The 115343-nt window shown below is 40.3% G+C and carries 104 protein-coding genes, 1 tRNA gene and 1 riboswitch (1 of these 106 running past the window's edge); of the genes, 91 read left to right on the forward strand and 14 right to left on the reverse strand.

The features are described 5' to 3' along the window. Positions 1 to 66: 66 nt before the first annotated feature. The 4 genes from LC090_RS03315 to LC090_RS03330 all read left to right on the forward strand — a co-directional run bounded on the left by LC090_RS03315 (position 67) and on the right by LC090_RS03330 (position 5037). Positions 67 to 1065: a sugar-binding protein gene (locus tag LC090_RS03315; RefSeq protein ID WP_226655278.1), complete on the forward strand. Its 999-nt coding sequence runs from the start codon at positions 67 to 69 to the stop codon at positions 1063 to 1065. Further along, positions 1062 to 2510: a sensor histidine kinase gene (locus LC090_RS03320; RefSeq protein ID WP_226655279.1), complete on the forward strand. Its 1449-nt coding sequence runs from the start codon at positions 1062 to 1064 to the stop codon at positions 2508 to 2510. Before LC090_RS03315 ends, LC090_RS03320 begins: the two co-directional genes overlap by 4 nt. Further along, positions 2503 to 4056, forward strand: a complete 1554-nt coding sequence (locus tag LC090_RS03325) for a helix-turn-helix domain-containing protein (RefSeq protein ID WP_226655280.1) — start codon at positions 2503 to 2505, stop codon at positions 4054 to 4056. Before LC090_RS03320 ends, LC090_RS03325 begins: the two co-directional genes overlap by 8 nt. 180 nt (positions 4057 to 4236) lie before the next feature. Next, positions 4237 to 5037, forward strand: a complete 801-nt coding sequence (locus LC090_RS03330) for an alpha/beta fold hydrolase (RefSeq protein ID WP_226655281.1) — start codon at positions 4237 to 4239, stop codon at positions 5035 to 5037. Positions 5038 to 5146: 109 nt separating this feature from the next. On the opposite strand, the gene LC090_RS03335 is transcribed toward LC090_RS03330, so the two are convergent. Then, positions 5147 to 5752, reverse strand: a complete 606-nt coding sequence (locus LC090_RS03335; RefSeq protein ID WP_226655283.1) for a YdcF family protein — start codon at positions 5750 to 5752, stop codon at positions 5147 to 5149. Between the two features lie 213 nt (positions 5753 to 5965). On the opposite strand from LC090_RS03335, the gene LC090_RS03340 reads away from it, so the two are divergent. The 8 genes from LC090_RS03340 to LC090_RS03375 all read left to right on the forward strand — a co-directional run bounded on the left by LC090_RS03340 (position 5966) and on the right by LC090_RS03375 (position 16186). Beyond that, complete coding sequence (locus LC090_RS03340; RefSeq protein WP_226655285.1) at positions 5966 to 7258, forward strand: ABC transporter substrate-binding protein; 1293 nt, start codon at positions 5966 to 5968, stop codon at positions 7256 to 7258. A 76-nt stretch (positions 7259 to 7334) separates the two neighbouring features. Further along, positions 7335 to 8276, forward strand: coding sequence for a carbohydrate ABC transporter permease (locus tag LC090_RS03345; protein ID WP_425590630.1), 942 nt, complete (start codon positions 7335 to 7337; stop codon positions 8274 to 8276). A 68-nt stretch (positions 8277 to 8344) separates the two neighbouring features. Next, positions 8345 to 9097 carry a carbohydrate ABC transporter permease gene (locus LC090_RS03350; protein WP_255648015.1) on the forward strand — a complete coding sequence of 251 codons (753 nt, stop codon included), beginning with the start codon at positions 8345 to 8347 and terminating at the stop codon, positions 9095 to 9097. Between the two features lie 159 nt (positions 9098 to 9256). Then, complete coding sequence (locus tag LC090_RS03355; RefSeq protein WP_226655288.1) at positions 9257 to 10702, forward strand: circularly permuted type 2 ATP-grasp protein; 1446 nt, start codon at positions 9257 to 9259, stop codon at positions 10700 to 10702. 20 nt (positions 10703 to 10722) lie between these two features. Further along, positions 10723 to 11688, forward strand: a complete 966-nt coding sequence (locus LC090_RS03360) for an alpha-E domain-containing protein (protein WP_226655290.1) — start codon at positions 10723 to 10725, stop codon at positions 11686 to 11688. Continuing rightward, a complete protein-coding gene (locus tag LC090_RS03365) occupies positions 11685 to 12551 on the forward strand; it encodes a transglutaminase family protein (RefSeq protein WP_226655293.1) in 867 nt (288 codons plus the stop codon). Before LC090_RS03360 ends, LC090_RS03365 begins: the two co-directional genes overlap by 4 nt. Positions 12552 to 12705: 154 nt before the next feature. Beyond that, positions 12706 to 15672, forward strand: a complete 2967-nt coding sequence (gene fdhF / locus LC090_RS03370; protein ID WP_226655295.1) for a formate dehydrogenase subunit alpha — start codon at positions 12706 to 12708, stop codon at positions 15670 to 15672. Continuing rightward, positions 15656 to 16186: a DUF1641 domain-containing protein gene (locus LC090_RS03375; protein ID WP_226655297.1), complete on the forward strand. Its 531-nt coding sequence runs from the start codon at positions 15656 to 15658 to the stop codon at positions 16184 to 16186. Before fdhF ends, LC090_RS03375 begins: the two co-directional genes overlap by 17 nt. 27 nt (positions 16187 to 16213) lie before the next feature. Here the strand turns inward: LC090_RS03375 and LC090_RS03380 are convergent, their stop codons facing one another. Beyond that, on the reverse strand, positions 16214 to 16702 hold the full coding sequence (locus tag LC090_RS03380) for a VanZ family protein (RefSeq protein ID WP_226655299.1): 489 nt from the start codon (positions 16700 to 16702) through the stop codon (positions 16214 to 16216). A gap of 177 nt (positions 16703 to 16879) precedes the next feature. On the opposite strand from LC090_RS03380, the gene LC090_RS03385 reads away from it, so the two are divergent. Together LC090_RS03385 and LC090_RS03390 are read left to right on the forward strand one after the other, a co-directional pair. Beyond that, the gene (locus tag LC090_RS03385) at positions 16880 to 18211 is read left to right on the forward strand and encodes a UDP-glucose dehydrogenase family protein (protein WP_226655301.1); all 1332 of its coding nucleotides are present in this window, start codon (positions 16880 to 16882) and stop codon (positions 18209 to 18211) included. A gap of 422 nt (positions 18212 to 18633) precedes the next feature. Next, positions 18634 to 19044, forward strand: a complete 411-nt coding sequence (locus tag LC090_RS03390; RefSeq protein ID WP_226655303.1) for a hypothetical protein — start codon at positions 18634 to 18636, stop codon at positions 19042 to 19044. 119 nt (positions 19045 to 19163) lie between these two features. On the opposite strand, the gene LC090_RS03395 is transcribed toward LC090_RS03390, so the two are convergent. Next, a complete protein-coding gene (locus LC090_RS03395; protein ID WP_224596625.1) occupies positions 19164 to 19301 on the reverse strand; it encodes a hypothetical protein in 138 nt (45 codons plus the stop codon). Between the two features lie 47 nt (positions 19302 to 19348). After that, positions 19349 to 19438: riboswitch (cyclic di-GMP riboswitch) on the reverse strand. 715 nt (positions 19439 to 20153) lie between these two features. On the opposite strand from LC090_RS03395, the gene LC090_RS03400 reads away from it, so the two are divergent. From LC090_RS03400 to LC090_RS03420, 5 genes are all read left to right on the forward strand, one after another. Then, the gene (locus LC090_RS03400; RefSeq protein ID WP_226655305.1) at positions 20154 to 20609 is read left to right on the forward strand and encodes an SRPBCC family protein; all 456 of its coding nucleotides are present in this window, start codon (positions 20154 to 20156) and stop codon (positions 20607 to 20609) included. Positions 20610 to 20662: 53 nt separating this feature from the next. Continuing rightward, positions 20663 to 21148 (forward strand): VanZ family protein, encoded by a 486-nt coding sequence (locus tag LC090_RS03405; RefSeq protein ID WP_226655307.1) that lies wholly within the window; start codon positions 20663 to 20665, stop codon positions 21146 to 21148. A 205-nt stretch (positions 21149 to 21353) separates the two neighbouring features. Next, on the forward strand, positions 21354 to 23591 hold the full coding sequence (locus LC090_RS03410) for a SpoIID/LytB domain-containing protein (protein ID WP_226655309.1): 2238 nt from the start codon (positions 21354 to 21356) through the stop codon (positions 23589 to 23591). Between the two features lie 148 nt (positions 23592 to 23739). Continuing rightward, positions 23740 to 24027 carry a hypothetical protein gene (locus LC090_RS03415; RefSeq protein ID WP_226655311.1) on the forward strand — a complete coding sequence of 96 codons (288 nt, stop codon included), beginning with the start codon at positions 23740 to 23742 and terminating at the stop codon, positions 24025 to 24027. 181 nt (positions 24028 to 24208) lie between these two features. Beyond that, the gene (locus tag LC090_RS03420) at positions 24209 to 25201 is read left to right on the forward strand and encodes a Gfo/Idh/MocA family protein (RefSeq protein WP_226655313.1); all 993 of its coding nucleotides are present in this window, start codon (positions 24209 to 24211) and stop codon (positions 25199 to 25201) included. A gap of 17 nt (positions 25202 to 25218) precedes the next feature. Here LC090_RS03420 and LC090_RS03425 read toward each other — a convergent pair whose 3' ends face one another. Next, positions 25219 to 25995, reverse strand: a complete 777-nt coding sequence (locus tag LC090_RS03425) for an HAD hydrolase family protein (RefSeq protein ID WP_226655315.1) — start codon at positions 25993 to 25995, stop codon at positions 25219 to 25221. Between the two features lie 254 nt (positions 25996 to 26249). Further along, positions 26250 to 27512 carry a helix-turn-helix domain-containing protein gene (locus tag LC090_RS03430; RefSeq protein ID WP_226655317.1) on the reverse strand — a complete coding sequence of 421 codons (1263 nt, stop codon included), beginning with the start codon at positions 27510 to 27512 and terminating at the stop codon, positions 26250 to 26252. Positions 27513 to 27727: 215 nt separating this feature from the next. Here LC090_RS03430 and LC090_RS03435 point away from each other — a divergent pair, with 215 nt between their 5' ends. The 19 genes from LC090_RS03435 to LC090_RS03525 all read left to right on the forward strand — a co-directional run bounded on the left by LC090_RS03435 (position 27728) and on the right by LC090_RS03525 (position 54701). Beyond that, positions 27728 to 27877 (forward strand): hypothetical protein, encoded by a 150-nt coding sequence (locus LC090_RS03435; RefSeq protein WP_224596593.1) that lies wholly within the window; start codon positions 27728 to 27730, stop codon positions 27875 to 27877. A gap of 172 nt (positions 27878 to 28049) precedes the next feature. Then, positions 28050 to 30110, forward strand: a complete 2061-nt coding sequence (locus LC090_RS03440) for a cell wall-binding repeat-containing protein (RefSeq protein ID WP_226655319.1) — start codon at positions 28050 to 28052, stop codon at positions 30108 to 30110. 268 nt (positions 30111 to 30378) lie between these two features. Further along, positions 30379 to 34527 (forward strand): cell wall-binding repeat-containing protein, encoded by a 4149-nt coding sequence (locus LC090_RS03445; RefSeq protein WP_226655321.1) that lies wholly within the window; start codon positions 30379 to 30381, stop codon positions 34525 to 34527. Between the two features lie 124 nt (positions 34528 to 34651). Next, the gene (locus LC090_RS03450; protein ID WP_226655323.1) at positions 34652 to 35443 is read left to right on the forward strand and encodes an SGNH/GDSL hydrolase family protein; all 792 of its coding nucleotides are present in this window, start codon (positions 34652 to 34654) and stop codon (positions 35441 to 35443) included. Positions 35444 to 35547: 104 nt separating this feature from the next. Continuing rightward, positions 35548 to 36690 (forward strand): non-hydrolyzing UDP-N-acetylglucosamine 2-epimerase, encoded by a 1143-nt coding sequence (wecB, locus tag LC090_RS03455; RefSeq protein WP_226655325.1) that lies wholly within the window; start codon positions 35548 to 35550, stop codon positions 36688 to 36690. A 165-nt stretch (positions 36691 to 36855) separates the two neighbouring features. Further along, positions 36856 to 38937 carry a cell wall-binding repeat-containing protein gene (locus tag LC090_RS03460; protein ID WP_226655327.1) on the forward strand — a complete coding sequence of 694 codons (2082 nt, stop codon included), beginning with the start codon at positions 36856 to 36858 and terminating at the stop codon, positions 38935 to 38937. A 30-nt stretch (positions 38938 to 38967) separates the two neighbouring features. Beyond that, positions 38968 to 39576, forward strand: coding sequence for a hypothetical protein (locus LC090_RS03465; RefSeq protein WP_226655329.1), 609 nt, complete (start codon positions 38968 to 38970; stop codon positions 39574 to 39576). A gap of 325 nt (positions 39577 to 39901) precedes the next feature. Beyond that, on the forward strand, positions 39902 to 40681 hold the full coding sequence (locus LC090_RS03470; protein WP_226655331.1) for an ABC transporter permease: 780 nt from the start codon (positions 39902 to 39904) through the stop codon (positions 40679 to 40681). Beyond that, on the forward strand, positions 40682 to 41407 hold the full coding sequence (locus LC090_RS03475; RefSeq protein ID WP_226655332.1) for an ABC transporter ATP-binding protein: 726 nt from the start codon (positions 40682 to 40684) through the stop codon (positions 41405 to 41407). Beyond that, entirely contained in the window at positions 41404 to 42612 is a 1209-nt protein-coding gene (locus tag LC090_RS03480; RefSeq protein ID WP_226655333.1) for a glycosyltransferase, read from the forward strand. Before LC090_RS03475 ends, LC090_RS03480 begins: the two co-directional genes overlap by 4 nt. A 60-nt stretch (positions 42613 to 42672) precedes the next feature. Further along, on the forward strand, positions 42673 to 43956 hold the full coding sequence (locus LC090_RS03485; protein ID WP_226655334.1) for a nucleotide sugar dehydrogenase: 1284 nt from the start codon (positions 42673 to 42675) through the stop codon (positions 43954 to 43956). Positions 43957 to 43968: 12 nt separating this feature from the next. Continuing rightward, positions 43969 to 45339 (forward strand): nucleotide sugar dehydrogenase, encoded by a 1371-nt coding sequence (locus LC090_RS03490; RefSeq protein ID WP_226655335.1) that lies wholly within the window; start codon positions 43969 to 43971, stop codon positions 45337 to 45339. A gap of 23 nt (positions 45340 to 45362) precedes the next feature. Then, positions 45363 to 47480 carry a glycosyltransferase gene (locus LC090_RS03495; RefSeq protein WP_226655336.1) on the forward strand — a complete coding sequence of 706 codons (2118 nt, stop codon included), beginning with the start codon at positions 45363 to 45365 and terminating at the stop codon, positions 47478 to 47480. Between the two features lie 25 nt (positions 47481 to 47505). Continuing rightward, the gene (locus LC090_RS03500) at positions 47506 to 48204 is read left to right on the forward strand and encodes a glycosyltransferase (protein ID WP_226655338.1); all 699 of its coding nucleotides are present in this window, start codon (positions 47506 to 47508) and stop codon (positions 48202 to 48204) included. 198 nt (positions 48205 to 48402) lie between these two features. Then, on the forward strand, positions 48403 to 50091 hold the full coding sequence (locus LC090_RS03505; protein WP_226655341.1) for a class I SAM-dependent methyltransferase: 1689 nt from the start codon (positions 48403 to 48405) through the stop codon (positions 50089 to 50091). Then, a complete protein-coding gene (locus tag LC090_RS03510) occupies positions 50088 to 51152 on the forward strand; it encodes a glycosyltransferase family 4 protein (RefSeq protein ID WP_226655343.1) in 1065 nt (354 codons plus the stop codon). The genes LC090_RS03505 and LC090_RS03510 overlap by 4 nt, the downstream gene beginning before the upstream one ends. Before the next feature lie 198 nt (positions 51153 to 51350). After that, a complete protein-coding gene (locus tag LC090_RS03515; RefSeq protein WP_226655346.1) occupies positions 51351 to 52577 on the forward strand; it encodes a glycosyltransferase family 4 protein in 1227 nt (408 codons plus the stop codon). After that, the gene (locus tag LC090_RS03520; RefSeq protein WP_226655348.1) at positions 52574 to 53692 is read left to right on the forward strand and encodes a glycosyltransferase family 4 protein; all 1119 of its coding nucleotides are present in this window, start codon (positions 52574 to 52576) and stop codon (positions 53690 to 53692) included. Before LC090_RS03515 ends, LC090_RS03520 begins: the two co-directional genes overlap by 4 nt. Positions 53693 to 53732: 40 nt before the next feature. After that, on the forward strand, positions 53733 to 54701 hold the full coding sequence (locus tag LC090_RS03525) for an LCP family protein (RefSeq protein WP_226655350.1): 969 nt from the start codon (positions 53733 to 53735) through the stop codon (positions 54699 to 54701). 39 nt (positions 54702 to 54740) lie between these two features. Here LC090_RS03525 and LC090_RS03530 read toward each other — a convergent pair whose 3' ends face one another. Together LC090_RS03530 and LC090_RS03535 are read right to left on the reverse strand one after the other, a co-directional pair. Beyond that, the gene (locus LC090_RS03530) at positions 54741 to 55820 is read right to left on the reverse strand and encodes a glycosyltransferase family 4 protein (RefSeq protein ID WP_226655352.1); all 1080 of its coding nucleotides are present in this window, start codon (positions 55818 to 55820) and stop codon (positions 54741 to 54743) included. A 201-nt stretch (positions 55821 to 56021) separates the two neighbouring features. Next, complete coding sequence (locus LC090_RS03535) at positions 56022 to 56654, reverse strand: YigZ family protein (protein ID WP_226655356.1); 633 nt, start codon at positions 56652 to 56654, stop codon at positions 56022 to 56024. A gap of 269 nt (positions 56655 to 56923) precedes the next feature. On the opposite strand from LC090_RS03535, the gene LC090_RS03540 reads away from it, so the two are divergent. Beyond that, on the forward strand, positions 56924 to 58075 hold the full coding sequence (locus tag LC090_RS03540) for a sensor histidine kinase (RefSeq protein ID WP_226655358.1): 1152 nt from the start codon (positions 56924 to 56926) through the stop codon (positions 58073 to 58075). A gap of 3 nt (positions 58076 to 58078) precedes the next feature. Then, positions 58079 to 58783, forward strand: coding sequence for a response regulator (locus LC090_RS03545; protein WP_159785070.1), 705 nt, complete (start codon positions 58079 to 58081; stop codon positions 58781 to 58783). 97 nt (positions 58784 to 58880) lie between these two features. On the opposite strand, the gene LC090_RS03550 is transcribed toward LC090_RS03545, so the two are convergent. Then, entirely contained in the window at positions 58881 to 59807 is a 927-nt protein-coding gene (locus tag LC090_RS03550; protein WP_226655360.1) for a peptidoglycan-binding protein, read from the reverse strand. 302 nt (positions 59808 to 60109) lie between these two features. Here LC090_RS03550 and LC090_RS03555 point away from each other — a divergent pair, with 302 nt between their 5' ends. The 17 genes from LC090_RS03555 (at position 60110) to LC090_RS03635 (ending at position 77571) form a co-directional block, all read left to right on the forward strand. Continuing rightward, positions 60110 to 60958, forward strand: a complete 849-nt coding sequence (locus LC090_RS03555; protein WP_226655362.1) for a DegV family protein — start codon at positions 60110 to 60112, stop codon at positions 60956 to 60958. 28 nt (positions 60959 to 60986) lie between these two features. After that, positions 60987 to 62474, forward strand: coding sequence for a DEAD/DEAH box helicase (locus LC090_RS03560; protein WP_226655365.1), 1488 nt, complete (start codon positions 60987 to 60989; stop codon positions 62472 to 62474). 392 nt (positions 62475 to 62866) lie between these two features. Then, entirely contained in the window at positions 62867 to 63184 is a 318-nt protein-coding gene (locus tag LC090_RS03565; RefSeq protein ID WP_226655367.1) for a ComF family protein, read from the forward strand. Between the two features lie 140 nt (positions 63185 to 63324). Continuing rightward, on the forward strand, positions 63325 to 63525 hold the full coding sequence (gene cspD / locus LC090_RS03570) for a cold-shock protein CspD (RefSeq protein ID WP_224596848.1): 201 nt from the start codon (positions 63325 to 63327) through the stop codon (positions 63523 to 63525). Between the two features lie 243 nt (positions 63526 to 63768). Next, on the forward strand, positions 63769 to 64332 hold the full coding sequence (gene hpf, locus LC090_RS03575; protein WP_159785058.1) for a ribosome hibernation-promoting factor, HPF/YfiA family: 564 nt from the start codon (positions 63769 to 63771) through the stop codon (positions 64330 to 64332). A gap of 215 nt (positions 64333 to 64547) precedes the next feature. Further along, positions 64548 to 67061, forward strand: coding sequence for a preprotein translocase subunit SecA (gene secA, locus LC090_RS03580; protein WP_226655369.1), 2514 nt, complete (start codon positions 64548 to 64550; stop codon positions 67059 to 67061). 70 nt (positions 67062 to 67131) lie between these two features. Further along, a protein-coding gene (gene prfB, locus LC090_RS03585) for a peptide chain release factor 2 (protein WP_226655371.1) occupies positions 67132 to 68242 on the forward strand; the annotation gives its coding sequence in 2 pieces (ribosomal slippage) (positions 67132 to 67203 and positions 67205 to 68242; 1110 coding nt in all). A gap of 233 nt (positions 68243 to 68475) precedes the next feature. Next, positions 68476 to 69348: a YitT family protein gene (locus LC090_RS03590; protein ID WP_226655373.1), complete on the forward strand. Its 873-nt coding sequence runs from the start codon at positions 68476 to 68478 to the stop codon at positions 69346 to 69348. A gap of 41 nt (positions 69349 to 69389) precedes the next feature. Next, positions 69390 to 69767, forward strand: a complete 378-nt coding sequence (locus LC090_RS03595) for a c-type cytochrome (protein WP_226655375.1) — start codon at positions 69390 to 69392, stop codon at positions 69765 to 69767. Between the two features lie 292 nt (positions 69768 to 70059). Then, positions 70060 to 70746 carry a cell division ATP-binding protein FtsE gene (gene ftsE, locus LC090_RS03600; RefSeq protein ID WP_226655378.1) on the forward strand — a complete coding sequence of 229 codons (687 nt, stop codon included), beginning with the start codon at positions 70060 to 70062 and terminating at the stop codon, positions 70744 to 70746. Beyond that, the gene (gene ftsX / locus LC090_RS03605; RefSeq protein ID WP_226655381.1) at positions 70736 to 71629 is read left to right on the forward strand and encodes a permease-like cell division protein FtsX; all 894 of its coding nucleotides are present in this window, start codon (positions 70736 to 70738) and stop codon (positions 71627 to 71629) included. Before ftsE ends, ftsX begins: the two co-directional genes overlap by 11 nt. 51 nt (positions 71630 to 71680) lie before the next feature. After that, on the forward strand, positions 71681 to 73036 hold the full coding sequence (locus tag LC090_RS03610) for a murein hydrolase activator EnvC family protein (protein WP_226655384.1): 1356 nt from the start codon (positions 71681 to 71683) through the stop codon (positions 73034 to 73036). A gap of 157 nt (positions 73037 to 73193) precedes the next feature. Further along, complete coding sequence (locus LC090_RS03615; protein ID WP_255647956.1) at positions 73194 to 74639, forward strand: S41 family peptidase; 1446 nt, start codon at positions 73194 to 73196, stop codon at positions 74637 to 74639. A 178-nt stretch (positions 74640 to 74817) separates the two neighbouring features. Next, positions 74818 to 76008: a PDZ domain-containing protein gene (locus tag LC090_RS03620; protein WP_226655387.1), complete on the forward strand. Its 1191-nt coding sequence runs from the start codon at positions 74818 to 74820 to the stop codon at positions 76006 to 76008. Between the two features lie 273 nt (positions 76009 to 76281). After that, positions 76282 to 76623 carry a hypothetical protein gene (locus LC090_RS03625; RefSeq protein ID WP_226655390.1) on the forward strand — a complete coding sequence of 114 codons (342 nt, stop codon included), beginning with the start codon at positions 76282 to 76284 and terminating at the stop codon, positions 76621 to 76623. 73 nt (positions 76624 to 76696) lie between these two features. Then, complete coding sequence (locus LC090_RS03630) at positions 76697 to 77251, forward strand: acyl-CoA thioesterase (protein ID WP_226655393.1); 555 nt, start codon at positions 76697 to 76699, stop codon at positions 77249 to 77251. An 89-nt stretch (positions 77252 to 77340) separates the two neighbouring features. Further along, positions 77341 to 77571 (forward strand): DUF2198 family protein, encoded by a 231-nt coding sequence (locus LC090_RS03635; RefSeq protein WP_226655395.1) that lies wholly within the window; start codon positions 77341 to 77343, stop codon positions 77569 to 77571. 3 nt (positions 77572 to 77574) lie between these two features. Here LC090_RS03635 and LC090_RS03640 read toward each other — a convergent pair whose 3' ends face one another. Beyond that, positions 77575 to 78441 carry a sulfite exporter TauE/SafE family protein gene (locus LC090_RS03640; RefSeq protein ID WP_226655398.1) on the reverse strand — a complete coding sequence of 289 codons (867 nt, stop codon included), beginning with the start codon at positions 78439 to 78441 and terminating at the stop codon, positions 77575 to 77577. A gap of 207 nt (positions 78442 to 78648) precedes the next feature. On the opposite strand from LC090_RS03640, the gene uvrB reads away from it, so the two are divergent. From uvrB to LC090_RS03710, 14 genes are all read left to right on the forward strand, one after another. Beyond that, a complete protein-coding gene (gene uvrB, locus LC090_RS03645; RefSeq protein ID WP_226656561.1) occupies positions 78649 to 80625 on the forward strand; it encodes an excinuclease ABC subunit UvrB in 1977 nt (658 codons plus the stop codon). Between the two features lie 7 nt (positions 80626 to 80632). Further along, a complete protein-coding gene (uvrA, locus tag LC090_RS03650; protein WP_226655400.1) occupies positions 80633 to 83500 on the forward strand; it encodes an excinuclease ABC subunit UvrA in 2868 nt (955 codons plus the stop codon). Between the two features lie 110 nt (positions 83501 to 83610). Continuing rightward, complete coding sequence (locus tag LC090_RS03655; protein WP_226655402.1) at positions 83611 to 83904, forward strand: DUF4870 domain-containing protein; 294 nt, start codon at positions 83611 to 83613, stop codon at positions 83902 to 83904. A 43-nt stretch (positions 83905 to 83947) separates the two neighbouring features. Further along, positions 83948 to 84997: a DUF4097 family beta strand repeat-containing protein gene (locus tag LC090_RS03660; RefSeq protein ID WP_226655404.1), complete on the forward strand. Its 1050-nt coding sequence runs from the start codon at positions 83948 to 83950 to the stop codon at positions 84995 to 84997. Between the two features lie 63 nt (positions 84998 to 85060). Then, a complete protein-coding gene (locus LC090_RS03665) occupies positions 85061 to 85423 on the forward strand; it encodes a phage holin family protein (protein ID WP_226656563.1) in 363 nt (120 codons plus the stop codon). Between the two features lie 122 nt (positions 85424 to 85545). Then, on the forward strand, positions 85546 to 86106 hold the full coding sequence (locus LC090_RS03670) for a glycerol-3-phosphate responsive antiterminator (RefSeq protein ID WP_226655406.1): 561 nt from the start codon (positions 85546 to 85548) through the stop codon (positions 86104 to 86106). Positions 86107 to 86312: 206 nt separating this feature from the next. After that, positions 86313 to 87140, forward strand: coding sequence for an MIP/aquaporin family protein (locus LC090_RS03675; protein ID WP_226655409.1), 828 nt, complete (start codon positions 86313 to 86315; stop codon positions 87138 to 87140). A gap of 30 nt (positions 87141 to 87170) precedes the next feature. Then, a complete protein-coding gene (gene glpK / locus LC090_RS03680; RefSeq protein WP_226655411.1) occupies positions 87171 to 88667 on the forward strand; it encodes a glycerol kinase GlpK in 1497 nt (498 codons plus the stop codon). Between the two features lie 277 nt (positions 88668 to 88944). Then, positions 88945 to 90618, forward strand: coding sequence for a glycerol-3-phosphate dehydrogenase/oxidase (locus LC090_RS03685; RefSeq protein ID WP_255647959.1), 1674 nt, complete (start codon positions 88945 to 88947; stop codon positions 90616 to 90618). A 175-nt stretch (positions 90619 to 90793) separates the two neighbouring features. Next, positions 90794 to 91732, forward strand: coding sequence for an HPr(Ser) kinase/phosphatase (gene hprK, locus LC090_RS03690; protein ID WP_226655414.1), 939 nt, complete (start codon positions 90794 to 90796; stop codon positions 91730 to 91732). A gap of 36 nt (positions 91733 to 91768) precedes the next feature. Further along, the gene (gene lgt, locus LC090_RS03695) at positions 91769 to 92581 is read left to right on the forward strand and encodes a prolipoprotein diacylglyceryl transferase (RefSeq protein ID WP_226655417.1); all 813 of its coding nucleotides are present in this window, start codon (positions 91769 to 91771) and stop codon (positions 92579 to 92581) included. A 47-nt stretch (positions 92582 to 92628) separates the two neighbouring features. Further along, positions 92629 to 93540: a nucleoside recognition domain-containing protein gene (locus tag LC090_RS03700; RefSeq protein ID WP_255648016.1), complete on the forward strand. Its 912-nt coding sequence runs from the start codon at positions 92629 to 92631 to the stop codon at positions 93538 to 93540. Beyond that, complete coding sequence (gene ppaX, locus LC090_RS03705) at positions 93530 to 94174, forward strand: pyrophosphatase PpaX (RefSeq protein WP_226655423.1); 645 nt, start codon at positions 93530 to 93532, stop codon at positions 94172 to 94174. Before LC090_RS03700 ends, ppaX begins: the two co-directional genes overlap by 11 nt. Further along, positions 94171 to 94677 (forward strand): acyltransferase, encoded by a 507-nt coding sequence (locus LC090_RS03710; protein ID WP_226655425.1) that lies wholly within the window; start codon positions 94171 to 94173, stop codon positions 94675 to 94677. Before ppaX ends, LC090_RS03710 begins: the two co-directional genes overlap by 4 nt. 36 nt (positions 94678 to 94713) lie before the next feature. Here LC090_RS03710 and map read toward each other — a convergent pair whose 3' ends face one another. Together map and cax are read right to left on the reverse strand one after the other, a co-directional pair. Next, positions 94714 to 95469 carry a type I methionyl aminopeptidase gene (gene map / locus LC090_RS03715; protein WP_226655427.1) on the reverse strand — a complete coding sequence of 252 codons (756 nt, stop codon included), beginning with the start codon at positions 95467 to 95469 and terminating at the stop codon, positions 94714 to 94716. A 149-nt stretch (positions 95470 to 95618) separates the two neighbouring features. Next, positions 95619 to 96689: a calcium/proton exchanger gene (gene cax / locus LC090_RS03720; protein WP_226655430.1), complete on the reverse strand. Its 1071-nt coding sequence runs from the start codon at positions 96687 to 96689 to the stop codon at positions 95619 to 95621. A 305-nt stretch (positions 96690 to 96994) separates the two neighbouring features. On the opposite strand from cax, the gene LC090_RS03725 reads away from it, so the two are divergent. The 16 genes from LC090_RS03725 to LC090_RS03800 all read left to right on the forward strand — a co-directional run bounded on the left by LC090_RS03725 (position 96995) and on the right by LC090_RS03800 (position 110708). Next, a complete protein-coding gene (locus LC090_RS03725; protein ID WP_226655432.1) occupies positions 96995 to 98173 on the forward strand; it encodes an ATP phosphoribosyltransferase regulatory subunit in 1179 nt (392 codons plus the stop codon). A gap of 2 nt (positions 98174 to 98175) precedes the next feature. Continuing rightward, entirely contained in the window at positions 98176 to 98817 is a 642-nt protein-coding gene (gene hisG, locus LC090_RS03730; RefSeq protein WP_159784985.1) for an ATP phosphoribosyltransferase, read from the forward strand. Continuing rightward, positions 98804 to 100078, forward strand: a complete 1275-nt coding sequence (hisD, locus tag LC090_RS03735) for a histidinol dehydrogenase (protein WP_226655434.1) — start codon at positions 98804 to 98806, stop codon at positions 100076 to 100078. The genes hisG and hisD overlap by 14 nt, the downstream gene beginning before the upstream one ends. Next, positions 100075 to 100668, forward strand: coding sequence for an imidazoleglycerol-phosphate dehydratase HisB (gene hisB / locus LC090_RS03740; RefSeq protein WP_226655436.1), 594 nt, complete (start codon positions 100075 to 100077; stop codon positions 100666 to 100668). Before hisD ends, hisB begins: the two co-directional genes overlap by 4 nt. Further along, positions 100669 to 101304: an imidazole glycerol phosphate synthase subunit HisH gene (gene hisH, locus LC090_RS03745; protein ID WP_226655438.1), complete on the forward strand. Its 636-nt coding sequence runs from the start codon at positions 100669 to 100671 to the stop codon at positions 101302 to 101304. Between the two features lies 1 nt (position 101305). Continuing rightward, a complete protein-coding gene (gene hisA / locus LC090_RS03750) occupies positions 101306 to 102025 on the forward strand; it encodes a 1-(5-phosphoribosyl)-5-[(5-phosphoribosylamino)methylideneamino]imidazole-4-carboxamide isomerase (RefSeq protein WP_226655440.1) in 720 nt (239 codons plus the stop codon). Positions 102026 to 102027: 2 nt separating this feature from the next. Then, entirely contained in the window at positions 102028 to 102786 is a 759-nt protein-coding gene (gene hisF, locus LC090_RS03755) for an imidazole glycerol phosphate synthase subunit HisF (protein WP_226655442.1), read from the forward strand. Next, positions 102783 to 103412: a bifunctional phosphoribosyl-AMP cyclohydrolase/phosphoribosyl-ATP diphosphatase HisIE gene (gene hisIE / locus LC090_RS03760; RefSeq protein WP_226655445.1), complete on the forward strand. Its 630-nt coding sequence runs from the start codon at positions 102783 to 102785 to the stop codon at positions 103410 to 103412. The genes hisF and hisIE overlap by 4 nt, the downstream gene beginning before the upstream one ends. Positions 103413 to 103479: 67 nt before the next feature. Beyond that, entirely contained in the window at positions 103480 to 103617 is a 138-nt protein-coding gene (locus tag LC090_RS03765) for a hypothetical protein (protein WP_224596409.1), read from the forward strand. Positions 103618 to 103800: 183 nt separating this feature from the next. Further along, positions 103801 to 105399 carry a tetratricopeptide repeat protein gene (locus LC090_RS03770; RefSeq protein WP_226655447.1) on the forward strand — a complete coding sequence of 533 codons (1599 nt, stop codon included), beginning with the start codon at positions 103801 to 103803 and terminating at the stop codon, positions 105397 to 105399. Positions 105400 to 105508: 109 nt separating this feature from the next. Beyond that, positions 105509 to 106459 (forward strand): thioredoxin-disulfide reductase, encoded by a 951-nt coding sequence (gene trxB / locus LC090_RS03775; protein ID WP_226655448.1) that lies wholly within the window; start codon positions 105509 to 105511, stop codon positions 106457 to 106459. A 388-nt stretch (positions 106460 to 106847) separates the two neighbouring features. Further along, positions 106848 to 107312: an 8-oxo-dGTP diphosphatase gene (locus LC090_RS03780; protein ID WP_224596832.1), complete on the forward strand. Its 465-nt coding sequence runs from the start codon at positions 106848 to 106850 to the stop codon at positions 107310 to 107312. 45 nt (positions 107313 to 107357) lie between these two features. Further along, positions 107358 to 108248 carry an RNase adapter RapZ gene (gene rapZ, locus LC090_RS03785; protein WP_226655449.1) on the forward strand — a complete coding sequence of 297 codons (891 nt, stop codon included), beginning with the start codon at positions 107358 to 107360 and terminating at the stop codon, positions 108246 to 108248. 1 nt (position 108249) lies between these two features. Then, the gene (locus tag LC090_RS03790; RefSeq protein ID WP_226655450.1) at positions 108250 to 109218 is read left to right on the forward strand and encodes a gluconeogenesis factor YvcK family protein; all 969 of its coding nucleotides are present in this window, start codon (positions 108250 to 108252) and stop codon (positions 109216 to 109218) included. A 40-nt stretch (positions 109219 to 109258) separates the two neighbouring features. Beyond that, positions 109259 to 110200 carry a DNA-binding protein WhiA gene (whiA, locus tag LC090_RS03795; RefSeq protein ID WP_226655451.1) on the forward strand — a complete coding sequence of 314 codons (942 nt, stop codon included), beginning with the start codon at positions 109259 to 109261 and terminating at the stop codon, positions 110198 to 110200. A 253-nt stretch (positions 110201 to 110453) separates the two neighbouring features. After that, the gene (locus LC090_RS03800) at positions 110454 to 110708 is read left to right on the forward strand and encodes an HPr family phosphocarrier protein (protein ID WP_224596393.1); all 255 of its coding nucleotides are present in this window, start codon (positions 110454 to 110456) and stop codon (positions 110706 to 110708) included. A 116-nt stretch (positions 110709 to 110824) separates the two neighbouring features. Here LC090_RS03800 and clpP read toward each other — a convergent pair whose 3' ends face one another. Together clpP and LC090_RS03810 are read right to left on the reverse strand one after the other, a co-directional pair. After that, positions 110825 to 111409, reverse strand: a complete 585-nt coding sequence (gene clpP / locus LC090_RS03805; protein ID WP_098445023.1) for an ATP-dependent Clp endopeptidase proteolytic subunit ClpP — start codon at positions 111407 to 111409, stop codon at positions 110825 to 110827. Between the two features lie 165 nt (positions 111410 to 111574). Continuing rightward, on the reverse strand, positions 111575 to 111961 hold the full coding sequence (locus tag LC090_RS03810; protein WP_226655452.1) for a hypothetical protein: 387 nt from the start codon (positions 111959 to 111961) through the stop codon (positions 111575 to 111577). Positions 111962 to 112147: 186 nt separating this feature from the next. Here LC090_RS03810 and LC090_RS03815 point away from each other — a divergent pair. Then, a tRNA-Arg gene (locus LC090_RS03815) sits at positions 112148 to 112226 on the forward strand. 237 nt (positions 112227 to 112463) lie between these two features. Here LC090_RS03815 and LC090_RS03820 read toward each other — a convergent pair. Continuing rightward, a complete protein-coding gene (locus LC090_RS03820) occupies positions 112464 to 112739 on the reverse strand; it encodes a hypothetical protein (protein ID WP_226655453.1) in 276 nt (91 codons plus the stop codon). Positions 112740 to 112929: 190 nt separating this feature from the next. Here LC090_RS03820 and rpoN point away from each other — a divergent pair, with 190 nt between their 5' ends. From rpoN to LC090_RS03835, 3 genes are all read left to right on the forward strand, one after another. Then, entirely contained in the window at positions 112930 to 114225 is a 1296-nt protein-coding gene (gene rpoN / locus LC090_RS03825; protein ID WP_226655454.1) for an RNA polymerase factor sigma-54, read from the forward strand. A gap of 84 nt (positions 114226 to 114309) precedes the next feature. Beyond that, a complete protein-coding gene (locus LC090_RS03830; protein WP_226655456.1) occupies positions 114310 to 114546 on the forward strand; it encodes a glutaredoxin family protein in 237 nt (78 codons plus the stop codon). A gap of 148 nt (positions 114547 to 114694) precedes the next feature. Beyond that, positions 114695 to 115343 carry the 5' portion of a sugar-binding transcriptional regulator gene (locus LC090_RS03835; protein ID WP_226655458.1) on the forward strand. 383 nt of this gene lie beyond the right edge of the window, so 649 of the gene's 1032 nt are visible here — the first part of the coding sequence; it begins with the start codon at positions 114695 to 114697; its stop codon lies beyond the right edge, outside the window.

The following is a 115343-nucleotide window of genomic DNA, read 5'->3' on the forward strand; positions in this document are numbered from 1 at the left end:
TCAGGTTCGCTACCGGTGACGTCACCGGTAGCGAACCTGACCCCCATCAAAAAAGGAGGAAGGTCGATGGCGCGCTGGATTTACGTGATGGGGACTCTGCTCGTGATGGTAACATTTTCTTTTTTTATCTTCTATTCTGTAAGGGCTTTCAATCTAACGCCAGATCGTCCTTCTGCTTCGTATAACGCTCCAGATTATCGATTCGTCCTCGTTACGGAAGAAGTTGATAATGATTACTGGCGACTAGTGGAGAAAGGGGCACGTGCTGCAGCTGAGAAATACAATGTTTCGTTACAGTATACCGGCCCAAAACAAGCTAATTTTGATGAGCATATGAAGATGATCGAAATGGCGGCTGCATCAAAAGTAGATGGGATTATCGCGCAAGGGTTGAATCAAGAAGTATCCCCAACGTTGATTAATCGTGTGACCGAAAAAGGAATTCCATTCTTAACCATAGATACGGATACTCCTGAAAGTAAGCGCGTGGCGTACGTAGGAACAGATAATTATTATGCCGGGTTTCTCGCAGGACAAGCGTTAGTGAAAGATACAAAAGGTGAAGTGAAGGTTGGCATCATTACGGGTCGGTTTGATTCAGCGAATCAAAAGCTTCGTGTGGAGGGATTTAAAGATGCGATTAAAGGTAGCGATCGTGTGACCGTAGTTGCTATCGATGAATCACAAATTACTAGAATACAAGCAGCTGAAAAAACGTATGAGATGATAAAAGATTATCCTGATATTAATGCCTTTTACGGAACGAGTGCCCTTGATGCAATCGGCATTGTGCAGGTTCTTGAAAGTATTGGAATGACGAATCGCGTCTATGTGATTGGGTTTGATATTCTCCCCGAAACCCTTCAACTTCTTAAAGAGGGGAAGCTCGAAGCGACTGTTGAACAAAAACCATATGAGATGGGATACGACGCTGTAGAATTAATGATTCAAGTGGTTAATGGAGAAAAGATTTCCACTTATCACCACACGATGACAGATGTAGTGCGGCAGAAAGACTTGACGCAAACAGAAACAATGACACCGGGAGGGATGAAACAACAATGAAAATTCAAGCGAGATTTATTCTCTTTTTTACATTGCTTGTTCTTTTGATGAACGGTGTCGCGTTTTACTTGTTTCATAGCAGTCAGCGAACGATTGATGATTATCACACGAGTTTTGAGCGGTTTATCGTTTTAAATGAAATCTCGCAACAAACCAATACGGTCTATGAAGCGATGAATACGTATTTAACGGCACGAACGCAAGCTGAATTAACCGCTTATGCCAATGAGCGAAAAGTTCTTTCGCAAGAAAAGGAAGAGCTCCTCGATACGGTGAAAAATGAAGGGAACGATCAAATCGTCACAAATTATGAAAACATGATTGAGAGCTTTTTACTCGAATGCGACATTACAGTGCAGGCTTTTCAGAGGCAGGAAATTAATCAATACTCAGGTCACTTAAACGAAGCGGCGCAAATCTCCGCTTTTATTCAGGAAACCACCTTAACGCTCATTAATTCTGAATTAACGGATTATCGAACCTTTTACAACGAAATGGATCAAAAAAGTTCGTACCTTCAGTGGATGGGAATTTCATTATTTGTTTCTATGATTCTATTCAGCCTCTTAATGGCCTTCTGGTTTTCGCGCGGCATTACAAAACCGATTCATGAACTTGCGTCTGCAGCCAAAAAACTATCCAAGGGAGATTTTACGGCAAGTAAGGTAGTTGTAAAGTCGAGAAGTGAACTGCGGTTGTTAGCAGAAACCTTTTATCGCATGCAGGAAAATATACAAGGGTTAATTATCGAAATGAAGCAGAAATCAGAGCTCGATCAGCTTCTAAAAGAAATGGAATTAAAAAGCTTACAAAGCCAGATGAATCCCCACTTTCTATTTAACACCCTGAACACGATTTCAAGACGTGCTTATATTGAAGGAGCTGAACAAACGAGTGAACTGATCGAATCGGTAGCTGCTCTTCTTCGTTACAACCTTGGCAATCTAGCAAAAGACGTGACTTTAAAAGATGAGCTAACGATTGTAAAGGAATACTTTTTTATCCAGAAGTCACGATTTGGTGAACGAGTGACGTTTAAGGTGATCGCAGACGAGAACGTTCTAGATTGCAAAATTCCGGTGTTAACGCTTCAGCCAATTGTTGAAAATGCCTTTATACATGGAGTGGAAACTTATGAAGAAGGTGGCGAAATTAGTATTCGTATTTATGAAGAACACGGGGATGTCGTAATCGAGGTTGTAGACAACGGGGTAGGAATGGAGACGACAAGGTTATCGCAACTGTTTTCCGATGAGGCACAATCGCCTTCAGAAAATAGACAAGGGCATTCTACGGGTCTTGGCATGCAAAATGTGAAGAAGCGAATCGAGTTGTTCTCCCATCAAGCTGGTTCCATGACGGTTCATTCCTCTAAGGAAATTGGAACAACGGTTAGACTGAATTTACCTTATAGAAAGCGGATAGGAGATGAACAATTTGCTTAAAATCATGATTGTCGATGATGAGCAGTTAGAGCGGGATGCCATTGAGATGATGATAACCCGAGAATATGGTGATAAGGTAAAACTATTAAAAGCAAAAAATGGGAGAGAAGCGATTTCATTTGTCGTCGAGTTTCAGCCACAGATCGTCTTTATGGATATTAAAATGCCCGGAATCGATGGAGTTGAGGCGGTAAAAACGATAAAAAGCAAGTACCCCCACATTCGATTTATCATGCTATCTGCTTTTGATACTTTTAACTATGCAAGAGACGTGATGCAGCAAGGGGTGAAAGAATACTTGCTAAAGCCAGGGCGTAAAAAGGAAATCTTAGCTGCTATCACACGTGTTTCAGAGGAACTTGAAGTAGAGCGAGTAGAAGCGGAAAGAAAGAAGCACGTTCAAGCGCAGCTTGCAAAAGCGGTTCATTTACTTGAAGGTGAGTGGATGAATGCGATCTTAATGAATCAAGTGACAGAGTTCAGTCCTGCAGAATGGAGCGAACTACTTGGCTTTCAGACGACAGCAGGTTATGCCATCGTTTTTAAATTTCCAAACAAACTGGATAGCTTCAATGAAATGGTTCAGTGGATCAAACGGAAAGTGAAAAGCACCTTCCCTGGGGAAGCTTTAATTGGAGTAAGAGATGAATACTATTTACCCTGCTTTCTTTTTAGTGACAGCCTTCAGGAGAAAGACAAGAAGCTAAAGGCGAAATTACAGCCTATGTTACGAAACCTTCTACATGAATTCAATCAGCATTTTGGCGTCGCGGTTTGTATTGGGGTAGGGAGACCATATAAGGAAGCCGAGCAATTTGTCGCATCTTATCGGGAAGCTCTTCATACTGTTCGTGACTTGGATTTTGAACAAGATGTCACTTATGCCTTTTATCATGAAGGGAAAAGTGCTAACGTACCTCAGCAGGATCACACACAGGAGCAGGAGTCGGTTGTGATTAATGCGATCAACAATGGTGACTTCACAAGAGCGATGAAAGAACTTGATGTGTATTTAGAAATGATTTCAATTGAACCAACATCCACTTATGTTCAAAAACTAAATGAACTTTTTCTTGTCGCGGAGCGTATCCTTCAAAACAATGGAATCGTCTTATCCTCTTATCAATACATTCAGGCGGAAAATGAGGATGACGCGACCAATCTAGCACGAGAAAAGTTGCGTAAGTTAAGTGAGCATGTCCAAGAATGGCGTACGCTTCATGGGGGAGATCGACTTGAACAGGTAAAACAATACATTCGAGCTCATTTTCATAAGCCGCTCACCCTTGAAGAAGCAGCTGAACACGTAGAGCTTAGTCCCTATTATGTTAGTAAATTATTTAAAGATCGAAGTGGCATGACATTCATTGATTACGTGACAGAAGTTAGAATTGGAGAAGCAAAACGAGAAATGCTAGATGCCTCTAAAAGTTTGAAAGAAATTTGTTTTAACGTTGGTTATAAAGATCCGAATTACTTTAGTCGAGTATTTAAACGAAAAGTCGGCTTATCGCCGTCTCAATATCGAGAGAAGCTGTTAGTATGAAATTTTTTCGAAATAAAAATAGCTGAAAAGCACCTTCTCGTGGATTGGGCGGTTTGGTTATAACAAATTTGGATCATTTCTCTATTTCTTTCTTCACCAATCTAAAGTTATACTTATGCAGTAGTCAAAAGATTTAACGATGGGACGCAACATCCCTTAAAACAGAGAGGATTTATCATCATGCTTGATTATAAGCTTTATAAAAACAAGTCGAGTGGCAGCGAAACGATCGTCTTGCTACATGGTCTTGGAGGAAACTATGGTATATTCTGTAATCAAATTGGAACATACAAAAAGAAGTATCATGTTTTAGCGATTAACTTACCGGGTCATGGTCAATCACCAAGTACGTCTAGCTATGGAAAACCTTTTACTAGTGAATTAATTGCCAATGAAATCCTTGCTCTTCTTGATAAATTGAAGATTACGAAAGTTCATTTAGTAGGCATTTCACTAGGCTCTGTTGCCGTGCATCACTTGCTACAACAAGCACCAGAACGCATTCAAAGTGCCGTCCTTGGGGGAGCGATTACACGATTCAACCCTTTAGCTTCTTTCCTACTTTTGGCTGGAAATGCAGTAAAAGCATTTATTCCGTATATGTGGTTGTACAAATTGTTTGCTTATGTGATGATGCCAAAATCGAACCACGCACTTTCTCGTAAACTCTTTATTAGAGAAGCGCTGAAAATGAATCGAAGCGATTTTCTCGCATGGTACAAGCTGGCTCCTCACGTAAAAGAAACCTATGCGGACGTCCAAGAAAATAGTAGAAATATCCCGAAACTATACATTTCAGGTGAGCAGGATCATCTTTTTGTGAAGCCCTTGCTTGAAGATACTAAAAGTGATGAACAGGCAACCCATTTAATTCTAGAGCAGTGTGGTCACGTTTGTAATGTTGAAAAACCTGGAGAATTTAATGTTGCTTCCATGGCGTTTTTCAGCGATGTTGAAACACGCATTTCCCCTGCATTATAAACGTTATTCAATCACTTTACTGCAAAGAGGATTCTTCACGACTAAACGCCCAGCCAATGTATGGCTGGGCGTTTAGCGTTTCTCTAATCGATAAAAATGCTATCCATAATTAAGTAACGCGTACATCTCCATCTTTCAGAATACCTTCCTTTACGTAACGCTGAATCGAATGTAGCTCCTTCACTATTCGCGTTTTCTCTGTTTCATCTTTCCACCAATTGTTTCGCTGTCCAAATTCTCGATCATCACTACAAAAACTATAGGAGATCCAGTCCGGCATATATGTTGTTAGTGTAAGATAACACCTTTTCATATGATAGGGGGAGCTGACGATCAGGAGTCTCTGAATATGATTAAGGCCGATGGATCGTTGTAACACCATTAGTGAGGCGAGTACATTCTCTGTTGTATTCGCGGCTTCAAGCTCTAAGAGGATATCCTTAGATGGAACACCGAGCTCGAGTAAGCGATCTCTCATCCAAATGGCTTCAGGTTCTTCATCTTCTCCCCATCGTGCAGCGGAACCAGAAACAAGAATTTTAGGAGCACGCTTATCATGGTAAAGAGCTGCTGCTTTAAGGACGCGGTGAATTGTTTTTGAACCAAAAACAAGAATACAGTCACCGCTTTGATGATCATCTATGGTGTCTTGAAACATAAACGTTGTCATTTCTTCTCTTGAGAGAGTGTCCGGATTTAATTCGGATAACTTCATTTTATTTTCACCTCGATCAGACGGATAGATCTACTTCTCTTCTCATTCTATCTTTGTATGTGAAGAACCTTCTTTTATTTGTTTTGTACTAGCTTATGAAACCGACCACAAAAAAGTGAAGATAACCACAAAAATATGAAGGCGCTTACATAACTTAGAAGCCATGAGTTTTGATAAAGTGTGAGTAACAAAAGAAATGGGGGGATCGATCGTATGAAGGGAAGGCTTAAATCATTTACCGGTTGGTTTTTAATTCTTGTGTTAGCTCTTGGACCACTTTCTGCTTGTTCGAGTTCTGATGAAACGAACAGTAGCGGCGGCTCGAGTTCTGATGAAACGCTTGATATTTTTAGCTGGTGGACAGGTGCAGGTGAAGAAGACGGATTAAATGCGCTTATTGACTTATTTAAAGAAGAGTACCCTGATATTGAAGTGGAAAATGCAGCCGTTGCTGGCGGTGCAGGAACGAATGCGAAGGCCGTACTTGCCAGTCGCATGCAAGGTGATGATCCTCCTGCAACGTTCCAGGTGCATGGCGGTTCCGAACTAAATGATGGGTGGGTCGCAGCTGGAAAGATGGAAACGCTTAACGACCTATATGAATCTGAAGGATGGGAAGATAAGTTTCCAGAGGATTTGATTGATCTTGTTAGTAAAGACGGCGATATTTATTCAGTCCCGGTAAACATTCATCGTGGTAACGTGCTTTGGTACAACACGAGCGTTTTTGAAGAAAGTGGCGTCGAGCCACCTAAGACGTTCGATGAATTCTTCGCAGCAGCCGATAAACTTCAGGAAGCAGGCGTAACACCGCTTGCCCTCGGTGATAAAGAGCCTTGGACAGCGACACATCTATTTGAAACAGCGCTCCTTGGAACGCTTGGTGCAGATGATTACAAAAAGCTTTTTACTGGTGAACTATCATTTAGTGATCCAAAAGTAAAAGAAGCGGCTGAGAATTTCAAAAAAATGCTGAGCTACGTAAACGAAGATCATAGCTCTCGTAACTGGCAAGATGCTTCTCAGCTCGTCGCAGATGGAGAAGCAGCGATGAACGTCATGGGAGATTGGGCGAAAGGTTACTTTGTGAATGATCTTAATCTGAAAGTAAAAGATGATTTTGGTTGGGTCGCAACACCGGGTACGGAAGAAATGTTTATGGTGATTACGGATACGTTTGGTTTACCAAAAGGAGTTTCTAACCCTGAAGACGTTAAGAAATTCTTATCTGTTCTTGGGTCTGTTGAAGGACAGGATGCATTTAATCCTTTAAAAGGTTCAATCCCAGCTCGCGTTGATGCGGACCTATCAAACTACGATGAATATGGAAAAGAAACGATTGAAGACTTCAAGAGTGCAAGCCTTGCACCGAGTCTTGCTCATGGATCGGCTGCACCTGAAGGTTTTGTCACAAAAGTGAACCAAGCGATTAATATTTTTGTGACGCAGCAGGATGTTGATCAATTGATCAGTTCACTCGAAGATGCTTCTGGTGACCTGAAGTAAAAATGTTGCTGGGAGAAGATTGGTTCTTCTCCCTTTTTGAATGGTAAGGGGGATGATGATGAAGACTGAAACAACGATGCGATCGGTCACAGTAACGACGCGAAAAAAACGTTCACTTACGAAGGATCACATGCTTGCGATCGGCTTTCTTATTCCATCGATTCTTTTAGTTGGTGTATTTGTTTATGGATTTATTGGCTGGACGGGTTACGTTTCGCTAAGTAATTGGAACTCACTTGTCCCAGACTTTTCATTTGTTGGATTGAAAAATTATCTCTATCTTTTTGGTGATTTCCGTTTTCAAGCAGACCTACGAAATACGCTCTTTTTTACAATTATGTTTATTTTAGCCGTGATTGTCGTTGGGCAAATTCTGGCGATCCTTTTAGACCAGAAGATTCAGCAGGAGTCGCTGTTCCGAAACATCTTTTTCTTTCCAATGGCGCTTTCATTTGTCGTTACAGGGGTTGTATGGCAGTGGCTTTTGAATCCTTCCACAGGGGTTAATTTATTTCTTGCGAAGCTCGGTCTGGATTCAAAATGGTACACCGATACTACGATTTTTCCTGCGATTGGCTGGGGGAAAATCGAATTCGGGATCCCAATCGCCATGATCGCTGTTGTCATTGCAGCCGTCTGGCAAATGACTGGTTTTTCAGTAGCCATGTATCTTGCCGGGTTACGAGGCGTTCCTGAAGAAGTAAGGGAAGCGGCTCGAATGGACGGAGCCAATGAATTCCAAGTATATTGGAAAATCATTATGCCGATCCTCCGTCCAATTACGGTCAGTGTGATTATCATTATGGCTCATATTTCACTTAAAATTTTCGATTTAATCTATGCAATGACGGGACCAGGCGCAAACTTTGTCACCGACGTGCCTGGTGTGTATATGTATGAAACAACGTTCAGAGGAAATTATTATGCAAACGGTGCAGCAATTGCGGTCGTCATGCTTTTAGCTGTTGCGATCTTTATTGTTCCTTATCTCTGGTCAAGTCGGAAGGGGGAAGCCTAGTGGCTATACGATCGTTCACACGTCCTATTCTCTATGCTTTACTTATTGCGCTTTCTTGTTTCTATCTGATGCCCGTTTACGTGATGATTATTACGAGTCTCAAACCACTTGAAGAAGTCACGTTAAGTCAAATGTGGCAGTTTCCGACATCTCTGGACTTTAGTAGCTATTCTGAGGCTTTTACGAAACTTGCGCCGAATCTATTAAATAGTTTCTATCTTGTGATACCAGCAACGTTGTTATCGGCGCTCTTAGGATCATTAAACGGATACGTCCTTTCCAAATGGAAATTCAAAGGCGCAAATACGCTGTTTACTGTCATTTTATTTGGGATGTTTATCCCGTATCAAAGTATTCTTATTCCACTGATTCAGTTTCTAAGGGAAATCGGTCTATACAATTCAATTGCTGGACTTGTATTTGTTCACGTGGTGTACGGTATTCCAATTACGACGCTAATGTTCCGAAACTTTTATGCGAGCATTCCTGATTCTATGATTGAATCGGCAAAAATCGATGGTGCTGGATTTCTAGGGGTGTACCGTTTCATTATGGTGCCGCTATCGATTACAGGCTTTGTTGTTGTCGCAATCTGGCAGTTTACAAACATTTGGAATGAGTTTTTATTTGCTGTAACGATTACGACATCGGATCAGCAGCCGGTTATGGTAGCGTTACAAAATTTATCTGGAAGTCAGATTGTCCAATGGAACGTTCAAATGGCTGGAGCCTTACTAGCTGCATTACCAACCCTTCTCGTGTATATTTTTCTCGGAAAGTTTTTTGTGAAAGGATTACTTGCGGGGTCAGTAAAAGGTTAGCGGTGAAAGAGCAGCTTATGCTGTTCTTTTTTTGTTTTTTCTACTAGAGGTTCTTCCCAAAATAGAGGGATTTCGCCTTCTTATCTTGAAATTTGTTAGAATAGTGAGAAAAATGTTAAAATTATTAAGTGATCTTACTTAAATGGAGGGGGAGTGCCGATGTTTCATGCTTATAATGTAGATGGTTACTTTGATGAGATGCTTAAGGAAGGCAAAAACCCAAGAGGACATTGTAAACCGTTCCATGAGAAATTAACCGACGTGGCGCCAGAAGAATTGCAATCGCGGTATGAACTGGCCCAGAGTGATTTTCTCAGACAGGGCATAACATTTACGGTTTATAGTGATAACGAAGGAACGGAACGAACGATGCCGTTTGATTTTGTTCCAAAAATTATTCCTCCAGATGAATGGCAGGAGCTAGAACGTGGACTCATGCAGCGTTTCGATGCCTTAAATGCATTTCTAGATGATGTGTATCATGAACAAAACATCCTAAAAGATGGCATTATTCCACGTGACCTTGTCGTAAATTGTCAGCATTTTTTCCAGCAAGTAGCAGGAATTGATCTTCCAAGAAGGCAACACATTTTTATGGCTGGAATCGATCTAATTCGCGACGATAACGGCGAGTACCGTGTTTTAGAAGATAATCTACGTAACCCCTCAGGCCTCTCCTATGTTTTTCAAAATCGGTATGTGATGCGCAAAGTGTATCCCGAATTTTTTAATCAATATTCCGTTCAATCGCTTGAACAGCAGTTTTCTTATCTTCATTCCGCGATGGCTTCGCTTGCTCCAGAAGGTCGCACATCGCCAACCATTGTCCTCTTAACACCGGGCGTTCATAATTCCGCCTATTACGATCATTCTTTCATTGCGCAACGAACAGGCATTGAGCTTGTTGAAGGAAGAGATCTTGTTGTAAGAGAACGACAAGTCTATATGAAAACAGCTCGTGGGTTAAAGCAGGTTGATGTTATTTATCGTCGCATTGATGATGAGTTTCTAGATCCGCTTGAATTTCGTGATGATTCCTTACTTGGCGTGCCCGGCTTGACCGACGTTTACCGTGCAGGAAATGTATCGATTTTAAACGGAATTGGTAATGGGGTGGCTGATGATAAAGCAATCTATCATTTTGTTCCTGACATGATTCGCTATTATTTAAAGGAAGAGCCGCTAGTCAAAAACGTTGATACATATCTTTTACGATATGACGATCAGCTAGAATATGTCCTCGATCATCTGTCAGAGCTAGTCGTAAAGCACACGAACGCTTCAGGTGGCTACAATATGCTAATCGGACCTCATGCTTCTAAGGAGGAAATAGAAGCGTATCGGGAACAGATTCTTAACAATCCGTCTGAATTTATCGCTCAACCAACAATTAAGCTATCTCGCTTACCCGCTTTTAAAGAAGACCGCTTTGCCGCATGTCACGTTGATCTTCGCGTTTTTATTTTTGGAGGAGAAAAGACGCATGTTTTCCCTGGAGGCTTAACCCGTGTCGCGCTAAAAGAAGGTTCGCTAGTCGTCAATTCATCACAAGGTGGCGGAGCGAAAGATACATGGGTGCTTGAAGAAAATCCAGTTCATATTTAAAAGGGGAGGGAGTATTGTCGATGCTAAGCAGAGTAGCTGATTCACTGTATTGGTTAACCCGAAATGTGGAGCGAGCGGAGAATAATGCACGCTTGATCGCGGTTAAATTAACAAGCCGTCTTGAAAATGCCAATCCTACTGAAGAAATGAATCAAAATTGGTATGAGCTCATTGAGATCAGCGGATTTAAAGAGGTTTTTGATGACGAATATGATCGTCCAATCGATCGAAATGTGATGGAATTTTTATTGTTTTCGATGAAAAATCCTAATTCTGTATTAAATACCATTACAATCGCAAGAGAGAATGCTCGAGCTGTTCGTGAAATTATTCCAAATGAACTTTGGGAAAGCATTAATTCGTTTTATTTAAGCTTAAAAAAACAGAGTCATGCACAGTGGACAATGGAAGAAGTGAGTGATATTTGTGAATTCGTAAAAAAGGATTCTCTTCTATTCCAAGGGATCGTTGAAGCAACAATGCCACGAGGAGATGCTTACCTTTTCATGGAAATGGGTAAACACCTGGAAAGGGCTGAAAAAGCTGCCCGCATCCTAGACGTGTATTATCATAAAAATTTAGATTGTTACCAGAACAAAGAAATTGTTGAGTATCATCACTGGTGGTCTGTTCTTCAGTCGGTTAGTGGGCACGAAGCATATATTAAAACATATCGACCGCTGATTAAAAGTCGCAATGTCGCTGAATTTTTCATTTTAAATGCTGAGTTTCCAAGGTCGATGATGTACTGTATTCAAAAAGTACGAAATGCTTTTGTTGCGCTCGAAGATGGTCACGTTGAACATTATTCAGAGTCACTTGCTCAGGAACTTGAGCACCTTGCCAATGATCTTTATGATTTTTCGATTGAAGAAATCTTAAATCAAGGTGCTCATGCGTTCCTTCAAAGCTTTCAACATCGCTGTATGACGATCGGCATGCACATTACAAAAACCTATTACTTGGGGGAAGTTGTGATACCATGAAATACGAAGTTACCCAAACGAACACTTATGAATATGAGTTGCCAGTAAGACAGAGCATTAATCAGTTCAGGTTACGGCCACTTCATGATGTGCAACAATCGCTTTATGATTATAGTGTTCGGATTCAACCTAAAAGCAAGACTTACGGGCACACGGATTATTGGGGCAACTATGTCGAGACGTTTTACCTTTGGGGCGAGCATCAAGGCCTTGAAATTGAAACCGTTTCAACGGTTGAAGTGCATCCACTCGCGCTGGATGTGACGTTACCGCTAACGGACAAGCAGCGGACAGAACTTCATTCAGAACCGTTTAAACAAGCGTATACGGAGTATTTAATTGAAACCGGATATACAACAATATCCAGACAGGTGATGGAGAAAGAAACGAAAGAACTCTGGGCAAATGCGAGAGATGAGCTTGAATTTGCTGTGAAGTTAAATGAGCATATTTATAACACGATGGAATATGTATCGGGAGCAACAAACGTGGAAACAACAGCTGAAAAAGTGCTTTCTCATCGTACTGGCGTTTGTCAGGACTACACTCACTTAATGTTGGCCTTATGCCGGCACCGCGGTATTCCGGCACGCTATGTTAGCGGGTATATTTACATTGGAGAAAACTCAGCTTATCGCGGCGATGCAGCAACGCATGCCTGGCTTGAGGTGAAAGTACCAGGTTTAGCCTGGATCGGGCTCGATCCAACGAACAATGCCATTGCGGCCGAGCAACATATTCGCATCGCAGTAGGACGAGACTATCGTGATATTTCCCCGCTAAAAGGGGTGTATATTGGCGGAGCTCAAACGCTAAACGTAAGCGTAGGAGTGAAAAATTTAGAAGAACGGGTCAGCGGGTAAGGAGCTGCCCGTTTTTTTATGGAAATGGACAAAATATGCAAAAAAATCTTTTGATGAAGTTTGAATTATTTTTAGAATCGTGTCTAAGCTAATCTGAATTAGGGTATTGAAAATAGTAGATCATTTGAAAAACAATAAAAAAGGGTGATGTCATTTGTCGGATTCCATCCACGTAACGATTAACGGCAAAAGTGTAGCCGTATCGAGTGAAAAGAGCGTGCTTGAAGCACTTAATGAAAATAGCCTGGATTTGCCTAGCGTATGCTACCATCCAAGTCTTGGCGCGATTGAAACATGTGATACTTGTATGGTAGAAGTGAACGGTGAAATTGTTAGAGGGTGTTCGACCGCGATCTCAAACGGAGATAGCATTAATACAACGGCTACACACGTAAAAGAAGCACAAACGATCGCGATGGATCGTATCCTTCACAATCACGAGCTTTATTGTACCGTTTGTGATTACAATAACGGCACGTGTGAAGTACATAATACGGTGAAACAAATGAAGATGAATCACCAGGCGATTCCATTCGAACAGAAACCAGATCCAGTGGATAACTCAAATCCTTTCTATCGATACGATCCAGATCAGTGTATTCTTTGTGGGCGCTGTGTGGAAGCGTGTCAGGATGTTCAGGTAACTGAAACGTTAACGATTGACTGGGAAAGAGAACGTCCACGCGTGATTTGGGACAATGATGTTGCCATTAATGAATCTTCATGTGTATCTTGTGGCCATTGCTCTACGGTATGTCCGTGTAATGCCATGATGGAAAAAGGGATGGAAGGAGAAGCGGGATTATTAACTAGCATTCAACAGGATACGCTTCGTCCGATGATTGAGCTAACGAAAAATGTTGAAACTGGTTATAATTCGATTCTCGCCATCTCTGATATGGAATCCGCCATGCGCGAAAATGAGATCAAGAAAACAAAAACGGTTTGTACCTACTGCGGAGTGGGCTGTAGCTTTGATGTTTGGACGAAAGGCAGAGATATTTTAAAAGTTGAGCCACAGGTGGAGGCGCCTGCAAACGGGATTTCCACTTGTATCAAAGGGAAATTTGGTTGGGATTACGTAAACAGTGAAGAACGTCTCACAAAGCCGCTTATTCGTGAAGGCGACTCGTTTAGAGAAGCGGAATGGGAAGAGGCATTGAAGCTAATTAGCCGAAAATTTTCAGAAGTAAAGGAAAACCACGGAGCGAACGCCCTTTCGTTTATTAGTTCTTCCAAATGTACGAATGAAGAATCGTATTTGATGCAAAAGCTTGGGAGAAGCGTAATCGGAACGAACAATATTGATAACTGCTCACGCTATTGTCAAACGCCAGCCACTGTCGGGTTATTCCGTACAGTTGGACACGGGGGTGACGCAGGATCTATTAAAGATATTGAAATGTCTGAGCTTGTGATTGTCATCGGATCGAATACGTCAGAATCTCATCCTGTCCTATCGACGAGAGTGAAGCGGGCGAATAAGCTGCATGGTCAAAAACTAATTGTTTCCGATCTTCGAAAACATGAAATGGCCGAGCGATCTGATTTATTCATTCGTCCATCTTCTGGCTCTGATCTCGTCTGGCTCTCTGCTGTAACAAAGTACATTATTGATCAAGGGTGGGCGGATGAAGCCTTCTTAAAAGATCGCGTTAACGGTCTTGATGATTATATTGCTAGTCTCGAAAAATACACAATGAGCTACGCATCTGAAGTAACCGGGATCGCTGAGGCGGAATTAATTCAAATCGCTGAAATGATTCATGAAGCAAAAACAACTGTTGCGCTATGGGCTATGGGTGTCACGCAACACGGAGGCGGATCAGATACGAGTACAGCGATCTCTAACCTTCTTCTTGTTACCGGTAACTATGGAAAGCCGGGTACAGGAGCTTATCCACTTCGCGGTCATAATAATGTGCAGGGTGCAAGTGACTTTGGAAGCATGCCTGATAAAATGCCAGGTTATGAAAATGTGACTGATGAAAAGGTGCGCGCTAAATATGAAAAAGCCTGGGGAACGCCACTCCCTGAAGAAATCGGCTTGAACAATCATGAAATGGTTGAGCATATCCATGAAGGTAAACTTAAAGCGATGTACTTAAAAGGAGAAGACATGGGAATCGTTGATTCAAACATCAATCATGTTCATGCTGCTTTTGAGAAGCTTGACTTCTTCGTGGTCCAAGATCTATTTCTTACAAAAACGGCTCAATTCGCTGATGTTGTGTTACCAGCAAGTCCAAGTCTTGAGAAAGAAGGAACCTTCACAAATACTGAGCGTCGCTTCCAACGTCTTTATCAGGCGCTAGAGCCACTTGGAGAATCGAAGCCAGATTGGCAAATCATTATGGAAATCGCCAATGAAATGGGTGCAGACTGGGATTATGACAGTCCGAGTGACATTATGGCTGAAGCCGTTCAACTTGCAGATATGTTTGCTGGCGTTTCCTACGAACGCCTTGAGGGATATAAGAGTCAGCAGTGGCCTGTTGCGGCAGATGGAACGGATTCACCTCTTCTCTTTACAGAAGATTTCCCGTTTCCAGATGGAAAAGCCAGATTATTCCCAGTTGAATGGACGAAACCACTTGAGTATGATGACCAGTATGACCTTCATGTCAATAATGGACGTCTACTTGAACATTTCCATGAAGGAAATATGACATATCAAAATGAAGGCATTAAATCAAAAACACCAAGTACATTCGTTGAAGTTTCTCCTGAATTAGCAAAAGAACGAGGACTTACGGATGGAACGCTTGTCAGACTGTCCTCACCATATGGCGCTGTGAAAATTAAGTGTCTCGTTACCGATCGCGTTCAGGGGAAAGAAATTTATATTCCACTGAATGACCAGGATGATGCTGCGATTAATTTGTTAACAAGTAGTTATGCGGATAAAGATACGGATACGCCTGTTTACAAAGAAGTAAAAGCGAAGATGGAGATCTTGAAAGATAAAGGCACTTCGCCACTTCCTAAGATTAATCATCGCTATGGAAATCCACAGCCACAAAAAGGTGTCATGGTTGAGAGGAAATGGGCAAGAAAAGATTACTTATTCCCTGGAGAAATGGTGAAAAAGGAGGGCATTAACTATGGCAAAAGCCATTAAGCAAATCAAGCGTATCGAAGTTTCTGAAGAAGAGAAACGAGCGAATGATCTAAAGGAAATTGAAGATGCGTTGCTTGATAATAAAGATGCCCTTCTTGAAACATTAAGTGTGGTTGGGGGAATGAAGGAACGTGGTATTCTCACTCTTTTAAATGGTCTTTTTGGGGAAGGAGATCGGGTTTTAAAAGTGATTGTAGATTTATTAAATGTTCCTGAGAATACAACGGCATTAAAAAACCTGATGCTTCTCTTTGGGGCAGCCGGTAAAATTAATGTGCAGGATCTTGAACCCTTGTTATTAAAAGTGAATTCGGGAATTGAAAATGTAGCGGAGAATTCTGAGAAAAACGAAAAGACAGGGTACCTTGATTTGCTTCGTGCCTTAAAAGATCCAGAAATTAATCGATCCCTTACGATTCTCATTACCTTTTTAAAAGGAATGGGCAAAGATACAGAGAACGAAGAGAAAGTAAACGATAAGTCTCAGTCATCTGAAATGAGACAGGATATTTAGCTTGCGATATTCAAAGAGCCCTGCCGTTCATCGGCGGGGCTCTTTCGCGTTTGCTGTTCTGGAGAAAATCGAAAAAAGAATTAAAGTGAGAACAATTCCTAATGTGTCAGGCACGAAAACATCAATTAAATGACCAGTTCTACCTTCAACTCGGCTTTGATGAAATTCATCAAATAAGGCATAAAGAAACGCAATGATTGATCCTAAGAAGATGGCATTCGATCGCTTGAATTCTTTAACTGCCTTAATACATAAAAAAGCAAGCACGGCGAATGAGGCCACATGCGCCCCTTTTCTCAGAAAAAATTCAACGTACTGGTAAGGCGCTGACGGTGTGACAAGTACACCGTCATAAGTAAAGGTAATCGGAGGCAAATCTCCCTCTTCAATTGAGATCATTCCTTTGAAAAATGGTTTCATATCCTGTTTTTGATAAGGGGTATGAGAGGATATAAATAGGATGCTCATCATCGTTAAAGCAAGAAAAGTCCATTTTCGCTTCGTTATAAATTTCATACATTTTCCACGTTCTTTCTTAAGCAGTTTAGTCCCTATCATATCGGAAATCATGCATAATAGGGAGTAGTTTCGTGAAGAAATGTTAACTTTTTGTATTGATCACGTGAATGATGCCTGAAATGATTCAGGCGCACTTATAATAAAAAGGAATTCATATTGAAAGGGAGATTTGTGATGAAAATCGCTGTAATTGGTGCTGGCTATGTTGGTTTAGTCACAGGTGTCAGTCTTGCTGAAATTGGACATCGTGTCACGTGCATTGATGTAGACCATGAGAAAGTAGCGATGATGACGAAAGGCTATTCGCCAATTTATGAGCCGGATCTGGAAGTGATGATGAAAAGGAATTTGCATTATGGTCGTCTTGATTTCACTACTTCTCATCAAAAAGCGTTTGAGGGAGTAGACGTCATCTATTTGGCTGTTGGCACACCACAACTGCCTGATGGAACAGCAGATCTACAATACATTGACCAGGCTGCCAGGACGATTGGAACGTCCCTCCAAAAAGGATGCATTGTTGTCACAAAGAGTACAGTCCCCGTTGGAACGAATATCCGAATTAAAGCTTTGATTGAAGAGAAGTCCATGAACAAGATCAAAATCGACATTGTATCAAATCCAGAATTTCTTCGAGAGGGATCAGCTGTTTACGATACGTTTCATGGAGACCGTATTGTGATTGGAGCAGAGAATCAAGAAGCGGCTGCAGTGCTAGAGCGAGTGAATCAGCCGTTCAATATTCCGATTTATCATACAGACCTCAATAGTGCTGAAATGATTAAATATGCTTCGAATGCGTTTCTTGCTACAAAGATCAGCTTTATTAATGAAATCTCTGCCATTTGTGAAAAGGTAGGGGCGAATGTAGATGATGTTGCACTTGGTATGGGGAAAGATCGGAGAATTGGTGAGCACTTTCTTAAAGCAGGAATTGGTTACGGTGGTTCTTGTTTTCCAAAGGATACGAATGCACTTGTGCAATTGGCTGGGAACAATCAACATGACTTTAAATTGCTTCAATCCGTCATCGAAGTGAATCATTCTCAGCAAACGAAACTTATTGAAAAAACGCGTGAAGCAGTGGGAGATCTTCAAGGGAAAAGAGTAGCGCTTCTAGGTCTCGCGTTCAAACCTAACACTGACGACATGAGGGAAGCTGCTTCTATTCCAATCGCGCATGCTTTAAAGGAACAAGGTGCCAATATTGTGGCTTATGACCCTATTGCCATTCAAAATGCAAAACAGCATTTACCACAAGGGATCTGCTATGAAGAATCGCTAATAAATGCCTTAACGGGAGCAGAGGTGGCATTAATACTCACAGAGTGGAAAGAAATTAAGACACTCGATTTGAGTCATTATATTAAGTGGATGGCGTCTCCAATCATTATCGATGGGAGAAATTGTTATCCGTTGAATGTGGTCGAGAAGTATCCTATTCATTACTTTTCTATTGGTCGGCCAACAGTCAATCGACGCAGTGTATCTGTTTCAGTAAATTAATGCGATAAAACAGCATCCGCTGCTTATCGTATTTTTTTTGTAAAAAAATATCTCGATTTCAGAATATTAATACTTGAAAAAACCATTCACTTTGGTAAAATATGTTTGTTGGTATACTTAAAAAGGTACGACTTGCATTGTTGAAAATGCGATTGAATGGAGTGAGAAGATGGTAGAAAAGACGTGTGACAAATGCCTAAAGTCTTCATATAGCAGTAATTATCAAGGAGAGTGGATTTGTCCCTATTGCGGAAAAGACCTTACAAAAATTCCTGTGAATAACGAAGACTATCTCTATAGCGCACAAGTAGTGAAAAATAAATCATAAGCGCCTTTGGTGAATCGATACGTGGTTTAAAAATAAGACTATCGCTGGTTCTATAATTGACTAGAATGAAGTTGCTCGAAAAGGATTGTATGGTATGGGAGATTTCATCAAGATTATTGTCGCTATTGTCAATGAGTTACATGATATATTAATTACAGTGATGGACGGGCTAGGGTTTACGGTGACAGATAAGGAACTTCATTTCTGGGTAATCGGCTTAATGGGAATGGGCGGGTTTGTAATTGTTCAATATTTATTTCGATTACTCTCAAAATGGAGCATTACAGCGATTTCGTTCATCTACACAATGACTGTACTGCTTGTGGTTGTGTTTGCAATTGAAATTCAGCAGAAAATCACTGGCAGAGGAAACATGGAATTTGCGGATGCTGTTGTTGGATTACAGGGATTTATTGTTTTATTCCTCATTTATTTAACCATACGTCTTGCGTTAAAAGGACTAAGAAGACTACATAAATCAGTCACAAACAAGAAACATACGTAGTAGATAGCCTGTTCAAGGTTATCTTTTTTTATTTAGAGCAGAACAAAAAAAGTTTTACTCAACTTTAGTTAACATAGCTATTAAAAAAAGAAGAGAAACATTGTTCTCTTCTTTCGGGTTTAGTAAGTCATTTGCGTTAGAAAAGCAATAGCCGCTCCAATGAGGATAGCAGAGACGGGTAAAAGAAGATAAATCATTTTCTCTTTACGCTGTCTACGATATTGAATTTCTTCAGGTGTTAGCCACGATTCTTTCATAAATAATTCTCCCCCTGGTTCTTGCTACAATCGCACTGGAGGCCGTATTCGGCAGCTGGCTGACTGTCGGATTAACAGTCCGTGAAGTCCCTATAGCTTTGCGTCATCACTTTTCAGTAATTTTGCCATTCTCGTACGATTTGAAGCATTTATAAATCATAATAGTTAAGCGGTGTCATGAAAAAGTAAAAATTGTCGAAAAATGACTTCAATTCTAAGTATAACCTATTCTCTTTTACGTGTATATTGGGAAAATGCAGATAATATGCTTTGATTTATTAAAAGTTTGTAAACGAGGTTTCCCAATGTCACCTCCTTTAAGTCATGTGCATGCTGATTGGTAGGTTACGAAAATTTTTTCGTTTGTTTCGCTATTTGGACACAGGCTCACGCATGAAAAAAATTTGATGGATAAGAATAAAGATAGAAAGGAGGCTGATCTTAAATGAACAAGCGCAAAGCACAATCTAATGCTGCGTTAACAAATAATCAAACTCCTAAAGAGAGTATCCCCAACCCGGAAGCTGCCAAACGATCGCGAAAAAAGGAAAGATAATTTTATCATCCTTGATTCGTTAGAAGAGCAATGCCAATGTCTAGTAAAATTGATCACAAAGGAATGGCAAGGAAAAGCATCTTTTCCTTGCGCTTTTTTTGATAAATACTTCGCCCCTATGATCATTTTTTTATTACTGTTAAGATGAAGACGCTGCACCGTTTTATCTAATATCGGTTTAAGGTTGAAAAGATTTTAGGATAATTTGTCGATTTTTAAGAAATAATCGGTAAGACCTACTTTATTTCAATTTATTGGTATTGATTTAGGTTTTAAGTTGGAGGGAGGCGCTAGCCATGCCTGTAATCTATTTGGAAACGCTCATTGATGCCCCAATTCAAACGTGTTTTGATTACGCAAGAAATGTAGATGCGCATATGAAAAGCACGGAACAAACAAATGAAAAAGCGATTGATGGAGTGACAAACGGATTGATGAAAGAAGGAGATACAGTCACGTGGGAGGCTACTCATTTTGGAATCAAGCAACGTTTAACAGCTAAAATTACAGGGATGAGCGAACCTGATTGGTTTATAGATGAAATGACAAAAGGCGCATTTAAATCGTTCGTTCATACCCATCGGTTTGAAGATCTAGGTGGTGTAACGTTAATGATCGATCAATTCGCCTATAAAGCGCCCTATGGAATTCTCGGCAATCTGGCCAACGTATTCTTTCTTAAGAAATATATGAAAAATCTACTAGAAAAGAGAGCTAGCGAGTTAAAGAAGATGGCCGAATCAACTGTATAAGCGACTTCAATTCAGGCGACACTGTAATGTGCTTGAATAGGAGGCGAACCTTTTTGCATGTTTCTCGTACAATCGTAATGGTCAGCATCCAATGCTGGCTTGCTGTCGGATTTGTTCTTTCATGTATGGCATCGCTTACGCTATTTGGTCAAGAACCTGCTCCGATTATTGTTAAAGGAATCGCGCGAATTGTCCAATCAAGGGAACTTCATTATGGTCCCTTAACAGTAAGTTTACTAAACAATGGCGAAAGTGGGTTTGCTCATTTTGTCATTCGAAAACTTGGTCACTTTTTTGTATACAGCTTTTTAACGATATTCTTGTTTCATTTAGTTAAAGCGAGCGACTCTCTTCTTCGGACGCTGTTTGTGTTGCTTATTGTTAGTATCTTTGCTGTGACTGACGAGTTTGTTCAAGCCTTTTTGCCAAATCGCACCCCGCTCATAACAGACATATTTGTTGATCTAACAGGTTGCCTACATAGTATCATTCTTATGAAAATGTGGTATATATGTCGATTACGAAAAGCTCCCGCATAGCGGAAGCTTTTTGTAATGAAAGAATAGATGAGCAGTGCTTTTATAGTAAAAATATCCTATGGATTCGACACCGATTATAGGTATTCTATGTTATTTTTGTAAGATTCGTCATTTCCCGCCTATTACAATGTCAAATTTATGCTAAAGTGTTAAAAAGGGAGAATAGAACTAATATTTTCTTAAAAAATCTTAGGGGGAAAAAGATTTGAAACTTTTGACGTCACTTTTGATTGGCATTTTAGCATTTTCTTTGTCGATGCATGGTGTCCAGGCAGCGGGGGAAACAGTTACCGTTAAACTAGTAAACTATGTGAAAGATCCGACGGCTTTAAATTTTAATGTAATAGGAAGTTATCAGATTAAAGGTAGTGAAATTAAAATTGAAAGTTCTCAAGTAGAGGAGTACAGTGTAAAAGCTGAGTCTTCTGATGTAGTCCTTTATCGAGGTAACACGAAGCTTAAGAACTTTGGAAATTCGATGACGCTGGTACCAACAATCACGAATGCAATGGATAGCTTTGTTGCAATCGGTGATAAGAAATATCTTGGTGAAATGAAATTTACAATTGAAGGGAAGTACATACGACCGGTTAATACGCTATCGATGGAAGAATACTTAAAAGGTGTTGTGCCTAGTGAAATGCCGGCCTATTGGGGAACAAACGGTGGCATGGAAGCTCTAAAAGCACAGGCGATTGCCGCAAGAACCTTTGCATTACCTCGAAAAAATTCTTTAACGGATAGCCAGTCAAGTCAAGTGTACAAAGGATATGACTGGTTTAAAACGACGAATGAAGCCGTTGACGCAACAGCAGGAAAAACATTAATGTATGATGGAAAGTACATAGGTGCCTACTATTCTTCCACAAATGGTGGAATGGTGATGTCAAATACAAATTCTTGGGGTAGTAGCTGGATTCCATATTTGCAGACAAAAGTCGATCCTTACGATGAGAGAATGATCACACGCTACGACTATTGGGATTACAGTCTTGGAAAACAGCAAATTGATTTAGAGGAATTAGACCTTAAGAAGCCTGAAGCATGGTGGTCTCAAGTATCAGAATTGAGTTCAAATGTAACAGAAATTAAAAACATGAAATCATGGCTTGTGTCAAAAGGAAAAATTAAGTCAACGGATGACATAAAAATCACGCAAATTAAGAAAATTGATTTTACTGTACCACCATTTCAATCGGATCAAGTATTAAAAGGTCTTGTCGAATTTGACTACTTTTTAAAAAACAAAGACGGTTTTGTGAAAGATTCAAATGGGCAAATCAAAACAAATACAATGAAAATTGAAGATACTTCCTACAATGTTCGATTTATGATTGGTACGACAATTATGAAAAGTCCATATGTAAAAGAGATTAAAGATACGAAGGATTCCTTCGTCGTTTCTGGAAGTGGTTTTGGACATGGAATTGGGATGAGCCAGTATGGCGCTTATCAGCAGTCTAAAGAGGGGCGCAACTTTGAGCAAATTCTATCATTCTATTATCCAGGAACTGATTTAGTCAAAGAATCAACTGAATCAAGTGTGATGACAAGACTTGCTGGTAGCAACCGCTATGAAACAAGCGTAGCCATCTCTCAAAACGGATGGAAGGAATCTTCAGATGTTGTTGTACTCGGGAGAGGGGACCTCTCTGTCGATGCACTGACAGGTAGCGTTCTAGCTAAAAAGTACAATGCACCATTACTTCTAACAAAAAGTGATGAACTTCCATCCAGTGTGGAAGAAGAATTGAATCGTTTGCAGCCTAAGAAAATTTATATCCTTGGTGGACCAGCTGCAATTACTGAGAAAGTAGTTGATCAACTTTCTACTAAAGGTTACATTTCTGATATTGAAAGGATAAGCGGCGATAACCGTTATGAAACATCGATTGCAGTTGCTAAAGAAGTTGGAAATAGCAATCAGGTCATTGTGACAACTGGAGACGATACTTCACCTGATGCACTTTCAATCGCTCCATACGCGGCATCCAAGGAAATTCCGATTTTGTTAACAAGCAGTAAGAAATTAAGCGATGCAACATCAACTTACATGAGTACCGTAAAACCAGTTACGGCTACAATCATTGGAGGAGAAAACGCAGTATCTAGTGTGGTCGAGAATACTCTAGATGGCATTTCAACAGTAAAGCGCGTAGCTGGAAGTAATCGTTATGAAACAAGTGTGAAAATCGCTGAATCCTTTGATTTTGAAAACAAAAGTGTCTTTTTTGGGAATGGAGATGTATTTATAGATGCTCTCCCAGGGTCTCCTTATGCAGCTGCTATGGGTGCTCCTGTTATTTTAACGAAACAAAGCGCACTTTCTGGAGAAGCTGAGCAGTATGTAAAGAACTCAATGAGCCGAGAATATTACTTCCTGGGTGGCGAGGCAGCTATTAGTAAATCAGTGGAAGAAACGGTCAATCAACTTTCGGAATAACATAAGACGACATAAAACCACTTCTCATAAAACGAGAGGTGGTTTTGTGTTATGATAATAAAAATGGCATTACTCAGCCAATGATTAACATATCAAGCTAGCATTCGTTCATATAAAAGAAAATGGTTATAGATAAGGATGTGGTGAAATGCATGAAAAAAAAGAAATTGAAATTCTTTGCGATGCGTTAAGAACGTATTGGAACGAGCACCCCGAAAAAAATATGGGGCAACTGTTAAAAGATTTGCATGGAAAGTATGAAGATGATGAATCATTCACCGAAACAGCTGATCAGAAATGGTTACATTGGATGCTAGAAAATAGTAAACAGCGCGATATCATTGAAAAAAAATATCGCAATCAATCCCAAATTAAAGATTTGGAGAAACATATTCGTCCAGAACTCATTGAAGTGATTCGAAGATTTGTTGATTGATGAAAAGAGCCGACCTCAAATCTGAGGCCGGCTCTTGTTTTCCTTATAATCAAAGGGGGGATTAAAGGGATTACTTAATGTTTCGGTTTATGGCCTTAACCGTTGGGGGTAGAATTAAATGTAAGCATGAGAGAATACGTGGTAAATGAATAAAGAATGAGATAGAAGGGACGTGCGTGAAATGGGATTAAGATTTGGAATTATGGGAACTGCGAATATTGCTAGAAAAGCTGTGATCCCCGCTATTCAAAATGCACAGGGTGCTGAAGTAGTTAGCGTCGCTAGTGGAAGTGGAAAAGCCAAAGAATTTGCAGAAGAAATGGGCATTCAACATTATCACGATAGCTATGAAGCGATGTTGGAAGACGATTCAATTGAAGCGGTTTATATTCCGCTGCCAAATACACTTCACAAAAAATGGACGATCGCAGCTGCAAGGAAAGGAAAGCACGTTCTGTGTGAAAAACCAGCCGCTATTACAGCTCGTGACGCCATGGAGATGGTGGAAGCTTGTGAAGAAAACGGTGTCGTATTTATGGAAGCCTTTATGTATCAATTTCACCCTCAGCATGACGTTGTAAGAGATGTGATTGCTTCAGGTGAAATTGGTGAGGTAAAACATATGCGAGCAAACTTTTCTTTTTATCTAGGGGATCGACCTGATAACATTCGTCTGAGCAGTGAACTAGGTGGTGGAAGCATCTGGGATGTGGGGTGCTACTGTATTCACTCTTCTCGTTTTATCCTAGGCAATGAGCCGTTAAAGGTCTATGCTGAAGCTACGATTCCGGAAAATGGGGGAGTGGATCTTTCGGCTTCAGGTATTTTTACATTCGCAAACGGCGTTACGGCTTCATTTGATTGTAGTTTCGAGCGTCAGATGAGTAACTCTTATGAGATTCTTGGTACAAAAGGAAGCATTTACGTTCCATATGCCTATCGTCCTGATGCAGCAGGAGCAAAAGGCGTGGTACAAGTGAAGAATAATGAAGGAGAAGTGAGAGAAGAAAACGTTGATGGCGAACAGTATACGCTTATGGTGGAACACTTTGCAAACTGTGTGGAGCATAACGAGATTCCTTCTTATTCCGGTGAAGCAACAGTAAATAACTTAAAAGCGATCGAAGCTTGCTATGAATCAATTAAGCAAAATCGTCCAGTTGAATTAGTTTAATAGAAAAGCACATTGGATTATCCAATGTGCTTTTCGAGTATTTCTTTCGTTCCTGCTGAATAGGCATTGTTACTTGAAATCGTCTTAATATTGTCTTCTTCTGGCTTTTCTCCCTCGCCAACCCAGTAAAACGTAATGTTCTCTAAATCATGTTCTCGTGCCGTCACTGCCATGACCATATCACCGTGGCTGTCTCCAAACACAAATACTTCCTCAGTTGATTTAATCTCATCAAGGATCCACGTAGCGCCAATTTTCTTGGTTAAATCCGGATGGATGACATCAACTCCATAAGTAGAAACGGCGATTTTATTGCCAGATTCAGAGGAAATGGATTCTACATCGTTTGCATACTCCTGTAGTGCTTCACGAGTTTTCTTTAAATGTTCCTTATCTCCAGGATCACCGTGAACGGCTTCAACCGTTCCCATTGATTCTTTCGTTTGATCCCATTGAATCAGCCCTTCATACTTCTCTTTTTGGCTAACTTTGTATAACTTGTCTTTCACTTCATCAGAGATCACATACTCTTCATCAAGATCCCACGAAGAAATATCTGTACCGCGTCCTTTAATGGCACCGTGTTCAGATACACAATAAAGGGAAGACCAGTCAATTTCATCATCAAAGAGCGGGAAAAGATAATCAGAAAGCCAACCTCTCGACCGACCAGTTACAAAAGAAAGGACGTGTCCGTCTTTAGCGAGTTTTTCAATTTTCTTCACAGCGTCTTCATCAGGTCTAGCGTTCTCATCCGTTAAAACACCGTCTACATCAAACATATATAAAGCCATTCGAGCACGCTCCTGTTCTAATAAGATTAGTAACTAGTATATCGCTGGGGGAGGAGAAGGGGCAAATAAAAAACCCGGCTTAGATGAGCCGGGGTTTGTTGACTAGATATGAATTTCAGTTTTTGATGGGCTTGAGTCAGGTACTCTGTCGTGAGAATCAGGTACCCTGTCATGGTTACCTAGAGTAACAACTCCTACCAAGCTAGTAATAAGTAGTGCATTTACGATAAACTTTTTCATGTTTTTCTCCCTTTCTAATTCATGATTTTTTTCCTGGCATCGTTCGCTAACCTAAAATAAAAACTTGAATTTTTATATTGGCCATTATTAAAATAATGGTCTGCCAGCAATTCGCCGTACTCTGAAACATAGTACCAACGAGTTTTTTCCTCAAAGTAGTCTACAGCTTCTTTGAGAATCATCTCTTGATTTTCGTTTTGTTTGTTACTAAGTTTCAAAATCAAGATTTTAAAATGATGGATATATTCTAAGTACTCTGCTTTAGTGACTAAATCCATACCGTCATTAATCGAATTACGAGCAAGACTTAAGTTACCACTTTTAATATATTCTGAAGCGATTAAATACAATGTTTTGGCTCGATCTTCAATCTCGTGAACTTCACTGTTTTGCAGAGCTAATTGATAGTATTTTAAAGCTAAATTCGATTCATTTTGGCAGGAGTATACATATCCTAGATCATGATAAATGATACTTTTTAATCGCTTATCATTAAAGGATTCAGCATATTTTTGAGCGTTTTGGAAATGATGTTCAGCTTCTCCGTAATTCAGAATAACTCTATTGTTCACACCTAATAGAATTTCTGTGTCTGATGCTCTCTTAAAGTTGTATTCTTTATTAAACATTTCAAGACATTTAATTGCAAGATTATTGGATAAAGTGATTTGACTAAGACGATTGTGTACAAGAGCTTGTTGGTAGTAAAACTCTGCCCATTCTGCCGAATTTGATTTCATGGAAGTAAGAAGAAAATGCGCTTTTTTATACTGTTCACCAGCTTCTTTAAATTTACTGTTTTGATAATAATATAAACCTAAAAAGTAAAAATAGTAGAATTCTAGCTGCTCAGAAAGCCTTTCCTGAACATGATATAACCTCTCTAAAATATCATTCGCTTTGTCAGTTTCTCTAAACAAAATATGATATCTAAACGTTAAGAGAAGATATTTCGTGAGCATGTCAGGGTCTTCCACACCATCAATCTCTTCATCGATGCGCTTTTTAAAGCTAATGACTTCCTCAAAGTTTCGTAGGCGCATTTCTTTATACCATGAATCGAGGTCATGATGTAATTTGTTCATCTTATCCTCATCATCAACCTGATCAAGAGAAACGCCTAACTCATTACAAAGATGTTCGACAAGTTCTTCACTAGGCTGGGCAAGGCCGTGTTCAATCTTACTTAAATACGGAATAGAACAGATACCGGAAGCAAGTTGTTCTTGGGTGATGCCTTTCATTTGTCTGAAGTATCGGATTTTTGCTCCAATCATTCTTTGCTTCCTTTCTCCTAGAACTATTTGATTACAGTTTACTAAAAATTCTCAGAAAAGAGAATAGTTTTGAGGTTGGGAAATATACACGAATTTATAGGGTTTAAATGCCTGTTTTTCGTTTGATTTTCCCAACATCGAAATGTCGAAAGAATTTTCGAACGATACTGACCATTATATGGTAAAATGATGAAAATGAAAAGGAGGTGTCGAAATTGCAAGAAGATCGTATTGAACGTGTAGAATCGATGATTACGAATTTGATTCAAATCATCGGTAGTATGAGAAAAGAACAGCACAACCTCGAAGAAAAACTTCAAACTCTTCAACAACAGCATCAGAACCTTCTCCATGAACGAGTTTAACCCCTCTTTTTACAGCTGATTTCTTAAAAAATGCGACTTACTCCCCACTTACAACCATTTTTTTCTAACTGTTAGTGTGATACTATTCTAGTGATTTGTCGAAAGATTCGTTATAAACTTAAGCGTATATGAATCATTCATGGAAGAGGTGTCACAACTGAAAAGCAAAACTATGATTCTTTTTATGTTCTTTACTTTGTTTTTTTCTTTAGGTCCTATTGTCTCTGAAGCTCAATCGGATCAAGAGAAGGAGCGTATTCTTGTTACATATGATGATGCTAAAAGTCCCTCAAGGCAATCGAACCAATCTACGAAAGTAGAAGTGATTGAAGTACCAAAACATGAAGTAGATGAAACCATTGATCGTTTGAAGTCTAGTCGTGAGGTTAAGCATGTAGAAGAAGATCAACCCGTTTATTTGATGGAGACAGAGTGGCCAAATGATACTTTCTTTTCTTATCAACAATCCTGGAGTGATCAGATCAATCTACTCAAAGGATGGCAGCGTGTCGGTAACAAATCTAGTATAGGAAAGGTAGCTGTGATTGATTCAGGTGTAGATCTCCTTCATCCAGACCTAAAAGCAAATCTAGTTGATGGAATAAACCTTGTGAATAGGACTCAAACGGTCCAAGACATTGATGGGCATGGCACAAAGGTTGCCGGCCTTATAGGAGCCGTAACCGATAATCAATTAGGTGTTGTTTCTCCAGCGCGCGGCGTTTCCATAATGCCAATAAAAGTGACAGAGAATGGAACGGGGAATTTATCAACGGTTGTCGAAGGAATTACCTATGCAATTGATCATGATGCAGATGTTATTAATTTAAGTCTTGGAAATTATAATAACTCTTTTGCATTAAGAACAGTGATTGAGGAAGCAGCCGCAAAGGATATTCTTATTGTAGGTGCAGCAGGTAACGATAATGACGCAGCAGTTGTATTTCCAGCTGCGTATCCAGAAGTTCTTGCAGTAGCTTCTGTCCAGACAGGAACTGAAGAAAAGGCATCCTTCTCCAATTACGGGTCACTTGTAGATCTCGCTGCCCCTGGTACGGATATTTATAGTACTTCTTTAAATGGGGATTACGCTTATGATAAAGGAACGAGTATGTCTGCCCCCATTGTCGCTTCTTCAGGGGTCTTATTAAAAACGTATGCCCCGTATTTAACAAATAAGCAAACAGCTAAGCTATTAAAAGAATCTACTGATCCTCTAACGGGGTCTTATGAACTAGGTAGTGGCCTCTTAAACGTGGAAGAGGCCATAAACAACGTTACAGAGTATAAACGAGTTTACGGCGAAAATTCTATTGAAACAGCGGTAGAGATTTCCCAAAATAGCTGGGATTCACTGGATCAACAGGCAGTATCAATTGATGGGAAGAGTTTGAAAGGTCGATTTGTCGTACTTGCCCGTTCAGATGAATTTCCAGATAGTTTAGCAGCTTCTCCGCTTGCTTCTAAACTTGGGAGTCCCATCTTATTAACAAGAAAAAGTGGGTTATCGATCAGTGTACTAGATGAATTAAATCGTTTATCAGCAGATCATGTTTTAATTATTGGTGGAGAAAATGCGCTTCCAGAGGCAATTATCCATCAGTTAAACTCGAATGGAATAACAACTACGAGAATTGCCGGAGAAAATCGTTATGAAACGGCTACCGAAATTGCGAAGATTGTTGAAAACGAAACTACAACAGAAGCTTTTATCGTTTCAGGAGAGAATTTCCCGGATGCTTTATCGATCTCTTCTTTTGCATCGAGGTTTGAAGCGCCTGTTCTTTTTACAAAAAGCGACGCTTTACCAGATGCTACAAAAGTTTATTTAAACGGCTTAGGTCCTAAAAAAGCATATGTTATCGGAGGTGAAACAGTTATCGGTGAAAATGTTGTTTCTAAGATCACATCCTCAAACACAGAGCGAATTGGAGGAGAAGATCGTTTTGATACAAACTTTAAAGTGCTATTAAGGTTTGGGATCGAGGAGAATAGTGACGGGATTTATTTTGCGACAGGACTTAAATTTCCAGATGCTCTAACAGGGGGAGCTGCTGCTTCACGATCAGGTCAATCGATTATTCTCGTTCATCCGAATAAAGAAAATGTAGCTTTAAATAAATCTATACTATATTTAAATAATCAAGGAGTAAGGAACTATCATGTGTTAGGTGGGCCAGCTGCGATCAGTGAAACGAAAGCCTGGCATATCGATCAACTTCTTGTTCATTAACAGATGAAGCGTCGCGTCGACGCTTCGTTTTTTTTGCAGTTTAAGGTCATATTCGTACATCTTTATCATTACGCCATTATTACGCTTTTATGGACAAAAGTCCTAAAATATCTACAAATTATCAAAAAATTTCACAATTTTAACAGTAAAAGATTGACTATTAATCTCTTTATAATTAAACTGAAAATAGTGAATTATTCTAATTATTTCGAATTAGAGGGGGATCGATTGCAGGTATTTCACAAATTATTAAGGGGGATTTTATTAAATGACGTTTAGGAAAAAAGTCCTGACAATTGTAGCAGGCGCTTCTCTTGTTGCTTCTTCATTCGCGGGGATGACGTATAATCCAGAAAAAGCTGAGGCTGCTTTGACAGAAACGAAGAAATTTAAGCTTCCAGTTACACAGGAAATTGCCTCTCTTGCTGCTAGTGAACAAGCAAAACAAGAATTGATTATTGTTGCAAACGAACACGGTGGACCTGACATTACAAAAGAACTTGAGAAACTTGGCGTGAAAGTAAAGAAAAATACAAACAACTACTTGTATCTTGCTGAAGTCCCAACTAGTAAAGTTCTTCAAGTCTATCGCCTCGATTCTGTTGGCATGTTAGGAGCGAATAATGAAATCGTTCTTGATGAAGGACCAAGTGAAGACACTGATCTTAAACCAAAAGTCAAAAACCCTGAAGATGTGGTTAAACCTGCAACCGAAGAAACTCATTCGGCAACTGGTGTTGATGAGTTTCACGATAAATACGATGGAACTGGAATCAAAGTAGGGATTATCGACACAGGTGTCGATCCTGGTCATGAAGCCTTTACTCAATATAATGAAGAAGGCGAAGTAGTTTCTTCTAAAATTAAAGGCGTCGTTGATACAGTTGGAGAAGGAGACGTTTGGTTCCAACAGGAGGCACCAGAAGGCGACTCGATTACGGTAGAAGAAGGAACATATAAAACTGAAGGTATTGATGCTGAAGACGATACATATTATTTCGGTTCGTTGCTTCCAGCATCTTATGATGTAGATGGAGAAGGAAAAAAACTGTATCGTGATTTAAATGGTGATGGTAAAGGTGACGCTCAATTTGATGTTCTTCTTGTAGATGATCAAGTCTATATCGATATGGATCAGGACAAAGATTTCACCGATGAAAAAGCATATGGTGAAGGCGATGTTGATAACATGGATCTTAACCAGGAGGACGAAGTGGCTGGTGCTAACTTTAGAATTGCAAGCCCTAGTCCTACATATCAAGGGCACCAATTCCCGAATACAACTCTGTATCCATTCCCAGTCGCGACAGTTTTCTTTGACGGCGATGGCCATGGTACACACGTATCTGGAATTACAGCTGCCAATGGACCTGAAAGTGAAAATGAAACTGGCGCTGTAGCAGCTGAAGGAGTGGCACCTGGGGCAGATCTATACGGTCTAAAAGTATTTGATTCAGCTGGTAGAACATATGGCTACAGTATTGCGAATGCAATGTACCTTGCGGCTGTACCTGAAGAATTTGGCGGGTTTGGTACAGATGTCGTTAATATGAGTCTCGGTTCTTCTCCAGACTTAAATGACGGTTCTGGCGCATACGCAAAAATTATTGAGGATATGGGTGAGCTATTCGATACCATTTATGTTACTTCAGCTGGGAATGATGGCCCTGGAGTTGATTCTGTCGGAGCACCTGGTGATGGGATGAAAGCTCTGTCGATTGGCGCGTACATTAACAGTAAAATGTGGGCAACCGAATATGGTTATTATCCATATGGTAAAAATGCAGATGGCTCTCCAGTTCAAGGTGAAGGGTTATGGTACTTCTCCGCAAACGGTCCAACTGAAGATGGACAACAAAAACCAGACTTCGTGGCCCCAGGATCTGCTTATGCATCTTTCCCAGAACACCTAGGGAATTATGAAGTGTTGCAAGGAACAAGTATGTCATCTCCATATGTCGCTGGTGCAGTAGCAACACTAAAGCAAGCTGCGCTTAAGGATCGTATTCCTTTTGATTATGAGCTTGCTCGTGAAGCACTTATTCAAACAGCTGTCCATGTGGATGGGTATAATCGTGTTCAAGAAGGTGCTGGTCTCATTGACGTACCGGCTGCCTATGAATACATTCGCAAGCATTATATCAATGAAGTAAAAGAAGTGAATGTAACAGTTTACCACGGTGAGAAAGTCTCCGGTGGACCTGGTCTATATGTTCGTAACAAAGAAGTTCCCGAAGAAGTAACAGTCATGGTAGAAAACCCAACAGATGAAACGAAGAACCTTAACATTTCTTCAAATGCTGATTGGTTCACTCCTTCGGTGAAGAGTATTAAACTTGCACCGGGTGAATTTAAGGAAATGACTGTTAAGTATGATAAGAGCAAGATGGATATCGGCGTAAATGCAGGTACTCTATTAATTGATGATCCAGATACAGCTTATGCAGAAGCTCGCTCCTTCCAAACGATTGTTCTTGGAGAAGAATTTACATCTGAAGATCGTTTCCGTTTAACGCATGAAGATGAAGTTCAGTCTTCGAAAACAAAGAGCTATTTCTTTAATGTAGAAGAAGGCGCGCAAGAAGTTCGTTTTGCGTTAGAAGCTCTTAAAGAAAACGATGAATTCCAGGGACGCGTCAGGATGCTTGTTATGAATCCTGATGGGGATCAAGTTAACGCATTCCAAGGTTATGCAGGTTATGATGGTCTTGGCGTGGAAGATTATGTTGCTAAAAGTCCTAAGTCTGGTGTTTGGGAAGTAGCGGTCTATGGTACTGCAGCTCCAAAAGACGGTCTTGATATGAACAAATTTAAGTTAGAAGCATTCGTTCAGGATGTCGTAGCTAGTCCAGGTAGAATTGAACTTGGTAGTATCATGCCTGGTAGTGAAGTCTCTAAAACTGTGACCTTTGAAAACTATCTATCTACGAAACGTTCGGTAGAAGTAGTTGGTGGAGCATTTAGTAAACCAGAAACTGCTAAATCTCGTGAAACGGTAGCAGATGGCGGTGCTTATGATAAAACAATTACACTTAAAAATAATATTTCTCTTGATGTAGCCATTGGCAATACGAGTGATCCTGGTGACGATCTTGATCTTTACCTCTATCGTTCGAAAGATGGCAAAATAATTGGAGATTATATTGCCATTGATGCGGATGGTGACTCTGAAGAATCATTTACTCTGAAAAACCTCCCAGATGGTGAATATACCATTCGGGTAGATGGTTATTCTACGGTTGGAGAAACAACAGATTTTGATTTCTCAGTTACAGAAGCGAAAGTACTTGAGGCTGGCGAAGAAGGTGCTGGGAAGATTGAAGTCACTGGAAAGTCTAGCTTTGATTTGGGAGTAGGTAAGAAAGCAACTACAGACGTGAAGATCACAACACCAGAAGATGGTGGTAAGTATACAGCAGGTGTCTTCCTGAAAGATAAAGAAACTGGAGAAGTTCTTTCAATCGTTCCAGTTGAAACAGATGGCGATATGGTAGAAGTGGTAGCTGGAGATAACCGATTTGAAACAGCTATTGAAGTATCAAAACAAATGTATCCAGAAGGAACCACTGCTGATACCGTGTTTATCGCAACTGGATTTAATTTCCCTGATGCGCTATCTGCAGGGCCGTTAGCAAGTGCTTATGATGCACCAATCCTACTTGCTAATAAAGATGGTATGCTTTCAGATGATGTTTTAAATGAAATCTCTCGTCTTAAAGCGAAAAATGTCATGATTCTTGGTGGAGAAAACGCCATCTCGAAGAAAGTCAATACGCAGCTTGCAAACATTGGCGTCAGTACAGCTGATATCGAGCGCCTGAGCGGAGACACTCGTTATGATACGAACGTTCAAATTATTAACAAGCTTGCTGAAAAAGGCTCAACTAGTGAAGCTGTTTTCCTTGCAACTGGTAAAAACTTTGCCGATGCATTAAGTGCTGCCTCTATTGCTGGTGCAAATGATATGCCAATTGTATTAACTGATGGCAAAACTCTTACGGAAGATGCGAAAAAGCTTATGACTGGTAAGCAAGTGTATGTTCTTGGTGGAGATGCGGTCATTTCTAATGAAGTAGTCGATATGACTGATGAACTATCGCTTTCTACAAAACGTCTTGCTGGAGCAAACCGCTTTGGTACACTCGTTGAAATTCATAAAGAACTTGGCTCCAATACGGATCAACTGTTCGTCGCTAACGGAATGAACTTCCCGGATGCCTTAGCAGCTGCACCACTTGTTGTGAAGGATCAGGGTAGCATGTTCCTTGTGAAGAGTGATGAAATCCCTAAAGAGATTGAATCATATCTTGTTAAGTACTTTACAACAACGGATGTCTCTGGCGCGAAAGTTCTAGGTGGAGATAATGCTGTAAACAAAGATGTAAAAGCTCAATTGAACAAATGGTTAAACAAGTAATCTAGCAATAAAAGCCGCTCTCGAAAAAGTGAGCGGCTTTTTAATTTTTACTTGCAATCATTTTCCCTTTATTACAATAATATTAATAGATACCATTATTCAACAGATTTTCAGGGGGGAAGGTATGAAAAAAGCAATTTTTTTAATCGCTCTTATTGGATGCCTGGCAGTAGTCATTGCCGGGAAGTTTCATTGGGATGATAAGATTGAACAAACAGGTGCGACTGTAAGTGCAGAAGTGGATTCTGCATCAGCTACATCAAAACAAAGTGAAGGACCTAAAGAAATACCCGTTAGTAACAACGAACTCCAAAAACTTGTCACCAACTTTCCAGAGCACCTTCAGGAAAAAATGATGTCTTCTAACGAACCGATTTCCGTTGCCATTGTCGGTTCCGAATCAATTGGTAAAAGTAAAGAAGGACTCAAGCAAAGTGTTGAAAAGGGATTGGAAGATTCCTATTGGGATGGGGCTTTTACAGTGAAACAATTTACATTCGAAGAGGCCACATCGGAGTCGATCGTTGAGGAAAAATTATACGAGAATGTCATTGAAGAAAAACCAGATATCGTTCTGTTAGAAGCGTTTACGTTAAATGATAATGGTGTTGTTGTTATTGATGAAGGGCACCAACATCTATCTACTTTTATGTCGGAATTAAAAGAGGCGATCCCAGGTGTCAGCATCATGCTCATGCCTTCTAATCCGATTGCTGATCCAGGCTATTACGCTCTTCAAATCAGTGCTCTTGAAAAATATGCAGAAGCAAATGACATCGTATACTTGGACCACTGGAAAGAGTGGCCTGCAGTGGATAGTGAAGAAATAGACAATTATTTAGTCGATTCCAGACCGAATGAACAAGGTTTTGAAGTATGGGGCGATTACATCGTTGATTATTTAAGCGGTAACTAAGTGCGAGCCTTCCTATTTTGTAGGGAGGCTTTTTGCTTTTTGCTTAGTGTTTTTATAAGATGGATAGGAACGTGAGTCACCATTCGACTAAAAGGAGAGTCAGCATGGCACCTGTTAAAGTAATGAGTGTATTTGGTACAAGACCTGAAGCAATAAAAATGGCGCCACTTGTGAATGAACTAAAAAAATATCCCCAACACATTACGCCGCTTGTTGCTGTCACAGCTCAGCATCGAGAAATGCTTGATCAAGTATTGTCGATTTTTGAGATCGAACCAGATTACGATTTAAATATTATGAAAAGCAAACAGTCACTTGCTGATATTACAACGAGAGTGCTTAATGGTCTTGATCAAATTATGAAAGAAGAAAAGCCCGATCTTGTGCTTGTTCATGGAGATACGACAACGACATTTTCTGCAAGTCTTGCAGCATTTTATAATCAGATTTCAGTTGGTCATGTTGAAGCTGGTTTGAGATCACATGATAAATGGTCTCCGTACCCGGAAGAAATGAACCGAATGTTAACTGGGAATCTTGCTGATCTGCACTTTGCGCCAACGAATCGAGCATTACAAAATTTATTAAATGAAGGTAAAAAAGCAGAAAGCATTTATATAACTGGTAATACAGCGATTGATGCATTGAAAAATACTGTGCGAGAAGACTACGATCATCCCTTACTAATGAAAATGAAGGGCAACCGAATGATATTGCTCACGTCTCACAGGCGTGAAAATCACGGAGAACCAATGAAACATATTTTTCAGGCGGTTATTCGAATGGTGAATGAACATAAGGATGTTCACGTTGTATTTCCAGTCCATTTAAATCCATCCATCAGACAGTTGGCGGATGAAGTACTTGGGAACCATTCACGTGTTCATTTAATTGAGCCACTAGATGTTATTGACTTTCATAATTTCGCTTCTAGAGCAACATTAATCTTAACGGATTCAGGAGGTGTTCAAGAAGAGGCACCATCTCTAGGTACTCCTGTACTCGTTTTAAGAGAAAATACAGAAAGACCAGAAGGCGTATCAGCAGGAACGCTTAAACTTGTGGGAACGGATGAAGAAATCATCTATTCCACTGCAGCAACTCTTCTTGAAAATGAGCAAGAATATAACAAAATGTCGAAAGCATCAAATCCATACGGAGATGGAGAAGCATCAAAGCGAATTGCTGAAGCAATCTTATATTATTTTGGAATATCTGACAGAAAACCAGAAGCATTTCTTGAATAAACATCCAATGAAAACCTTTCTATTAAATATAGAAAGGTTTTTTCTATTACCCGTAATGGAAACATAGTCATATTTTCTTATCTTAAACGGATTGGTGAATAAACATAGAAGTTCTCTCCTTCCTATATTATTATGTAATAGATTGCCAAAATAGGAGAGTGGGATATGAAAAAAAGATTATGTGTTAGTTTTTTTCTTTTGATCGTTATGTTGTTACACAGTCCATCTTTTGCTTCAGCTGAAAAATACATAGTGATTGATCCAGGGCATGGCGGGAGCTTTACTGGAACATCAGGTTATTCGGGCGCAGAAACAGGCTTCTATGAAAAGGTTGGAACGCTTGAAATTGGTTTGAAGCTAAAAGAAAAGTTAAAAGATACGGATATTAAAGTTTTCATGACACGACAAACGGATCGAGATTTTGCAAATGATTCGAAAGAAGATCTTATTGAAAGAATGAAGATTGCAAACGGATACGTAAAAGGAAATAATGACAACTCGCTTTTTATTTCCATTCACCATAATGCGTATCCGTTTAGTACGCTCGTTAAAGGATATGAAACCTATTATTATAGTAAAGCCGCGGCGTGGGATGAGGAGTATCCACCAGATCCAATTCAGGTTAATTTTGAATCAGAAAGCCGCAGACTTGCTAGCATCGTTCATCCACAGGTTTTGAATAAGACCGGTTTGCTCGATAAAGGAATTCAAAATGACCAGGCTTTCTTTGTCATTCGAAATGCACAAATGCCGTCTGTACTCGTAGAACTTGGCTATATGTCGAATCCTTCAGAAGAAAATTTGATTAAAACAAGCCGTTTTCAAAGTGATGCAGCAGAAGCGCTTGCACAGGCTGCTATAAACTTCTTTAAAGTGTTTGAAGTGAAGGACAGTAACGGAAACGAAATTAAGCAATTCACTTCACGAGATGATGCGATCACTTTCGCAAAAACGCTTAAGAACGTGACGGTATTTGATAAAGATAAGCAGGAAACGATCTATGACTCTACTAAAGTAAACTATGATGTTTATATTAAAGGAAATAGTAAAGCTGTTTCTTTTACAGAGCTTTCGGATGCGATCAATTATGCTAAAGATCGAAAAAACACAAAAGTCATTGATAAAAAGAAAGGCACTATTGAATGGTCAAATTATTTAACTCGTCCTTATCAAATTCGGAGCATAGATGGCTCCAGTCAAGGGAGCTATTTTGAGAAGAGTCAGGCTATTTCAGCGGCTAAAACCATGAAGGATGTAAAAGTTGTCAATCGCTCATCTGCTGATACTCTTTGGACAAATATTTCTGGAGAACAAGTGACAAAGACTCTTAACGTGAAGGCTCTTGCTGGAAGCGATCGATTTGAAACAGCCATTAAGATTTCAAAAGAAATTTATCCAGAAGGTTTTAAAGATAATAAGAATGAAAAAACAGTCGTACTTACAAATGGATTAGGTTATGCAGATGCTCTATCTGTAGGTCCTCTTGCTGCGCAATTAGGAAATGCACCCATTCTTTTAACTAGAGACTCTTCGCTCGATCCTTATGCTGAGCAAGAAATCAAGCGATTAGGAGCTGAGAAAGTCTTATTAATTGGTGGAAAGAATGCCATTTCTGCAACGGTTGAAAAGCAAGTCAAGGGATTAGGGGTAACAGCGGAAAGGATTGGTGGAGCAAATCGCTATGAAACAAACTTGATGATTAACGAACGACTTGATCATGTTGAGGGCGTGTTTGTAGCGAATGGCTTAAGCTATGCAGATGCGCTGGCAAGCTCGCCAATCGCTTCAGCATCAGATTGGGCGATACTTCTTACCGATAAGAAAAAATTATCAGCGGAAGCTCTTTCATATGTAAAAGGAAAAGATACAGCGATACTTGGTGGAGAAGCCGTTATTTCTTCAAATCTAGAAGAGCAGCTGAAAAATTTAAATGGATCGAGTGTGAATCGTTTGGCTGGGGAGACACGATATGAAACGCTTGCTGCTATTTTAAATGAATATAGCGACGAAATGGTCTCAGATACTGTGCTTCTTTCCATTGGTCAGGATTTTCCTGATGCTCTCGTTTCTTCTTCATTAGCAGTTCAAACTGGTGCACCGTTAATTCTCGTACATGATGAATTGAATTCCTCCGTACAAGATGTTCTTTTTGATTATGGGATGGAAAACCGCGTAACCTCTTTGTTCTCAATTGGTGGAAAAGTTCAGGAGAAACCGAAAAGCCAGGTAGCTAACCGATTATATTAGGCACACATTAACTTCAGCTTGGAGGCAGGTATGAAAAAAAACACGATAATTTTCCTTTTAATGCTATTGATAGCGTCTGGGTGTGGCACAGCTGCAACAGAGGATCGTTCAGGTGAAGCTGGTGAAGCCAAAGCAGGTACGAACGAAGTAAGTGCAATGAATGAGCTGGACTTCATTCATTACCGACCCGAAACTGGTGTCACAAAGTCATTTACATCTCAAGGAAAGCAGTTGTTCACAGAGTATATTGTTGATCAAAATGCAAACTATATCCAAAGGATTATTACGCTTGGAGAGATGCAAACGACTCAGATTGTTAAATGGACAGAAGACCGAGCTGCTGTAGTAGAAGAAAGTCAATTAAGTAGTAAAGAAAGTATGCTTGAGGGATATGAATCAGTCGAGGAAGTGGAGTCTCTGTTGGATCCTACCGAGAAAAATGAAGGGCTAGAAATGTCGATTGTCGATACGGTAGAAGTTCCTTATGGAAGTTTTCATGACGTGATTAAGGTGACAAGGAAGCAAGACCAAATGATGATAACGCTCTTCTATGCAAAAGGAGTAGGAATGATTAAGCAAGTATATGAAACACAAGATAACTCAGAAAAAGAAGTAGCGGAATTAGCTGAAATTCAATAAAAAACAAAAAAAGCAGCCAATCTGGTTGCTTTTTTTCGTTTTAGAAAGCTCGAAAAAGTTGTTCGACAAAAGATGGCAATTCAGGTTGAATTATGAAAGAATAAGTTAATCGTTTCTAAATACATGAGAAACGTTAAGATTTTGTAAATTACGGTTGAATAAAGGGGGAGATTAGCGAAAAAATGTAGAGGAAAGGCGATTTATCAAGGGGTAGTACTTAAGATGACAGGCTTCTGATACTAGTAGACGGCAGAAGCGGAATTATATAAAATATAATATGACGTTTGGAAATATAAATGCAGTTAGATTAGGAGTTAACAAGCGAATGTTTAAAAAATTACTTAACGATTGGCGAAACAACAAAGATTTGCTTTACCACCTAACCGTATCGGAATTGAAATCAAATACTGCTAGAACGTACCTTGGAACATTATGGTGGATTGTCGATCCGATCCTGTATATGGCGATTTATTATTTTCTAGTTGGGATTGTTTTAAATCGCGGTGGAGATGATTACGCTGTTTACCTCTTTACGGGCTTGATCCCATTGAAATGGGCAACCGCATGCATGGTCGATGCCACTACAGCGATTTCATCAAAAGCCCGAATTCTTCAACAGGTTTATGTGCCAAAGCTTACTTTTATTCTGGTACGGCTTGGTGTAAATACATTTAAGTTTCTTGTAAGTTCAGTCATTATGGTTTTATTCCTCTATTTTAGTGGCGTTGACTTAACCATAAATGCGTTAAATTTCTTTATATTAATCGTATTTAACCTTCTTTTATTACTCCCAATCATGATAATCATGGCTCATATTGGTGTGTACTTAAAAGATATTAAAAATATGATGCAATACATTTCACGGACATTGCTCTATTTATCACCAGTACTTTTCCGAATGGAGTCGGTTCCTGCGAATATTCGAGATCTTCTATATCTCAATCCTTTTACTGACTTTCTCGTCTCATACCGTAACATTTTTCTTTATCAAGGACAGCCACTATGGGACAACCTCTTCATTATATTAGGTCTCTCATTAGTCCTCTTGTTCATTGGACTACGCATTTTGAACAAATACGACAAACAATATGCCAAGGTGATTTAATTGAAAAAGGACATCATTGAATTAAAAGATATTTGGGTCTCGTATCCTGAGCACTCTGATAATCCACTGAAACAATTGCTTAGTAAGGATAAAAAGCAGTTCTGGGCATTGAAAGGCCTTGATTTTACTGTAAAAAAAGGGGAAGTGCTTGGCATCATCGGAAGGAATGGTTCTGGAAAGAGTACGCTTTTAAAGCTAATGAGTGGCTTGATTGAACCAGATCAGGGATCTTACCAGGTGGAAGGAAAGCGACCGATGTTACTCTCCCTTGGGGCAGGTTTCCAACCAGAATTGTCAGGGATTGAAAATATTTATTTGAATGCCCTGTTGCTAGGCAATCGCAAGAAGAAAATTGATGAAAACCTTGAGGCCATTATCGAATTTTCTGAGCTTGATGATTTTATTTATAAGCCTGTCAGAACTTATTCTTCTGGAATGAGAGCAAGGCTAGCCTTTTCGACTGCCATTATGCTTGATCCAGAAATTTTATTGATTGATGAGGTTCTTGGAGTTGGGGACTCTGCGTTTCAAAAGAAATGTAAAGACGCTATTCTCGAGAAAATCCAGCAGGATCGAACGGTTATTCTCGTCACGCATTCTTCGGGGCTTGTGAAACAAATTTGCGATCGCGTTGTTTGGATTCATCGAGGCGAACAAAAAGCAGTAGGCGATACGAAAGAAATTGTTGAACAGTATGATGAGTTTATGAAGGCGAAAAAGAAATGAAGCACATCCTAATGGTTCTTTTTAAAGACATTGATTATGATGCGAGGGTTCAGCGTGAAGCCATTGCCCTCGCCGAGAGTGGCTATCAGGTGACCATTTGCAGCTTAAATGAATTTGATACGGAGCCCCCCTTTTTGCATAACTTGATTACAATTTATAAGCTAGATATTTCTACAAAGCAAGCGAAAAAAGGAATGGGTACTGGATCGTCACAAAAGCCATCTATTGTAGCAAAAATGGTTAGAAACCCACTTATTAAACTGGCAAAGGATCAATATGCCAGCTACGAATTTTATAAAAAAGTCAAGGAAACGATGGCCTCTGAAACCATTCATGCCATTCACTGTCATGATCTAAACACGCTTGATACTGGTAAACGCTTAGCAGAACATTTTCAGAGTAAGTTGATTTATGACTCACATGAACTTTTTAATGAAATGACTGGCCGAAATGCAGTTGATCGTCGTTTCGGTTATGCATTAGAGGCGAAATTAATGAGCCAAGTTGATCGATTTATTACGGTGAATCCCTATCTGATCGATAAATTTAGTAAAAGGTATGGGAAATTACCTCCTTCAATTTATTTGCAGAATATCCCGCTTCTTGGTCTTGAACAAGAGCGGAAAAATGCTCACTATTTTCATCATCTTTATGGAATTCCAACTGATAAAATTATCCTTTTATATCAAGGAGGATTCTCAAAGAACCGGGGCATTGAACTCTGTGTTAAAGCGATGAATCATTTGCCTGATCAATACCATCTCGTTTTACTCGGAGATGGTGATATCAAAAAAGCTCTTACGCAATTAGTAGAAGTTGAAATGCTTACTTCTAGGGTGCATTTCCACCCGAAGGTACCTCCTTCGGAAATCCTATCCTTAACGAAGGAAGCTGATATTGGTCTCGTTATGTATGAGAATGTGAGTGAAAATAATTATTATTCAACGCCGAACAAAATTTTCGAATATATGTTGATGGGGCTTCCAGTGGTATCTTCTAATCATCCAGGGAAATCCTATCTATTAGAAGAGTATGACTTTGGGATTGCAGTTGATGAAAATGAACAAGCGATCGTCAAAGGAATTGAAACGATTCAGCAGAGAAGAAATTATTATGTTCAAAAATGTGACGAAGCAAGCAAAGTATTAAATTGGCCAAATGAATCAAAAAAGCTAATTCACTTGTACAATGAATTATTTTCTTAATCAACAAGGAAATGTAACTACCTTCATTTCTGAAGTTACTGTGAGTGAGGAGTTGTAATTATGAAACTTGTCGTAATGGGCCTTGGATACATCGGGTTACCCACTGCCGTTATGTTTGCGAGGCACGGCGTTCAAGTGCATGGTGTGGATGTTAATGAGCACGTAATTGAGACATTAAAAAATAAGACGCTTCACATTGAAGAACCTGGGCTAGGTGACATGCTCGTTGAAGCGATAGAATCTGGCCATTTAACATTTGGAACAGAACCGGTTGAGGCAGACGGTTTTATTATCGCTGTGCCAACACCGGTCAATCCTGACAAAACGGCGAACTTAAATTATGTTCGATCAGCTGCTGAAATGATCCAGCCTTTTTTAAAGGGAGAAAATCTTGTCATTCTTGAATCAACAAGTCCTCCTGGCACAACGTTAAAGGTGCTTTCACCTATTCTAGAGTCATCAGGTCTAAAAGTCGGAAAAGACTTATATGTCGCCTATTCTCCTGAGCGTGTTTTACCTGGGAAATTGCTCGATGAACTCGTCCATAATAATCGAATTGTTGGCGGAGTAAATGCGGACTCTAGTATCAGAACAGAGGGAATTTACAAAATCTTTGTAAAAGGAATGATTCACCAGACTGATGCCACAACGGCAGAAATGGTAAAATTAATGGAGAATACGTATCGGGATGTGAACATTGCGCTAGCGAACGAATTGGCTCGTATTGCCGAGCATGTTGGCTGTGACATTTGGAAAGCAGTCGAATTGGCGAACTGCCATCCAAGAGTTAATGTCCATTCGCCAGGCCCTGGAGTAGGCGGTCACTGCATCGCGGTTGATCCGTGGTTTCTAGTGGAAGCAAGTCCAGACGATGCTAAGCTAATCCAAACAGCTCGATCGATTAACGATGATGTCCCGAAAAGGATTGCTCAACAGATTAAAGAACGATTAGAAGGAATACCAAATCCGAAAGTTTCATTATTAGGACTTGCCTATAAAGGAAATATTGGTGATGCACGTGAAAGCCCATCACTTACAATTTTGCAAGAGCTTGAAGATATGGAGATTGAATGTGCTGTTCATGATCCATACGTTGTGGATAAGCGGGTTAAACACCAATTTGAAACGATAGAAGAAACTGTCCAACAGTCAGATTGTCTCGTTATTTTAACTGATCATAACGATTACAAGGCGTTAGACCTTAAATCACTAGCCCCTTTGATGCGCCATACCTTGCTTTACGATACGAAGAATATAATTAATAAGAAGCAGGCAGAGAGTGCTGGCTTCCGATATGAAAAAGTAGGGGAATCCCCAATCAACACGAATTTATTACATTTATAAAGGATGAATGAGATGAAGGAAGCATTGTTAACAAAGTTTGAAACAGGTAATGCACGTGTAGGAGTTATTGGACTAGGCTATGTAGGACTTCCCCTTGCAGTGGAAATGGCACAAAAGGGTTTTGAAGTATATGGAATCGATGTATCTAAAGAAAAAATGGACATTCTAAATAACGGGAAGAGTTATGTGATGGATATTTCCGATGAACAGGTAGAGGCCATTATCGGAAAGAATTTCTTCCCTGGAGATGACTTTTCAGTTATTTCTAAGTTAGATGCTGTTAGTATTTGTGTCCCAACACCTCTCGCTAAAACAAAAGAGCCAGACGTTTCTTACATCAATGCTGTGGTTGAAAAATTAGTGGAGTTTATGACAGAAGGCACGCTAGTTGTTCTTGAAAGCACAACTTATCCAGGTACAACGGACGAGTTGATTAAGGCTGTTATTGAAGAAAATACTTCCTTCCGTGCAGGTGAAGATTTCTTCCTTTGTTTCTCACCAGAGCGTGTTGATCCTGGTAACCAGCAATTTAACACAAAAAACACACCGAAAGTGCTTGGTGGGGCAACGAAGCCATGTCTTGAACTAGGCGTATCTCTTTATAGTTCTTTCTTAGAGAACATCGTTCCAGTTAGCTCAACAAGCGTAGCTGAAATGGTCAAGCTTCTTGAGAACACGTTCCGAAGTGTGAACATCGGTCTTGTGAACGAATTAACGATGATGTGTGATCGAATGGGAATTAATGCATGGGAAGTGATTGATGCGGCTGCTACGAAGCCATTTGGCTATATGCCGTTCTATCCTGGTCCAGGAATTGGCGGTCACTGTATTCCACTTGATCCAGCGTATCTTTCGTGGAAAGCAAAAATGTTTAACTTCTATAACCGTTTTATTGAGCTTGCAAGTGACGTGAATGGAAACATGCCACGCTATGCGCTTAACCAGGCTGCAGATATTTTAAATGATAATGAGAAGTCCATTAAAGGATCCAAAATCTTTATTTTAGGTATGGCTTATAAGAAAAACATTGATGATCTTCGTGAATCTCCAGCACTTGAAATTTATCGCCTTCTTGAAGATAAGGGAGCACATGTGTATTATCATGATCCATTTGTTTCTAGCTTTAAGAATGGAGAAGAAGTTGTTTATTCCGTTGAGCTAAATGACCAGAATCTTGATGACGCTGATCTTGTAGTGATTGCAACTGATCATACAACCGTCGATTATGATTATGTCATTGATCGCGCGAAGCTAATTTATGACACTCGGAATGTAACAAAGAACTACAAAGATTCGAAAGGTAAAGTGACGCTACTCGGTGGTCAGCAAAACTTTGATTTACCTACGAATGTTGAAGAAAACTCAAGTGTGAACCCTAAGTAATCGAAGTAAAAGGAGAATTCTACATGAAATTTGATGTTAGCCCATTTATTACAGAAAATATTGAGGTATTTATTAATGAGGGTTGCTTAAATGACAAACTGCTCGAAAACGGAAAAAAAGCAAATTCCCTTCTAATTCTTTCTGGTGATGGGGAAACACAAGCTTCATTAGAACTTGCAAGAGTAGATCAGCGTGTGAAAGAGCTTGTTCGTTTTGATGAGGATTTACAAAAGAAAAGAAACCTGTATCGCTCCTTACCTCAGGAGCTTCAAGAGAATATAAACCTTCAAAAAGTAAATTATTATCATGCAGAAGAGCTTAAGATGTACCATTCAGATATGGTTTTGCTTGAAGGAAGCTTTACAAGAAGATTTTTCGAGGAAAGTTTTCTCGCAACCCTTCACCATCTTATGGCACAAGAATTAAACGGCTTGGTAGCAGTGAAATTTCCATTAAATGAAGAAATTACAGAAGATATCTCTGAAGTTATTCTAAGTTTGAACCAGTATTTTGTGGCAACTTCAATGGGGATTGAAGAAGGTTTTCTCTTCTTCATTGGTGAACCACGTACCGTACTTCCTGAAGAGCGAATCAATCAAGAAGTTACCAGTGGCCTGTTAGCTGCAATATTAAAGCTTGAAAAAGCTCTTCAAAAGGTAAATACCGTCCAGACTAAGCCTGATTTTGAAGCCGAAGAAGATGCGATCGCAAAAGCGGTAGCCAATCAAAACTTGGAGCAAATGATTCAACAACAGTTTCAAATTAGAAAGCTTCAGGAACAGGTGAAGCAATTTAAGAATGATTCGAAAAAGAAAGAGAAACAACTTTCTCAAGTATCAAGAAAGTACCAACGTGCTCAACACATCGTTAACCATATGGATTCAAATGCCTCGACTAGATATTTAATTGGTGATGCAGTAATGGGATCTACGAAATCATTTGGACGAGCCATTCGATTACCAAAACGATTGTTGCGCATTTATCGAGATGCCAAAAGTGGGAAAATTGGACGGATCAAAAATGGATCTGGTTCATTTGAAATTGAACCAATCGATGATGGAAATGCGATCCTCTTTGTTCCAACAAACGGAGCTGGGCTTGGCCATTTAACCAGATTGCTTGCGATTGCGAGACGAGTGAAACGAATTGACCCGTCCAAGAAAATTATTTTCCATACAACGAGTTCAGCAATGCATTTAATTTTGCAGGAAGGTTTTCTCGGATACCACCTACCTTCCAAAATGCTTTTCCCTAAAGAAATGAGCGCAAAGCAATGGAACGCCATGTTACGTGATCACCTTGAAACGGTGATTGGCATTCATCAACCTGAAACGATCGTATTCGATGGAGCTTTTCCGTATGCAGGTCTAGTTGCTTCCATGCGAAAAAAAGACGGCTTAAGAAAGATCTGGGTGAAGCGAGGTCAGCATAAGGAAGGTAAAGCTGAGCTAGTGGAATCAAAGGAAGCAGAATTCGACGAGGTTTATGTACCAGGTGAAGCTGGTGGGGAAAACAGTATGCGAAAAGAAGGCATAAAAACATACTGTGAGCCAGTTCTTTATCTGGATCGAGAAGAGTTAAAAGATCGTGAGAGTGTCCGTCGCCAGTGGAATATCCCAGAAGGTATGAAGATGGTGTATGTTCAACTCGGTGCTGGTAAAATCAATGATATTCATTCCACGATCTCCATTCTTCTGAATGAATTATTAAAAAGAGATGATGTGTTTGTCGTAATTGGTGAATCCATTATTGGAAATCGGATGGACCTTAAAATGGAACGGGTTCTTACCTTAAGAGACTATCCAAATTCGATCTATTTTAATGCGTTTGATCTGATCGTTACAGCAACTGGATACAACACGTTTCATGAAGTCATGTATTTCGGAGTGCCATCCATTTTAATTCCGAATGAAAATACAAAGACAGATGATCAAGTTGCAAGAGCCATGATTGCTGGAAATGCAGGGGCTGCTATCGTGTTAAGAGATCCTGGAGCTGCTGATTTTGAAAAAGCCATTCAAGAAGCTCTTGATGAAGAGAACAATCAAACCATGCGTAAAAGTGCTCTTTCACTAATGAAAGAAAATGGAGCGCAGCAAATGGCAGAAATGATTGTACAAAACGTACCAGCTAATCAGTAGAACTAATTGTGGGAGAGTGATGAAAATGAAACGAAAGATTTTAGTGCCAATTGCATTTAATAATTGGGCGTTAACAGACGTGAACGATAACCGTTTGACGAAAGAATGGATCGATCATCGAATGGGGATTTTTATGAAGTACACCTGTAAAAGCCTTAAAGCACAAACAAATCAAGATTTTACAACTATCCTTCAATATGATCAGCGTTCTGAAGAGCATGTAATGAACGCGTTGAAACAGCATGATCCACTTCCAGAAAATATTAAGTTTGTCCCTAAAAATGCGTATAACAAAACGTTAGAGCGTGAAATACAGGGGTATGATGAAGTTTACTTTGCCCGAATTGATTCAGATGATATGTATCATAAAGGGTACTTTGAATTTCTGAAAAATTATCAACCATCAGAAGGAACCGAAGCGCTGATCAATCAGTATGGTTATTTTTATGATGAGTATTCGGATAAAGTTGCGACGGCTAAAATCAAATCACCACCTTTTTATACGCTCATATACAATGTGGCCGAGTATTTAGATGGAAAACGTCATCCGGTTAAAGGCCATCTCTCTGTGCACAATCTTAATCATGAATTATTAGAACCGAGAAATTATGTTCAAGTGATTCACTCGAATAATATGTCCACATCATTTGAAAATCGCTATATCGACGGATTAATTGAAGATGAGAATGAAAAGAAACAGATTCTCAGCAACTTCTGGGGTTAATTCTTACTGAAAGAAAAGCTGTCGGGTCTTCCGACGGCTTTTTTTACGAGAAATATTCTTTTTCTTTAGCTTCCCTACTCATGGAATATCTTAGAAAAATGCCCCACAATCCTTTTTTGAACATATGGAATGAGCTATAATGCTAATAAATGGTATCCAATTCATTAGCTGCTTTTGCAGTGGAATCAGGAGAGTGGCATGTTAAAAAATCAGTTAGAGCATTTACAAAGTGAAACCCTCACCATTCCTGAACCTCAACGGTCAAGATTAAGGTGGTGTGGGTCTAGAGCTTCAGGAAAACATATTCTCCATATAAGCAAGACACCTGGAATTCTTTCCATTATTAATGAAGATACTCAATTAGACATGGTGAACCTTATGTCTTCCTATGACGATAGAGGAATGGTTGACCAACCAAGCTTCAATTGTACAAGCACATTTTGGGCAGTGAAGCTTTCATGTGCCATACCGTTTCCGACGAATTACTTTGATGCCGTTATTATTGAAGATACATTAGCTGAAACCCTTTCTGTGCAAAAAGATGAAGTGCAAAGACTTATAAAGCCAAATGGGAAAATTATTGTTACGGAAAAATTAAAGCGTGCCCTCCACTTAAAAGAAGAATGGGAAGCGATTTTCTTAAACAATGAACGAATTGATCACCGTGTTGATGAACATTATGTCAGTGTCGTTCTTCGAAATGTTATCAAAACGCCTGACGATTCAGAACACATGCTAAGGAATGTTTTAAATGAGATGGAAGCAGTAAATGAAAGATTAAATAAAGAATACGCTAAGGTGGTACATCAAAAGCTTGAAGAGAAAAAAACGGAAGAACTAGCAAGGTTGCAAGAAAAGAATAAATTGGTCAAAAGTCTTCCTTTTGTAAAACGAAAGCATGTGGCCCTAGTCGAGCAAGTCGAACTTTCATCGGAAGAAAAAAAGGAGCTACTCCAACATCCTCAAGATATTACTTTACATACAAAGAAATGCGACTTGGAAAATCAGCTTAGTCGTTTTCAAGCCATGGGAAACGTCACAGTGGTGTTTGGGAAAGGTCCTTTCTATCGAAAAAATAGTTTAGTATTCTCTCATCAATTAGTGGATGTGCTTGGCCATAAAGGACGAAATGTCGTTTATGTACATGAAGACGTAACTCACTCGATTACGCCACTATATAGAAATGGAGAAAATATCATTCAAATTAGCACCACAGACTTTTGGGATCATTCCCACCTATTTGTGGCACCGGATTTGTATATAAGCTTACAGGACCTTCAAATGGCAAAAAGGATCGGGCGATTTCAGTGGAAGAAGTGGAGTATTTATTATTTACCTAAAGAAATCACAGATCAAGAGGTTCACAGTTTTACGTTAAATAGCCTTCATCCTCATAGTTTCATTTCGAGAACCGCGAGCTATCTTTCATTTGTAACGGAGGCGATGCAATCTAAGAGTAGGATTAGTTCTTTCGAAGGAGAGCGGATAATTGCCGGATATATCGGGGATCTTGGAGCAGAAACCGTAGATTATCGAGCAATTAAAGAAATGCTCATTGAAAATAAGACGATGTCAATTGAACTGATCGGTTACAATCTTCCCGATGAAGCGCCAATTAATACAAAAAGACTATTGCTAAGAGAGTATACAAATGATGATGACGTAAGAAAGAGAGCAAAAAAATGGACGTTTGGGATTCTCCCTCTTCGAAATCAAGGCTTACTAGTACCCGTGCATACAATGACCACCTTTCAAGTTCCGATCTTATATACTGAAAACTGGAATGCTCCAGTGCAGGACCAAAAGATCATTTCACTTAATAAAGGAAAGTCTTTAAGTGAGCTTATAGAGGTAGCGATTTACGCATTGGAGGGAGGAGAACGATGAAAATCCTATATATATATCGCTACTTGTTACTAGGTGGTGTAACGACTCAATTAGCCAATCGACTTGGATTTCTTAAATCCGTATGTGATCCTCATTTTATTTTTCTTTCTGACCATGGTGGGAGGACAGCATTTGAGAACTACGACAAAATTACCGTGACGAGTGAGCCTGCTTCGATTCATGATTATGTGAAAGAACATGAGTTTGATTTAATTATTGCAATCGATACAAAAGAAATCACAGATTATTTAATAAACGTTCATTGTGAAGTACCCATTATTCAAGAGGTACACGGGATTTCATATAAACTAAATTATTTGGTAGAAGAGGATCAGCGTCGCTTTCTTGGGTATATCGTTCCCTCAAGCTACAGTAAAGAACGGATCATAGAGGATTATTCTGCTCCAGAAGAACGGACGTTTGTGATTCCAAATTGTCTTGATACAACGTTATTTTCTCGAAAAGAAGTTCAGCCGATTACAAACAAAAAAATTATTTGTTGGGTTGGAAAACTAAATGATCATAAGAATTGGCAAGGATTTTTAGAGCTTGCTGAAAGAATATCTGAACGCCGGGATGATTGTGTATTTTGGATTGTTGGAGGAGAAACGGCTTCAGCTAAAGCAACAAGACATCTCTTCCATGAGGCGAATAAGCGTGATCTCCGGATTCAATGGATTGATCGCATGGAATACAATGAAATGCCTGATCTCTACTCGATGGTTGCTGAGAGCGGTGGCTGCACGGTTAGTACATCAAAAGGCGAATCCTTTGGTATGAGTTTGATTGAAGCGATGGCATGTGGATGTCCAGCTATTGCTCCAACGGTTGGAGCCATTCCTGAAATTTATTTAGGATCATTGCAGCGACTAACGTATGAACTTCATGATTTGCAGGCATGTGAATCAATTGTGGATCGTCTCCTTGATGATGTGGATGAACGAAAAATTCAAATCATCAATGGGGTGGAGAAAGTACAAAAAGACTATTCTATTCACCATGTTGTTACGCAATATTTCAATTTACTTCAGAAGCTGTCTACTGCCCAAAAAGTCTGGTAATGTACCGGGCTTTTTGTATGTGCAATAGTACATCATTTTTTAGTTTGCGATAGAAAGCAGTTGTTTTATTAACGGAGTGTAAAATTTCGTTTACACTTCTAATGGTTTTCCTAATCAACTTTTCTTTCGAATCATTACGAAGTATAATGAAAGAAGTGTTTTTATGTCGTATTCTTGTTAAGAGGGAAAGGATTCATTATGAAGATTTTATATCTGTCTCAACATTTCCCGCCCGAAATAGGCGCTGCTCAGGCACGTGCTTATGATATGTCAATGAATTTGGTAGAAGAGGGCTGTGATGTTACGGTAGTTACAGCTTTTCCGAATCATGTTTCTTCCAAAAAACTATTTCAAACCAGCAAGCATCTAGGATTAAATGTCATACGTTCTTATGTTGTACAAGACACGAAGAAGAGTACGCTAAGAAGGATGTTAAATTATGTTTCGTTTATGACAACCTCGATCATAGCCGGGTTATTTGCTAAAAAGCCTGACGTTGTTTTTGCTACAACTCCACAGCTTTTCGTTGGATTATCTGGTTACGTATTAAGTAAGCTGAAACGTGCCAAATTCGTCATTGAAGTTCGGGATTTATGGGTGGATTTTGCTGAAGTTTTAAATCAAATAAATAATAAAAAGTTACTCACAATGGCTCGGAAATTAGAGTGGTTTCTTTTTAAACAGGCTGATCACATCGTTGTTGTGACTCATGGGTATAAAAGATACCTCGTTGAAAAAGGAATATCAGAAAGTAAAATTGACGTTATCACAAATGGCGTAAATCCTAGTGAAATGGGATTATTAGTACCTGAAGAAGGAATGAAAATTCGTTCGGAATACGGCCTGGAAGATCAGTTTCTTATTTTATATGCAGGCAACATGGGCATTGCACAAGGGCTTCAAACTGTGTTAGAAGCTGCTTATAAGTTGAAAGGTGTCTCTTCTATTACTTTTGTGCTTATAGGAGAAGGTGCTGAAAAAGACAGGCTACAAAAGTACAAAAAAGAACAAGATCTTCATAACGTTATGATCCTAGATAGTCGAGCAAAGCAGGAGTTGAATGGCTTTTATGCGGCGGCTGACTTATGCCTTGTTATTTTGAAAAATCATCCTCTTTTTGATATTACAATTCCATCTAAATTGTTTGATTGTCTTGCTATGAACAAACCGATTTTGTTAGGAATTGGAGGAGAATCAAAAGAAATTGTTAAAAGTTTAAACGCAGGTCTCTTTTTTGAACCAGAAAATGCGGAGTCGCTTGCGAATGTTGTGTTAGAGGCTACTTCTAATCCTGACATTATGGAGCAATTAGAAAAAGATGTTCGAAGCAAAATGTTATTAAAATATAATCGACAAGAATTATCTAGAAACTTAGCGCGGTTATTAGAATCTACTCAGGATCGCGTAAAAGGTTGGTCACAATGAAAAAAGTGTGTGTTATCACGTCTATTCATTCTCCTTATGACGGACGTATTTATCATAAACAATGTAAAAGTTTAAAAAGAGCGGGATACAACGTCGTATTAATTGCGCCTAAGCCAGAAGTGGCTGAATCGGAAGACATCCCGCTTATTCCTTTTAAACGCCCTTCAGGAGTGAAAGAACGACTTCGATCTATTTTACATCTTTATAAGCTTGCTAAAAAGACCAAAGCTGATATTTACCATTTTCATGATCCTGAATTAATGCTTGTTGGGGTGATGATTGAGTTCTTTCTTAAGAAACCGGTGATTTATGATGTACACGAGCATTATCCAAATACGATAATGGGTAGAGAGTATATCCCTTCATTAGTAAAAGTACCGATGAAGCTTGGCTATATCTTGATAGAAAAATTAGCTCTTATGAAAATTAGTGGCGTGATTTATACAACTGAAGAAATTGGATTAAGGTATCGTCATTATAATGGATGCAAAATTGAAAATTATCCATTAAAGGAAATGTTTCCAGAGCCATCAAAAGAAAAAGATGAGAACCAAATCATTTATTTAGGTGGTATTACAAAAATAAGAGGCGTTCTTCAGCTCATCGAAGGATTTGCTAAGGCGGTAGAAAAAACACCTGCGGCCAAGTTGCTTTTTCTTGGTAGTTTTGAATCAGATCATTTTAAAGAAGAAGTTCATCAGCTGATTGATCGGTTAGAATTAAATCAGAATGTAACCTTTATAAGTAGGGTACCCTACGAACAAATATCAGCTTATGTGAACCGTTCAGCTATTGGAATCTTACCTTATTTACCCTACCCAAACCACCTTGTTGCTCTCCCAAACAAATTGTTTGAGTATATGGCTGCAAGCAATGCCATTATCTCTTCAAACTTCCCACACTATGCAAAGGTGATTAAAGATAGTGAGGGGGGACTTGTCGTTAACCCGGAGGACCCTGAGGAAATCTCAGCTAAAATCCATCAGCTTTTAAGTCACCCTGTACAGACTAAAGAACTTGGCCAAAATGCTAGACGTGCATTCGAACATAAATATAACTGGACTTGTGAAGAAAAAAAACTGCTTAAATTTTACCGCACTTTGTTAAACGTGTAGCGGTGAAAAGAGAGAAGCTTGAAAGAAGCGGGGAAACAGAATGAAAAAACAATCAAGAATTAGAAGAAGGCGAAAGAAAAGCTTATTTCGCAGACTTTTAACTTTTGTCCTGTTAATTGTCCTGGTCTTAATTGGCTATGGTGCTTATCTTGCCTATAATGCTTATGATGCAGCCTCTGGTTCCTATCAAGGCCTTTCTAGAGGCGAAAAATCGGAGCTACGCGACGCAGAAGTAGCCGTTACAAAAGATCCGATTACAATCCTACTAATGGGAATAGAAGATTATTCAACTGGCGGTGAAAATGGTCGAACAGATACGCTCATGGTAGCGACGGTTGACCCTGATACGAAGAAGGTCAACTTACTCAGCATTCCAAGGGATTCACGTGTTGAAATTGTGGGGAAAGGCATTGATGATAAAATTACCCATGCGCATGCCTACGGCGGTACGGAAATGACCATTAATACTGTTGAGAATTTCTTAAATATACCAATTGATTATTATGTGAAGGTAAACTTTGAAGGATTTAAAGATGTTATTGATGAAATTGGTGGCATTACCGTTGATGTTCCATTTGATTTTGTTGCTCATACAGACGTACCAGGGGGGAGAGCGACCTTTACTGAAGGTCCAATGACCCTAGATGGAACTGAAGCGCTAGCCTACGCGCGGATGCGTAAGGATGACCCAAGGGGAGATTTTGGGCGAAGCGACCGTCAGAAACAGGTGATAAAAGCAGCGATGGATGAAGTTTCGACTGCCTCTGGTTTGCTTAAGCTTGATGACATTGCTCAACACATTGGCAATAACATTGAAACAAATCTAAAGCCAACTGAGTTATTTGCTCTTCAAAAAGCTTATTCTGATGTCAGTTCATCAGATATCGAAAGCCTAACGATTGATGGAACTGATGAACGAATTAATGACGTCTATTACTTTAAACCAGATGAAGAAAGCGTGGCTGCCCTAAGCCAGAAATTAAATGACATTCTAAATTCATCGAAATAATGAAGATCAAAAAAGCATCCGCTATTAGGCGGATGCTTTTTAACGTCTCATTGTACTTGTAAATACCAACAGTTTCTTTAACGTATTAATGAGGGGCTTTCGCTGATTGCCAATTAGCCCAATTAATTCGGCAGTAAACTGAATGACAAGGAGAACTAATAAAAGTAAGAAAAGGGAACCCCACAAAGTCGATGCTGAGAATAAAATTGCTGTAATGCCAAAGAAAAAGCTGAGAAGGTAAATAATAATAACGGTTGATTGATGTGAGAATCCTATAGCGAGTAAACAATGGTGGATATGAAACTTATCAGGCGTTGAGATCTTTTGCTTTCTCAAAACACGTCTTACGATTGCAAAGAACGTATCAAAAATGGGAACTGCTAAAATAATGACGGGTATAATCAAACTAAAGACGGTTACACTTTTAAACAATCCAAGCATTGAGATGACTGAAATGGCGAACCCAAGAAAGAGTGCTCCAGTATCTCCCATGAATATGCTTGCTGGATGAAAATTATAAAATAGGAAGCCGAGTGTACTACCAATTAAGATTACCGCAAGTGCAATGACAACAAGCTGTTGGTCTAGGATGGCCATTGTTAAGATTGAACCTAAAGCAATGGTCGAAACTCCAGCAGCAAGCCCATCAAGTCCGTCAATCAAGTTAATGGAATTGGTAACGCCGACGATCCACAAAACGGTGATAAAGAAGCTAAGAAACCCAAATTCAATTCGTCCAACAAAAGGCAGTGATATGAATTCTACTTGTAGTCCAGATGACGCGACAATAATCGCAGCTATAATTTGTCCAACTAACTTTACTTTAGGCGATACTGCAAAACGATCATCAAACACGCCTAAAACGATAATGAGAGTTCCAGCAACGACAATTTCGGTCATATAAGGTGAGTAAGGACTTAAATATAGGAATCCTGCAACGGTTCCAGCAAAAATGGCAAGTCCGCCGGCAGACGGCATTAGTCCTTTATGAACTTTACGTTGATTTGGTTTATCAGCTATTTTAAATTTCAATGATAAGAATTTCACGACGGGTGTAGCAAGGACAGCCACACTTATAGATATCAAAAAAGCGATCAAATACTCTGTTAACGAATACAATAAAATCCCCCTCTAACTGAGGAATAGTAATTCATTCCTTTCATATCATATCAAAATAGGTGTGTATTGCAAGAGGTTTCTTATCATGCTTTTACAGAAGTTATCCTATTGCTTTTATCTTTCCCGAATAAGGGACTTTCATGTTGAATGATAGGAGGATCTATAATTACCAATACCCTTTTGGATTAATAAGTAACCATTTTACACATCATACTCTTTATACACTTGTTCTCCAACTGTTATATTGGCTTGACCATTTACAATATTGGTCATCCAATCAATAAAATTTTCTTCTGTATTGCTGTCAACAAGAGTTCGAACTTGGACATTCTCCAAATACTCAATCTCATCTAATAAGTAATTCGAAGAACGGATTTCGTTTTCGACTTTACCTAGTAAGGAATAATCAATTTGAGTGGTTATTTTAGTCATCAATTTACGCTCGACAATTCCAGTTGCATTCAGTCCCTCTGAAACAGATTGCCCATAGGCACGAATTAAACCGCCTGCACCTAGTTTAATGCCACCAAAGTAACGGGTAACGACTACTGTTGTATCTTTTAGATTTCGTTTTTTTAGAACTTCAAGCATTGGAACGCCGGCCGTGCCCGATGGTTCTCCATCGTCGTTCGCTTTTTGAATCAAGTTCTGCTCTCCTATTAAGTAAGCGGAGCAATTGTGTGTGGCACTAGCGTGTCTTTTTTTGATGGCTTGAATAAATTCTTGAGCTTCCTCTTCTGTTGGGGTTCGTTTGACGTGAGCAATAAATCGGGATTTTTGTAAGACGATTTCGTTTTCTCCTTCGTTTTTAACGGTATAATATGAAGTAAGCATGCGGATAACCTCCAGATATTCTTTCAACATTCTAATGAATGAAAGGGATTTGTTTCTGATCATCGAATAGTACATAATGGAACACTCGTATTTAAGTTAGGAAATAATGAAGGACGTTAACGTCCTTCTTATTATAAGTTTCTTAAATTAATCCATCAAATATAGATCCTCAAGTCATAAACAGACGGTCACATACGAATTTTGTAAAAGAAGTACTTTTGGACTATCTTTTCTTAACGTCCGTCCCTTGAAGGAATGGAGGGGTAAGCTTGGATTTTCAAAAGCTTGATCCAAATTCATTAGATGTCATTCTCGACAGAACAATGGAGAGTATTAATAGTAGTAAATCGAAATTGTTCGAAATTGGAGAGCTTTCTCATGACGAGTGTCAAAAGGTCAATAATCACCTTCAATTATTAAAAGAAGAACTCAACAACGTTCATCGTCTCCGGCAGGAAAGATTGCAAATGGATCGTGTAGCCCGTGCCGAACTTGTAAAGATTAGTAAAAACTTTCAGGACTATAAAGAACCAGAAATTCGTAATGCCTATGAGAAGGCGTCAGACGCTCAAATTAAGCTTTCTGTTAGCATGGAAAAGGAAACACGGTTAAAAGATCAGATTTCGGATCTTGAACAACGGATTTCTTCTCTACAAAACACTTCGGATAAAGCGGAATCATTTATGAGCCAAATTTCAACCGTTCTTAGTTATCTTAATGGTGAATTAAGGCAGTACGGTGAAGTCATTGAGGACGCTAGGCGAAAGCAAGAATATGGACTTAAAATTATTGAAGCGCAAGAGGAAGAAAGAAAGCGACTATCTAGAGAAATTCATGATGGGCCTGCCCAGGTACTCGCCAATGTTTTATTACGATCACAGTTAATTGAAAGAATCTACGAGAAAAAAGGAAAAGATGAAGCATTTAAAGAGATTAAGGATATGAGATCTTTAATTGAAGATGCCTTAAAAGAGGTAAGGCGTCTCATATATGATCTTCGTCCGATGGCGCTTGATGATCTTGGTTTAGTGCCTACATTGTTAAAGTATTTAAATAAAGTGGATGATCGATCAGAGGCAACGATTTTCTTTGATTATTATGAAGGGATTCAGAGGCTTCACGTTCGTCTTGAGGCAGCCATCTTTCGACTTGTTCAAGAAGCCGTACAAAATGCCCTCAAGCATGCTGAAGCAACCGAAATAAGTGTTGACCTGAAACTTGATGGTGATAAGATTGTGGTAACCATTCAAGATAATGGAATCGGTTTTGATGTGAACGTACGTAAAGACCAATCATTTGGTTTAATTGGAATGAAAGAACGTGTCGGATTATTAAATGGGTCGATTCAGGTTCAATCAAAGCCCAACAAGGGTACATATATACTGATAAGAATCCCGATACATGAACAGGAGGGCGTGTAAGAGATGTATGCAGCAAAGACCAAAACTAAAATTATTATTATAGATGACCATCGCTTGTTCCGCGAAGGTGTTAAGCGTATTTTGGATATGGAAGATGACTTTGAAGTCATTGCAGAAGGTGATGACGGAGACGAGGCACTTCGTCTTGTTGAAGAAAACAAGCCCGATGTTGTTTTAATGGATATTAATATGCCGCATGTAAATGGTGTGGAAGCGACAAGACAATTGATTGAACAAGTTCCTGAAACAAAGGTGATCATTCTTTCCATTCATGATGACGAAACGTACGTGACGCATGCTGTAAAGACCGGAGCAGCTGGTTATTTATTGAAAGAAATGGATGCCAACTCTCTTGTTGAAGCCGTTAAGGTTGTTGCGTCTGGAGGAGCGTACATTCATCCGAAGGTAACGCATAATTTAGTGAATGAATATCGTCGCCTTGCGACAGAAGGCAAAAGACCATCTACTCAAATTGGGTATAAAGAAGTGGAGTATCGAAAACCGCTTCATATCCTAACACGACGCGAATGTGAAGTGCTCCAACTCCTCACAGATGGAAAAAGCAATCGCTCGATCGGGGAAGATCTTTATATTAGTGAGAAAACAGTAAAAAACCACGTGTCGAATATTTTGCAAAAAATGAACGTAAATGACCGAACACAAGCCGTTGTGGAAGCAATTAAAAAAGGCTGGGTAAAGGTGCGCTGAGGCGCGCCTTTTTTCTTTGGGGGGAGTTTTCCGTTGCTGGAAGGGAAATAGTAAATCAAAAAAGGATCTCCAAGTTGGAGATCCTTTTTCTTGATCATTATGCGCGTTTTGCTCCAAGGTAACGTGGTGCCCAGTAAGAGTTATCCATGTCACTAATTGTTACTCCGTAAGAAGAAGAAGAGTGAATGAACTGACCGTTACCGATGTAAATACCTGCGTGAGATGGGCCAGATTTGTAAGTTTCAAAGAAAACAAGATCTCCAACAGAAGGAGATGAAACTTTATCTGTTGCGTCCCAGATGCTAGCTACAGTACGTGGGATTGAAATGCCAGCTTTATTATACACGTATTGTAAAAAGCCACTGCAGTCGAATCCTGATGGAGACGTTCCTGCCCAAACATATGGTACACCCATGTATTGCTTCGCGATTGATACAACAGAAGAGTTAGATGTTGATGCACTCTTTACTTGTGAAGACGAAGATGATGTAACAGAAGAACCATTAAGAGCTGCAAATGTATTTGAGCCAGCAATTCCATCTACGCTAAGACCATTAGCACTTTGGAAATTGCGAACAGCTTGTTGTGTAATGGATCCGTAGATACCATCTACTGAATAGTTGTAGTAGCCTTTTGATTTAAGTTGGCTTTGTAGGCTTGTTACACTTGATCCGCGGTCACCATAACGAAGTGTTCCGCTATATGTATTAGAAGAACTACTTGATTTAGAAGCTGTTGCTCCTTTTAATGCGCTTACTGTTTGTGGTCCAACAACGCCATCAACGCTAATTCCTGCGCTACGTTGGAAGTCACGAACGCCATCTTCAGTAATGTTTCCGAAATATCCAGTTGCTGTATGGTAGTCAAAATAACCTTTATCGTCAAGTACGTTTTGTAGTTCAGTTACGTCAGAGTTGCTCATGCCATTGTATAGGGTACGGTCGCCTAATGCTGCTTCACTTACATTTGGTGCTAGTAAAAGAGTACCTGCGAGTGTAGTAGTGATCACGACTTTCTTAAACATAATGTAATTCCCCCTGATTTATAAGTTTAAACCTTTTATTTTCTCTATCACGATTGCTAGTTTACATGATTGAGATAACAGGATGATGAACATAACATTACAATCATGTAACAGAATACCTGTCTAATTTACTAAAACATTCATTTTACGACATTTTCATTAAAAAATATGGGGGATAATGGTTGACAAATTATGTGAAAAATACTATAAGCTTTTATTGGCACAATGGGAAAAATACTCTATCATAAACATGTGAGGGTAACTTGAATGATGTACTTAATAGATTGAAAAGAGGCGTTTAGATGAAAACAGTTGCTATTGTAACAGATAGTACCGCGTATATACCAAAATCAATGTTAAACGAGTATGAAGTAACAATGATTCCACTTAGCGTGATCTTTGGTAACGAATCTTATTTAGAAGAAAAAGAAATCCAGGCTGACGATTTTTTTGAAAAAGTGAAAAAGGAAGATGTTTTACCAAAAACATCTCAGCCCTCCATCGGAAGTTTTGTTGAAACGTATGAAAAATTAGCCCGTACGCACGATGAAATCATTACGATTACATTATCCAGTGGAATTAGCGGAACTTATCAGTCTGCCTATTCTGCAGGTGATATGATTGAAGGCGCAGATGTTTTTGTTTTTGATTCTGAGATCAGCTGTATGATGCAAGGTTTTTACGTGTTGGAAGCGGCGCGCATGGCACAGGACGGCTTTAGAAGCAAAGAAATCTTAGATCGACTTCAAAAGATTAAGAACCAGGGGACGAACGCTTATTTTCTTGTAGACGATCTTAGTCATTTGCATCGTGGTGGACGGTTAAATGCGGCACAGCTTGTGGTAGGAAACCTTCTCCAAATAAAGCCCGTACTGACTTTTGAAGACAAACGTATCGTACCTTATGAAAAAATTAGAACGCGAAAAAAAGCGCTCAACAAAATCATGACGCTTTTTGATGATGCCGCAAGCGGTGGCGATATTATAAAAGCAACGCTTATTTATTCAACAAACAAGGAAGAAGCAGTAAATCTTAAAGCAGAGCTAGAAGAAAAATATGCGAATGTCAGCATCATATTGAGTTACTTCGGTCCTGTCATTGCAACTCACCTTGGAGAAGGTGCGCTTGGTCTTGGCTGGTACCGTGTATGATACTAAAAATGAAAAAGGAAGCAAATCAATGAGATTTGCTTCCGATATGTTAAATCATCATCCGATGATCGTACCTGAAACACTTTATTGGTCCTCTCCCCTCCCACAGTTTTATCCGATTGGTCACTTCTCTTCTATACCTCCCTTACCAATAAATAAGCAATTCAAACCGAATCGCTCACTGATTGATTTTCTATCAGGGCGACATTTATTACGAGATGAACTTCCTTTTCCCCTATATGAGCTTCATACCCACTATGTAAATGGTTATCTTCAGATAGAGCCAGGTATTCAAACAATTAACGGAAAAGTAACGTGTATGAGATGTGGAAGCCATCGGTCATTACCCACCTTTTCTTGTGCTCGTTGCCAAAGTCCGAACTGTCAATATTGTCGCAATTGTATCATCATGGGGAAGGTTACCTTTTGTTCACCGCTATACTCTTCAAACTACAAGCAAAAAAGAGAGGAAACCATTACGTTACAATGGCACGGTAAGCTTTCGGAAGGTCAAAAAGAAGCCTCAAATGCTGTGATCAGGGCTATTCAAACAAATCAGTCAGTACTGATTTGGGCAGTTTGTGGCAGTGGGAAAACGGAAGTGCTTTTTCATGGCTTAGCGCATGCCCTCTCTGAACATAAATCTGTGTGCATTGCTACTCCACGAACCGACGTTGTTCTAGAGTTAGTGCCACGCTTAGAAAACGTTTTCCCCGGTCTTACGATTTCACCACTTTATGGAGGACATTCTGTACCTTCTTCTTCTTTTGTTATTTCAACTACTCACCAGCTCATTCGTTATAAGGAATATTTTGACGTCATGGTGATTGATGAGGTGGATGCTTTTCCATACAATATCGACTCTTCTCTCCAACACCATGTGGAAAAAGCACGTAAACGAAGCAGCTCACTCATCTATTTAACAGCAACACCCTCTGAAGTATTTCTAAAACAAGAAAACCTTAAAGTGGTGCGCATTCCTTCTAGGTATCACGGTTCTCCTTTACCAGTTCCTACTTTTAAATGGGTGGGAAACTGGAGAAAGAAAATTGACAGAGGAAAGCTCCCGCAAATTTTGATAGATTGGATAACAAGACAACTAGGTGCCGAGAAACCAATCTTGTTCTTTCTTCCATCTATTAAAATGACTGAAAAAGTAAAAAGCGTATTTGACTCTCACCAGCTTTCTTGTGAATTCGTTCATTCAGAAGATGAGGATCGTGCTGAAAAGGTCCTTCAGTTTCGAAGAAAAGAAATACCGATCTTACTTTCTTCTACTATACTTGAACGAGGCATTACAATTGAAAATGTCGCAGTTGCAGTATTGGGAGCGGAGGATGACGTTTTCACAGAAAGTGCGCTTGTGCAAATTGCAGGCAGAGCAGGAAGAAGTGCTTCTTTTCCTGAAGGGGACGTATCATTATTTCATTACGGGAAAACAAATGCCATGATAGCGGCAGGTCGGCACATTCGAAAAATGAATCAGGAAGCGAAGGCGAAAGGATGGCTGAAATAGCGCTATGTTTATGGTGTGGAGAAGATCTGAGTCTTCAGGTTTCATGGCAGCTTTTGTTTGGAATGAAAACCACTCATCCTTGTTGTGAAACGTGTCAAAAGCAACTCCTTCCCATATTAGGAGATGTTTGTCTAAAATGTGGGCGCTCCCTCCAACAAATTGATGAGAGATTTGTGCATGGGAAACATTGTAACGATTGTGTGAGATGGGAAGAAAGAGGGTGGAAGGATGTCCTTATACAAAATAAATCCTTGTACGTTTACAATGATTTTTTGAAAAAGATTCTTGCTCTCTATAAATATAGAGGTGATGTTGAAGTAGGAAGGGTGTTCTCAAATTTCATTCATAAGGAGATAATAAGGTCTTACTCATTTATAGATCAGGTCATTCCTATGCCGGCAAGTCAGGAAAGAATGTATGAAAGAGGATTTAATCAGTGTGAGGTTTGGATTGAGGACACGAAATATGCGGAAGTTCCTCCATTAAAGAGAATGAGAAATGAAGATAAGCAGAGTAAACGGTCGAGAGAGAGAAGAATAAATCGGAAAGAAGAGATGTTTCAACTCGTAGATGAGGCAAATGTAGCCGGGAAAAAGCTTCTTTTGCTGGATGATATTTATACGACGGGCACCACGATCCATCATGCTGCTCTCACCCTTAAACAGGGAGGAGCTTCAGAGGTCTACTCCCTTACATTATGTAGGGGATAAGCGCGTGTCGAAAAATTTATAAGAAAACGCCTTCATTCGAGTGGAATCAACAAAAAACCCCCTTTGACAGGGGTTGGAGGCACACGTATAGTTAATGTATGGCACTGCCATGAAGATTTTTGAAGGGAATGTTGAACAAGATGCAGGGAAAAGTAAAATGGTTTAACAATGAAAAAGGTTTTGGCTTTATCGAAAGAGAAGATGGCGACGATGTATTTGTACACTTCTCAGCAATCAATGGTGAAGGATTCAAGTCTCTAGAAGAAGGTCAAACAGTTGAATTCGAGATTGTTGAAGGTGCTCGTGGGCCACAGGCTGCTAACGTAGAAAAAGTATCTTAAATTAAAACAAATGTTTAAAGTCGCTATCGGATCCGGTAGCGACTTTTTTATTTTTCTCTTCTACTGAAGTGTAATGGCAGAGTAAGAAGGGATTAGTGAGAATCATTGTAAAAAAATGTCGGATTTTAAGATGTTTTGTGAAAAAAACGTAAAAATAAATGTGTTTTTTTAAAGTTTATAGAGGGGAATGAGAGGGGTATAACGAATACTATAGTTATAGCATGGAAGGAGGAGTGCCACATGATGAATTTCAACATCCGTGGTGAAAACATTAAAGTTACACCTGCAATGAGAGAATATACTGAGAAGAAGGTAAGTAAACTTGAAAGGTATTTCGATACTCCACCTAATTCTGATGTTCATGTCAATATGAAGGTCTATAATGACCAACAAATGATCGAAGTTACAATCCCAATGCCAAACCTTCTACTTCGAGCAGAAGAAGAGCATCAAGATATGTACGCAGCCATTGATTTGGTTGTTGAGAAACTTGAGCGTCAAATTCGCAAGCATAAAACAAAAGTAAATCGCAAATTCCGCCAGGAAGGTAGCGTAAAATATATGTTCCGCGATGAACTTAATCCAACAACGACTAGTGTCGCTGAAGCTGATATGGATGAAGATGACGATCTGCAAGTCGTGAAAACAAAGCGTTTTACGTTCAAACCAATGGACGTTGAGGAAGCCATTCTTCAAATGGACATGCTGGGACATAGCTTCTTCGTTTTCTCAAATGCGGTGACAGGAAGTACTGGCGTTGTTTACCGCCGTAAAGATGGAAAATACGGCCTGATTGAACAAGACTAACGAATAAAATAAATCAGGGCAGGGGAGTAACCCCTGCCCTTTCCCTATGTATAAAGAACTTTCCATTCCTTCATTAATATAGTCTTTCGGGCAGCGGGCTTTTTTTACTTTCTTGTGCCTCTAGCAACTAATTGTTAAAATAGCTACATAGTATAAAAAATTCTAAGTTTAGTTATACATTAGCACTCTACTGACAACAAAAGAGGAGCGTTTCTATGAAAGCTTTATTACGTAAGATTATACCGAATGGTAACGAGCGTCAGGTTAGCCGATTGCAAAAAATTGCCGATCAAGTGGAGACTTACTCAGATGAAATGAAACAGTTATCCGACGAACAGCTTCGTAACAAAACAGAAGAGTACAAAGAGCGAATTGAAAAGGGAGAAAAGCTCGATAAAATGTTACCGGAAGTGTATGCGACTGTACGAGAAGCGTCAGAACGTGTTCTTGGTATGCGCCCATTTCCAGTACAAATCATGGGAGCAGCCGCTCTACATGAAGGAAATATTGCGGAAATGAAAACAGGTGAAGGTAAAACACTTAGTGCAACAATGCCTGTTTATTTAAATGCATTAACTGGAAAAGGCGTTCACGTCATAACCGTTAACGAATATCTCGCGAAGCGTGATGCTGAAGAAATGGGAGAGCTTTACCATTTTCTTGGTTTAACAGTTGGACTAAACATTAGTGGACTTTCTAAAGAAGAAAAGGCCGAAGCATATGCTGCGGATATTACGTATGGAACAAACAATGAGTTTGGTTTTGACTATTTGCGTGACAACATGGTGCTCTATAAAGAAGAAATGGTGCAACGCCCTCTTCATTATTCCATTATTGATGAAGTGGACTCTGTTTTAATTGATGAAGCAAGAACACCGCTAATCATTTCTGGTAGCGCTGAGAAATCAACGACGCTATACATTCAAGCCAATCAATTTGTGCGAACGTTAAAAGAAGAAGACGACTACAATGTCGATATTAAAACAAAAAATGTTCAATTAACGGAAGATGGCATTACAAAAGCAGAAAAATTCTTCTCCATTGAAAATCTTTATGATTATAAGCATGTTCAGTTAAACCACCATATTAACCAGGCGATGAAAGCGAACTTTATTATGCAACTGGATATGGACTACGTTGTTCAGGATGAAGAAGTGGTTATCGTTGATTCCTTTACTGGTCGTTTAATGGCAGGGCGTCGCTATAGTGATGGACTGCACCAGGCGATTGAAGCAAAAGAAGGCCTGGTCATTCAGCGTGAAAGTATGACGCTTGCAACGATTACTTTCCAGAACTACTTTAGAATGTATGAAAAGCTTTCAGGTATGACGGGTACAGCGAAAACAGAGGAAGAAGAATTCCGTAACATCTACAATATGAATGTTATTGCGATTCCGACGAACAAACCGATTGCGCGAATGGATTATCCGGATCTTGTTTACAAATCAACTAATGGAAAATTCCAGGCTCTTGCTAGAGAAATTGAAGAGCGTCATAAAAAAGGACAACCCATTCTTGTAGGTACAGTAGCCGTTGAAACATCGGAATTAATCTCACAGTTCTTAAAGAAACGTGGCATTCCACATAACATCTTAAATGCGAAGAACCATGCTCGAGAAGCAGAAATTATCGAATCAGCAGGTCAAAAAGGTGCTGTTACGATCGCCACAAATATGGCAGGTCGAGGAACGGACATCAAGCTTGGTGCCGGCGTATTAGAACTTGGTGGTCTTTTCATTCTAGGTACTGAACGTCATGAAAGTCGAAGAATTGATAATCAGCTACGCGGACGGTCAGGTCGTCAAGGTGACCCTGGTGAATCACGTTTCTATATCTCGATGGAAGATGAACTGATGAGAAGGTTCGGTTCAGACAATATGATGAACATGATGAACCGCCTAGGAATGGAAGAGGACCAGCCGATTGAATCGAAGCTCGTATCAAGAGCAGTAGAGTCAGCACAAAAGCGTGTTGAAGGAAACAACTATGATGCACGTAAGCAACTTCTTCAGTATGATGATGTGATGAGACAGCAGCGTGAAATCATTTATGCGCAGCGTGCAGAAGTACTCGAATCAGATAATCTACGTGAAATTGTCGAAACAATGTTAACTTCTGTGATTACGCGTATTGTCGATGCTCATACAGGTGATGAGGACATTCAAGAAGAGTGGGATCACCAGGCAATTCTTGATCATGCCAAAGGAATTTTCCTTCAAGAAGGTCAAGTAACGGTGAAGGATATTAAAGGCCTTGATAAGGAAGAGATTGTTGAACTTCTCGTTGAGAAAATGAAAGTGAACTACGATGAGAAAGAAGCGGCGTTTGAACCAGAACGCATGCGTGAATTTGAAAAAGTGATTCTTCTTCGCAGTGTGGATCGCAAGTGGATGGACCACATTGATGCGATGGATCAACTTCGACAAGGTATCCATCTAAGAGCATATGGACAAAATGATCCTCTGCGTGAATATCAATTTGAAGGATATGAAATGTTCGAAGATATGGTTGCTGAGATTGAAGAAGAAGTAGCTACTTATATTATGAAAGCTCAAATTGAAAGCAATTTGAAGCGAGAAAAAGTAGCAGAAGGAAAGGCAGTTAATCCAAAAGAAGAGGGAAGTTCGAAGCCAAAACCTGTTAAGAAAAAACAGGACATTGGCAGAAATGACCCTTGTCCTTGCGGCAGTGGTAAGAAATACAAGAATTGTCACGGCAAAGTAGAGTAATGCCGGGCAGGTGTTCAAGGATGAACACCTGCCTATTCTATGTAAAATAATAAGGTAGAGGTGCAGATAAATGGAAATGCATGAAATTCGTAGCGAATTAAACACAATTGAAACACGATTAAACGATTTTAGGGGGTCTCTTTGACCTCGAAAATAAGAGAGCTCGTATTGATGAATTAGATATTCAGATGACAGATCCAGATTTCTGGAATGATCAGAACGCTGCTCAGAAGGTCATTAACGAATCCAATGCGTTAAAAGAAGCGGTGAATGAATTCGATTCACTTCAAGAAAGTTATGAGAACTTAGAAGTTTCATATGAATTAGTTAAGGAAGAGAATGATCAAGAGTTGTTTGAAGATCTTGAAGTTGAAATTAAAGATCTCAAAAAAGCGGTGAATCAATTTGAATTAACGCTCCTCTTAAGTGAAGAACACGATAAAAATAACGCCATTCTTGAATTACACCCGGGCGCTGGTGGTACAGAGTCTCAAGATTGGGCATCGATGCTGCTTCGAATGTATACCCGTTATGGAGAGAAAAAAGGATTTAAAGTAGAAACGCTTGATTATTTACCTGGCGATGAGGCCGGTGTGAAAAGCGTCACGCTAAACTTTAAAGGTCATAATGCATACGGGTATTTAAAAGCGGAAAAAGGCGTTCATCGCCTTGTGAGAATCTCGCCATTTGATTCAAGTGGTCGACGTCACACGTCGTTTGTATCCTGTGAAGTGATGCCTGAATTTAATGATGAAATTGAAATCGACATTCGGACGGAAGATTTAAAGATTGATACGTATCGTGCCAGTGGAGCAGGTGGACAGCATATTAATACGACTGACTCTGCTGTTCGAATTACGCACCTTCCAACAAATGTTGTCGTAAGCTGTCAGGGTGAACGTTCCCAAATTAAAAACCGTGAACAGGCCATGAAAATGTTAAAAGCGAAACTTTATCAATTGAAAATTGAGGAACAAGAAGCGGAACTTGACGAAATCCGAGGCGAGCAGAAAGAAATCGGCTGGGGTAGTCAAATTCGTTCTTACGTTTTCCATCCATATAGTATGGTGAAAGACCACCGTACGAACATGGAGGTTGGGAATACTCAATCTGTTATGGATGGAGATCTAGATCCGTTTATTGATGCCTTCTTACGTTCTCGTTTAAATGAGCAAAATTAAGGATAAGCCCTTCTGTTATATAGAAGGGCTTTTTCTATTTCATGAGAGGATAGATGATCTTATGTTTTGAATGAAATAGGGCAAAATAAACCGGAAGACAGAAGCACTTCAACATGATAACGCGCTGCTACAATGCGGTTTACACCCTATAAACCCGGTGATATACTACGAAAGGCTTTTGCTTAGAAAGAAGCAGTGACGAAAATCATCGAAGTAAGTGAGTGAGTAGAGTTATGATAGCAACGTTAGCGAAATTTACAGCAAGAAAAGTTTCACCCTACCATAGGATTCTGGAATATCTAAGCGTTATGGTTGGATCAGCCATTGTAGCGATCGCCTTTAACCTTTTCTTACTTCCTAACAGCATTGCTTCCGGTGGAGTTAGTGGAATTAGTACGATTACAAAAGGCGTTTTTGATTGGAAGCCAGCTTATGTTCAGTGGGCTTTTAACATTCCACTGTTTATTAGCGGATTGATTTTTCTTGGGAAAAAGTATGGTCCAAAAACGTTGGTTGGAACACTTTTCCTCCCATTTGTCGTAAAGTTAACGGAAAATGTTGATCCTGCAACAACAGATCCCTTATTAGGTGCGCTGTTCGGTGGACTTGGTGTAGGGATCGGTCTAGGTATTGTTTTTAGAGGGAAGGCGTCTACAGGTGGTACCGATCTTGCCGCTCAAATTGTGAATAAGTATACGGGAGTCTCGCTCGGAACGTGTGTATTTATGATCGATGGCCTAATAGTCGTGGCCTCCGCCTTTGTTTTTAGCCTTGAAGAAGCACTTTACGCCTTAATAGCGATGTATCTAACAGGAAAAACCATTGATGTGGTTCAGCTAGGTCTTGGATATTCTAAAATGGCACTCATTATTTCTGACAAAGAAGAAGAATTGCGAGAAGGCATTATTACCGTCATTGATCGAGGAGTAACAAGAATATCGGGTCAAGGTGGTTATACGAACGATAAACGTCCTATTCTTATGGTTGTGGTGGCACAAAATGAAGTTACTAAATTAAAAGAACTCGTAAAAGGCGTTGATCCTTCCGCCTTTGTGATTGTCTCGAATGCGACAGAAGTATTAGGAGAAGGTTTTAAAAGAGAATGAGCGGGATATAGTATAGAAAATAAAGTTAAAGGGTGGAGTAAATGAAGACATGGATAGGCATTTTATTTGCAGCTGTATTACTCTTTAGCCTGGTAGCATGTGGTGGAGGAAATAGTGAGAGTGAAAGCAATAATGAAGGTTCTTCCAATAGTACATCAAATGAAAGTACAGAAGAGTCGTCTGGTGATTACGATGCAAAAGCGGCAGAAGCTACATATCAAACAAATTGCTTGAGCTGTCATGGTGAAAACCTTCAAGGAAAAGTAGGGCCTCAAATTTCAGACATAGGATCTCGGTTATCTAAAGATGAAATACTAACTGTGATACAGAATGGGAAAGGTCAAATGCCGGGGAATATCTTGAGAGGCGATACAGAAAAAGAAGAAAATTTAGCAAGTTGGCTAGCGGATATGAAATAATGTGAAGAAGCACTCGATCAGAGTGCTTTTTCATTTGGATTTGAGTTTTTTTGCAAATGAAAAGAAGGCAAGATTGTGTAACAATCTATAAAATGTTAATGGATTATTGCAGAAGATGTCATATAAGGGGATCTTGAAACAAAAATGTAATAAAAATTTGTCTTAAAATAGCGAATTTGTTTGTTATAATATCTTCAGATGTAAAGGAATTAATCAATATACGAACTATCAATAAGAACCTTACTCCTAAGAATTTGCATCGAGAATTTAAGCAAGTAGGAAGTGGTACAATTTGATCGAAATGAAAGATGTTTGGAAAACCTATAGCAATGGCATTAAAGCAATCAATGGAATCGATATTAAGATTAATAAAGGCGAGTTTGTTTACATAGTTGGGCCAAGTGGTGCCGGTAAGTCAACTTTTATGAGAATGATGTATCGGGAAGAAAAGGCTACAAGTGGAACAATCATTATTAACGGTAAAGAACTTGGCAAGTTAAAGAACAAGCATGTACCTAAGCTACGCCGCGAAATCGGCGTTGTTTTTCAGGATTTTAAGCTTTTACCAAGGTTAACCGTTTATGAAAACGTCGCTTTTGCTCTTGAAGTCATCGAAGAAAGCAAAGCAAATACGCGCAAGCGAGTCATGGAAACGTTAAGTCTCGTTAATTTGAAAAACAAAGCAAGGTTCCTTCCTGATGAACTTTCTGGAGGAGAACAGCAGAGGGTTTCAATAGCAAGAGCGATCGTCAATAATCCTCACATTCTACTTACAGATGAACCAACAGGAAATCTGGATCCAGAAACAGCGTGGGGAATTATGGATTTACTTGATCAAATCAACAATCGCGGTACAACTGTTATTATGGCAACCCATAATAAGGATATTGTGAATACATTCAGAAAACGTGTTATTGCAATTGATGGTGGTTTGGTAACCCGTGATGAAGCAAGAGGTGAATACGGGTATGAAAATTAAAACATTTGGTCGTCACGGAAAAGAAGGCTTTAAAAATCTTGGACGAAATGGCTGGATGACATTCGCTTCCATTTCTGCCGTAACGGTTACGCTCCTTCTTGTCGGGGTTTGTCTTGCGCTGCTTCTAAATTTAAATGCATTTGGGGATCAGCTTGAAAGCGATGTTGAAATCAGTGCATTTATTGATTTAACTGCGAAGCAAGATCAGCAGGATGAATTAAAGTCGAGAATTGAAAATATTTCTGAAGTTGAATCTGTTACCTATCAATCCAAAGAAGAAGGATTAGATAATTTAATTGAGAACCTTGGGGATGATGGAGAAGTATTTGAGTCGCTGAAGGATGAGAATCCACTTAGTGATGCTTTTCTAGTTAAAACGAAAGATCCTCAGGATGTCACAGCGGTTGCTGAAGAAATTAAGCAGCTTGAAAACGTTCAGGATGTCGAATTCGCAGAAGATACGGTTAATCGACTTTTTAAAGTTCTTGAAATTGCACGAAATGTTGGACTAGCGCTTGTTGTTGGATTACTATTTACAGCCATGTTCCTCATTTCAAACACAATTAAACTAACAATTGTTGCCAGAAGTCATGAAATTGAAATTATGAAACTAGTAGGGGCGACCAATTGGTTCATTCGCTGGCCGTTTCTAGTAGAAGGGATTTTGATCGGTATCTTCGGATCCATTATCCCAATTGGAATTCTTATATACGGTTATTATTATTTAATTGATCTAATAGCTAACCGTTTTCCGACTTTATTTATTGATTTACTACCGGTTACACCGTTTGTCTATCAGCTATCAGGGTTGTTAATTGTCCTTGGTGTAATTATCGGAGTGTGGGGAAGCCTCACATCAATGCGTAAATTTTTAAAAGTTTAAATCAAAGAATAAGAGATAAATAGTTTGATCTATTTGGGGGAGGAACAAAGATTGAAGCATAAAATAATGGCAACGGCTCTAACACTAACGCTAGGATTAAGTGGACTATCAACTGCAGCACTTCCACAAACAGCGAGTGCGGAAAATCTTGATGACCAACTTAATCATGTAAAAGAAAAGCAATCGTCAAATGAACAAGAGTTGAAGAAAAAAGAATCTGAACTAGCTGAAGTAAAAGCAGAGCAAGAAGACGTTCAAGCCGAAATTGAACAACTTAACAAAGAAGTAGCTGAAACAGACGATAAAATTACTGCAAAAGAAAAAGAAATCAAAGATACCAATGCTGAGATCGATCAACTGAAGGAAGATATCAAAGCATTAGAAGAGCGTATTGCTGAACGTGATAAGTTACTTAAAGACCGCGTTCGTTCCATGCAACAAAACGGTGGCGGAACGGTTGACTATATGGAAGTTCTTCTTGGTGCAACGGACTTTGGAGATCTAGTTGAGCGCGTTCTTGCATTAAATACGATTGCTGATCAAGACAAGAAAATCCTTGAAGAGCACAAAGCGGATAAGGAAGCTGTAGAAGAAAAGAAAGCTCAAGTAGAAGAGAAATTAGCTTCTCTTGAAGAAAATAAAGCCGAGCTTGAGGATCTTAAACAAGAGCTTGATGCTAAAAAAGCACAAAAAGATAAGCTAATGAAGTCCCTTGAAGAAGAAGAAGGCGAACTTCATAATCATATGATGGATTTAAATGAAACAGCAGAGCTTCTTTCGGCGCAAGAAACAGCAGTGAAGCAAGAGATCAAACGTGCTGAAGAAGCAGCTCGTAAAGCAGAAGAAGAGCGTAAGGCTGCAGCTGCTAAAGCGGCAAGAGAAAAAGCCGAAGCTGAAGCGGCTGCTGCAGCAAAAGCGAAAAAAGAATCTACTTCAAGCAAGTCTAGTAGTTCAGCAAGCAGCTCGAACTCAGCGCCGGCACCGGCACCAGCACCAGCTCCTTCTAGTAGTAACGCATCATTCATTAAGCCTGCTGCTGGACCAATCACATCAGGATTAGGACGTCGCTGGGGAACTTTCCACGCAGGAATTGATATTGCACAAGGTGGTCAAAATCCAGTAGTAGCTGCTGCGGATGGAACGGTGTTAAGATCGTATAAATCAAATTCATACGGGAATGTTGTGTTCATCACACATAGCATTAACGGACAAATGTACACAACGGTTTACGCTCATATGCAAAACCGCGCGGTATCAACTGGTCAGTCGGTAAGTCAGGGAACTTATCTAGGTACAATGGGAAATACTGGACATTCTACTGGACAACATCTACACTTTGAAATTCATAAAGGTTCATGGAACTCCAGCAAGTCAAATGCCGTTAACCCAATGAACTACATTCAATAAACTGAACCCTTTGTTTCAACCAATTTATTTCTTTCTCCTCGCATTCTGAGATGGAAACATAATGAAAACAACTGAATCATATAGTACAATAAGATGAAAAGGCATCGCATCGTTATGATGGGGTGCCTTTTCCTTCAAATCAGAAGAGGTGAGTACAATGAAGATACAGGGGAAAGTTGTCGCTTTGCTTGTCGTGATCGCCCTGGTCATCGGTTCAGGTGGTACATATGCGGCATTTACGTTATTTCAGGACGAGCCTGAAGGAAGCGCTCAATCTTTAACTCTTGGATCAGGAAATAAAATAGAGTCAGAAGAATTAACGAAAATTAATAAAGCTTATGAGTTGATCAAAGATCGCTACGTAAAGGATGTTGATCAAAAGGATCTGTTGGATGGAGCCATTAAAGGAATGGTCGATACGCTAGAAGATCCTTATTCTGTGTATATGGATCCTAAAACAGCCGAGCAATTTAGCCAATCGCTTGGTTCCTCTTTTGAAGGAATTGGGGCAGAGGTCAACATGACGGATGGAAGGGTTACGATTGTCTCTCCGTATAAAGATTCTCCTGCGGAGAAAGCAGGCCTGCGTCCGAAAGACAAAATCATGACAATCGATGGCGAAAGCACTGAGGGGCTTGATTTATATGATGCGGTTTTAAAGATTCGTGGTGAAAAAGGAACGGTTGTTAAGCTAGGTGTTCAACGTCCTGGAGCTTCAGAGGTTATGACCGTGGAAGTAACGCGTGATGAGATTCCCATTGAAACGGTACATGCAAAAACAATCGAAGAAAACGGAAAGACAATCGGAGTCTTACAAGTAACGTCCTTTTCAGAAGATACGGCTAAAAGCTTTTCGAAAGAATTAGGAAAACTTGAAGATCAGGGGATCGACGGTCTTGTCCTCGATGTTCGTAATAACCCTGGTGGTCTTTTGAATGTCGTTTCAGATATGGCTGAGGAGCTTATTCCAAATGATAAGCCTTATGTCCAAATTGAAGATCGTGAAGGTGAAAAGCAGGGATCAGTTTCGTCCCTTGAAGAGAAAAAAGACTATCCAATCGTAGGATTGATCGATCGTGGTAGTGCTTCAGCTGCAGAAATCCTTGCCGGTGCACTTAAGGAAGCAGGCGGCTATGATTTAGTCGGAGAAACGTCCTTTGGTAAAGGCACGGTTCAATCGACAGTCGATCTTGGAGATGGCAGTAATATTAAACTCACCATGTTTAAATGGTTAACTCCAGACGGAAATTGGATCCATAAAGAAGGAATTGAGCCAACGGTTGAGGCGAAGCAGCCTGATTATTTCTATGTCAATCCATTATCAGCTGAAAAAACACTAACGTTTGATCAAAACAACGAACAAGTGGAATCAGCACAAGTAATGCTAAAAGGCCTTGGATTTGAACCAGGTCGTAAAGATGGTTACTTCAGTGAAAAAACAGTTACAGCTGTAAAAGCCTTTCAACGTTCGAATGATTTAAATGTGACGGGTAAAATAGACGAAAAAACAGCTCAAAAACTTCAGGAGAAGATCATAGAATCGATTCGTAATCCTGATAACGATGTGCAGCTCGAAACAGCTGTTGAACTTCTTACAAAATAATCGTAAGAAGGAATTGAACGGTTAATGTCGAAGCTATTCCGCAGGAAAACCTGCGGAATTTTTTTCGAATTCCAAACGTAGCAGGAGGTGATGAGCGATCATAACACCGCTGCCTATTAATTTTTTTCCTATTTGTTTAATAAAAATAAATAGGAACTTAAGCATGGAGGATTACTAAATGGACACTATTGGCCTATCATTACTTAAGGGGATAATGAGCTTTTTTCTTCACCCCCTTACGTATATCACCATCATCGGAGCTTTCATACTTGGCCGTTCACGAGTAAAGCGTGACCGAAGAGATTTTCATACTAGAGTTCACGATGTTTTAGACGACGTCGTTTTTGCTGTCGTCCCAAGTTTAATGATTGGAGCTGCCTTTTTACTTCTAAATCTTTTCCTAGGTTTAACAGTTCCTTTTAGTGCGACTGTCGCCATGAGCATTGCGGCACTTTTGCTTTTACTCACAGGTCAGATTCGGTTTTTATCGCCTGCCTTTGTCATGATTCTTCCAGTTTTGGCAGTAATGTTTTACACGCCCATGGACGTTGGTAACGACACACTGAATCAATTACAAAAAGGAATTGGATCGACTTCGTTCATTGCACTTGCTCTCTTAGCTGGGTTTCTTGTTTTTATAGAAGGTTATTTAATTGCCACGAACGCTGGTAAACAGACATCGCCAAGACTTGTAGAGAGTAAGAGGGGCAAAATAGTTGGATCACATGAAATGCAGAGGATATGGCTATTACCACTTTTTCTTTTTCTCCCAGCAGGCAATGTGGAAGCACTCTCGTGGTGGCCGCTTCTTCATTTTGGAGAGCAGACGTATACCTTTCTGTTATTACCCTTTCCAATAGGTTTTCGAAAGCTCATTCATCACGCGCTACCACTCCCTGAAATGAAAACCAATGGGAGACAAGTCGCTCTTAATGGTGCTGGAACGGTAATTATTGGTCTGGCAAGTTATTTTCTGGACAATCAGTGGGTCGCTTTAGCTGCAATTGGATTCGTTATTGTGGGCCGAGCGAGTATTTTGCTTCTTCATCGTGGGAAAAACAAGCCTGCCTATTTCAATGAGCGAAATGAGGGGCTCGTGATTTTGGGGATTCTTCCAGGGTCTCCTGCGGATCAAATGAGCTTACAAGTAGGGGAAGTTATTTCAAAAGTAAATGGCCTTTCGTTAGGAAAAGGCGTGGATTTTTATACAGCACTTCAGCGAAATGCAGCATTTTGCAAATTAGAGGTTCTGGACATTAATGGTGAAGTAAGGTTTGAACAAAAAGCGCTTTACAACAATACCCATCATGAACTTGGTTTATTGTTCGTGAAAGATCATCGCTTTGAGGATCAAGAAGAAGCCCAATAATTAATAAACGTAAAAGAAGAAGGTTTCCGTACCTTCTTCTTTTTTTAGCTCTGGCACGTCGTAAAAAGATGTAAAAAAATCAAACATCTTTTTACGAAAAACCATCTGAATTTCTATGCCGATTTGTTATAGGTTCTATTCAAGAAATATATGGAAGTGAAAAAAACGGCTAAATGCCTGTATGGTTGCGTTTACAGAGATTTTGACAGTCTTGTTCGTATAGAATTCACTTGCTACAATTTGATCATTCTTAACGTAAAGGAGCATGTCATAATGACTGGAGAAACTCAGCTACAGCAGCAATTGATGGATCTCAACGCGAGAGAAATGAAGTTGCTTCAAAAGTTTGAAATAGAGCGCGAAACGATTATGAGTCAAATGAATGGCAGCACTTCGGTAGTAACAGGTCCAACAAAGGAAGTTTTGGAAATTTTAGAGAGGTCACAGGTTGGCATGGGGCCACTGTATCTATCGGATTTACTAGAAAAACATTATGGGATCGCAATTTCGAAGTCATCGGTCTTTAACCTCTTGATGACGCTGGCGGATTCGACAGAATCTCCAATTGTCCGGATTAGTGAAAAATGCTTTAAATATAGTGCTAAAGTCATCTAGGTGTAAAGTGATTGTGCTGTTTGTTATTGATAGAGATGAAACAGCGGCTTTTAAAAGAAAGAGAGTGATTAGAATGAACGATGTATTAGAAAATAACAACATGAAGTCAACGAATGAGTCTAGAACAGCGAAAGCGACAGTCGTAAACCCAACTCATACGAATATTCATGGCACGTTGTTTGGAGGTCAATTAATGGCCTTTATTGATGATGTTGCTTTGATTTCAGCAACTCGTCATTCAAGAAGACCATGTGTGACAGCTTCTACCGATTCAGTCGATTTCCTTCATCCGATTCACCAGGGAGACATCGTCTGTCTTGAATCGATGGTAACGTGGACGCATAAAACATCTATGGAAGTTTTTGTGAAAGCTATTGCAGAGAAAATGTTCACAGGTGAACGTCATGTGTGTGCAACGGCGCTTCTCACTTTCGTTGCTCTTGATGAAGAAGGAAACCCGGTTGAAGTACCAGGTGTCTATCCTGAAACAGAAGAGGAAAAATTCTTGAATGAAACAGCTGCTGAACGTAAAGAGCTTCGTAAAGGAAGAAAAGGCGAGAGTCGAAAGTTAGCACGTGAATTCGGAACGCCAAAACCATGGGATGCTGCTCAATTTACTGGAGTTTAAAAAGATAAAATCCCTACTCATCATAGCTTTCTCTCCCCATCTTGTTGTAAGATGGGGAGAGAAGTGCTTAGAGAGGGGAACTTATTTTTATGCAAGGAATCCTAATTGCTTTATTCGTTCCGGCAATTATCATGGTCGTGTTTACACGAGTGACATATAACACATATGTAAGCTTTGGTTTAACGATTTTATTTATGTGGGCTGTGTTTGGTGGGATCGATCATCCCATTCACTTGATTTTATTAACGGTTCTGTCTTCACTCATAGGTTTTTATTTTTCAAGGCAAACGCAAAAACAAAACAAGAAAAAGATGAAGTAGCGTCTATTCCAAAAAGAATAGGCGCTTCTTTTTCGTCCAATACTGGTAAAGAAAGAGAACAATTAACGTCACGATATAAACGATCAGAAGCAGAAGTCCAGAGGTTGCGTGGTGGAGTAGCTTGAATAAGATACTAATCAGTGTGAAGAAATATAGCGTAGCTAACAATTTTTTCATCATATCCTCAGAGAAGGAAGCTGTCATTTCTGCGCCGAATCGCGCCCCAAGTAATGCCCCAATAACAAGAAGGGTAGCTAGTGTCAGGGGGATAGTGACAGTTTGGATATAGGAGAAGAAGCCTGTTGATACAATGAAAAAGATTGATGTTAGCGATGTGCCAACGGCTAGTCGAGCAGGTATGCGCAAAACGTTGATTAATAATGGCACCATCACAAAGCCTCCCCCTACACCAAGGATGGATGAAATAAACCCACCTAGTAAGCCGATTAAAATAGTTCGAAGAGGGGAAATGGTAGAAGTAACGTGAGCTTGTTTGTTACTCCTGGCTTTTGAAAGCAGCGAAATAGCAAAGTATCCGAGAAGTAACAGATATAAAATAGAGATAACGGTATCGTCGAGGCCATTTTCAGTTAAGTAAAGAACAACTGGCTTAGCCAGCTGTGTGCCAATCATGCCACTGATCGCTAAGAAGACCGTCGTTTTTAGAAGGACATTCTTACTTTTTATGTAGGTAAGTGCACCAGAAATCGACGTACTCATACTGTAAAGTAAACTGATTGTTATGGCCGTTGCTGGAGGATAACCAAGTAACAGGAGGATTGGTGTAAGAAGAAATCCCCCGCCTACACCGAAAAAACCTGAGATTGCCCCAATGGCTAAGCCAGCTGGTAATGCCAATAGAAATAGCAATGATAAAACTCCTTTTTCGTAAAGCCCTTATGTTGAAAGGTAGAGCTAAAATCCAGTCAATCTACCTTTAACAGCATACAACAGTTATTTCAGAAGAGAAATAGCAGCTAAAAAATAAATGCGAATATCAGTTCGCTTTAATTGAAGTTTTCACTAGTATCTGTGCTATAATAAATGACAGGAATGATAGGAACGGAGGCGAAGATGGTGGAGAAAAAATTTGAGTTGGTATCGGATTATGAGCCTCAAGGGGACCAGCCAGAAGCAATTAAAAAGCTTGTGAAAGGCGTGCAACAAAATGAGCGTCATCAAACATTGCTTGGTGCAACAGGAACTGGTAAGACATTTACGATGTCGAACGTCATTCAACAGGTAAATAAGCCAACCCTTATTATTGCGCATAACAAAACGCTGGCAGGGCAGTTATATAGTGAGTTTAAAGAATATTTCCCCCACAATGCTGTGGAATACTTTGTGAGTTATTACGATTACTATCAGCCGGAAGCGTACATACCACAATCGGATACGTTTATAGAAAAAGATGCGAGTATTAATGACGAAATTGATAAGCTTCGTCACTCGGCAACGTCCAGTTTGTTTGAACGAAATGATGTTATTATCGTTGCCAGTGTTTCATGTATATATGGTCTAGGTAATCCAGAAGAATATAAAAGCCTTGTACTCTCCCTTCGAAAAGGGATGGAAAAAGATCGTGATCAGCTACTACGAGATATGGTCGATATTCAATACGCACGCAATGATATTAATTTTACACGCGGTACATTTCGCGTTCGGGGAGATGTTGTGGAGATTTTCCCTGCCTCTCGCGATGAGCATTGCATTCGTATTGAATTTTTTGGTGACGAAATTGATCGGATTACAGAAGTAAATTCGTTAACTGGTGAAATTCTTGGAGAGCGAGAGCACGTGGCTATTTTCCCGGCCTCTCACTTCGTAACCCGTGAAGAAAAGCTGAAGATCGCTATTCAGCGCATTGAAGCTGAACTTGAAGAGAGACTGAAAGTGTTAAATGATGAAGGAAAACTTCTGGAAGCACAGCGACTTGAACAGCGAACAAGATATGATATTGAAATGATGGCTGAGATGGGGTTTTGTTCAGGAATCGAAAACTATTCGCGTCATTTAACACTCCGTGAAGCGGGGGCAACGCCTTATACGTTAATGGACTATTTTCCAGATGATTTTTTAATTATGGTTGATGAGTCACATGTTACGCTTCCCCAAGTAAGAGGAATGTATAACGGTGACCAGGCAAGAAAAGGAGTTCTAGTCGATCATGGCTTCCGACTACCATCTGCGAAAGATAACCGCCCACTTCGTTTTGAAGAGTTTGAAGAGAAGGCTCATCAATTTGTCTATGTTTCGGCGACTCCTGGGCCATATGAAGAAGAGCACTCCACTCAAGTTGTGGAGCAAATCATTCGTCCTACAGGGCTTCTCGATCCTACAATCGAAATGCGTCCAATTGAAGGGCAGATTGATGATTTATTAGATGAGATTAATCAGCGATCGGCTCGTAATGAACGTGTGCTTGTCACTACTCTTACGAAAAAAATGTCAGAAGACTTAACGGATTATTTACTTGAAATGGGGGTAAAAGTACGTTACCTGCACTCTGAAATAAAAACGCTTGAACGAATTGAAATCATTCGTGATCTACGCTTAGGTGTATTTGATGTTTTAGTTGGAATCAACCTTCTTCGAGAGGGACTTGATATTCCTGAAGTGTCACTTGTGGCCATTTTAGATGCAGATAAAGAAGGTTTCTTAAGGTCCGAACGTTCCTTGATTCAAACAATTGGCCGTGCCGCTCGTAATTCAAGCGGACATGTTATTTTATACGCTGATAAAGTAACGAACTCAATGGAAATTGCGATGAATGAAACAAGTCGCCGACGCGAAATTCAGCAGGAGTATAATACAAAATATGGCATTACGCCAACGACAATCCAGAAGAAAGTTCGTGAAGGGATACGAGCAACCATTGCTGCTGAAGAAGGCGAAGAGTATACAGTGCCTAAGCAAGGGAAAATGAATAAGCAAGAACGTGCAAAAGTGATCGAAAATGTTGAAAAAGAAATGAAGGACGCTGCGCGAGACCTTAACTTCGAACGTGCTGCTGAACTTCGTGACCTATTACTAGAGCTTAAAGCGGAAGGATGACGAACAAATGGCAAACGATGAGATCGTCGTCAAAGGGGCAAGAGCCCATAATTTAAAAAATATCGACGTGACAATCCCGAGGGATAAACTGGTGGTAGTCACGGGTTTATCCGGTTCAGGAAAATCGTCCTTGGCTTTTGACACGATATATGCTGAGGGGCAACGTCGCTATGTGGAATCTCTGTCAGCCTATGCTAGGCAGTTCCTTGGGCAAATGGACAAACCGGATGTAGATGCAATTGAAGGACTATCACCCGCCATCTCGATTGATCAAAAAACAACCAGTCGCAACCCACGGTCAACTGTGGGAACGGTAACGGAAATCTATGATTACCTTCGTCTATTGTTTGCAAGAATTGGCCGACCAGTTTGCCCACGTCACGGTGTGGAAATTACGTCACAAACGATTGAGCAAATGGTCGATCGCATTCTAGCATACGAAGAGCGGACAAAATTACAGATTCTTTCTCCTGTTGTTTCAGGACGTAAAGGTGAACATGTGAAAGTGCTTGAAGATATTAAGAAGCAGGGCTATGTTCGCGTGCGCGTTGATGGTGAAATGATGGAAGTAGCGGATGAAATATCGCTTGAGAAAAATAAAAAGCATTCCATCGAAGTTGTGATTGATCGTATTGTTGTGAAAGATGGTGTTCAATCGAGACTAGCAGATTCACTTGAAACGGCCCTTAATCTTGGAGGCGGTCAAGTGATCGTTGATGTGATGGGCCAGGAAGAACTTCTTTTTAATCAGCATCATTCATGTCCCTACTGTGGTTTTTCAATTGGGGAGCTAGAACCAAGATTATTTTCATTTAATAGCCCATTCGGTGCTTGTCCTTCTTGTGATGGTCTGGGACTGAAGCTTGAAGTAGACCTTGATCTTGTTTTACCGGATTGGGATAAATCACTACGTGAACATGCACTCGCTCCATGGGAACCTGTTAGTTCAAACTATTATCCACAGTTACTTGAAAGTGTGTGCAATCATTTTGGTATTGATATGGATACTCCTGTCAAAAACATTCCTAGATCGCAGTTTGATAAAGTGCTTTACGGCAGTGATGGGGAAAAAGTTTATTTCCGTTATGAAAATGATTTTGGTCAGGTGCGCGAAAACAATGTTCCTTTTGAAGGTGTCATTCCAAACGTAGAACGCCGTTATCGTGAGACAAGCTCTGACTATATTCGTGAGCAAATGGAAGCGTACATGGCACAAAAACCATGTCCTACATGTAAGGGATATCGATTAAAGAAAGAAGCACGCTCTGTTTTAATTAACGGCAAACACATCGGGGAAGCAACCGAATATGCCATTAAAGATGCAGCAGGCTTTTTCGATGAATTGGAACTAACAGCTAAAGAAGCGACAATCGGAAAAATGATTTTACGAGAAATTCAGGATCGCCTTGGATTCCTTGTTAATGTTGGTTTGGACTATTTAACACTTAATCGTTCAGCTGGGACGTTATCGGGTGGAGAAGCACAACGCATTAGACTCGCGACTCAAGTAGGCTCACGTTTAATGGGAGTCCTGTATATATTAGATGAGCCTTCGATCGGTCTGCATCAACGAGATAACGATCGCTTAATTTCAACTCTTGAAAGTATGCGAGACCTCGGGAATACGCTTATTGTCGTCGAACATGATGAAGATACAATGTTAGCTGCTGATCATATTATTGATATCGGTCCTGGTGCAGGGGCACACGGTGGTTATATTACATCAGAAGGATCACCTGCTGAAATTATGGATGATGAGGATTCGTTAACTGGAGAATATCTCTCTGGTAAGAAATTTATTCCTGTGCCGACGGAGCGTCGAAAGCCTGATGGCAGATACATTGAAATTGTTGGAGCAAAGGAAAATAACCTTAAAAATACGAAAGCAAAAATTCCAATTGGTTTATTTACTTGTGTCACTGGTGTTTCTGGATCTGGTAAAAGTACGTTGATTAATGAAATTCTGTATAAAGCACTTGCTCAAAAGCTTCATAAAGCAAAGGATAAGCCTGGAGAACATAAGAAGATCAACGGGCTTGAACATGTGGATAAGGTGATTGATATTGATCAATCTCCAATTGGCCGCACGCCTCGATCAAACCCGGCTACTTATACAGGTGTATTTGATGATATTCGTGATGTTTTTGCCCAAACGAACGAAGCAAAGGTGCGAGGGTATAAAAAAGGAAGGTTCAGCTTTAATGTCAAAGGCGGCCGATGTGAAGCCTGTCGTGGTGACGGAATTATTAAGATTGAAATGCACTTTTTGCCTGATGTTTACGTTCCTTGTGAGGTCTGTCATGGGAAACGCTATAATCGAGAAACGCTGGAAATTGAGTATAAAGGCATGAATATTGCTGATATCCTTGAGATGACGGTAGAAGATGGTCTTGATTTCTTTAAGAACATTCCAAAGATTAATCGAAAACTTCAAACCCTTTACGATGTGGGCTTAAGTTACATCAAACTTGGCCAGCCAGCTACGACGGTTTCAGGTGGAGAAGCTCAGCGTGTGAAGCTCGCTTCGCAGCTCTACAAGCGTTCTACAGGGAAGACGCTTTATATCCTTGATGAACCGACGACTGGATTGCATGTGGATGATATTTCTCGTTTACTAGAAGTTCTTCAGCGGCTCGTAGAGAATGGTGATTCTGTCTTAATTATTGAGCATAATTTGGATGTGATTAAAACAGCTGATTATCTCATTGATCTTGGACCTGAAGGTGGAGATGGTGGTGGTGAAGTCATAGCTACTGGGACACCAGAAAAAATCGTAAAAGAAGAGCGGTCTTACACGGGAAGCTACCTTGCGCCAATTCTTGAACGAGATAAAAACCGGATGAAGAAAAAGTTAGAGCAAACACAATCCGTATAATTTGAAGAGACAGCGATTCGCTGTCTTTTCGTTTTTTCTTTCCCCATTTTGAAACTTTCTTTTTGACGAATCGTATAGATAGGTAGAGAATATTGAAAGGGGAAGCAATCATGTCTGTAGAAAAAGTAATGTCCTCCCTTTGTTATTTTAGTGTTTTCTTCGCACCGTTTCTTTTCCCGATCATTGTCTACTTTGTTGTGAGGGATGAGGAAGTTTCTTATCATGCGAAGCGCTCGATTGTTTCTCATCTCCTTCCGTTTCTCACAATCATTTTGGCGCTTTTAGCCATTTTTGTGATGGATGTAGGTGTGGTGATCATTTTGGGTTTTATCTTGTTTAGTTTACTTAATGTTGTGGTTTTTATCTGGAACATTGTAAAAGGAATTCAGGTTCTCCGCTGGTAATCAATCAAGTTGTTTACATCAATTAAAAAAGGAGATGTTTTGAATGAATGAAGAACGTAGAATGATTCTTAAAATGATTGAAGATGGCAAAATTTCCGCTGATGAAGGTGCAAAACTATTAAAAGCGATTGGAACAAGTGAATCAGAGGAACCGAAGCGTGAGAAGTCAACAGATTCTCATACAGATCGAACGGCTCCTGGATATAAAGTTGGCCAATTTGTAGAATCTCTTATTCAAAAAGTAAAAGATATGGATCTTGATTTTAACTTTGGTTCATCTGAAGAAGTCTCTCACGTTTATGAACAGTTAGAAGTGACGCCTGATACGCTTGATGTACATGTGCGAAATGGCGAAATTACCTTTCAAACATGGGAACGCAACGATGTGAAAATCGACTGTCGTGCGAATGTTTATCGTGTCTCAACGCAAAAAGATGCCATGGATAAGCTGTTACGAGAAACTTACTTCGCTGTAGATAATGGGAAAATGACGTTTAAGTCAGAACGTGCAGATGTAAAGGTGAATCTGGTTATTTATGTCCCTGCTTCTGAGTACGAGGGAGTGTGGATTACCACGTTTAATGGAGATGTTACAGGAGAGAGTGTCACATCGGCGAAAGCCAAATTAAAAACAGCAAATGGTAAAATCGGTATTCGAAAATCTTCTGTAAAAGTACTTGAAGCTGAAACGGGTAATGGTGCCATTGTTGTTGAAGACTCAACTGGAGAAGTTTGTGAGCTCGAAACAGCTAACGGTCCTATTACAATTGATGGCACCTTTGTTGAAACAGAAGCGCAATCAATGAACGGAACCATTCGCCATACGTTAAAGAATGCCGTAAGCGGTAGCGCAGATTTTAAAACCGTCAACGGGACGATTCAAATTGTTGTTCCGAAAGGCATGAACCTTAAAGGAGATCTTAAATCGACGATTGGAGCGATTACAACAGATCTTGATCACATGAGTATTCTTCGTGAGAAAAAAGAAATTTCTCATCGTTTAAAGAAGTTTAGAACTGAAGAAGATTCGGAGCACAACTATCGCATTGAAGCCAATTCAACAGCTGGTTCGATTTCGGTTTCCTATCTTTAGAAGTTCGAATAAGGGGTAAAGAAACGCTTATACTAAAAAGGTCAATGGATAAGGAGGGGTATGATGCGACACTGGCTTTTAAGTTTGTTTGTCAATAGCGTCGTATTAATGGTAGTAGCAGGCTATTTTGATGGTTTTTTTATTCAAGGGCTCGGGTCTGCCATTCTCGCGAGCGTTATCCTTTCGCTTGTGAATGTGTTTATTAAGCCGGTTTTAATCCTGCTTACCCTTCCTGTTACCATCCTAACTCTAGGTTTGTTTCTTGTTGTGATTAATGCCATTACGCTCATGATTACAGCAGCGTTAATGGGAGAAGCTTTCGTCATTAATGGATTTGCGATGGCTCTTCTTGCAGCGATCGTAATCGGGTTCTTAAATTTATTAATTGATAAGGTCATTATTGAACCTTTACGTCATAAAGCCTAAAAGCACGCTCTCTACTGGAGAGCGTGTTTTTTTATGCAATCCACTTCCAAGCTGTAACCCTCCTCCTCTGATGGAAGTTTCCATTAATTCTGGTATGATAAAAAGAAAAGGAGGGATGATCCATGACGTTTCATAACCAAAGCATCCTGCCGGCGGTAAGAAAAATGCGCGATTTTGAAATTTTATTAAATAGCAAGTATACCTATATTGTGCTTTTAGATACGCATATTGGACAATTGAAATCAGTCATTAGGGAGGGGAATCGAGCTGGTAAAAAGATTTTACTTCACGCTGACCTTGTTCAAGGATTACGAAATGATGAACACGGTGCTGAATTTCTTTGTCAGGAAGTAAAGCCAGCGGGCCTTATCTCAACAAGGTCCAGTGTGCTTGGAGTCGCTAAAAGAAGAGGTATTCTCTCTGTGCAGCGCTTGTTCATGCTCGATTCAATGGCGCTAGATACGAGCTATAGTATGGTGAAAAACACGAAGCCAGATTGTGTCGAAGTGTTACCAGGCATTATTCCACAGGTGTTCGAAGAGCTTCATGAGCAAATTAAAGTTCCCATCTTCGCTGGTGGGTTTATTCGTTCGGTTGAAGACGTAGAAGCCGCTTTAAGTGGTGGAGCTGCGGCGGTCACAACTTCTAAGAAAGAGCTATGGAAACATTTTCAACCGGATTGAAACCTCTTGACATCGCTTACATAAGTCTGGTTAAATAAGTATTAGGTTAATAGCTCGTGCCTGAGATGAGGAGAACCACACACCAATCCTGTCATTTGATAGGAGAGATTGCTGTGGTTTTTTTTAATTTTCCTTTTAGAATGAAAGAAAAAGGGAATAGACTCAGAGAGGGGTTTTAACTAAACTCAGGAGGAAGGTGTTTCGTTTTGTCCCCATTTATCGGTGAAATATTAGGTACAATGATTTTGATTATATTTGGTGGTGGTGTTGTTGCAAACGTTAACTTAAAAGATTCGAAAGCTCAAGGCGGGGGATGGATTGTGGTAGCCCTTGGATGGGGGCTTGGTGTTGCGATGGGTGTTTATGCAGTTGGTCAAGTGAGTGGCGCTCATTTAAACCCTGCTGTAACATTAGGATTAGCGGCAGTAGGCGATTTCCCGTGGAGTGATGTACCAGGCTACATAGTAGCACAAATGATTGGGGCATTTCTCGGAGGCTGTATCGTGTATTTTCATTTTCTTCCTCATTTTCGTAGAGAAGAAGATAAAGCGCTTAAATTAGCGGTGTTTTCTACTGATCCTGCCATTCCGCATACGTTTAGTAACTTTTTAAGTGAGTTTATTGGAACAGCGATGCTTTTGATTGGGCTTCTTGCGATTGGTTCGAATGATTTTACTGACGGATTGAATCCTTTTATCGTTGGTTTTCTAATTGTGGCGATTGGACTTTCCCTTGGTGGTACGACGGGTTATGCGATTAACCCTGCTCGAGACCTTGGTCCAAGAATCGCTCACTTCTTCTTGCCTATCCCAGGCAAAGGGGATTCAAATTGGCGATATGCCTGGATTCCGGTTCTCGGTCCTGTTTGCGGTGGAATGTACGGTGCCATTCTTTTTAAAGCGGTAACAGAAGCGACTTATAGCCTTGTTTTTTGGGTGTCTACTATTGTAGTAGCGATTTTATTTGCTGTTCTTTATCAACTTAGTGACAAACTTCAAGATACAGTTCATGCTTCATCTGAAGCGAAAAATTAAGCATTTAATTCTATTTAAGGAGGAAACAACATGTCAAAAAAGTACATCTTATCATTGGACCAAGGAACAACTAGCTCGCGTGCCATTCTTTTTAATAAGAAAGGTGAAATTGTAAACGTTGCTCAAAAAGAATTTAAACAGCATTTTCCTAAAGCTGGTTGGGTGGAACACGATGCTCAAGAAATCTGGAGCTCTATCCTTTCCGTAATGGCACAGGTTCTCTCTTCCGCTTCTGATCTATCTGCGAAAGATATTGAAGCGATCGGAATAACGAATCAGCGTGAAACAACTGTGGTTTGGGACAAGAATACGGGGAAACCGATTTACAATGCGATTGTATGGCAGTCCCGTCAAACGGCAGGAATTGTGAACGAACTAAAAGAACAAGGTCATGAAGAGATGGTTCGCAATAAAACTGGTCTCTTAATCGATGCTTACTTCTCGGGCACAAAGGTAAAATGGATTTTGGATAATGTTGATGGAGCGCGTGAAAAAGCTGAAAATGGTGACCTTCTCTTTGGAACGATTGATTCCTGGTTGATCTGGAAACTGTCTGGAGGCGAAGCACATGTAACGGATTACACGAATGCTTCACGCACAATGATGTATAACATCTATGACTTAAAGTGGGACGAAGAGTTGCTTGAAATGCTAAACGTTCCGAAGTCGATGCTTCCTGAAGTTCGTCCTTCATCTGAAGTCTATGCAAAAACGGTTGATTATCACTTCTTCGGTCAAAATGTTCCGATTGCTGGCGTGGCTGGCGATCAGCAGGCGGCGCTATTTGGACAGGCTTGTTATGACAAAGGAATGGCGAAAAACACGTATGGAACAGGCTGCTTTATGCTTATGAATACTGGCGAAAAAGCAGTTAAGTCTGAAAATGGCCTTCTTACAACAATTGCGTGGGGCGTTGATGGAAAAGTGGAGTACGCTTTAGAAGGTAGTATCTTTGTTGCAGGTTCCGCAATCCAATGGCTACGTGACGGTTTACGCATGTTTAACGAAGCGCCAGAAAGTGAGCGTTACGCTGAACGTGTTGAGTCTACAGATGGGGTTTATATGGTTCCAGCATTCGTTGGGCTAGGAACTCCGTATTGGGATAGTGACGTAAAAGGGGCTGTCTTTGGGTTAACAAGAGGAACGAGCAAAGAGCATTTTGTACGCGCAACGCTTGAATCTCTTGCTTATCAAACAAGAGATGTGCTTGATGCAATGACTGCTGATTCTGGTATTGATCTTAAAACACTCCGCGTTGATGGTGGTGTTGTAAATAACAACTTCCTTATGCAATTCCAGAGTGATCTCATTGGTGTTCCAGTTGAACGTCCAACGGTTAGTGAGACAACAGCACTTGGTGCTGCTTATCTTGCAGGACTTGCAACTGGTTACTGGAAAGATAAAGAAGAAATTAAGCAGCAGTGGATGATTGATAAGACGTTTGATCCTAAAATGAAAGAAGACGAAAGAGAAGAGCTTTATGGAGGATGGAAAAAAGCAGTTCATGCAACAATGGCTTTTAAATAATCCTTTTTTCTAGGCAGACCGTTCCGATTATGCTACAATGAACTTAAGTTAATAATGTTCTGGTCGGAGAATAGGAGAAGACCACAGCGCCCAAGCATGGACCGTCATGCTCTGGTGTGTTGTGGTCTTTTTTTGTCCTTTTAACCAGCTGTTTTTGTAGGAATGTACAAACTAATGCTTAAGAAACCATGTATTAGGGGTAAAGTACTGAAGAGAAGATTTATAAGAGCATAATTTCATTAAGCAATTGTTCATATAACAAAAAGGAGTGTTCATCTTGGTTAAACCATTTTCAGGATTGCAAAGAAGTGTTGTACTTGATCAAATCGTATCAGAGGAGTTAGATGTCCTCGTTGTTGGTGGAGGAATAACCGGTGCTGGAATTTTACTTGATTCTGCTTCAAGAGGAATGAATGCAGCTGTTATTGAAATGCAGGATTTTGCGGCCGGTACGTCGAGTCGCTCTACGAAGCTTGTTCATGGCGGTTTACGCTATCTTAAAAATCTAGAAATTGGGCTAGTTGCGGAAGTAGGGAAAGAGCGTGCGATCGTGTATGAAAACGCGCCTCACGTAACAACTCCAGAATGGATGCTACTACCAATTATTAAAGGCGGTACGTTCGGGAAATTCTCTACAGGTGCAGGACTTGCTCTTTATGACAGACTAGCAGGTGTGAAACGAAAAGAACGAAGAAGCATGCTATCTAAGAAAGAAACGTTAGATAAAGAACCCCTTCTTCGGAAGAGTGACATTAAAGGCGGCGGTTATTACGTAGAGTACCGAACAGATGATGCTCGCCTTACGTTAGAAATTATGAAAGAAGCCGTTCATCGCGGTGGGAAAGCAGTTAACTATGTGAAAGCAGAACAGCTTTTATACGAAGATGGAAAAGTCGTTGGCGTTCGTGCCAAAGACGTCGTGACGGGTGAAACGCGTGAAATTCGCGCCAAAAAAGTTGTGAACGCAGCTGGTCCTTGGGTAGACGAAATTCGTGAGCTCGATCAATCTAGAAAAGGAAAGCATATGTTCCTAACAAAGGGTGTGCACCTTGTATTTGATCAGTCTAAATTCCCACTTCAGCAAGCCGTCTATTTTGATACACCGTTTGATGATGGACGTATGATGTTTGCGATTCCGCGTGCGGGTAAGACATATATTGGGACAACAGATACGCACTATACGAAGAACCCTGTACATCCTCAAATGACAGTTGAGGACAGAGATTATATTGTTGATGCAGCGAACTACATGTTCCCTGGAATCAATGTTACAAAAGATGATGTAGAATCAAGCTGGTCAGGCGTTCGCCCATTGATTCATGAGGAAGGAAAAGATCCATCTGAAATTTCTCGTAAGGATGAAATTTTTCTTTCTGATTCTGGCTTAATTACGATTGCCGGTGGGAAGCTAACGGGCTATCGTAAAATGGCAGAAAAAGTGGTCAATCTCATTACAGATCAATTTAAAGAAGAAAAATATAAAAAGTTTCCTGCTTCAACAACGAAAAACATGGTGCTTTCAGGTGGTTACGTTGGCGGAAGCAAAGGTTTCAAAGAATACGCTACGGAACAAGTACGCCGTGGAACAACGCTCGGCTTAAGCGTGAAAGAAGCAGAAACTCTCGTACAACGTTACGGATCAAATATTGAACGTATTTATCAAATCATTGAAACGGTTGGAACAGAAGCAAGCTTCCATCACTTAAGTCTTGAAGTGTTCTCAACGCTTATCTATGGTATTGAAGAAGAAATGGTGGCAACGCCGCTTGATTACTTCAACCGTAGAACGAGTGCGCTATACTTTGATATTGATTGGGTTCGTCGCTGGAAAGAACCAGTCATTGAGTACATGGCGAAGCGACTCAACTGGTCAAACGAAATGAAACAGGCACATGTTCAAGAACTTGAAAAGCAAATGCATGATGCGGTAGTACCGTTGAAAGTAAAATAAGCCTATAGAAAACCGGAGCAAATGCTTCGGTTTTTTTTGTTTTGATGGGGGGCAGGTACGTAATCCTCCATCACAAAAATGGTTTTAATCTATATGTGCTTTGAAATAGGAAATGGTACAATAGGGGAAGTTGAAATGGAACCGTCGCTTTGGTTCTTACATAGGAGGTTTACGAATGGTTAAAGTTCGTATGAAAGATGTTATTGAAAAATTCAATCTGGAGCTTGTGAGCGGTGAAGAAGGGATTCACCGTCCTATTACGACAAGTGATATTTCGCGTCCTGGCTTGGAAATGGCAGGTTTTTTCACTTACTATCCAGCAGAACGTTTACAGCTTCTTGGGAAAACGGAAATGTCGTTCTTTCACGGTCTTCCTCAAGATCAAAAGGTGGAGCGAATGCAGAAGCTCTGTACAGACGAAACACCAGGCATCGTGCTATCAAGAGATATGGAAGTTCCTGAAGAATTGATTCGTGCGTCGAAAGAAAAGGACGTTCCCATTATACGGTCAACGATGACAACAACCCGTTTGAGTAGCCGTTTAACAAACTATCTTGAAAGTCAGCTTGCGCCTAACACAGCGATTCACGGTGTACTTGTTGATATTTATGGTGTCGGTGTTTTAATTACTGGATCAAGTGGTGTAGGAAAAAGTGAAACGGCTCTTGAGCTTGTTAAACGCGGTCACCGTCTTGTAGCTGATGATTCGGTTGAGATTCGTCAAGAAGCGGAAAATACGCTTGTGGGAAGTGCCCCTGAATTGATTCAACATCTACTTGAAATTCGTGGGCTTGGAATTATTAACGTTATGACGTTATTCGGTGCAGGAGCCATTCGAAACTACAAGAAAATTTCTCTTGTTATGAATCTGGAACTATGGGATTCCAAAAAAGTGTATGATCGTCTTGGTCTTGAAGAAGAGTATATGCAAATCATTGATTCAAATGTACCGCGTCTTGTTGTGCCAGTTCGGCCGGGGCGTAACCTTGCCATTATTATCGAGGTTGCTGCGATGAACTTCCGTTTGAAAAATATGGGGATGAATGCAGCGAAGCAATTTTCAGAAAGACTAACGAGAGAAATTGAAGATGGAGATGAACACGATAGCATCTAGTCTAATGTAGGATATGGATAAAGGAGAGACAACAATATGTTAGCCTCAATACAGCCTCTTGATCGTGTCGCGCTAGAGCTTGGACCGATCTCAATTTACTGGTACGGCATCATCATTGCTTTAGGTGCATACCTTGGTTTACTTTTAGCCATCAGGGAAACACAACGCCAGGGATTACCGAAAGAAACGTTTGTTGATCTTATTTTATGGGCTGTTCCGATTGCGATTATTTCAGCTCGTATTTACTATGTAACATTCCAATGGAGCTACTACAAAGATAATCCTGGTGATATCTTTGCGATTTGGGAAGGGGGTATTGCGATTCACGGTGCCTTAATTGGATCTGTGATTACAGCCCTGATCTTTACTAGAAAACGCGGTCTTTCATTCTGGAAAATTGCAGATATTGCTGCACCAAGTATCATTCTTGGTCAAGCCATTGGTCGCTGGGGGAACTTTATGAACCAGGAGGCACATGGCGGACCTGTCACAAGAGCGTTTCTTGAGAACTTAATGCTTCCTGATTTTATTATTAATCAAATGTACATTGATGGGACTTATTATCATCCGACATTTCTTTATGAGTCACTTTGGAATTTAATCGGTGTTATCCTCCTGGTTATTCTTCAACGAACATCAGTGAAGCGAGGAGAAGTTTTCCTCTCTTACGTCATTTGGTATTCATTCGGACGTTACTTTATTGAAGGTTTGCGAACAGATAGTCTCATGTTGACAGAAACATTGAGGATCGCTCAGGTTATATCGATCGTACTGATCATTGTATCGATTGCATTAATCATTTATCGTCGTATGGTTATGAAAGCAAAGCCTTATAACGAAAAAGGATAGGGGGCGCGGCTGTGGGTATTTTGCGACGTGGTTTAAAAGCAGGACTAATGACGACGTGGGAGCTTGGAAAAATCATTTTTCCAATCACCTTAATTATGACCCTTCTTCGCTATACACCTGTCCTCGAATGGATCGTCACCCTAATTGCCCCTATCATGAAATGGATTGGTTTGTCAGGCGATGCAGCCATACCTTTAGTTCTAGGTAATTTCTTGAATCTTTATGCAGGTATTGGTGCCATTTTAACACTGGATTTAACGGTTAAAGAGGTTTTCATTTTGGCTGTTATGCTATCCTTCTCACATAATTTATTGATTGAGTCAGGAGTGGCGGCAAGAGTTGGTGTAAAACTATGGGTCATTCTTGCTGTAAGAATTGGACTTGCCGTGCTATCTGCTTTTGTGATTAATCTTGTTTGGCAAGGTGGGGGCGAACAAGCGGCTTACGGACTTGTTTCTCAAACGAATGAAACGGTTAGCGGCTTCTGGCCGATTGTTCTTCAAGGGTTAGAAAAAGCGTCACTAGGCATTCTTCAGCTTGCTTTAATTGTCATTCCGCTGATGATTTTTATCCAGGTGATGAAAGATTTGTCATGGCTTAAGACTTTCTCGCGTTGGATGGCGCCTGTGACAAGAAGCCTTGGCATGAAAGAAAATACTTCGACAACGCTTGCCGCTGGTCTTGTGTTTGGGCTAGCTTACGGGGCTGGTGTAATGATCCAGGCTGTTAAGGATGATGGCGTAGAGAAAAAAGATCTTTATTTAGCGTTTATTTTTCTCGTAGCGTGCCATGCTGTCATTGAGGATACTCTAATTTTCATTCCACTTGGGATTCCGGTCATCTGGCTACTTCTCGTTAGACTGGTGACAGCGATTCTTCTCACAATCATCATCTCAATCATATGGAAACGACGTGAATTAAATGCTTCAAAAAGAAAGGAACCATCGTATGAGTATTAACACAATTTTATTTGACTTAGACGGAACATTGATTAATACAAATGATTTAATAATGGCCTCATTTAAACATACCTTTGATCATTTTTATCCTGGTCGTTACGAGGATGAAGAATTAAAACAGTTTATTGGAGAGCCTCTTTACTTAACGTTTGCCAAGCATGATGAAAGCCGTGCAGAAGAAATGGTTGCTTTTTATCGTGACCATAATATTACAAATCACGATATGCTCGTCACAGAATTCGAAGGCGTGTTTGAAACGGTGAAGATGTTGTCTGAAAAGGGTTATAAGCTTGCGATCGTCACCTCGAAAATGAGAAATACGGTGGAAATGGGATTAAAGCTAACGAACCTTGATCAATTTTTCCCTGTGGTTATCACGGTGGATGAAGTCGATCATCCTAAACCACACCCTGAGCAGCTTGAAACAGCTATGAACAAACTCGGTTCTGTTCGTGAAGAAACGCTGATGGTGGGAGATAGCCAATATGATATTCTAGCTGGACAAAATGCAGGTGTAACGACGGTCGGTGTTTCTTGGACCATTAAAGGGTGCGACTTTCTTGCTTCATTTAAGCCAGATTACCTGGTTGATCATATGGGAGAAATTCTTGCGATTGCTGGAGCTGACAAGTGAGAAACACCGAGCGGTACCCCGTTACAGGTAGCAACGCTCTCTGGCAAATTTATAAAACCGTTCCGTTTTGGAAGGTAGTTAAGAACTTTATTGTGATCCAGATCGCTCGCTATACGCCGTTTATTCCATTGAAGAACTGGTTGTATAAAACGTTTCTTGGCGTGAAAATTGGTGACCAAACAGCATTTGCCCTCATGGTGATGTTTGACATTATGTTTCCGGAAAGAATTTCAGTTGGAAAAAACGCCATTATTGGCTATAATACAACGATTCTCGCTCATGAATATTTAATTGATGAGTATCGCCTTGGCGATGTTGTCATTGGTGATCAGGTGATGATTGGAGCGAACAGTACATTGTTACCTGGCATTACGATTGGTGACGGTGCCATCGTATCGGCTGGGACGCTTGTTCATAAAAGTGTGCCAGCAGGGGCTTTTGTTGGTGGAAATCCGATGCAGGTCATTTATACGAAAGAAGAACGAGCAAAGCACGAAATATAAAAAAACCCGCAGCATGTGCTGCGGGTTTTCTTGTTATTACTCATCACCCTGATCTGTTAGAATAACAGGACCGTCTTTTGTGATCGCAAGCGTATGTTCATATTGAGCAGATGTTGAACCATCTACTGTGCGAGCTGTCCAACCATCTTCGTCAATTGTGCTAAACGGTGCCCCGATGTTTAACATTGGCTCAATTGTAATAACCATACCTTCTTTTAGTCGGGCACCAGTACCTGGCTGACCGAAATGTGGAATCATTGGTTCTTCATGGAGCGTAGGTCCGATGCCGTGTCCAGTGAAATCACGAACAACTCCGAATCCTTCTGCTTCTGCATACTTTTGAATCGCATGACCGATATCGCCAATACGATTGCCGATGACGGCTTGCTCGATGCCTAAGTAGAGAGATTTTTTCGTCGCTTCAAGCAAATGCTGCTTTTCCTCTGAGATTTCTCCTACTGCATACGTCCAAGCTGAATCAGCGAGTGCGCCATTTAAATTCACAACCATATCGATTGTAACGATGTCGCCTTCTTTAAGTTTCCTTGAACCTGGGAAACCGTGACAAATGACATCATTTACAGAAGCACATGTGGCATAAGGGTAGTCTTGGTAGCCTTTTTGCTCTGGTGTAGCCCCACGCTCTTCTAAAAAAAGTTCTACAAAGTCATCGATTTGTTTTGTTGTGATACCTGGCTTAATCATACTGCGAAGTTCTTTGTGACAGTCTGCCAGAACCTCACCTGCTTCTTTCATTAATTGAATTTCTCGGCTTGTTTTACGGTGAATCATGTTTTCGCCTACTTTCTGCGTTTTCGTTCAATCCGTTAGCAGGACATGTCTCCATCATGTGAAGTCGAAGTCCAATTTCTAACACGTTATGCGGAAGATCTTCCCTCAGTTACTGTAACAAAAAAGCCCACAAATTGCAGGCTTCTTGATTAAAGTAAGTAAAATCCAATCCCCATAATTAAGTAAGCAGCAAGTAACGTCGCTCCTTCAAACCAGTTTGTTTCTCCATCATTACTGATGACGATCGTGAGCAATACGGCTGTTACCATCGTCACAAGCTCTGGCAATGTAAAAACGAGTGACATTTGTACTGGGAAGAAAAGTGAGATGAGGACGAGAATTGGTGCGACAAACATAGCCACTTGAAGCGTTGAACCGACTGCTATTTCAACAGCTACATCCATTTTATTTTTGTAAGCCATGATGATCGCAGAAGCATGCTCAGCAGCATTTCCCACAATGGCCACAATGATGACCCCAATGAATAATTCGCTCCATCCAAATGTATCTCCAACCGTCTCGAACGTATGCACAAGACTTTCGGACACATAAGCTACTGCCGCAGTTGAAAGGGCTAACACGAGGATGGCCTTTTTGCTCGTCCACTCAGGTTCTTCATGAGTCTGTTCGTCTGCTTTATCAGAGACATGCTGATAGACACCGCGATGCGTGACAAGCTTAAAGAAAAGCGCAGCAAGGTAAAGAACGATCAGGATAATGGAGATGCCAGTACTTAATGAAATCGCTTCTGCCTCACTCATGTTCATTGAGAATACTTCAGGGATAACAAAAGCCACGATCACACCAAACATCAGAAGTCCGGAATTGTGCCTGGCATCATAAACGTTGAATTTTTGTCTTTTAAACTTTAATCCTCCAACGAAAAAAGATAGTCCAGCGACAAGTAGCAAGTTTCCTAATACCGATCCAGTTAGTGAAGCAAGCACAATTTCAATTAATCCTTCTTTTAATGCGAAAATGGAAATAATGAGTTCTACGGCATTTCCGAAGGTGGCGTTTAGTAATCCACCAATCCTTGGTCCCGAAATCACGGCAAGACTTTCGGTCGCTCTTCCCATATAAGCCGCAAGAGAAACAATGGTTAAGCAGTAGACAACAAACATTAGCGTTTGAGACCAGTGAAGAAGGCTTCCTGCAACGGATAGGGGAACTCCGATGATCACGAGGAAAAAGAAAATTTTATTAACCACGTGGCACATCCTCTCTTTTCATCATTTATTCTTTTCCTTATTATAGATTTCCTTAATTGGAAAAGAAAGTTTCTTTCATAGCTAATACCCCAATTGACGGATAAGTGATCACGATTACGAGAAATAACACCAACAATCGACATCATTCTTTAAGATGACCTAAAAAATAAAGGTAATTCACCTTGGAGTACAGAAAAGGAGTAAAGGGAATAATGCCCCTTATTGGTTGACGAAAAAAATAAAGGCGTGTAAACTACAAATAACTTCATCTTGTTAGTATGTTAGCGAACTAAAGGAAATGTGAGGTGCACAGAATGACAAGACCATTCGTATTTGAGAAACCGCTCGGTATGCGCGATACGCTACCGGTCCTATATGACTTGAAAACAAGCATTCGAGAAAAGATTCAGCGTGTAACAGAGGGATGGGGCTATCGTTTTATGAACACTCCTACGCTAGAGTACTATGAAACGGTCGGCGAAGCTTCTGCCATTCTTGATCAGCAGCTTTTTAAACTGCTTGACCAGCGTGGCAATACGCTCGTCCTAAGACCTGATATGACGGCACCAATTGCTCGTGTCGCAGCTTCAAGTCTTAAAAACGAACCATTTCCACTCCGTCTTGCCTATGATTCCAACGTGTTTCGCGCACAAGAAGACGAAGGTGGAAAGCCAGCTGAATTTGAACAAATTGGTGTCGAGTTAATCGGAGATCGAACAACTAGTGCTGATGCAGAAGTGATCGCATTAATGGCTGCTGTTTTAGAAAAAGCAGGCCTTGAAGATTTTCAGATCGCTATTGGTCACGTTGGTTTTATTCAAGAACTGTTTCTATCGATCGTTGGAAACGAAGAACGCGCGGCTGTGCTTCGCCGTTATTTATATGAAAAAAATTACGTAGGCTACCGTCAGCATGTTCGGGAAATGCCGCTATCGACCATCGATCAAAAAAGGTTAATGGCACTGCTTACGCTTCGCGGTGATGGATCAAAATTAGAAGAAGCAATTGAACTTCTTCCTAATGAAGCTGGTGAACGAGTTCTTGATGAGCTACGCACGTTATTACATACGCTCAAGGCTTATGGTGTAGCGGATCAAGTGAAATTCGATTTTACACTTGTGAGCCATATGAGTTACTACACAGGCGTTGTATTCGAAGGTTATGCGAACAACCTTGGCGTGCCTTTAAGTAACGGGGGACGTTATGATGAGTTGCTCGAGCGCTTTGATCGTCCTGCGCAGGCAACTGGTTTTGGGATTCGCCTTGATCACCTTGCAGAAGCGCTTGGCGTAACGGATAATGAGCGCCTTCCAAATGCCATTATTTTCAGTCCTGAACGAAGAGAAGAAGCCATTCAACAGGCGTCAGAACGACGAGCTGATGGGGAGAAGGTTGTTGTGCAGGAGTTAAGCGGTATAACGAATCTTGACGCTTACTCTGAGCGTTTTGATGACGTGACATATTTAATCGGTAAAAACGGAAAGGGGATGTAGTCATGCTAACGATGGCCATGCCGAAAGGGCGTATTTTTGAAGAAGCGGTTGAATTGCTTCGAAATGCTGGTTATCAACTTCCCCCTGAGTTTGATGATTCACGGAAGTTAATTATCGATATAGAAGAAGAAAACCTACGCTTTATTTTAGCGAAACCAATGGATGTTCCAACATACGTTGAGCACGGAGTAGCGGATGTTGGGATTGCGGGTAAAGACGTCATGCTTGAAGAGGAACGAAATGTTTATGAAGTGCTTGATCTGAAAATTAGTGGCTGTTATCTCGCTGTTGCCGGGCTTTCAGATGGACCGATTAAAGGGGTGGCACCAAAGATCGCGACAAAATATCCGAACGTTGCGTCAAATTACTTCCGTCAGCAAGGAGAACAAGTTGAAATCATTAAACTAAACGGATCGATTGAGCTTGCTCCACTCATTGGTCTTGCAGACCGCATTGTTGATATTGTCTCAACAGGTCGAACGCTAACAGAAAACGGTTTAATGGAAACGGCATTTATTGAGCCGATCACATCACGCTTTATTGTGAACCCGGTAAGTTATCGGACGAAAGACGCCATTATTGACGATATGGTCGAACGTCTTTCAGCGGTTGTGGAAGGAGAGAGTGCAGATGAGAATCGTTAATCGGGACGAAGATATTTCCATTAAACGATCGATTGAGCAAGGTACAGAAGAGCAGCGTCAGGCTGTTCTTTCGATTCTTTCACAAGTGAAAGCAACTGGTGATGAAGCTGTTAAGGAAAACACAAAGAAGTTTGATGGAGCAGACTTAACAGAACTGCGCGTTTCAGCTGAAGAAATCGAAAGAGCCTATGGTGATTTAACTGAAGAGCTCATTACAATGATTAAACAGGCTGCAAAAAACATCCAAACGTTTCACGAGCGTCAGCGCCGCCAGTCATGGTTTACGACGGCTGAAGACGGCACCATGCTAGGGCAAAAAGTGACGCCTCTTGATTCTGTTGGTGTTTATGTTCCTGGTGGAAAAGCAGCTTATCCTTCTTCGGTTTTAATGAACGTAATCCCTGCGATCGCAGCAGGTGTAAAGCGAATTGCGATGGTCACACCGCCTGATTCAAACGGTAACGTTCCTTCTGGCGTTCTCGTTGCAGCAAATGAAGTTGGCGTAACGGAAGTCTTTAAAGTTGGTGGCGCTCAAGCAGTTGCAGCACTCGCATATGGGACAGAAACAATTGCTCCTGTAGATAAAATTGTAGGGCCGGGTAATATTTTCGTTGCGCTTGCGAAACGAGAAGTATTTGGAATCGTCGATATCGATATGATCGCTGGCCCAAGTGAAATTGTTGTGCTAGCGGATGAAAATGCGAATCCAGCCTATGTTGCAGCAGACTTATTATCACAAGCAGAACACGATGAGCGTGCTAGTGCTGTTCTAGTAACAACGTCAGCGACTCTTGCTGAGCGTGTTCAAGAAGAAGTGAACCACCAGCTTGTTGAACTTCCACGTGCTGAAATTGCTTCAAGATCGATTGAGGATTATGGCATGATTTACGTCGTTGAACACCTTGCGGAAGCGGTTGAAGCCGTTAATGAACTTGCTCCTGAGCACCTTGAAATTATGGTCGATGAACCGATGACGCTGCTTGGAAAAATTCGTCACGCCGGGGCGATTTTCCTCGGTCCTTATAGCTCTGAACCTGTTGGGGATTATTTTGCTGGACCTAACCACGTGCTTCCAACGAATGGAACAGCACGCTTTTCAAGTCCACTCTCAGTAGATGACTTTATAAAAAAATCGAGCGTTATTTCTTATAGTAAAGAAGCAATGAGAACGAACGGTAGTAGCATCGTAGCACTCGCTAAGCTTGAAGGGCTTGATGCTCATGCAAAAGCCGTTGAACTTCGATTGGGGGATTTAAAATGAGTGAAGAGAGAAAAAGTTCCATTTCGAGAGAAACTTCTGAAACATCGATTAACCTATCCTTTGGGGTGGACGGAAGCGGAAAAACCGATTTACAAACCGGCGTACCGTTTCTTACCCACATGCTTGATTTATTTACAAAGCATGGCAAGTTTGATTTAGCAATCGCGGCAAATGGAGACATTGAAGTTGATGATCACCACACAACAGAGGATATTGGTATTTGCATTGGTGAAGCACTAAAACAAGCGCTTGGTACTAAAGAAGGCATTAAGCGATATGGGAATGCGTTTGTTCCAATGGATGACGCGCTTGCTCAGGTTGTCGTGGATTTAAGTAATCGTCCTCACCTTGAATATCGGGTAGAACTCCCATCGACGCGCGTTGGAACATTTGATACGGAATTGGTCCATGAATTTTTGTGGAAGCTTGCGATTGAAGCAAGAATGAACTTACACGTGATTGTTCACTATGGTCACAATACGCACCATATCATTGAAGCGATTTTTAAAGCACTCGGCCGTGCTCTAGATGAAGCGACGCTTATTGATCCCCGAGTAAAAGGTGTGCCATCAACGAAAGGAATGCTTTAAATGATCGGTATTGTTGATTACGGGATGGGGAATTTATACAGCGTAAGTAAAGCGCTTGAGCGCCTTGGATATGATTATTTTGTTTCAGAGGATGAAAAGGAGCTCGCAAAAGCGACGGGACTTCTTCTTCCTGGAGTCGGTTCTTTTCGAGATGCGATGGCGATTTTAACCGAAACGGGCTTAAAAGCTTTTATTGAAAAAGAAGTAGAAGCGGGTAAACCGTTACTTGGCATTTGTCTTGGCATGCAGCTTCTGTTTGAAGAAAGTGATGAAAACGGTTATGCAGAAGGATTCTCTTTTTTACCGGGGAAAGTAAAGAAGTTTCCTGGCAAAGATGCAGCTGGTAATCCCTATAAAGTTCCGCATATGGGGTGGAACAAACTAGTGATCCATCAGCCTGATTCCTTTTTAATGAATGATGTCGGTGATGAGCACGTCTATTTTGTCCACTCCTATTATGTGGATACAGGTGATCGTGATGTATTAATCTCAACAGCAGATTATGCTGAGGAAGTTCCGGCTGTCGTAGGTAAAGGAAAGGTGTTTGGCACCCAGTTCCACCCAGAGAAAAGTAGCCATGCTGGTCTTGCGATTCTAAAAAACTATGCCCAATACGTAGAAAGGAATGACGCATAAGATGCCAATTACCATTTATCCTGCTATTGATATGAGGGGCGGCAAATGTGTCCGCCTTTTGCAAGGTGATTACGACAAAGAAACGGTTTACGGCGATTCTCCTTTTGATATGGCAAAGCAATTTGCAGATGACGGCGCCGAATGGATACATATGGTCGATCTTGACGGAGCGAGAGAAGGAAAGCGCGTGAATGATCGTTATGTTCTTGAGGTGGCTAATCAGTTGTCAGCGCGTGTACAAGTTGGGGGTGGAATTCGAAGCGAAGAAGATGTTGCCTATTATTTGGGAAACGGCGTTGATCGAATTATCCTTGGTAGTAGTGCTATATCAGACCCGGACTTTGTTAAAAGAATGCTTGCAAAATATAAAGAAAAAATCGCGATTGGAATCGATGCAAGAGACGGATATGTCGCTGTTGAAGGCTGGCTAAAAACATCAGAAATTAAAGCAGTGGATCTTGGAAAAGAGCTTGCTGAGCATGGTGCAGAGGTTTTCATTTTTACAGACATCTCAAAAGACGGTACGCTATCAGGTCCTAATGTTGAAGCGATTGCTGAACTTGGTGAGGCTACAGGGAAAGAAGTGATTGCTTCAGGTGGGATCAGCAACCTTGAAGATGTGAAAAGTCTTGAACTGAGAAGTGACTCCATTAGCGGTGCGATTATCGGAAAAGCTCTCTACACGAATCAATTTACATTAAAACAAGCGCTGGAGGTCTAGCGATGCTGACGAAACGAATTATCCCGTGCCTGGATGTAAAAGACGGCCGCGTTGTAAAAGGCATCCAGTTTGTAGGTCTTAGAGATGCAGGTGATCCGGTTGAATTAGCGAGAGTATATGATGAAGAAGGGGCAGATGAGCTTGTTTTCTTAGATATCTCTGCTTCTCATGAAGGAAGAGAAACAATGGTCGATGTGGTGCGGCAGGTGGCGGCAGAACTTGCTATTCCATTTACTGTTGGCGGCGGCATTAATAAGCTTGAAGATATGAAGCGTGTGCTTCGCGCTGGAGCAGATAAAGTATCGATGAATACAGCGGCAGTTCTTCGTCCGGAATTGATCCGTGAAGGCGCCGATTATTTTGGAACACAGTGTATGGTTGTCGCAATTGACGCGAAGTGGGAAGAAGAAACAAATTCCTGGCGCGTTTATACGCACGGTGGACGCACGGCAACGGAATGGAATGCTGTTGAGTGGGCAAGAAAAGCTCAGGAAATGGGCGCAGGCGAAATTTTATTAACAAGTATGAATGCTGACGGAAGTAAAGACGGGTTTGATGTTCCTTTAACGAAAGCGATTGGAGAAGCTGTCTCAATCCCGGTCATTGCTTCTGGAGGAGCGGGATCATCGGAAGATTTTCTCGAGGTATTCCAGGATGCTTCAGCAGATGCTGCACTTGCCGCATCGATCTTCCACTATAAAGAAACCTCATTATCACACGTGAAAGATTACTTAAAACAAAACGGGGTGGCGATTCGATGAATACCGACATGATTCAATTTGATGAAAAGGGCCTTGTACCAGCGATTGTACAAGATGCCGTGAGCAAAGAAGTGCTTACGCTAGCTTATATGAACAAAGAGTCGCTAACGAAAACAATTGAAACAAAGGAAACGTGGTTCTATAGTCGTTCGCGGGAAGAACTCTGGCATAAGGGAGAGACTTCGGGAAATACGCAACACGTGTTAGATCTACGATATGATTGCGATCAAGACGCTGTACTTGTGCTTGTGAATCCTTCTGGACCAGCTTGTCATAAAGGAACGTATTCTTGCTTCAATGATTCGTTGCTTTCAGAAAAAGCATCGCCGAATGCTGATCGTTTCGCAATCCTGAATACGCTTGAACAAGTCATTGCCAAAAGAGAAGCAGAGCGTCCTGAGGGAGCGTACACAACGTACCTCTTTCAGGAGGGCGTCGATAAGATTCTAAAGAAGGTTGGCGAAGAGGCTTCTGAAGTCATTATTGCGGCAAAAAATCGTGACCATGAAGAACTTACGTGGGAATCAGCAGATCTCCTTTTCCACTTAATGGTACTTATGAGAGAGCAGGAGTGCGCGCTTGATGACGTTCTTCAAGTTCTTGAGGAACGACACGCTTCGAAATAATGAAACTTTTTTCTTTCCTGCTCGTAGATAAGAGTAAATTCGATGATGAGAAATGGAGAGAAGAAGCATGTTTGTAGGATTTATGTTTATCGGACTTGCTATTGGGTTATTTCTTGGACAGCCTGGACCTGGTGTTCTTCTTGGAATGGGTGTTGGCTTTATTGCACAGAAACTAGCAAAACACAGAAAAGATATGTGGAAATAAAAACGAGCTCATGAGCTCGTTTTTATTTTGCGCCAGATCAAAACGATTCGAAGAGTGCATATCGGGCTTTAGGTAGTTTTTTCTACTTTTTTCTTTTAGGACTGGACGGTCGATGTATGTTATACTTTTGAACGGATATGACTGGTAATAGCATTATTCGAAGCGAAATTATTGGGGGGAAACATGAGGAAAGAACTTCATGCTTCTTCGGAAATGAAAGGCCGACTGATTCCGTTCGTTCAGGACGGAGATTATTTTTATAAAAAGGCTATGAGAGCCTATCAGCAACGGAATTTGGATAAAGCAAGACAGCATCTTGAACGTGCGGTTAAACTTGTCCCCGAAGAAGTCGATTATATATGTCAACTTGCAGCGGTCCTGTCGGAATTAGGCGAATATGAAGCATCAAATGAGTGGCTGAAATTTGTACTTGACGATCTTGATCCTGAATATTATGATTGCTACTTTTTCCTTGCGAACAACTTTGCACATATGGGTCTATTTAAACAAACGGAAGAGCATGCAAGAACTTACCTTGAGCATGAACCAGAAGGTGAATTTATGGAAGATGCCGAGGAGTTAGTCGATCTGATCTTGTTCGAGCAATCCGAGGATTTACCACAGGAAATTGGAGAAGAAGAGCAGTTGATTCAAGAACATGAAGCCGCTCGTAAAGCGATTGAATCCGGGAATTTTCTTGAAGCGATTGATTTACTCGAACGAATGACAGACGTTTATTCGGAATTTTGGCCGGCATACAATAACCTTGCGCTCGCTTATTTTTATAGTGAGCAGTACGAGGAAGCCGTCCAAGTGCTCGATGACGTTTTAACAAAAAACGAAGGAAACCTAAATGCGGTTTGTAACTTAACGCTTTTCTATGATTTCCTTGGTCAACACGTTAAACGCGATGTGATGCTTGAAAGACTGAAAAACGTCTATCCGATCCATCCTGATCATTCCTATAAATTAGGGAGCACGTTTGGTTTTTTAGGTGAACATGAACTTGCTTTTCACTGGCTTCGTAAAGTGGAGAGTACAAGACATATGTGGGACGTGCCTTTCTATCACTGGATCGCTGTTTCAGCGTTTCAGCTTGATCGCCCTGACCTTGCAAAACGCTACTGGAAGAAGGTTCAACGTGTTGACGCGGCAAATGAAATGGCTTCGCGTTATCTCACAGAGCTAGAAGCAGGTACGCTTCTTAAAAGCCAGGTTAGCTATCGGTCTCAAATGCCTCAAGAAGATGAGAAGCATGACGGAAAACATGATTATCACGCCAGAATGACTCATCTCATGCTTCTCTATACGAGGCGAGATCCGGAAAGTGCTTCAATCTTACAAACGTATTGTAAACGTAAGGATGAACCTCTTCTTGTTAAGGAGCTTTCGGCGTATATTGCCATTACACTTTCTGACGATCCCGTTCAAATCGTCGATGGAGAAAAAGCGTATACCGTTCGAACGCAGACCGATTTTCCTGAGTACGTACGATCTGGGATGCGCATTATCGCTGAGCTCGAACAGGCGGATATTAGTGACTCGGATTTACATGAGCTAATTGCGATGATCTGGTTACCTTGTTATGTTAAACTTTCAGATAGTAGCAAAGCCTTTCAAAACGTGAAAGCAACGGCTGCTGCGATGTTTTACATGTGGCATAAAGTGAAACAAACAAACGTCACTCAAATCGAAGTCGCAAATGCATTCGATGTTTCTGGATCGACTGTATATGCTTATCGTAAAAAGTTAACGCACTTACTTGAGACAAATGACCTCTGAGCAGACTGGTAGACTTTTTACCAACAATCAGATATGATTCTTAATAAGAAATATTATTCTTTAATAATCAATATAATCTAACGATAGAAACGTGAAGGAAGTGAAGCAGATGAATGAAAAAATTTATGATGTCATTATTGTCGGTGCCGGACCTGCAGGTATGACTGCAGCTGTATACACTTCTCGTGCTAATCTTGACGTTCTTATGATTGAACGAGGGATTCCGGGCGGACAAATGGCAAATACAGAAGATGTAGAAAATTATCCAGGTTTTGATAGTATTCTTGGTCCGGATCTTTCTACGAAAATGTTTGAGCACGCGAAGAAATTTGGCGCTCAATATCAATACGGTGATGTGAAGGAAATTCGTGATAATGGTGACTACAAGACAGTGGTATCCGGAAATCAAGAATTCCATGCAAAAGCGATTATTGTTACGAGTGGTGCAGAATATAAGAAAATCGGTGTTCCTGGAGAAGCAGAATATAGCGGCCGCGGGGTGTCTTATTGTGCGGTTTGTGACGGAGCTTTCTTTAAGAACAAAGAGCTTGTCGTAGTGGGTGGTGGCGATTCAGCCGTTGAAGAAGGCGTGTATCTCACACGATTTGCTTCTAAAGTAACCATCGTACACAGACGTGATCAGCTAAGAGCACAGAAGATTCTTCAACAGCGCGCGTTTGATAATGAAAAGATTGATTTCATCTGGAATCATACAGTTAAAGAAATTCTAGGTGAAAATGGAAAAGTGAATAAAACGCTTCTAGTCAACACGGTAACTGGTGAAGAACGTGAATTTAGTGCTGATGGTGTCTTCATTTACATCGGTATGCTTCCGTTAAATCAGGCTGTTAGCGGTCTTGATATTACAAACGAAGAAGGCTATATCGTGACAGATGAAAACATGGCGACGAAGGTTCCTGGTATCTATGCAGCAGGTGACATTCGTGATAAAATGCTTCGTCAAATTGTAACCGCAACTGGTGATGGTAGTATTGCAGCCCAGTCGGTTCAACACTATATTGAATCGCTAGAAGACGCTGGAAAAGAAGCGCTCGTCTAACTCAAAAAACCAGAGGATCATGGGGTCCTCTGGTTTTTTATGTAAGTGGGTCTTCTGAAGGGTGGCACTTCGACAGCCTTCGAGCGTTATCGGGTGGTGCCTGTCACCGCGTCATTCGCTTTTAACTTGGCTGTAACAGCGGTGAAATACAAATGGGGTACACTAATAGTAGATTTAACCCCCTTTTAAATAGAAACACTTTTTTGCACGGGCATAACGCACCGTGCTCTTTTTTTTGCTTAGAGTAGAAGAATCTTCACAGCTTAGCCAAACCGCTCTCATTGTTCATGGTCACCAATCATAGTATACTATGGATAGAAAATCTTGAAGTCTGAGCTTCTTTCAGACTTTCGTATACCAATAGGATGATTGAATTGAGGTGACAAATGTGCAACGTGTAACAAACTGCATTTTAAATGACGAAGCAAATGATCGCGTACTCTTGCTACAGAAACCGCGCCGCGGATGGTGGGTTGCACCAGGTGGGAAAATGGAATCGGAGGAATCAATTCGTGATTCGGTGATTCGTGAATTCCGCGAAGAAACGGGTGTTTATTTAAAGAATCCCAAACTAAAAGGGATTTTCACATTCATTATTAAAGAAAATGAAGTAACAAAATCCGAATGGATGATGTTTACGTTTCTTGCAACGGAATACGATGGGGAACCGGTGGAGAAGTCAGAAGAAGGAAAAGTATCATGGGTGAAAACAGATGATGTGAGTGAACTTCCGATGGCTCCTGGAGATTATCATATTCTTGATTATATGATGAAAGGCCATGGTATCATTTATGGAACATTCACCTATACTCCTGATTTCAAACTGCTTTCTTATCGATTAGACCCGTCTTAATGAGAAGCATACCAATAAGAGAAATCGAGAAACGGAGTGGGGAAAATGACCGATTCAATCGATAAGCGCATTCATATGGTCATTATTACAGGAATGAGTGGTGCGGGTAAAACGGTTGCGATGCAGTGCTTTGAAGATATTGGTTACTTCTGTATTGATAACCTGCCGCCAGCCCTTTTACCAAAGTTCGTTGAAATGGTAGACGGATCTGAAGGGAAATTAAATAAAGTCGCGCTTGTAATGGACTTACGTGGTGGAGACTTCTTTGATCACCTTGTCGAAGCTGTTGATCACTTGGATTCCCATGATCGACTGGACGCAGAAGTGCTCTTCCTTGATTCAAAAGACTCAACGCTTGTCAGACGATATAAAGAAACGAGACGTTCCCATCCGCTTGCGCCAGAAGGGTTGCCGCTTGAAGGTATCAAGAAAGAACGAGAGATGCTGGAAGAACTAAAAGGACGCGCACAGCAAATCATTGATACGAGCGATATTAAACCTGTTCAGCTTCGGGAAAAAATTATGGATCGTTTTTCAAACAATGAAAAAGAAAACTTCGGCGTAAATGTCATGTCTTTTGGCTTTAAATACGGCATTCCAATTGATGCTGATCTAGTGTTTGATATTCGTTTTCTTCCCAATCCACACTATGTGGAGCATTTGCGTCCAAAAACAGGTGTGGAGGAAGAAGTCGCGAACTATGTATTTAAGTGGAAAGATACGCAAATCTTTCTAGAGAAATTAATTGATATGCTTGCCTATATGCTTCCTCAGTATAAGAGAGAGGGGAAAAGTCAGCTTGTTATAGGCATTGGCTGTACAGGTGGAAAGCATCGTTCTGTTGCATTTGCAGAACATATTGGTCATCATTTTGAATCAGAGTATCGAACAAATATTACGCATCGGGATATTGAAAAAGGGAAGGGTCACAAATAATATGAATGACACTAATCTGCCAAAGGCTGTCGTCATTGGCGGAGGAACAGGCCTATCGGTACTTCTACGTGGACTTAAGAAGTTTCCTGTCGACATCACTGCCATTGTAACAGTAGCGGACGACGGAGGAAGTTCAGGTCGATTGCGTGACGAGTTTGATATTCCTCCTCCAGGCGATGTGCGAAATGTCATTACAGCTCTATCCGAAGTGGAACCTTTATTAGAAGGGTTGATGCAGCATCGCTTTAAAAACGGAAATGGTCTATCAGGACATTCGCTTGGCAACTTGATGCTGGCTGCTATGACGGATATCACGGGTGACTTTGTGAAAGGTGTAAGAGAAATGTGTCGCGTTCTAAACGTGAGAGGAGAAGTACTCCCAGCATCAAATCAAAGCATTGTCTTACACGCGGAAATGCGTGATGGAACGTTTGTCAAAGGTGAATCACAAATTCCAAAGGTTAATAAAACCATTAAGCGAGTGTTTCTTTCGCCACCTGGCATTAAAGCATTACCTGAGTCAATCCAGGCCATTCGAGAAGCCGATTTGATTGTGCTTGGACCAGGTAGCCTGTATACAAGCATTTTACCGAATTTACTTGTGCCGGGCATTGCGAAAGAAATTCAGCAGGCAAAAGCAAGAAAAGTATACGTTTGTAATGTCATGACTCAGTTAGGTGAAACTGAAAATTATACGGCGAGTGACCACGTGCAGGCACTCATTGATCACATTGGCTATAAACTTATGGATACGATTATTGTAAATGAAGAAATGATTCCCTCTTTTTATGAAAAACGTTATGCACAAGAACGAGCAGAGGTTGTGCAATATGACGAAAATCGTCTGAAGAGCTTTGGTTTTCATGTAATCAGTGATAAAATTATCCAATACGATGAGAAATATGTACGCCATGATGCGAAAAAAATATCATCGATTCTTTTATCTTTATTAGACGATAAAAGACCATGATGGGTCAGTGGGGCCCCTGCATGAAAAAGGGGGGATGGCAATGTCATTTGCTGCTGATACAAAGAAAGAATTAACGCAGTTAGAAAGCAAACCTTGTTGTGCAAGATCAGAGCTAGCAGCACTTATACGAATGAACGGATCGATTTCGTTTGGTAACAGACAGTTGATTCTTAACATTCCAACGGAACATGCTGCCATTGCAAGAAGGATTTATACGCTTATTAAGCGGATTTACAATTATGATGTTGAATTGCTTGTTCGTAAGAAAATGAGATTAAAGAAAAACAATGTATACATTGTTAGGGTCTCAGCAAAAGCGAGAGAACTTCTTGAAGATCTCGGTATTATGGATAACGCATTTACGTTTACGAGAACGATTTCGCAAGATTTCACAAAAAAGGCCTGTTGCAAACGCTCTTATTTAAGGGGCGCATTCCTTGCAGGAGGTTCAATTAATCACCCTGAAACCTCGTATCATCTTGAGATCTTTTCCATGTATGAAGAGCATACAGAGTCACTCTGTAACTTGATGAATGAATTTGGTTTAAATGCAAAGATGCTCGAGCGAAAGAAAGGGTACATTGTTTATATTAAAGAAGGCGAAAAGATTACGGAGTTTTTAAGTGTAGTTGGGGCCCATCAGGCACTGCTTTATTTTGAAGATGTTCGCATTATGAAAGATATGCGTAATTCCGTGAATCGGATTGTGAATTGTGAAACAGCCAATTTGAATAAGACAGTTGGCGCCGCTTTTCGCCAGGTCGAGAATATCCGCTTCATCCAAAAAGAAGTTGGCCTCGAAATTCTTCCCGATAAATTAAGGGAGATTGCCGAGCTTCGAGTGAAGCACCAGGATGTGACGTTAAAAGAACTTGGCGAGATGGTTACGGGTGGAGCGATTAGCAAATCGGGTATCAATCATAGATTGAGAAAAATTGACCAAATAGCTGACAAACTACGTGATGGTAAACCCATTTCATAGGTCATTCACAAAAATAGCTTCCACCTAAATGGTGGGAGGTAGCTTTTTTCGCTAGTAGCAAAGTAAAGAAAAACAATCATTCCCTTGCTTGGGGAATGACGTTTTTCTAAATTTTTCACAGTCTGAGATAGCGCTTACTTAGGTTTAAGGTAAGAAAACGAGCATCTGCTGACACCTGTTTTTAGCACATGCTAAACAAAGTCCTCGATCCGTTTTTCTTATCAGCAGTTATCAATAAGGGAGGAATGAACAAGTGGTTCAAAAAGAAGTTGTTGTGACATTAGAAACAGGATTACAAGCTCGACCTGCGGCTCTTTTCGTGCAGGAAGCCAACCGATTTAATTCTGATATTTTTCTTGAGAAAGACGGTAAAAAAGTGAATGCTAAAAGTATCATGGGGATCATGAGCCTTGCGGTTGGGACAGGAGCTTCCGTTATTTTAACTGTTGATGGTAATGACGAAGAGGATGCCATCTCTTCACTCATTGATTTTGTACAAAAAGACTAAAAAAACGAAGGCTTACCGGTGAGTGCGCGCGGTAGCCTTCGTTTTTTATTATGATAACCATTTTTCATCAAAAAAAGAGCCTTTCCTAATTCAGGAAAGGCTCTTTTAAGATGACGTTATGCTTTCTTTTCCATAACTTCGTCAATTAAGCCGTACTCTTTCGCTTCTGTTGCTTCCATGAAACGGTCACGATCTGTATCGCGATCAATTGTTTCAAGTGGTTGACCTGTGCGTTCAGAAAGAATTTTGTTCAGCTTTTCGCGCATTTGAATAATGCGTTTTGCGTGAATCTCAATGTCAGAAGCCTGACCTTGTGTACCACCAAGCGGTTGGTGAATCATAACTTCACTGTTTGGTAGTGCATAACGCTTACCTGGTTCACCAGCTGCGAGAAGGAAGGCACCCATTGAAGCAGCCATACCGATGCAGATTGTGGATACTTTTGGCTTAATGAATTGCATTGTATCGTAAATTGCCATACCTGCTGTAATCGAACCACCAGGGCTATTAATGTAAAGTGAGATATCTTTATCAGGATCTTCTGCAGCTAGGAAAAGAAGCTGAGCAACGACTGCATTTGAAACGTTGTCGTCTATTGCTGTTCCTAGCATAATAATACGGTCCTTAAGAAGACGAGAATAAATATCGTACGCTCTTTCACCGCGGTTCGTTTGTTCAATTACCGTTGGAATTAAAACCATTTAAAATTCCTCCTTTATTATAATGGAATATGTAGTTGCTGTACGTTCATCATACCTAAAAGGTCAATATAGGTCAAATAAAGTGCTGTATGATTTTCGAAAAGATGAATAAGGTGATATTTTCTCCTTCTCTACCTACATCCATTTTCCCCGCCTTTCCTTATTTTAAACAGATCGAGTGCTCCTTTTTTTGAGTCGGTCATCTGCTAAGAAATAGGCTAAGATTCGTCTCTCTACCTGATTTCGTATTTGAATCGAAGAATAGCGATAGGTTTGATTGTACCCACGACAGAAGACTTTGCAAATGACAACATCTTCTTTTGTTTCTTCAATGTAGACACGAATTCCTTTTTCGTGAAGCAAGGCTTTGGCCCATTTTAAATCAGTGGAGGCAAGTGTCATAGATGATCGAATCAGTTCCATGTAAGGGCGAGGAAGCTTCATTCTAGATTGTTTTACCCAGGTTGTATCAATTTCCAGCACTCTTTTTACGTAAGGAAGTAAGAGGTAATGTCTTAATGCCTTCGTTTCTTCTTTACTTAATTGGAACACGATCATCACCGCCTAAGAGAACATATGTTTGGTTTTACTTTACTATGAGACAATTGAGACGTCAAGGACTTTGAAAACTCAAAGTTCAGGGATCAAACGAATCGAAGAACAGCTAGTCGTTTTAGGTGAAAATCACCTTGCAAAAAAAGGGAGAATCCCGTATAATAATGTTTGCGCTAATAAAGCGCGCCCGTAGCTCAGTTGGATAGAGCGGTGGTTTCCGGTACCGCGTCAGTCGGGGGTTCGAATCCCTCCGGGCGCACCAAATATATCATTCCAATCCCCTTCGCTTATACGTGAGGGGGATTTTTGCTGTTCTTTTCTATCTATATGATGTACGACACTCTTGAAAACTATAAAAGTGTCCACGTGGAGTAGAAATTGTTTATGAAAATGACTATAGGTGCTAATAGTGTTAATTTCTCGGTTTTTGTTTCATGATCAAGCAAAAATAAAAAAAAGAGTAGAACTCGTCCACTCTTTTTGCTATCAGTCGTGCCTTCTAACAATCTTGATCATCATCACGTCTATTGCTGCCTGCTCCATTCATCGTGTGTTTGAAGCCTGAGTGCATTCCAGTAGCGCATAGTCCAAGCCATAATCCGATGAAGAAGGCTTTCTTAAAATCTTCCGGTTCGACGTAGATATGACTCATCACTATTCCGATGATAATAGAAAGGATGGGTAAGAACCTTACCGGAAAACCAAACACCTTGAAGAGGTGTACTACTCCAATGATGACTGGAAGCAAAGCAATTCCATATACAGCTAAATCCATGGTATTTGCCTCCTTTTTTCTCTCTATGTAACAGTTTATGTTGAAATTTGACTAAAGGACGGGCTTTTTCATCAATTTTCATAAAAATGGTGTCAAGAACCATCTTGAAAAAACAGAAAATTCTGCTCATTTTTAGTTTTTCATACCATAAGATGAAACGATATAGTATGATGAAGGTGGAGGGATTGCGATGGAATTAGGATTGATACAAAAGCAGACAACGAAACTAGTCATGACAACCCAGTTGCATCAAGCGATTTCTATACTCCAATATTCCACAGCTGAATTACTGGAGTACGTGAAAGAACAGGCTCTTGAAAATCCACTCATTGAACTACAGTCACCATCCTGGGACGGAGGCATTCGTTCTTCTAAACGCTCTTACGATAGTGGCACGAGACAAGATCCGATCGAATATGCGGAAACAAAGAAAAGTCTGCATGATGAACTGCACGAGCAGATGAGATGTATAAGCCTACCCAAAAAAATAACCGGCATTGTCCATTATTTAATCGATAACATTGATGAAAGTGGCTATTTGCGAATAAATGAGCCAGAAGTGATGGCTTATTTGCGTGTTGACCAAATTGAATTAACGGAAGCGGTCCGACAAGTACAGTTGCTTGATCCTCCTGGTATAGGGGCTCGCTCATTGTCGGAATGTCTTTTTTTACAGATAAAAGGGCAAGGGACTGTCTTTGAACTTGCTCGCGCACTTGTATCACATGATTTGAAAGCGTTAGCAGAAAAGAAATATCGAGTGCTTTCAAAACAATATAATGTGTCAGTTGAGCAGATTCAGCAGGCAGCAGATTTAGTAGCAGACCTTGATCCGCGCCCAGGATCAAAATGGGTTGTGGAAAAGCCTACTTACATCGTTCCTGATGTGATGATCACGGAGAAAAACGGTCGGTTTATCGTTGCGTTACTTGACGATGATTTACCTGCGATGAAAGTGAGTAACACGTATCAATCGTTTAAAAATAACGAGGCGGCCGAGTACTTAAAAAACAAATATCAGCAAGTGAGCTGGTTAATGAAAAGTATTGAACAGAGAAAACAAACGTTAAGGGCGATTATGGATGTTGTGATTGTTCATCAACAGCGGTTTTTAAGAAACGGTATGAGTGAGCTTGTGCCCATTACGTTAAAGGAAGTAGCTAATGAAGCTCAAGTTCATGAGTCGACAGTAAGTCGTGCCATTAAAAGCAAATATGTTCAGACGCCGCATGGTTTGTTCCCATTAAAAGATTTGTTCACTTCAAAGCTAGCGAGTGAATCTGGAGAAGGGGCTTCTTCTTCCAGTGTGAAACTATTTATTAAAGAACTTGTGGAGAATGAGAATAAACTTAAACCGTTATCTGATCAAAAAATTGTAGAAGCCCTTCATATTCAGCGGGGAATTGATGTATCAAGACGAACAATTGCGAAGTACCGAGACGAATTAAAGATCTTAAGTTCATCAAAGCGAAAGCGATTTACGTAACAGCTGCCGAGCAGGCGGCTCTTTTTTTGCATTAGAATATCTTATTCAGTAAACTTAAAAATTGTAAGAGGGGAGGTTTAACACGTGAGTAAATCGGTTATTTTATATTCGAAAGCGACATGTCCGCTTTGTGATGAGGCGGCTCACCTTCTCGAGGAGCTTCAGAATGAAATGTCGTTCTCATTCCAGACGATTGATATATATAGCGATGAGGAACTGTTGGAAAAGTTTATGTTAATGATTCCGGTAGTTGAAATCGATGGGGATATCATTGATTATGGTCGGATTTCAAAAAAAACACTAAGAAAACGCTTACTTTAAAATTTTCAGTATAACATAGTTGCCCATGCTTTTGGCAACTGCTACAATGAAAAATGTAAGAAGTTCTTTTTGATCCAGGTGGGACTAAAAATGTCTAAGCGGGACATAATACGTCTCAGGAGATGAAGAACGACAGGGGAGACGAACTATGCGCTCATTATTATCACTTCAACAAAAATTATTGCCGGACATGCTAGAAGTTATGAATAAGCGCTATCGGGTATTGAGACAACTAAGACTAATGCAGCCTATTGGCCGCCGAAGTCTTGCGAACAGTCTGGATATAACGGAGCGAGTTCTTCGAAGTGAAGTAACGTTCTTGAAAGATCAGGGGCTACTACATATGTCTGTACAAGGTATGCACCTGACAGAAGAAGGTGAACAGCTTCTATTAGAACTAGAACCGGTAATGAATGAAGTTTCCGGTCTCGATAACCTCGAAAAACGCCTGAAAGATAAACTTGGCATACCGGAAGTATTTATTGTCCCTGGTGATAGTGATGGAACTCCCTGGGTAAAGAAAGAAATGGGCAGAGCCGCTGTGGGACGCTTGAAAAAGTTTCAGCTAAAAGATAGAGTGATTGCTGTGACGGGCGGGACCACACTCGCAGGTGTAGCCGACATGATGATTCCTTCTTCAGATATGGAAGGAACGCTCTTTGTTCCGGCCCGAGGGGGTCTCGGTGAACAAGTTGAAAATCAGGCGAACACGATTTGTGCGAAGATGGCTAGAAAAGCCCATACCGACTATCGTTTGCTACATGTTCCAGATCAGCTAAGTGAAGAAGCGTACCAAT

Origin of the sequence: Guptibacillus hwajinpoensis (genome assembly GCF_020524165.1) — a bacterium.
Lineage (GTDB): Bacteria > Bacillota > Bacilli > Bacillales > Guptibacillaceae > Guptibacillus > Guptibacillus hwajinpoensis_D.

Excerpts from the sequence above, each read along its gene's own strand:
- LC090_RS03420 (WP_226655313.1), top strand. The coding sequence starts at position 24,209 with ATGGGATTAAGATTTGGAATTATGGGAACTGCGAATATTGCTAGAAAA.
- hisF (WP_226655442.1), top strand. The coding sequence starts at position 102,028 with ATGCTGACGAAACGAATTATCCCGTGCCTGGATGTAAAAGACGGCCGC.
- LC090_RS03820 (WP_226655453.1), bottom strand. The coding sequence starts at position 112,739 with ATGGATTTAGCTGTATATGGAATTGCTTTGCTTCCAGTCATCATTGGA.
- LC090_RS03535 (WP_226655356.1), bottom strand. The coding sequence starts at position 56,654 with ATGCTTACTTCATATTATACCGTTAAAAACGAAGGAGAAAACGAAATC.
- LC090_RS03445 (WP_226655321.1), top strand. The coding sequence starts at position 30,379 with ATGACGTTTAGGAAAAAAGTCCTGACAATTGTAGCAGGCGCTTCTCTT.
- hisB (WP_226655436.1), top strand. The coding sequence starts at position 100,075 with ATGAGTGAAGAGAGAAAAAGTTCCATTTCGAGAGAAACTTCTGAAACA.
- LC090_RS03770 (WP_226655447.1), top strand. The coding sequence starts at position 103,801 with ATGAGGAAAGAACTTCATGCTTCTTCGGAAATGAAAGGCCGACTGATT.
- LC090_RS03350 (WP_255648015.1), top strand. The coding sequence starts at position 8,345 with ATGCCCGTTTACGTGATGATTATTACGAGTCTCAAACCACTTGAAGAA.
- LC090_RS03635 (WP_226655395.1), top strand. The coding sequence starts at position 77,341 with ATGCAAGGAATCCTAATTGCTTTATTCGTTCCGGCAATTATCATGGTC.
- LC090_RS03525 (WP_226655350.1), top strand. The coding sequence starts at position 53,733 with ATGAAAAAACAATCAAGAATTAGAAGAAGGCGAAAGAAAAGCTTATTT.
- LC090_RS03550 (WP_226655360.1), bottom strand. The coding sequence starts at position 59,807 with ATGTTTAAGAAAGTCGTGATCACTACTACACTCGCAGGTACTCTTTTA.
- LC090_RS03345 (WP_425590630.1), top strand. The coding sequence starts at position 7,335 with ATGCGATCGGTCACAGTAACGACGCGAAAAAAACGTTCACTTACGAAG.
- whiA (WP_226655451.1), top strand. The coding sequence starts at position 109,259 with ATGTCATTTGCTGCTGATACAAAGAAAGAATTAACGCAGTTAGAAAGC.
- LC090_RS03520 (WP_226655348.1), top strand. The coding sequence starts at position 52,574 with ATGAAAAAAGTGTGTGTTATCACGTCTATTCATTCTCCTTATGACGGA.
- LC090_RS03360 (WP_226655290.1), top strand. The coding sequence starts at position 10,723 with ATGCTAAGCAGAGTAGCTGATTCACTGTATTGGTTAACCCGAAATGTG.
- LC090_RS03505 (WP_226655341.1), top strand. The coding sequence starts at position 48,403 with ATGTTAAAAAATCAGTTAGAGCATTTACAAAGTGAAACCCTCACCATT.
- LC090_RS03595 (WP_226655375.1), top strand. The coding sequence starts at position 69,390 with ATGAAGACATGGATAGGCATTTTATTTGCAGCTGTATTACTCTTTAGC.
- LC090_RS03560 (WP_226655365.1), top strand. The coding sequence starts at position 60,987 with ATGAGATTTGCTTCCGATATGTTAAATCATCATCCGATGATCGTACCT.
- LC090_RS03335 (WP_226655283.1), bottom strand. The coding sequence starts at position 5,752 with ATGAAGTTATCCGAATTAAATCCGGACACTCTCTCAAGAGAAGAAATG.
- LC090_RS03555 (WP_226655362.1), top strand. The coding sequence starts at position 60,110 with ATGAAAACAGTTGCTATTGTAACAGATAGTACCGCGTATATACCAAAA.
- LC090_RS03425 (WP_226655315.1), bottom strand. The coding sequence starts at position 25,995 with ATGGCTTTATATATGTTTGATGTAGACGGTGTTTTAACGGATGAGAAC.
- trxB (WP_226655448.1), top strand. The coding sequence starts at position 105,509 with ATGAATGAAAAAATTTATGATGTCATTATTGTCGGTGCCGGACCTGCA.
- LC090_RS03395 (WP_224596625.1), bottom strand. The coding sequence starts at position 19,301 with ATGAAAGAATCGTGGCTAACACCTGAAGAAATTCAATATCGTAGACAG.
- cspD (WP_224596848.1), top strand. The coding sequence starts at position 63,325 with ATGCAGGGAAAAGTAAAATGGTTTAACAATGAAAAAGGTTTTGGCTTT.
- LC090_RS03565 (WP_226655367.1), top strand. The coding sequence starts at position 62,867 with ATGCCGGCAAGTCAGGAAAGAATGTATGAAAGAGGATTTAATCAGTGT.
- hprK (WP_226655414.1), top strand. The coding sequence starts at position 90,794 with ATGGTTAAAGTTCGTATGAAAGATGTTATTGAAAAATTCAATCTGGAG.
- LC090_RS03480 (WP_226655333.1), top strand. The coding sequence starts at position 41,404 with ATGAAGCACATCCTAATGGTTCTTTTTAAAGACATTGATTATGATGCG.
- ppaX (WP_226655423.1), top strand. The coding sequence starts at position 93,530 with ATGAGTATTAACACAATTTTATTTGACTTAGACGGAACATTGATTAAT.
- rapZ (WP_226655449.1), top strand. The coding sequence starts at position 107,358 with ATGACCGATTCAATCGATAAGCGCATTCATATGGTCATTATTACAGGA.
- LC090_RS03665 (WP_226656563.1), top strand. The coding sequence starts at position 85,061 with ATGCGACACTGGCTTTTAAGTTTGTTTGTCAATAGCGTCGTATTAATG.
- LC090_RS03700 (WP_255648016.1), top strand. The coding sequence starts at position 92,629 with ATGACGACGTGGGAGCTTGGAAAAATCATTTTTCCAATCACCTTAATT.
- LC090_RS03620 (WP_226655387.1), top strand. The coding sequence starts at position 74,818 with ATGGACACTATTGGCCTATCATTACTTAAGGGGATAATGAGCTTTTTT.
- secA (WP_226655369.1), top strand. The coding sequence starts at position 64,548 with ATGAAAGCTTTATTACGTAAGATTATACCGAATGGTAACGAGCGTCAG.
- hisIE (WP_226655445.1), top strand. The coding sequence starts at position 102,783 with ATGAATACCGACATGATTCAATTTGATGAAAAGGGCCTTGTACCAGCG.
- LC090_RS03590 (WP_226655373.1), top strand. The coding sequence starts at position 68,476 with ATGATAGCAACGTTAGCGAAATTTACAGCAAGAAAAGTTTCACCCTAC.
- LC090_RS03790 (WP_226655450.1), top strand. The coding sequence starts at position 108,250 with ATGAATGACACTAATCTGCCAAAGGCTGTCGTCATTGGCGGAGGAACA.
- LC090_RS03670 (WP_226655406.1), top strand. The coding sequence starts at position 85,546 with ATGACGTTTCATAACCAAAGCATCCTGCCGGCGGTAAGAAAAATGCGC.
- LC090_RS03330 (WP_226655281.1), top strand. The coding sequence starts at position 4,237 with ATGCTTGATTATAAGCTTTATAAAAACAAGTCGAGTGGCAGCGAAACG.
- LC090_RS03400 (WP_226655305.1), top strand. The coding sequence starts at position 20,154 with ATGCCTGTAATCTATTTGGAAACGCTCATTGATGCCCCAATTCAAACG.
- LC090_RS03415 (WP_226655311.1), top strand. The coding sequence starts at position 23,740 with ATGCATGAAAAAAAAGAAATTGAAATTCTTTGCGATGCGTTAAGAACG.
- LC090_RS03340 (WP_226655285.1), top strand. The coding sequence starts at position 5,966 with ATGAAGGGAAGGCTTAAATCATTTACCGGTTGGTTTTTAATTCTTGTG.
- lgt (WP_226655417.1), top strand. The coding sequence starts at position 91,769 with ATGTTAGCCTCAATACAGCCTCTTGATCGTGTCGCGCTAGAGCTTGGA.
- LC090_RS03485 (WP_226655334.1), top strand. The coding sequence starts at position 42,673 with ATGAAACTTGTCGTAATGGGCCTTGGATACATCGGGTTACCCACTGCC.
- LC090_RS03465 (WP_226655329.1), top strand. The coding sequence starts at position 38,968 with ATGAAAAAAAACACGATAATTTTCCTTTTAATGCTATTGATAGCGTCT.
- LC090_RS03380 (WP_226655299.1), bottom strand. The coding sequence starts at position 16,702 with ATGAAATTTATAACGAAGCGAAAATGGACTTTTCTTGCTTTAACGATG.
- hisG (WP_159784985.1), top strand. The coding sequence starts at position 98,176 with ATGCTAACGATGGCCATGCCGAAAGGGCGTATTTTTGAAGAAGCGGTT.
- LC090_RS03615 (WP_255647956.1), top strand. The coding sequence starts at position 73,194 with ATGAAGATACAGGGGAAAGTTGTCGCTTTGCTTGTCGTGATCGCCCTG.
- LC090_RS03470 (WP_226655331.1), top strand. The coding sequence starts at position 39,902 with ATGTTTAAAAAATTACTTAACGATTGGCGAAACAACAAAGATTTGCTT.
- LC090_RS03510 (WP_226655343.1), top strand. The coding sequence starts at position 50,088 with ATGAAAATCCTATATATATATCGCTACTTGTTACTAGGTGGTGTAACG.
- LC090_RS03515 (WP_226655346.1), top strand. The coding sequence starts at position 51,351 with ATGAAGATTTTATATCTGTCTCAACATTTCCCGCCCGAAATAGGCGCT.
- LC090_RS03660 (WP_226655404.1), top strand. The coding sequence starts at position 83,948 with ATGAATGAAGAACGTAGAATGATTCTTAAAATGATTGAAGATGGCAAA.
- LC090_RS03375 (WP_226655297.1), top strand. The coding sequence starts at position 15,656 with ATGGCAAAAGCCATTAAGCAAATCAAGCGTATCGAAGTTTCTGAAGAA.
- LC090_RS03625 (WP_226655390.1), top strand. The coding sequence starts at position 76,282 with ATGACTGGAGAAACTCAGCTACAGCAGCAATTGATGGATCTCAACGCG.
- wecB (WP_226655325.1), top strand. The coding sequence starts at position 35,548 with ATGGCACCTGTTAAAGTAATGAGTGTATTTGGTACAAGACCTGAAGCA.
- map (WP_226655427.1), bottom strand. The coding sequence starts at position 95,469 with ATGATTCACCGTAAAACAAGCCGAGAAATTCAATTAATGAAAGAAGCA.
- LC090_RS03430 (WP_226655317.1), bottom strand. The coding sequence starts at position 27,512 with ATGATTGGAGCAAAAATCCGATACTTCAGACAAATGAAAGGCATCACC.
- LC090_RS03460 (WP_226655327.1), top strand. The coding sequence starts at position 36,856 with ATGAAAAAAAGATTATGTGTTAGTTTTTTTCTTTTGATCGTTATGTTG.
- LC090_RS03390 (WP_226655303.1), top strand. The coding sequence starts at position 18,634 with ATGGGAGATTTCATCAAGATTATTGTCGCTATTGTCAATGAGTTACAT.
- LC090_RS03500 (WP_226655338.1), top strand. The coding sequence starts at position 47,506 with ATGAAACGAAAGATTTTAGTGCCAATTGCATTTAATAATTGGGCGTTA.
- rpoN (WP_226655454.1), top strand. The coding sequence starts at position 112,930 with ATGGAATTAGGATTGATACAAAAGCAGACAACGAAACTAGTCATGACA.
- LC090_RS03655 (WP_226655402.1), top strand. The coding sequence starts at position 83,611 with ATGTCTGTAGAAAAAGTAATGTCCTCCCTTTGTTATTTTAGTGTTTTC.
- LC090_RS03355 (WP_226655288.1), top strand. The coding sequence starts at position 9,257 with ATGTTTCATGCTTATAATGTAGATGGTTACTTTGATGAGATGCTTAAG.
- LC090_RS03765 (WP_224596409.1), top strand. The coding sequence starts at position 103,480 with ATGTTTGTAGGATTTATGTTTATCGGACTTGCTATTGGGTTATTTCTT.
- LC090_RS03385 (WP_226655301.1), top strand. The coding sequence starts at position 16,880 with ATGAAAATCGCTGTAATTGGTGCTGGCTATGTTGGTTTAGTCACAGGT.
- hpf (WP_159785058.1), top strand. The coding sequence starts at position 63,769 with ATGAATTTCAACATCCGTGGTGAAAACATTAAAGTTACACCTGCAATG.
- clpP (WP_098445023.1), bottom strand. The coding sequence starts at position 111,409 with ATGGTTTTAATTCCAACGGTAATTGAACAAACGAACCGCGGTGAAAGA.
- cax (WP_226655430.1), bottom strand. The coding sequence starts at position 96,689 with ATGTGCCACGTGGTTAATAAAATTTTCTTTTTCCTCGTGATCATCGGA.
- LC090_RS03365 (WP_226655293.1), top strand. The coding sequence starts at position 11,685 with ATGAAATACGAAGTTACCCAAACGAACACTTATGAATATGAGTTGCCA.
- LC090_RS03450 (WP_226655323.1), top strand. The coding sequence starts at position 34,652 with ATGAAAAAAGCAATTTTTTTAATCGCTCTTATTGGATGCCTGGCAGTA.
- hisH (WP_226655438.1), top strand. The coding sequence starts at position 100,669 with ATGATCGGTATTGTTGATTACGGGATGGGGAATTTATACAGCGTAAGT.
- LC090_RS03630 (WP_226655393.1), top strand. The coding sequence starts at position 76,697 with ATGAACGATGTATTAGAAAATAACAACATGAAGTCAACGAATGAGTCT.
- LC090_RS03495 (WP_226655336.1), top strand. The coding sequence starts at position 45,363 with ATGAAATTTGATGTTAGCCCATTTATTACAGAAAATATTGAGGTATTT.
- LC090_RS03490 (WP_226655335.1), top strand. The coding sequence starts at position 43,969 with ATGAAGGAAGCATTGTTAACAAAGTTTGAAACAGGTAATGCACGTGTA.
- hisA (WP_226655440.1), top strand. The coding sequence starts at position 101,306 with ATGCCAATTACCATTTATCCTGCTATTGATATGAGGGGCGGCAAATGT.
- hisD (WP_226655434.1), top strand. The coding sequence starts at position 98,804 with ATGAGAATCGTTAATCGGGACGAAGATATTTCCATTAAACGATCGATT.
- LC090_RS03440 (WP_226655319.1), top strand. The coding sequence starts at position 28,050 with ATGATTCTTTTTATGTTCTTTACTTTGTTTTTTTCTTTAGGTCCTATT.
- LC090_RS03725 (WP_226655432.1), top strand. The coding sequence starts at position 96,995 with ATGACAAGACCATTCGTATTTGAGAAACCGCTCGGTATGCGCGATACG.
- uvrA (WP_226655400.1), top strand. The coding sequence starts at position 80,633 with ATGGCAAACGATGAGATCGTCGTCAAAGGGGCAAGAGCCCATAATTTA.
- glpK (WP_226655411.1), top strand. The coding sequence starts at position 87,171 with ATGTCAAAAAAGTACATCTTATCATTGGACCAAGGAACAACTAGCTCG.
- ftsX (WP_226655381.1), top strand. The coding sequence starts at position 70,736 with ATGAAAATTAAAACATTTGGTCGTCACGGAAAAGAAGGCTTTAAAAAT.
- LC090_RS03315 (WP_226655278.1), top strand. The coding sequence starts at position 67 with ATGGCGCGCTGGATTTACGTGATGGGGACTCTGCTCGTGATGGTAACA.
- LC090_RS03545 (WP_159785070.1), top strand. The coding sequence starts at position 58,079 with ATGTATGCAGCAAAGACCAAAACTAAAATTATTATTATAGATGACCAT.
- LC090_RS03320 (WP_226655279.1), top strand. The coding sequence starts at position 1,062 with ATGAAAATTCAAGCGAGATTTATTCTCTTTTTTACATTGCTTGTTCTT.